The organism is Rathayibacter sp. AY1D9 (assembly GCF_002932395.1).
In the GTDB taxonomy this organism is placed as follows: domain Bacteria; phylum Actinomycetota; class Actinomycetes; order Actinomycetales; family Microbacteriaceae; genus Rathayibacter.
Genome location: NZ_PSVQ01000001.1, coordinates 1 through 106,458, shown reverse-complemented (window position 1 = coordinate 106,458; position 106,458 = coordinate 1). Strand labels below are relative to the sequence as shown.

Genomic DNA, 106,458 nt, shown 5'->3' with positions numbered 1-106,458 from the left:
GTCCCCGCCCGCCACGGCGCGGTCGGCTTCACGACGTGGTGCGTTCCGCGGAGCGAGGTGCGTCGCCCGGCATCGATCCGCTGGCACGCGGATCGCTGTCGGCGGACTCCACCTCGTCGAGCGGCGGCCACCTGCTCCTGCAGTCGAGCCGGGCGGGCGTGCCCGAGTCGTGCCGGTCGAGTCGCCGCGGGACGCGGCGTATCGGGACCCGCCAGGCACGGACAACGGGTCGATGCTGGTCGACATTCCGCGGGACGCTGGGCATCGAGACCCACCGGACCGGGACTGCGAGTGCTCCTGCGGGCCCGCGTCAGGGGGCCAGGACGGCGACCGTCATGCCGGGCGTCGCGGCGGGGGCGTCCATCGCGGCGAGAGCGGCGGGCAGGTCCTCGAAGGCGATGGTGCGGCCGACGGAGTCGGCGGGGCGCAGACGGCCGGCGACGATGTCGTCGAGGAGGGCCGTGTAGCCGCTCCGGGCGATGCCGTGGCTGCCCAGCAGCTCCAGCTCCTGGGCGATGACCCGGCCGAGCGGGATCGCCGGTGCCGCGTCGGGCCCGAGGAGCAGACCCACCTGCACGTGCCGGCCGCGCGGACGCAGGGCGGCGATCGACGCCTCCGCCGTGACGCTGCTTCCGACGGCGTCGACCGCCAGATGGGCACCTCCTCCGGTCGCCGCCCGGATCGCCTCGGCGGCACCCTCGCCTCCGGGGACGGTCACCGCCCCGAGCGCGGCCGCGGCCTCCCGCGCCGGGGCGGAGACGTCCGACGCCACCACGCGGGCCCCGGCCGCGAGCGCGACGATCACCGCGGAGAGGCCGACTCCGCCGCAGCCCAGCACCGCGACCCACTCCCCCGGGGCGACCCGGCCGCGCTCGTGCAGGGCGTGGTACGCGGTCCCGAAGCGGCAGCCGAGACCGGCCGCCTCGACGAAGCCGACGGAGTCGGGCAGGCGCACCAGGTTCAGGTCCGCACCCGTCACGGCCACCGCCTCGGCGAACGACCCGTCGAGGGTGAATCCCGGCTGCTGCTGCCGGAGGCACACCTGCGTCGCCCCCTCCCGGCACTGCTCGCAGTCGCCGCAGGCGAACACGAACGGCGCCGTGACCCGGTCACCGACCGCGAAGAGCGACACCTGGGCTCCCGTCGCGATCACCGTCCCGGCGAACTCGTGCCCGGGGATCTGCGGCAGGACGACCGAGTCGTCGTGCCCCTTCCACGCGTGCCAGTCGCTCCGGCACACCCCGGTCGCCGCGACGCGGACGACGACGCCGTCGACGGGGCAGACGGGCTCCGGGACCTCGACGATCGCGGGGAGGGCGGAGAAGGACGAGTAGCTCACGGCGCGCATGCCGAGAGTCTTCCAGAGGCCCTGGCCGCGCTCTGCTTACAGCGCGTCGACCGGGATGCCGCCGGTGCCCGGCTGGGCGGGCTCGCGGTGGACCGGGTAGACCGTGCCTCGGGCGCGGTCGATCGCGATACTGCCGAAGGCGAGCACGATCCCGGCCGCGGTCAGGCCCACGCCGACCCAGATGGGCGACAGGTAGCCCAGTCCGGCGGCGATCGTCAGGCCGCCGAGCGCGGCACCCACCGAGTTGCCGATGTTGAGGGCGGAGTGGTTGAGCGCGGCCGCGATCGTCTGGCTGTCGCGCGCCACGTCCATCAGCCGGGTCTGGATCGCGGGCGACGCGGCCGCCGAGAAGCCCGCCGAGAGGAACGCGAACACCACCAGCCCGACGACCGACGAGGCCGACAGCGCGAGCCCGATCAGCGAGACGCCGACGCCGGCGAAGAACACCACCAGCGCCCGCCGCACGTCGCGGTCGGCGGCCCAGCCGCCGACGAGGTTGCCGACGGTCATCCCGAGGCCGATGACGACCAGGATCCACGGGACCGCGCCGAGCGGCAGGCCCGTCACCTCGGTCGCGAGCGGCGAGATGTAGCTGTACATCGCGAAGAGTCCGCCGAAGCCGATGGCGCCGACGAGCAGGGTCATCCAGACCTGCAGGCGCCCGAACGCCCGCAGCTCGTTGCGGACGGTCGCCGCCGGATTCCCGGGTTGCGCGGGCACCAGCAGCTGGACGGCCACGACGGTCAGCGCGAAGAGCACCGCGACCACGAGGTAGGCGCTGCGCCAGCCGGCCACCTGCCCGACCCAGGTGATCGCGGGCACGCCGATGACGTTCGCGATCGTGAGCCCGGAGAGGACGAACGCGACTCCCTTGCCGCGCTTGCCGGGACCCATCAGGTCGGCGGCGACCAGGGAGGCGATGCCGAAGTAGGCGCCGTGCGGAAGCGCGGCGACGAAGCGCGCGGCGAGGACGAGCGGGAAGCTCGGGAGCAGCGCCGAGCCGATCGTCCCGACGGTGAAGGCGACGAGGAGGGTCAGGAGGAGCCTCTTGCGCGGCCAGCGCGCCGCTGCGGCGGCGATGGTGGGGGCGCCGACCACGACACCGAGCGCGTAGGCCGAGATCAGCATCCCCGCCTGCGAGACGGCCTGCTCCTGGCTCGCGGCCCAGACCCCGGGGAGGAGGTCGGCGGCGAGCTGCGGGAGGAGCCCCATCGCGACGAACTCGGTCGAGCCGATGCCGAAGCCCCCCATCGCGAGGGCGAGCAGGGCGAGGCGGGTCCGAGCGGGCGAGAGCGTCACCGGTCAAGGCTACTCAGGATCGGACGGATGTCGAATCGATTCGAGCACGCCCGGACACGAGAGGTCGTGGCGGGGACCCGCTACTCCCCCAGCGCGTCGTTCAGCCGGGCGATCTTGCCGTCGATCTCGCCCGAGTAGCCGGGGCGGATGTCCGCCTTCAGGACGAGCGACACGCGCGTCCCGAACGCTCCGACGGCCTCCGTCGCGCGCTTGACGACGTCGAAGACCTCGTCCCACTCCCCCTCGATCTCGGTGAACATCGAGGTCGTCCGCGACGGCAGGCCGCTCTCGCGGACGATGCGGACGGCGGCGGCGACGGCGTCATGGACGGACGCGTCGGGCGCCTCGCCCCCGGACGGTGCGACCGAGAATGCGACGAGCATGGGTGCCTCCTTGACTGCGCGCACCGCGTGCCGGCCCCGCGCCCTCCGAGCCTACGAGCCCTGGGGCGCCAGGCGGGTCTCGCCGGTCAGCGACGACGCGGAAGTCGTGGCGCCGGGTGCGACGACCCGCGCCGTCCCCATCCTCCACAGCTCGCGCAGCAGCCAGCCGAGCAGCACCACGAGGAGGATGTTCCGCACGGTCAGCACGAGCACCATCCACCAGTGCGACCAGAGGAGGAAGAGGTAGAGGTACGGGTAGACCACCTGGGTCAGAGCCGCAGTGACGAGCGTCAGCTTCGCGGGCCGGTCGAACGCGCCGTCGCGGCACGCGATCAGCCCGGCGATCACCGGCGGCGCGAGCCAGACGATGTACTGCGGCGAGAGCACCTTGTTGGTGTCGATGAACACGACCACGAAGGTCAGCGCGAGCAGCGGGAACAACCTGGCGGGGTCGGCCCGGCGGGCGAGAGCACGGGCACCCAGCAGGGCCACGCCGAGCATGGCCAGAGCGAGCAGCGGGGTCATCAGGCTCGCCGCGAACTCGGTGCCGGGCCCGTGCATCTCGAAGGTGTTGATGTCGGCGGCGTAGTAGACGTAGCTCCCCGATCCCGGGAGTACCGACAGCCACATCCAGGGAGTGCTCACGACGGCCTCGATCTGGAGGCCCCGATCGGTCTGGTCGGTGACGAAGCTGAAGACCTGGTCCCCGCCGCCGACGAGGACGACCGCGAGCACGATGATCACGGAGGCGACCGCGGGGACGAGGATCATCCGCAGCCGTCCGCGCAGGACCAGCACGGCAGCGGCGAGGATCGCGGCCGGCCACACCTTGATCCAGGTGGCCACGGTCAGCAGCAGCGCCGCGACGCCCGGACGGGTCGCCGCCCAGAGCATCCCGGCGATGGCCGGCGGCGCGGTGAAGGCGTCGATGCGGCCGATGGCGATCGGCCCGAGGAGGACGAGGAACAGCAGCCACCAGCGCGCCGCCGCGAGGCGCGGTGCCGACCGGCCGCGCAGCAGCAGGGCGAAGGCGGCGGCGTCGGCGAGCGCGACGAGGACGAGCCACATCAGGTCGTAGCCCGCCGAGCCGAAGAGCCAGGAGGCGGCGATCGGGCCCCAGGCGAGGATCGGGTAGACCCAGCCCGTGTCGATCCCGGCGATGCCGCCGCCCTCGACGGCGGTCCTCATCCACTCCTTGTAGACGATGCTGACGTCGCCCATCGGCAGACCCGGAGCGAACAGCGCCAGGAGGGAGAGCACCACGTGCACCAGCGCGAAGGCGCCCCAGAGCACGGCGACGGAGTCGCGGTTCTCGCGCAGCCGGGCGAGGGGGCGGGAGGACGCTCGAGGAGGGGAGGACGGCACCGCGTCATTGTAGAGGGGCCGCTGAACGGGACCCTGGCAGCACCTGAGCCCGCCTGAGAGCGCCGCTCCCGCCGGGCATCGGTCCCCCGGCGGCGTCGGTCGCCGCCGGGCGTCAGCAGACGGCGTCGCGACCCGACGAACTCAGTAGCCGGCGAACGCGTCGGTGCGGATCCGCTTCGCCCCGGCACCGCGCAGGGCGCCGCGGACCGAGTCGACGAACGACGGCGACCCGGAGACGTAGCCCACGCGGCGGCCGGCGTCCGGCACCGCGTCCGCGAGCAGCTCGGCGGTCAGTCGGCCTGTGACGTGCGACCACCGTGCGGGCAGGTCGGTCGGCGTCTCCTTCGAGCAGAGCACGACCCGGGCCCCCGACTCCTGCAGCAGGTCGCGGTACGCGACCTCGGCGAGGCTCGGCGCGGCGACCACGACGACGACGTCCCGCCGCGGACCATCCGCGAGCGAGCGGAGCTGACTGGCGAACGGGGTGATCCCGATGCCGCCCGCCACAAGCAGCAGCGGCACGGTGGGATCGGCCGGCAGGACGAAGTCACCGCCGACGCTCGTCGCCCGGAGCGAGTCGCCGGGCTCCAGCGCGGCGAGGGCGCGCTTGAAGCTGCTCGCCTTCTCCGGCATCCGCAGGGCGATCGCGATCTCGCCGTCGGACGGAGCGGAGGAGACCGAGAAGGTGCGCCGGCTGCCCCGGCTGTCGGCGCGGTGCGGCAGGTCGAGCTCGAGCCACTGGCCCGGCTCGAAGGTCAGCGGCGAGCGGGAGCGGAAGCGGTACTCCGCAATGCCCGGCGCCAGCACGCGGGTAGAGGCGAGCTCGAGCGTGTGCCGCCGACGCTGGCGGAATGCGAAGGCGAACGCGAGGGCGTTGCCGACCACGAGGCCCAGCTCCGGAGTGGCGGAGACGACGCCGATGTGGAAGGGGACGCTCGCCACGAGCGCTGCGACGACCGCGATGATCAGCTGCTGCGAGCGGCGCGGCGCGAGCGTGAGCGGCTCCGTCAGCATGAAGGCGCCGGCGAAGACGAAGGGGTAGGCCGTGAGGACCAGGGCCGCCGCGGCGCCGAGGTCCTGGCCGTTCTGCACCGCCTGCTGCACGGACACCCCGCCGGCGACGACGACGAAGACGGCGAAGACGGCCCAGCGGCGGACCCGCGCGACGATCAGGAGGGAGCCCACGACGACGAACGGCCAGATCGCGCCACTGGCGATCCACCAGGCTCCGGCGTTGAGCCCGGTGAAGCCGATGATCAGCACGGCGACCGCGGCCGGATTGAAGAGGTGGCGGCCCCGCCAGGCGAGGACGTACTTGGACGCGGCGGCGATCGCGCCGACGAGCGCGATCACGGCGAGCCCGCGGGGATCGGCCGTCGGGAAGAGGAGGCAGGCGATCAGCAGACCGGTGACGAGCGAGGACTCGAGGTGCGCGCGGCTGCGGAACAGCCGCGCGAGGACCGCGCTGACCAGGGCCGTCGAGGCGACGGCGACGAGCGTCGTGCCGAGGATCTCGAGCGGCGTCGAGAAGATCAGGCCGGCTGCGGCGTACCCGACGGCGACGAGCAGGAGCGCGGCGAGCGTCATCCAGACCAGCCGGTAGGTGGTGACGCGGCCGAGGGCGCGGTCGAAGGTGCCGATCATCGGAAGACCTCTCCGGGGAAGGAAGGCGAGTAGTGGAGGGTGCCGTCGCTGCGGACGCGGACGAACTCGAAGTCGAAGCGCTCGGCGAGGGTCTCGGGCGGGCAGACGAACAGCGCGGTCGCGAGCCCGTCGGCGACGAGGGCCGTGTCGGCCACCGCCCAGGTAGCGACGACGGTCTCGACCGGAGCTCCGGTCCGCCCGTCGAGGACGTGGTGGAGGCCGCTGCCCCAGGCGCGGCGGTTGCTCGCCGAGCCGCAGAGCGCGCGGTCGCCGGGCACCGCCACTCCCAGTGCCTTGCTCGGGTCCCACGGGTGCTCGAGGCCGACCCGGACGGGTCCGGCTCCGATGCCCCGGAGGTCGCCGCTCGCGTCGACGACGGCGGGCCCGGCTCCGTCGAGCTCCTCGAGGACGAGGTCGACGAGCTGGCCCTTGCCCGCGGCGCCGACGTCGACGACGGTCCCGGGCTCGACCCGCAGTCCCGCCGCCCCGCGACGGGCGCCGGCCCAGGAGGGAGCGGGGACGGCGGGTCCGCGCGGGACGAGGGTGTACGCGGAGTCGTAGCCGAGCTGCTCGAGAGAGCCGCCGACGAAGGGGGTGACCGCCCCGCCGGTCAGCTCGTCGAGCACGTCGTACAGTGCGAAGAGGTCGGCCGCCTCGTCGGGGAAGACGTGCTCGCCTCCGACCCGCAGCTGCGAGACGGCGGAGTCGTCACGGAACCGCGACCAGGTGCGGTCGTACTCCGCGATGCGCGCCTCGACCCGCGAGCGGTGGGAGGGCTCGAGCGGCTCGGCGGTGTCGATCTGCCAGCCGGTGCCGATCGCGTCGAACCGCCACGCGTGGCCGAGGACCGTCGGGGCGTCAGGCCGTGGCATCGGCCTTGATGGTCTCGACGGCGTCGTTGAAGCCGCCGGAGGTGAGGGAGGACCCCGACACCTTGGAGACCTTCAGCTCGTCGAGCTGCTTGCCGACGACCTCGCCCGCGATGCCGCCCGCGAAGCGCGACTGGTACTGCTGGCCGGTGGGGTTCTCCGACTCCGGGGTCACGGTCACGTCGGTGACGACGCCGTCGGCGAGGGTCAGCGAGACGCCCACCTTCTCGTTCCCTCCGGGCGAGGTGTAGGCGCCCTCGGCCTCGTAGGTGCCGTCGGCGTAGCTGCTGCCGCTCGCGGCGGAGGACGCGGCGCCGGTCGCCTCGGGGGCGGAGCTGGTGGCGGTGCTCGGAGCGGTGGTGGTCGCCGCGTCGGCGGCGTCGCTCCCGGTCGTGGTGGTGCTGGAGCAGGCGGCGAGCGCGGCGAGGGTGCCGGCGCCGGCGAGGAGGGTCAGGCCGTAGCGGGCGGGAGTCGTGGTCTTCGCGGTCATGTCTGTTCTCCTGGTCAAGGCGGACGCGGCGGATCCGACGGTAGAGGTGCTCGCTTCGAGCACCCGATGAGGCGGCGGTGCGGAGCCGGTGAGCCGGGCCGCGGGCGTCGCTTCCTCCAGGACAACGGCGGCGGTCCCGGTTCGGTTCAGCGCTCGTCCGACGGGCGTGTCAGCGCAGGAGTGCGGCGACCACTCCGGGCAGGTGCTCCGCGATGTCGAGCGCGGCGATCGGGCCGCCGGCGGAGGCGCTCCGTCCGGCCTCCGCGTGCAGGACGGCGGCCGCGGCGGCCACGGGGGCGAGGTCCTCCGCGGTCAGAGTCGCCCCGGCCGCCTCGGCGTCCGCGGCCCGACCGGCGAGGAGTGCGCCGAGCACGCCGCCGAGGACGTCGCCGCTGCCCGCGGTCGCCAGCCAGGGCGTGGATCCGGAGACCTCGAGCTCGACGCCGCCCGCGACGACGTGGGTGGTGCCGCCCTTGAGGAGCACGCAGACTCCGAGGCCGTCCGCCGCCCGGCGCGCCCACTCCCCCGGGGCCTCGGCGATCGTCGCGGCGTCCGCGTCCAGACCCGCTCGGCCGAGCACTCCGGCGAGCTCGCGGTAGTGCGGCGTGATGACGACCGGGCCTGCGGCCTCGTCGATCAGGTCGAGCGCGCCCGCGTCGAGCACCACCGGGACTCCCGAGTGCAGCTGCTCGATCAGGGTGCGCCGCTCCTCGTCGCTGCGGTCCTCGGCGCTGGTGCCGGAGCCGACGAGCCAGGCCTGCACGCGCCCCACCGCGGTCACGGCCTCCGGCCGCCGGGCGAGCACCAGTCCCGCGGGCCGCTCCGGTCCGAGGTACCGGACCATGCCGACTCCCGTCCGCACCGCCGCCTCGACGCCGAGCACCGCCGCTCCCGGGTACCGCTCCGACCCGGTCGCGATCCCCAGCACCCCGCGCGTGTACTTGTCGTCGTCCTCCCGCGGCACCCTGATGCTCCGCGCCGCCTCCGCCGTCCCGACCCGCTCACCCATCCCGCCACCCTACGTCGCCCTGCGGCGGATCCGCCCGGTTCCGGCGCAGCGCACTGGTGCCGGCGCAGCCGCACCCCTCTCCCCTTGCTCCAGAGGGGCGCGGGTGCTGGAGGGGGCAGTCGCAAGGCGGAGGAGGAAGCGGTACCGGCGGTACCGCGCCCGACGACAACGCCGCGAACGCCCCCTCCAGCACCCGCGGGCGCGGGCCGAGGAGGGGTCGGATGCAAGGCGGAGGAGGAAGCGATACCGGCGGTATCGCGCCCGACGACAACGCCCCCTCCAGCACCCGCGGGCGCGGGCCGCGGAGGGGTCGGATGCAAGGCGGAGGAGGAAGCGATACCGGCGGTATCGCGCCCGACGACAACGCCGCAGACGGCCCCTCCGCTGCCCGCGCCTAGCGGCGGGTGGCGTCGTCGACTTCGCCGACGAGCTCCTCGATGATGTCCTCGAGGAACAGCACTCCGGTGGCGCGGCCCTGCTCGTCGAACGCCCGGGCGAGGTGGGCGCCGGTGCGCCGCATGATCGCGAGGGCGTCCTCGAGGTCGGTGGCCTCGAAGATCGAGGCGAGCTGGCGGATGCGCTTGGCGGGGACGGGGAGGCGGAACTTGGCGCCCTCCGTGTCGCCGTCGAGGTCGAGGACGTCCTTGAGGTGGATGTAGCCCTCGGGGGTGCCGTCCTCGCCGAGGATCACGTAGCGCGAGAAGCCGTGCTTGGCGACGGCGCGCTCGACGTCGGCGGGAGTCGCTCCGCTGGGGAGGCTGACGATCCCGTCGAGGGGCAGGGCGACGTCGTGGACCTTCTTCTCGGTGAACTCGAACGCGGCGAGGAGGGTCCCGGTCGAGTCGCGGAGCGTGCCCTCGCGGGTGGACTGGTCGACGATCGTCTGCACCTCCTCGAGCGTGAAGGTGCTGTTCGCCTCGTCCTTGGGCTCCACCTTGAAGAGGCGGAGCACTCCGTTCGAGACCGCGTTGAGGGCGACGATGATCGGGCGGAGGACCCGGGCGATGGCGACGAGCGGCGGCGCCAGGAGGAGCACGGCGCGGTCGGGCATCGAGAACGAGATGTTCTTGGGGACCATCTCGCCGAGCACCACGTGCAGGAACGACACGATCAGCAGCGTGATGACGAAGGCGACGGTGCCGGAGAGCTCGTCGGGGATGCCGACGGCGTGCAGCGGCACCTCGAGCAGGTGGTGGATCGCCGGCTCGCTCACGTTGAGGATCAGCAGCGAGCAGACGGTGATGCCCAGCTGCGTGGTCGCGAGCATCAGTGTGGCGTGCTCCATCGCGGCGAGCGCGGTGATCGCGCTGCGGCGTCCGCTCTCCGCGAGGGGCTCGATCTGGGAGCGGCGCGCGGAGATGACCGCGAACTCCGCTCCGACGAAGAAGGCGTTCGCGGCGAGGAGCACCACGAGCCAGGCGATTCCGGCCCAGTCACTCATCGTCGGACTCCTTCCGTCCGCGGTGTCCGCGGGCGACGTCGGCGAGCGGGTCGGGGATCCCGTCGGGATCCGCGTCGGGATCGGGCGTGAAGCGGAGGCGGTCGATGCGGCGGCCGTCCAGGCGCTCGACGCGCAGAGATCCGCCCTCGACGTCGACCCGGTCGCCGACGGCGGGGAGGCGGCCGAGCTCGCTCATCACGAATCCGGCGACCGTCTCGTAGGGCCCCTCCTCGGGGATGTGCACGCCGGCGCGGTCGAGGACCTCGTCGGGGCGGAGCATGCCGGGGAAGGTGGTGGAGCCGGGGAGCTTGACCACGTCGGCCCGGGAGCGGTCGTGCTCGTCGGCGACCTCGCCGACCAGCTCCTCGACCAGGTCCTCGAGCGTGGCGACGCCCGCCGTCCCGCCGTACTCGTCGACGACGACCGCGAGCTGGAAGCCGCGTCCGCGCAGCTCCGTGAGCAGCACGTCGAGCTTCATGGTCTCGGGGACGCGGAGCGGCTCGGAGCGCAGCGCCGTGACCGGCACGTCGGACCTCTTGCCGCGGGGCACGGCGACGGCCTGCTTGACGTGCACGACTCCGACGATGTCGTCGATGTCGTCGTCCGTGATCGGGAAGCGCGAGAACCCGGTGGTGCGGGCGAGGTCGAGCACGTCCTGCGCGGTGCTCGCGCGCTCGACCGTCGACAGGCGCAGGCGCGGCGTCATCACGTCGCCCGCGGTGAGGGCGGAGAAGCGGAGGGTGCGCCCGAGCAGGTCGGCCGTGTCCTCCTCGAGCAGTCCGGCGCTGGCGGAGTGGCGCACGAGGCTCGAGAGCTCCTCGGCGCTGCGGGCGCCCGAGAGCTCCTCCTTCGGCTCGATGCCGACCAGGCGCAGCAGGGCGTTCGCGCTGCCGTTCAGCAGGGCGACGGCCGGGCGGAACACCGTCGTGAACGCGGTCTGCAGCGGCACGACGAGCTTCGCGGTCGCCCGCGGCAGGGCGAGGGCGAAGTTCTTGGGGACCAGCTCGCCGAGGATCATCGACAGCAGGGTCGCGATGACGATGGCGACCACCGTCATGACCGGAGCGAGCGCCTCCTCCGGGATGCCGAGTCCGCTGAACGGCTCCTGGAGCAGCGTCGAGAGGGCGGGCTCCATCGTGTAGCCGGTGAGCAGCGTCGTGAGCGTGATGCCCAGCTGCGCGCTCGAGAGGTGCGTGGAGGTGACGCGCAGGGCCGCGATGGTCATCCCCAGGCGCGTCTCGCCGCGGTCGCGACGGGCCTCGAGGTCGGCCCGGTCGAGGTTCACCAGCGCGAACTCGCTGGCGACGAAGACGCCGGTGCCCAGGGTCAGCAGCAGGCCGACGCCGAGGAGGAGCCACTCAGTTCCCACGGTGGTCGCCCCCGGTCACGAGAGGGTGGTGCGAGAAGAGCCGGACAGTGCGGGCCGGCGGAGCGGCGGAACCGGAGCGTCGAGCGGGAGTCCGAGGAGCACGGCGGCGAGCGGAACGGGCCGGATGCGCAGAGGGAGGGTCGTCCATTGTGGCGCCGAGTCTACCCGCCGCGGAGCGCTGCCGGGCGTGCTCCGACGCGGCGGCTCAGAGCCACTTCTTCCGCTTGAACACCGCGTAGAGCGCGAAGCCGAACAGCACCATCAGGCCCAGCGCCCAGGGGTAGCCGAGGCGCCAGTGCAGCTCCGGCATGTCGTCGAAGTTCATCCCGTAGATGCCGGCCACCAGCGTCGGGGCGAAGAGGATCGCCGCCCACGAGGAGATCTTGCGGACCACGTCGTTCTGGGCGAGCCCGGTCTCGGTCTGCCGGCGCGAGACGAGCGTCGAGTGCACCGTGAGCGCCTTGTCGAGGATCGCGCGCAGGGAGTCGACCGCCTCCGTCACGCGGATGGTGTGGTCGAGCACGTCGCGGAGGGAGCGGCGCAGCTCGATCCGCTCCGGCGAGGGCGAGGGCTCCCCCTCCACGGGCGTCGACTCCTGCAGCAGCTCGTGCAGCAGGGCGGTCAGCGGCTGCACCGAGCGCTGGAAGTGGATGACCTCGCGCGAGAGCCGGTAGATGCGCTCCGAGAGCCCGTCGTCCGAGTCGTCGCCGAAGAGCTGGTCCTCGATCTCGTCCACGTCGCCCTGGACGCCGAACACCACCGGCGCGTACTCGTCGACGACCTGGTCGAGGATCGCGTAGAGCACCGCTTCGGGCCCGCGGGCGAGAAGGGCCGGATCCTCCTCCAGGCGGCGGCGCACGCGGGCGAGGTCCGGGGAATCGGCGTGCCGGATGGTGACCACGAAGTCGGGGCCGACGAAGACGTGCAGCTCGCCGAAGACGACCGTCTCGGCGGCGTCCGCGTAGCGCGCCGGCCGCAGCACGACGAAGAGCCCGTCGTCGTAGCGCTCGAGCTTGGCCCGCTGGTGCCCGCTCAGCGCGTCCTCGACGGCGAGCGGGTGCAGCCCGAACTCGTCGGCGACCGCCTCGACCTCCTCGCGCGTCGGGCGGTAGAGGCCGATCCAGGCCATGCCGTGCTCGTCGCGCATCAGCTCGAAGGTGTCCTCGAGCGAGTCGGGGTTCCGGATGCGGCGGCCGTCGACGTACACGGCGTTGTCGACGATGGTCATGGGCTCGGTTCTAGCACGCGGCGCCCGCTCACCAGCTGACCGGCAGCGCCTTGCCCTCCTCGTAGCCCGCGGCCGACTGCAGGCCCACGTGCGCCCGCTCGTGGAAGTCGGCCACGCTCCGGGCGCCGGCGTAGGTGAAGGACGAGCGGACCCCCGAGGTGATCATGTCGAGCAGGTCCTCGACCGAGGGCCGCAACGGGTCGAGGTAGATGGTGGAGGAGGAGATGCCCTCGGCGAAGAGGCGCTTGCGGGCGAGCTCGTAGGCGTCGAGGCGGTCGAAGCGCTCCTGCACCGCCTTGGCCGAGGCCATGCCCCAGCTCTCCTTGTAGACCCGGCCGGCCGCGTCGCTGCGCAGCTCCCCCGGCGCCTCGATCGTGCCGGCGAACCAGGAGCCGATCATCACGGAGGCGGCGCCCGCGGCCAGCGCGAGGGCGACGTCGCGCGGGTAGCGCACCCCGCCGTCCGCCCAGACGTGGGCGCCCAGCTCGTGCGCGCGCTCGGCCGTCTCAGAGGACGGCCGAGAACTGCGGGCGGCCGACCGCGGTCATCATCCGGGTGGTGCACATCGCGCCGGGGCCGACGCCGACCTTGAGGATGTCCGCTCCCGCGTCGACGAGATCGTGCACCGCGTCGGCCGTGACGACGTTTCCCGCCGCGATCGGCACTCCGAGATCGAGCGCGGAGACCGTCCGGAGCGCCCGGAGCATCCCCTCCTGGTGGCCGTGCGCGGTGTCGAGGACGAGGACGTCGACGCCCGCGGAGACGAGCGCGCGCGCCTTCGCCTCGACGTCGCCGTTGATGCCGATCGCCGCCGCGACGCGCAGACGCCCGTCCGCGTCGAGCGCCGGGTCGTAGACGGTGGAGCGGAGGGCGCCGGTGCGCGACAGCGTGCCGACCAGGGCGCCGTGGTGCAGCACGGGGGCGAAGTCGAGGTCGGCGGCCACCATGAGGTCGAAGGCGGCCCGCGCGGTGGGCACGTCGTCGGCGTCGATCGAGGGGGTGGCGGAGTGCACCAGGTCGCCCAGGCGCGCGTCCGGCAGCGCGGTCGCCAGGCGCGAGGCCGGGACGCAGCCGAGGATCGCGCCGCCCTCCTCCTGCACCACGAAGCCGTGGCCGGCGACGGCCGGCAGGATGCGCAGCGCCTCCTCCACGGTCGTCGCCGGCGAGGCGGTGAGGGCGCCGGAGAAGGCGACCGGCTGGCGCTTCACCCAGCGGATCGCGGCGTCCAGCGCCTGCAGGGGCATGTCCTGCGGGAGGACGCCGAGCCCGCCCCGGCGCGCGAGCGTCGCTGCGAGGCGCTGACCGGTGACCGAGTTCATGTTGGAGGAGACGACGGGGATCGTCGCCCCGGTGCCGTCGCCCGGGGCGAGCGAGACGTCGAGGCGGCTCGTCACCGACGAGCGGCCGGGGACGAGGAAGACGTCCGAGTAGGTGAGGTCGCCTGAGGGTGTTCCGCCGGAGAAACGCATGGGGGAAACGCTACTCCGGCGCGGCCCCGGGTCGGCCGTGCAGTGAACGGGGCTAGGCTTGGCGACCGGGACGGGACCAGGCGACGGCACCGGTTCCCGCTGGTGCGAGGAGGACCTCCTCCGCCGCGGTGGCAGGCGCCGAGGGATGCGACGGGCCCGTCCGGATGATCGAGGACGAATCAACGGAGAGAGTGGGCGATCGGCTGTGTCGAGCCAGTTGACCGGAGCAGGAACAGAGCAGGGCGCGGAGGACTTCGGAGCCAACGAGTGGCTCGTGGAGGAGCTGTACGAGCAGTACAGCGCCGACCGCGCCTCGGTGGACGAGTCCTGGTGGCCTATCCTGGAGCGCTACGGCGCCCAGCTCGCGAACTCCGGCAAGGACGCTCCGGCTCCGGCTCCCGCCGCGGCCCCCGCGCCCGCCGCCTCGAAGCCCGCCGCTGCCGCCGAGCGCGTCTCGTCGAGCGGCGGAGGCGCCGTGACCCATCCCGCCGCGGCCTCCTCCTCCGAGTCGACCCCCGCCTCCCGCACCACGTCGAAGCAGCCGAAGGCGCAGCCGATCCCGGCCGACGCTCCGGTGAGCAAGCCCTCCGCCGAGGACTCGACGCCGGACGAGGACGTCGTCACCCCGCTCCGCGGCATGGCGAAGAGCCTCGCGACCAACATGGACGCCAGCCTCAGCATCCCCACCGCGACGAGCGTCCGCACGATCCCGGCGAAGCTGATGATCGACAACCGCATCGTCATCAACAACCACCTGCGCCGCACCCGCGGCGGCAAGGTCTCGTTCACGCACCTGATCGGCTGGGCGCTCATCCGCGCGCTCAAGGACTTCCCGAGCCAGAACGTGTTCTACGACGAGGTCGACGGCAAGCCCGCGGTCGTCGCCCCGGCGCACGTCAACCTCGGCATCGCGATCGACATGCCGAAGCCCGACGGCACGCGCGCCCTGCTCGTGCCGAGCATCAAGCGCGCCGACACGCTCAGCTTCACGGCCTACCTCTCGGCCTACGAGGACCTGGTCAAGCGCGCGCGCGGCAACAAGCTCGTCGCCGGCGACTTCGCGGGCACCACGCTCTCGCTGACGAACCCCGGCGGCATCGGCACGGTCCACTCCGTCCCCCGCCTGATGAAGGGCCAGGGCTGCATCATCGGCGCCGGCGCCCTCGAGTACCCGGCGGAGTTCCAGGGCGCGTCCGAGAAGACGCTGGTCGAGCTGGGCATCGGCAAGACCATCACCCTGACCTCGACCTACGACCACCGCGTCATCCAGGGTGCCGGCTCGGGCGAGTTCCTCAAGATCGTGCACGAGCTCCTGCTCGGCGGCCGCGGGTTCTACGAGGACATCTTCGCCGCGCTGCGCATCCCCTACGACCCGATCCACTGGTCCACGGACATCGCCGTCGACCTCGCCGAGCGCGTCTCCAAGACCGCCCGCGTGCAGGAGCTCATCAACTCGTTCCGCGTCCGCGGGCACCTGATGGCCGACGTCGACCCGCTGGAGTACGTGCAGCGCTCGCACCCCGACCTCGCCATCGAGAGCCACGGCCTCACCTTCTGGGACCTCGACCGCGAGTTCGTCACGGACGGCTTCGGCGGCAAGCGCCAGCTCAAGCTGCGCGACATCCTCGGGATCCTCCGCGACTCGTACTGCCGCACCGTCGGCGTCGAGTACATGCACATCCAGGACCCGGAGCAGCGCGCCTGGATGCAGCAGAAGCTCGAGCGCGGCTACGAGAAGCCGGGCCACGACGAGCAGCTGCGCATCCTGGGCAAGCTCAACGAGGCCGAGGCCTTCGAGACCTTCCTGCAGACCAAGTACGTGGGCCAGAAGCGCTTCTCGCTCGAGGGCGGGGAGTCGCTCATCGCGTTGCTCGACGCCGTCCTGCAGGGCGCGGCCGACGAGCACCTCGACGAGGTGGCGATCGGCATGGCCCACCGCGGCCGCCTGAACGTGCTGACCAACATCGCCGGCAAGACCTACGGTCAGATCTTCCGCGAGTTCGAGGGCACCCAGGACCCGCGCACGGTCCAGGGCTCCGGAGACGTGAAGTACCACCTCGGCACCGAGGGCACCTTCCGCGGTGCTGCGGGCGAGGAGATCCCGGTCTACCTGGCGGCGAACCCCTCGCACCTCGAGGCCGTGAACGGCGTGCTCGAGGGCATCGTCCGCGCCAAGCAGGACCGCAAGCCCATCGGCACCTTCACCACGCTGCCGATCCTCGTCCACGGCGACGCCGCGATGGCGGGCCAGGGCGTGGTGGTCGAGACCCTGCAGATGTCGCAGCTGCGGGCGTACCGCACCGGCGGCACGATCCACATCAACATCAACAACCAGGTCGGGTTCACGACTCCCCCTCACGAGGCCCGCACCTCGATCTACTCGACCGACGGCGCGAAGACGATCCAGGCGCCGATCTTCCACGTGAACGGCGACGACCCCGAGGCGGTCGTCCACGTCGGGCAGCTCGCGTTCGAGTACCGCCAGCGGTTCCACCGCGACGTGGTCATCGACCTGATCTGCTACCGCCGGCGCGGGCACAACGAGGGCGACGACCCCTCGATGACCCAGCCGCTGATGTACAGCCTGATCGAGGCCAAGCGCTCGGTCCGCAAGCTGTACACCGAGGCGCTCGTCGGCCGCGGCGACATCACCGAGGAGGAGTACGACCGCGCCCACCAGGACTTCCAGGACCGCCTGGAGCGCGCGTTCGCCGAGACCCACGCCGCGCAGACCGGCGCGATCCCCGTGATCACCGTCGACGGCGACTCCGTGGCCGACCTCGAGCTGCCCGACGCGCAGCAGGGCGAGGACTACCCGGGCGAGCCCGAGGTGACCGGCGTGAAGACCGAGGTCGTCACCCGCATCGGCGACGCGTTCACGACGCCGCCCGAGGGCTTCACCGTGCACCCCAAGCTCCAGCAGCTGCTGGCGAAGCGCCAGGAGATGAGCCGCTCAGGCTCCATCGACTGGGCCTTCGGCGAGCTGCTCGCGCTCGGCTCGCTGCTGCTCGAGGACACCCCGGTGCGCCTCGTCGGCCAGGACACGCGCCGCGGGACCTTCGTCCAGCGCCACGCTGTCCTCCACGACCGCGAGAACGGCCAGGAGTGGCTGCCGCTGATGAACCTGTCCGAGCAGCAGGCCCGGCTCTGGATCTACGACTCGCTGCTCTCGGAGTACGCGGCGATGGCGTTCGAGTACGGCTACTCGGTGGAGCGGCCCGACTCGCTCGTGCTGTGGGAGGCGCAGTTCGGCGACTTCGCGAACGGCGCCCAGATCGTGATCGACGAGTTCATCTCCTCGGCCGAGCAGAAGTGGGGCCAGCGCTCGTCGCTCGTGCTCCTGCTCCCGCACGGCTACGAGGGCCAGGGCCCCGACCACTCGTCGGCGCGGATCGAGCGCTACCTGCAGATGTGCGCGGAGCGGAACATGACCGTCGCGCGCCCGTCGACGCCGGCGTCCTACTTCCACCTGCTGCGCCGCCAGGCCTACTCCCGGCCCCGCCGCCCGCTGATCGTCTTCACCCCGAAGGCGATGCTGCGCCTGCGCGGAGCCTCGAGCCCGGTCGAGGACTTCACCTCGGGCCGCTTCCAGCCGGTGATCGACGACGCGCGGATCCAGGACGCCTCCGCCGTGAAGCGCGTCCTGCTCCACGCTGGCAAGGTCCACTACGACCTCAAGGCGGAGCTCGAGAAGAAGCCCGACGACGGCATCGCGCTGGTCCGGGTCGAGCAGTACTACCCGGCGCCGATCGAGGAGCTGCGCGGCATCGCCGAGCGCTACCCGGACGCGGAGCTCGTCTGGGTGCAGGACGAGCCCGAGAACCAGGGCGCCTGGCCGTTCATGGCCCTCGAGGTCGCTCCGAAGCTGGGCCGGTCCATGCGCGTGGTCTCGCGCCCGTCCGCGGCCTCCCCCGCGGCCGGCTCGGCCAAGCGGCACGCCTCCGAGCAGGCCGACCTGCTGTCGCGGGCGCTCACCCGCTGACCCGCGGTCCGCACGACGCGGTCGGGCCCGTCGGAACCTCGTGTTCCGGCGGGCCCGTCGCGTTGCGGGCGGACCGTGCCTGACCGCAGGCCCGCAGAGACCGGCAGGAGCGCGCGCGACGTGCGGGTGCCGCGGCGCCCGGAGGCCGCCGGACACGACGGAGCCCCGGCCCTTCGAGGGCCCGCGGTGCGCGGGAGGTCTCGAACGGCCGGGGCTCCCCGGGTCGTGCGGCGCCTAGAGGCGGGCGGGCGCCTGGGAGTGCGCGGCGTGCTCGTCGCGGAGCATGCCGAGCACCTGGGCGCGGAGGTCCTCCGGCGCCGTCTCCTTGCAGGCCCGCTGCACGGCGACCGTCAGCACCACGCCGACCTTCGCCTCATCGGCGCAGTCGACGCATCCCGCCATGTGCTCGCGGATGTCGGCGGCGTCCTCCTTGCACAGCTCGTTGTGGAGGTACTCCTCGAGCTCGGCCTTCGCCTTCGTGCAGCCGCTGTCGGTCATTTCGTGCTCCCGGAAGTGAATGCGGCGCGGAATCCGCGCTCGCGTGCGTAGTCGGTGAGTCGTTCGCGCAGCATGCGCCGGCCGCGGTGCAGCCGGCTCATGACGGTCCCGACGGGGGTCTTCATGATGTCCGCGATCTCCTGGTAGGAGAAGCCTTCGACATCGGCGAAGTAGACGGCGAGCCGGAAGTCCTCCGGGATCGCCTGGAGCGCCTCCTTCACCGCGGTGTCGGGGAGGTGGTCGATCGCCTCCGCCTCGGCCGAGCGGCTGGAGGTGGCCGTGGTCGACTCGGCGCCGCCCAGCTGCCAGTCCTCGAGCTCGTCGATCGCGCTCTGGTAGGGCTCGCGCTGCTTCTTGCGGTACGAGTTGATGAACGTGTTCGTGAGGATGCGGTAGAGCCAGGCCTTCAGGTTGGTGCCCTGCTCGAACTGGCGGAACGCGCCGAACGCCTTCGCGAACGTCTCCTGCACGAGGTCCTGCGCGTCGGAGGGGTTCTTCGTCATCCGCAGACCGGCCGCGTAGAGCTGGTCGATGAAGGGCAGCGCCTGCTGCTCGAAGAGGGAGCGGAGATCGACGGGAGCCTCGACCGGGGCGTCGTCCAGCGACTCCTCGACGGTCTCCACGATCGTCTGCTCCGCGTCGGCGGGCTCGGGAGCCTCGTCGGCGGGGGTGGTGCGGGGTTCGTCGTCGCGAGTCATCACGAGCGATTCTAGAGCGGCGGCGCGGCGGACGACCGGGGTTGCGGCACGAGGGCGCCTCCGGGCGACGGGCCTGCTGCTCCGGAGGACCGGGGGTGCTGCCGTCATGCTCCGCCTCCGTCACGCTCCTGACGACGCCCTGCGCGCCGACTATCCTGACAACCGATGGTCTTCTCGCGTTATTCCGCCCCCGAGTTCGATCCGTACGGCGACGCCCGTGCGCTCCCCGGCGACGACGCCTGGCCCGCACCCCTCGCGGCCGGCGCTCTCGACGCCGAGGTCGGCCTGCCCGGCTCCAAGTCGCTGACCAACCGGGAGCTGGTGCTCGCCGCTCTGGCCGACGGGCCCTCCACGCTGCGGGCGCCGCTGCACTCCCGCGACAGCGCCCTGATGATCGAGGCGCTGCGCTCGCTCGGCACCACGATCCGGGAGTCCGGCTCGACCGGCGGCTTCGGCGCCGACCTGGTCGTGGAGCCCGCGGAGGAGCTGCTCGGCTCGACGACGATCGACTGCGGGCTCGCGGGCACCGTGATGCGCTTCGTCCCGCCGCTGGCCGGCCTCGCGCTCGGCCCCACCACCTTCGACGGCGACGCGTACGCGGCGAAGCGGCCGATGGGGGCGACGATCGCCTCCCTCCGCGCGCTCGGCGTCGACGTCGCCGACGACGGCCGCGGCGCGCTCCCCTTCACCGTCCACGGCTCCGGGGCCGTCCGGGGCGGCGACGTCGTCGTCGACGCCTCGCGGTCGAGCCAGTTCGTCTCGGCGCTCCTGCTGGCCGGCGCCCGCTTCGAGGAGGGACTGCACCTGCGCCATGAGGGCAGCGCCGTCCCCTCCCGGCCCCACATCGACATGACCGTCGCCGCACTGGCGGCACGGGGCGTCGAGGTCGGCACGCCCGCCGACGGCGAGTGGACCGTCGCGCCGCAGCCCATCGCCGGCGCCGACGTGCTGATCGAGCCCGACCTCTCGAACGCCGCGCCGTTCCTCGCTGCGGCCCTCGTCACGGGCGGCCGCGTCCGGCTTCGCCACTGGCCGGCCGTCACCACGCAGGTCGGGGCGCACCTCGAGCGGATCCTGCCGCTGTTCGGCGCCCGCGTCGAGCGCGACGGCGAGGACCTCGTGGTCACGGGCGGCGACGAGATCCTGGGCGTGGACCTCGACCTGTCGGAGGGAGGCGAGCTCGCCCCCGCCCTCGCCGCCCTCGCCGCGCTGGCCTCCACTCCCAGCACCCTGACCGGGATCGGCCACATCCGTCACCACGAGACGGACCGCCTCGCCGCCCTCGCCGCCGAGATCACCGGCCTCGGCGGCCGGGTCACGGAGCTCGAGGACGGTCTGCGCATCGAGCCCGCCGAGCTCCACGGCGGCCGCTGGCGCACCTACTCGGACCATCGCATGGCCCACGCCGGCGCCCTGATCGGCCTCGTGGTCCCCGGCGTGGTGATCGAGGACGTCGCGACGACAGCGAAGACCCTCCCCCAGTTCCCGGAACTGTGGACGACCCTCGCCGGATCGGTCTGACCCGTGTCGTGGTGGACGGACAGCGGCCTCGACGCCGACGGTGCTCTCGACGACTTCGACGGGTACGACGAGTCGGACGCGCGGGTGCGCCCGAACCCGAAGGGCACGAAGCCCCGGACCAAGAACCGGCCCGCCTACGAGGACGCAGAGATCGCGATGGTGCTCGGCGTCGACCGGGGTCGCTACACGGTGATGATCGGCGACGGGACGCCCGAGGAGCACGAGTTCACGGCGGCCCGGGCCCGCGAGCTGCGGCGCCAGGCGATCGTGGCCGGCGACCGCGTCGACGTGGTCGGGGACTCCAGCGGCGACGAGGGGACGCTCGCCCGCATCGTCCGCATCCGCGAGCGGTCGACCCTCCTCCGCCGCAGCGCCGACGACACCGACGCGATCGAGCGCGTGATCGTCGCCAACGCCGACCAGATGCTCTGCGTGGTGGCCGCCGCCGACCCCGAGCCCCGGACCCGGCTGGTCGACCGCTACCTGGTCGCCGCCTTCGACGCCGGGATCACTCCGATGCTCTGCATCACCAAGACCGACCTCGCGGACCCGGCCCCGTTCCTCCGCAACTTCGAGGGGCTCGACCTCCGCGTGTTCCTCTCGAGCCAGGACGAGCCGCCGGTCGACGAGATCGCCGACGCCCTCCTCGGCCACGAGACCGTGGTCGTCGGGCACTCCGGAGTCGGCAAGTCCACCCTCGTGAACAAGCTCGTCCCGGACGCGCACCGGGCCATCGGGCGCGTGAACACCGTGACGGGCCGCGGTCGGCACACCTCGTCCTCCACCGTCTCGCTCCGCGTGGAGCGCGGCGACCGGCACGGCTGGGTCATCGACACCCCCGGCGTCCGCTCGTTCGGACTCGGCCACGTGAACACCGACAACATCCTCGGCGCGTTCACGACCCTCGCCGTGATCGCCCGGGACTGCCCGCGCGGCTGCACGCACCTGCCCGACTCCCCCGACTGCGCCATCATCGAGGCTGTCGAGGGCGGACTGCTGGGCGCCAGCGGACCGGAGCGCCTCGACTCGCTCCAGCGCCTCCTGACCACCTTCGCCACGACCGACGGAAGCAGACGATGACCGACCTCTCCCCCCTCCCCGCCGAGGCGCGCCTCGCCGTCGGCGACTCCGCTCCGGAGTTCACGCTGCCGAACCAGGACGGCGAGCCCGTCTCGCTCACGGAATACCGCGGACGGCGCGTCATCCTGTTCTTCTACCCCGAGGCCGACACCCCCGGCTGCACCACGGAGGCCTGCGACTTCCGCGACAACGCGGCGTCCCTCCGCGACTCCGGCTACGAGGTCCTCGGGATCTCGCGGGACGCCCCGGAGGCGCTGCGCCGCTGGGCCGACGCCCAGGGCATCGCGTATCCGCTGCTGAGCGACCCCGACATGACCGTGCACCGCGCGTACGCGGTGTGGGGCGAGAAGAGCCTCTACGGCAAGACCGTCGTCGGCGTGCTGCGCTCGACGTTCGTCGTCGGAGCCGAGGGAGCGCTCGAGTTCGCGCAGTACGGCGTCCGGGCGACCGGGCACGTGCAGGCGCTCCGCAAGAAGCTGAAGCTCGTCTGACCCCGGGGCGCGCGGTGCAGGTCATCGCGCGCCACCGGCTCTCGGGGTTCTGCTCATCTGCGAGCATCTCTCATGTCGACGTGAGCGGCACCGCCCGGTGCCCCGTCGGGACGAGGGGTGGTCAGGGTGCGCTCGAATGCTCGCAGGACGAAGGCCGGAGCGGCGATCGCGGTCGTGGCCGCTGTACTGGCGGGCTGCACGCCACCGGAGCCGGCGCTCACCACCGCCAGGGTGCTGCAGGCGGTGTCCGTCGCCGTCTCGTCCGACGGGGGTGTCCGTGCGATCGAGGGGACGGCCCTCGCCGTCGGCGACGACCCGTCCGACACCTCGGCGACCACCACCGTCTACGATCCCCCCGAGGTCGCCGCCGACCTGCCGGTCCGTGTCCGGCCCTCGTGGCGCACCGCCGACGCCTCGGGCACCGATCCGGCCGACCTCGCCGGGCGCTCGGGTCGGATCGAGATCTCGCTCGCGGTGGAGAACCTGACGGTCCGGCCCGAGGAGGTCGCGTTCGACGCGGCCGGTCGTGCAGCCCGCCGCAGTGCACTCGTCGGCGCTCCGCTGACGATCGCAGCCTCCGCGGTCCTGCCGGGCGTCTCGCCGAGTCGCGTCGTCACCGAGAGCGAGTCGGGTGCCGTCACCAACGGCGTGCTCAGCCGTGACGAGCACGGAGACGCCGTCGTGCAGTGGGCCGCTCTCCTCGCTCCCCCGGGCGGTGGCGCGACGGCGACGCTGACCCTCGTCGCCGACGTCGCCGACTTCGCCGTCCCCGCCTTCGACCTGGCGGTCCAGCCCGGCCTGAGCACCGACCCGACCACCGAGGGGGCGCTGGGCGCCGCGTTCGACTCCTCCGACGCCTCGCCGCTCGCCCTCGAGCGCCGCACGATCGAGGTCGTCACCGCGGTGGACGACCTGCTGACGCAGGCCGGCACCACCGTCGCCGAGGTGCGGGCCTCGCTCGACGCGACCTCCGAGACTCTCGGTGTCCGCACGGCCGAGGAGCTGCGGGCCGGCGCCGCCTCGACGGCGGCCTCGATGCAGAGCCTCTCCGGGCAGCTCGGCGCGCTCCGGGCGCAGCTGTCGTCGACGGTCTCGGGCACCGAGTCCGGCCTGCTGGCGCAGCTGTCCGAGGCGATCGACGCGGTGGACGCCCTGCTGGGCGATACATCGGCCGCGGTGCCGCCGCCGACGGTCTCGGGCAGCGGATGCGGACTCGCCGTCGACGGCGGCCGCTCCGGCTCGATCCACTCCGAGCTGCTGCGGCTCACGGCCGAGCTCGACGCGTACGGAGCGGCGGCCGAGTCCTGCCGCGACGAGGTCGTCGCGGCTGTCCGTGCTGCCGCGGGGCCGGCACATCCCTCCGCCGAGACCTGCACGGCACCCTCGACCACCTGCTCCCTCGCCGCCTCCGGAGCCGCCGTCGACACCGTGCTGCTCGGGATGCTCGATCGCGGGCAGGACCTCGTCGACTCCCTGCAGCCGGAGCTGATGGACGGCGTGCAGGCCGGGTTCGCCGCCCTCGCGAGCAGGGTGGACGCCGCGTCGGCCTCGGTGGACACCCTGGCCGACCCGGAGGGATCCGTCACCCGGGCACTCGCCGCCCTGTCGGCGACGCTGGACGAGCTCGACGCGGACACCGCGGGCCTGGAGACGACGGTCGCCTCGGTCGGCACCGCCGCCACGACCGCCCTGGACGAGCTCGGCACGCCGACCAGCACGGGGTCGCTGTCGGCGCAGAACCAGGAGCTGGCCGATCGGCTCTGCGAGCTGTCGCCGGCGACACAGTCCCCTGCTGCCGCACCCACGCCGACCAGGCGCCCGACGCGCGCACCCGTGGAGGTGACCCGGGGCTCCGTCGAGGAGCTCCGCGCCTACCTGACCGAGACGCCCTGCTCCGGCACGGGCCGCCTCGACGCTCCCGACGGCTATCCGGCCCCCCTGGCCGACCGGCTGAGCGACCAGGTCCACGCGTGGACCGCCGTCGCCTCCACCGTCGGCAGCACCGGCGCTAGCGCCGACCTCGCCGCCCTGCGCGCCGCGCTCGCCACGGTCCGCGGAGGCGTGGCCGAGGCCGGCGCGACGGCCGGCTCGGACGACACGCGCCTCACCGGCCTGCTCGCCTCCCTCCGCACCGGCGTCGACGCGCTGACCGCTCAGCGCGACGCACTCGGCACCCGCATCGACGCTCTCGGTGCCCAGCAGGACGCTCTCGCACCGGCGATCCAGAATGCGTTCGCCGAGGCGGACACGGCAGCCGCATCCGCGGTCACCGCACTCCTCGACGAGCAGGTGCGGCGGATCTCGACGCGCTCCGGCGCCGACGCCGACGCGGTCGTCGCGATGTTCGACCGGTCGGTCTCGAGCCTGCGCACGGCCTCCTCCGGCATCCACTCCGACGGTGCAGCGACGGTGGACGCCGGGCACCGGGCTCTCCGCACCGCGGAGGCCCGGATCGGCGGGGCCGTCTCTGAGCGGACGCGCGCCTCCCTGGCCGGCATCGCGACGACGATCGACGCCTCGACCCGCGACACCGACGCGGCCGCCGCGCTCCTCGCAGCCGATCTGCACAAGGTGCTCCTGGACCTCGGCGACCGGACGGTCGGCGGCTCCGGCCTGCTCGGATCGATGACCACGAGTGCCGCGAAGGTCGGCACCGCCGACGTGCAGCTCGCCCTCGCCTCGCAGAGCGCGCGGGGCTACGCCGCGGTGCGGTCCGAGGACGTCTCGGGCATCCTGCTGGTGCAGGCCCAGGAGCGGGCCTCCCTCCGGGCCGGGGATGCGCTTCCCGCGTTCCACCTCGACCTGCCCGAGGGCGCGCGGACCCGAACGGTCTACTCCTTCCGGATCGGGGACGAGCGATGACCCGCCTGGGCAGGCGCGCGGCGCAGCACCCCCGCACCGCCCGACGGAGCCCGATGCTGATCGGCGGCGCCGTCGCCCTCCTCGGCGTCAGCGGTGCCCTCGTCTCCCTCCTGCCGCCGCAGTCGGCTCCGATGACGGAGGTCGCCGCTCTGCCTGTCGGCTTCTCGTGCGCCCGGGTGCCCGAGCGGATGACGCTCGGGGTGGTGGTCTCGCTCAGCTCGGCTCCGGGCGAGGGCGCGGAATGGAAGGACGCGGCGAACGGCGCCGTCGTCGCCGCGCACCGGTCAGCGATGGGCGGCTGCGAGATCGGTCTCGTCGCCGTCGACGACCACGGGACGCCCGAGGGTGCCCGCGCCGCCGTCGAGGAGCTGACGGGGCAGGGCGTGTCCGGCCTCGTCCTCGCGGCCCACGGCACCCACACCGCTGCAGCCGTGGACGCCGCTCGGGCCGCGGGGACAGCGGCCGTCCTCCCCTACGGAGGCGGCCCCGACCTGCCCGGCGACGGCGTCTGGTCCCTCGGACCCGACACCGCCTCGGCCGACGCGGCACTCGTGGAGGAGGCCGGCGGAGGCGCCCGGGTACTCCTCGTCGACACCGGTGGAGGCACCCCGACCGGTCTCTCGCCCGCCGCGACGGTGACCGCCGATCCCGGCGCCGCCGCGGACGTGATCATCACCGCCGCCCGCCCGCACCTCGAGGGCGAGCTGGCGGTCGAGCGCGTCGTCGTGTCCGGCCCCGCCGCGGCGCAGGCGACGGCGGTCGCCGCTCTGCAGGCGGCGGGGGCGTCCGTCCCGATCCTGCTCACGCCCGACGCGCTGAGCCCCGCCTTCGCTCCCGCCCTGGCCGCGGCCGGAGGCACCCTCTCGGGAGATCTGACGACGATCGGCACGGATTCCGGCGACGCGGTCGCCCTCCGCGGCGACGAGCGCGGACGCGCGGCCTCCGCGTTCCTGGGGGCCGTGCGGATGACCGCCGACGATGCCGCGCGGGCGACCCTCCTCGGCGACCGTTCGTTCCGCGATCTCGCCGCGGTCGTGGACGCCCCCAGCCACGACGCCGTCGTGGCGCTCGTGCGAGCCGCGGCCGTCGCAGGCAGCAGGGAACCCTCGGCGGTCGCCGCCGCACTACGGGGATCCACGATCGGACCGGCGGACGGGCTCGCCGGTCCGCCGCTCGACTTCGGCGCCGCGCACGCTCTGGACGCCCCGGCACTCCCCCTCCACTCCTCGCCGCAGCGCCTCGGCCTGCGGCCCGCCGACCCGCCGCTGCTCTGGTTCGCCGGACAGCCCCGACCGTGAGCCCCCGGTGCGACTCCTCCTCGACCTCGACGGCACCCGCTCCGACATCGACCTCGGCCGCCACAACGACTCCGCGACACTCGGCGAGCTGATCGCCACCGCAACCGGGCACCGCCTCCCGCCCGGGACGGCCCTCGCCGTCGACACCGTCCTGCACCCTGTGGAGACCCGGCTGGCCGATCTGCTGCTGCTCGAGGGAACGCGGATCGCCCGCTCCCCCCTGCCCCGACCTGCCGCGGCCCGCGGGTGGACGGCCGTGCTGTCGGGCGGTCTCGGCGCGGGAGCCGTGGTCGAGATCCCGCGGGCCCGCGCGCTGATCGTGGGCCGCTCCCCGCACGCCGACGTCGTCCTCGACACGGCGAGCGCCTCCTGGGAGCACTTCTCGGTGACCCGCGAGGGCGACGGCCTGCGGGTGCACGACGCCGACAGCACCAACGGCACCCTGGTCGACGGCGTCTCCGCGACCGGGGACGGGGTCCTCGTCTCCGACGCCGTGGTCGTGATCGCCGGTGGGGCGGCTCTCCGACTGCGCCCCGCGCCTCCCGAGCTCCTCGCGCCCGAGCCGGGGAGCACGGACAACGTCACCGCGACGGCGACCGTTCCCTTCAACCGGCCGCCGCGACCGGGACGTCCGGCGGCCGGCGAGGCGGTCGTCCCGCCGGCCCGCCTCGAGATCGCCTCCGCCACGACCTTCAGCGTGATCACCGTCGCCGCGCCGCTCGTCCTCGCCTTCGCGATGGTCCTCATCATGGGCGATGCGCGCTACGCCCTCTTCGCCGCGCTCAGCCCCGTGGCCGGGGTGGGCATGTGGTTCGAGCAGCGGCACCGGCACGCCCGAGCGACCCGGTCCGAGGAGCAGCGCTACGGCGAGGCGCTGCAGACGCTCCGCGACGACATCGCCCGTTCCGCGCGTGTCGAACGGGCCCGCCTCGAGGAGGACGCGCCCGACCCGGCGACGACGATCCGCCGGGCGGCGCTGCCCGCCACGTCGCTGTGGCAGCGGCGCGCGACCTCCGCCGATGTGCTCCGCCTGCACATCGGCGTCGGCGACGTCCCGTGGTCTCCCCCGCTCGATCAGCGCGGAGTGCCGCGGCTCGAGGAGGAGGTGCGCGCGATCCTCGCGGTGAGCGTCGTCCCGAGCGCGCCGGTGTCCATCGATCTCGCGGACTCGGGCGTCGTCGGGATCGTCGGCGACCGCGAGGGCGGCCTCGCTCTGGCGAGGAGCCTGCTCTGCCAGGCGGCGGTCCACTGCGGTCCGGCCGACCTGGCGATAGGGGTGTTCTGCGACCGGCGACGCGACTCCGACTGGAGCTGGGCCTCCTGGCTCCCCCACACGCGTCTGGCCGGGGGCGGACGCCGCCTCTCCGACCGGCGCGACCGCAGCTCCGAGCTCCTCCGCGCCCTCCGCGACGAGGACTCGCCGCGCGTGCTCCTGGTGCTCGACTCCGACGTGCTGACCGAGGGACGCGCCGCTCCGGCGCGCGAACTCCTCGGACTCGGCCGCGGCGAGCGCGAGGCGGCGACCCGGATCTCCGGCCTCGTCCTCGCGGCGTCGGAGGAGCAGCTCCCCGCCTCCTGCACGGTCGTCGTCCGGGTCGGAGCTGACGCCTCAGCGGTCCTCTCCCGGCCCGACGAGCGGATCACCGTCGAGGACGTGGTGCTCGCCGGTCTCGCCTCCTCCACGGTCGAGCGCTGTGCGCGCGACCTGGCGCGCTTCGAGGACCCGGAGCTCGTCACCGCGGGGGCGGCTCTCCCCGCGCTCGTGCGGCTGCCGCCGCTCCTGGGCGCCGATCGTCCGACCGCCGCGGACGTCCGGGGGTGGTGGTCGAGCGCCCGGGGCGTGCGCGCGCCCGTCGGCTCGTCCGAGCACGGTCCGCTCGTGCTCGATCTCGTCGCCGACGGCCCGCACGGCCTGGTCGGCGGCACCACGGGCTCGGGCAAGAGCGAGTTCCTGCGCTCCTTCGTGGCCGGCCTCGCGGCCTGGAACGATCCGACGCGCCTCACCTTCGTGCTCATCGACTTCAAGGGGGGTGCAGCGTTCGCGTCCTGCGAGCGGCTCCCGCACACGATCGGCACCATCAGCAACCTCGACGCCCAGCTCGCCGACCGCGCGCTGCGCTCGCTCGAGGCCGAGATGCGGCGTCGTCAGCGGCTCTTCGCCGCCGCCGGCGAGGGTGTCGACGACCTCGACGCTTACTGGGCCACCTCGCCGCCGGAGCCGATGCCGCGGCTCCTGCTCGTCGTCGACGAGTTCGCCGTTCTCGCGAAAGAGCATCCCGACGTCCTGACGTCCCTCGTGAGCGTCGCCGCGGTCGGCCGGACGCTCGGCGTGCACATGATCCTCGCCACCCAGCGTCCGGCCGGAGTGGTGAACGACGACATCCTCGCCAACACCAACCTCCGCGTCGCCCTCCGGGTGCAGAGCCGGGACGACTCCGCCGACGTGATCGGAGTCGCGAGCGCGGCCGGGATCTCCCGCTCCCAGACCGGCCGGGCGTATGTGAAGCGTGGCCAGAACGACATCTCGCCCGTCCAGACGGCGCTGGTCACCGGTCGAGCGGAGGCGGCGGCCGTCGAGGCGATCGAGGTCCGCCCGGTCGGACCCACGGGCGTCCCCGTCGAGGGCCCCTCCCCTGTCGCCGCCGACGAGACGGCCCCGACCGATCTCGACCTCCTGATCGACGCGGTGGTCGAGGCGGACGCCGCTTCGGGCTTCGGCCCTCCCCGCCCGATCTGGCCGGAGCCGCTCGAGGACACCGTGGCCCTCAGCGGGTTCGGTGCGGAGGAGTCCGACCTCGGTCGCGTCGTCGGCGACGTCCTGCACGTCGCACTCTCGGACGACCCCGACCGGCAGCGCCGGACGCCGACCGGCTGGGATCTGGGCGAGGGGAACCTGCTCCTCATCGGCATCCCCGGCAGCGGCACCAGCACGGCGCTCGCGTCGATCGCGCTGACGGCCGCCCGCCACTTCCCCCCGGACGAGCTCGACCTCTACGTCCTCGCTGCCGGTTCCCGCGACTCCGCCCCGCTTGCGCGACTCCCGCACACCGTCTCCTACGTCGGCGCAGGTGGCGGATCCCACGAGAAGCAGACCCGGTTCCTCCGTCACCTGCGCGACGAGGTGCGCCGGCGCCGAGCATCGCCCGGGGGCCACCGTCGTGCGCTGGTGCTCGTCGACGGTCTCGCCACTCTGAAGGACGAGTTCCAGGACTGGGAGGGCCTGGCTCTGATGGAGGCGTTCACCCGCGCCTACGCCGACGGACCGGAGCTCGGCCTGCACTTCGCGGTGACGAGCACCCGGGCGAGGGCGATCCCCTCGGTGATGGAGGAGGTCACGACGCAGAAGTGGCTGTTCCGCCTCGCCGACCCGCAGGACTACGCCGCCGCCGGGGTGAAGCCGGTGCAGGCGCCGGCAGCGGTGCCGGGGCGCTGCGTTCTCACCTCGTCGCTCCTGCAGACGCAGGTCGCGACTCCGAGGGCCGGTCTCGACGACGCGATCGCCGAGCTCGCGGCCGCCTGGCCGGATGCGCGCGGCAGGACGAGCACGGTCGGCACGCTTCCTGACAGGGTCGCCGTGAGCGCGCTCGGGATCGAGGCCCGCTTCGATCGCGAGCCGTGGCTGCTCCCGATCGGCCTCGGCGAGTCGGACCTCGCCCCGCTGGCGTTCCAGGTCTTCGAGGGCGAGCACGTCGTCATCGCCGGACCCGCCCGATCGGGCAAGTCGACCGTGCTGCTCGCCCTGGCCGAGGCGGCGCGGGCCGCCGGCTCGGTCGCCGTCTGGGGAGTGTGCGATCGACGCTCCCCGCTGAGGGGCGCCGACCTCGACCGACTCGCTGTGGGCGCGGAGGAGCTCCGCACCCTCCTCGCGTCGCTGTCGACGGAGGAGGGCCCCGTGCTGCTCCTCCTTGACGACGCCGAGCGCTGGGACGACACCGACCAGGCGCTGATGAGGCTGGTCTCGTCGGGTCGCCCGGGACTCTGCGTCGTGCTGGCCGGCCGGTCGAGCGAGCTCCGCAGCCATTTCGGGAACTGGACGAAGAAGGCGGCGGCCTCCCGCTCCGTGCTGCTGCTCCAGCCCGACGTCGACAACGACGGCACTCTCCTCGGCGCGCAGATCCCGCGGCGCTTCCCCGTCCCGCCCACGGTGGGCCGGGGCTTCGTCAGCCTCGACGGCGAGATCCACTTCGTGCAGTCGGTCTCGCCGACGCCGGCGGACGGCGGCTGATCAGCGCCCTCGGGCGGGTGATCGCGCCTCCGCCACCGAGTCGATCGGCGCGTCCTCCTCGAGAGCGCTCCGATCACTCCGAGACGCACCGATGGAGGTGCGCGGAGGAAGGAGCGCGGAGACGACGAGCACGTCCCGCCCCCGCTCGCCGGAGCACGCAGGGGCGGGACGGCCGGTCAGCTCCCTCCGCCGGCGGCGAAGATGTTCTGCGAGATCGTCGCCAGCTGGCTGCGCAGCTCCTCGAGCTCCTGCTTGGCCTTCTCGAGGGCCGACTTCGTCTCCGGCCAGGTCGACGAGCGGAACTGCGAGGCCAGCGGACCGTCCCAGACGTTCGGATCGGACAGTGTCCGCCCCTGTGCGTCGAGCCGGCTGATCTGATCGGCGAGGCCGCCGTTGACGATCGACTGGATCTGCTGGATCGCGGACTTCGCCTCGTCGGTCGAGAGAACACGTGACATGGATCACACCTTTCTACCCCTGCGGACGGGACCGTCCCGCCCGCTCCCCACTCCACCGTCGTTTCATGAGGATGTCTCGTCATGGTAGAAGGCAAGACAGCACAAACGGCTCGCGTGGCGTCGACGGCTCGACACTGGCGCGGGAGGTCGACTCACTCGCGAGTGGTGATCGCGAAGGGACTGCTCGAGAGGTCCGAGAACGCGCCCACTCGGGCGCGCAGCTCGCAGGACGGAGTCACCGTGAGGGCGGTCACCGTCAGCCCGTCGGACGACACGGCGACCGCGCCGCTGCAGCCGTCGCTGAACCGCACGCCCTCCACTCCGCCCGCGATCGCGTCGAGCATGCTGCTCGCCGGCGCGGACGACGGCGTCGCCAGCAGGGGATTCACGGGGTCCGCCCCGCTCGGCCAGACCGGCACCAGCGTCACCGGCAGCGGGGTCCGGCCGACCGTCCGCGCGGGAGTCTCGATCCGCACATCCCGCAGCCGCTGCACGGGATACGCCGTCCCGGTGACCGCAGGGTCGGCCACCGCCTGTGCCGTCGCTGATGCGGCCGCCGCGAGCCACCCGTCCAGGGCGCTCTGCTCGGCCACCGCGATCGGCACGGTCGCCGTGACGTCGACGATCCCCTGCGCCGGGACGTGCAGGTCCGTCAGGCTCCAACCGCAGCCGACCCCGACTCCGGTGACGCTCGGCCGGTTGCGCACCGCCGTCACTCCGGACCAGCTGGCCGCGGGGCACGCCGCCGCGGCGTCCGGGCCCGGCAGCACCTCGAGGAAGGACCCCGAGAGGGGCGCGCTCTGGGCGGAGTAGGAGATCTCGACGACCACGGCCCGTCGCTCCGCGTCCCAGGTGGCCGATCGCGTCACTCCGAGGCCCGTCGGCAGCGGCCGGTCCTGCTGCCGGGCCGACAGGTCGGCATCCGGCGCCGAGGCCCGTGCTCCGCCGCCGCGCGGCTGGACGGCGAGGAGCACCGCCCCGATGAGCAGGACGCCGGCGCCGAGGGCGGCGAGGATCATCCGCAGACGTCCGCCGCGCCCCCGCCGAGCTGGAGCCTCGAACAGCCGTTCCACCAGGCGCAGCTCGCGGCGCGGCACCGGGCGGAGCACGGTCGCCTGCGACGACGGGCCGAGCTCGGGAGCGGGCCCCTCCTCCACCGGCTCCGACGACATCTCCGCCGCCATCCCGCGGAGGACCGTGCCCGGGCGCTCGGCCTCCTCGAACTCCGCCGCGCCCGCCGCGAGCGGCAGCGCCGGCAGCCCGGCCAGCGCCGGGGAGAGGCGTCGCAGGATCCCCGCCGCCTCCGCAGCCGTCGGCCGCGACGCCGGATCCTTCGCGAGCATCCGGTCCAGGAGCGACGCGAGCCGCGGCGGCAGATCCAGCGGCGGCGGGAGCATCGCGACGTGCCGGTAGGCGACCGCGACGTCGGCGCCGGGGCCGGCGAACGGGCTCCGGCCGCACAGCAGCTCGTAGAGCAGGATCCCCGTCGAGTAGACGTCGCTCGGCGGGCCGGCTGCTCCGGTGGCGAGCATCTCGGGCGAGAGGTACTCCGGCGTCCCGATGACACCCGTCGTCGCGCGCGGCCCCTCGGCGACCACGTGAGCGATGCCGAAGTCGGAGACGCGGACGGCGGAGCCCGCATCGTCCGCACCCTCCGCGAGCAGGACGTTGTCGGGCTTCACGTCCCGGTGGACCGTGCCGATCGCATGCGCGGCGGCGAGAGCGTCGAGGATCGAGGCCGCCACGGGCAGCGCATCGACCGCCGGGAGGGTGCCCTCGTCCCGCAGCAGCTCCCGCAGCGATCCGCCGCCGACGAGCTCCATCACGATCCCGAGCGTCTCCCCCTCCACGACGAGGTCGAGCACCTCCACGACGTGCGGGTGCCGCAGACGGGTGAGCACCGACCTCTCACGGACGAACCGCTCGACCAGGCCCGCGTCGTGCACGTGCTCACCGCGGAGGAGCTTCGCCGCGCGGTCCGGCCCCTGCGCGTCGGCGACGCGCCACACCTCGCCCGCGGCACCCGAGCCGATCCGCTCGAGCAGGCGGTAGCGCGCCCCCAGCGCATCCCCGGCACTCCTCGCCATGCCGCCTCCCGCTCCGAGCTTCCGTCATCTTCGAGAGGAAGCGTAGCGGAGACCGCTCGGGCGGATCAGCGGTGGCGCATCGGCCGGATCAGAACCCCTCGTTGGCGCGCGGTGCGTAGTCGGCGCCCAGCGCCTCCAGCTCGTCGGCGGCCAGCTCCACGTCCAGCGACGCGACCGCGTCGTCGAGGTGGTGGAGCTTCGTGGCTCCGACGATCGGAGCGGTGATCGCCTCCTGCTGCCGCACCCAGGCGAGCGCCACCTGCGCACGGGGCACGCCGCGCTGCTCGGCGATGCGTGCGACGGTCGCGACGGTCCGCCGGTCGGCCTCCTCCTGCTGGCGGTAGAGGGTGCCGCCGAAGACGTCGGTCTCGGTGCGCGCCGTGGTCTCGTCCCAGTCGCGGGTGAGCCGGCCCCGGGCGAGCGGCGACCACGGGATCACGCCGACTCCCTGGTCGACGCAGAAGGGGTGCAGCTCGCGCTCGTCCTCGCGCTGGATCAGGTTGTACTGGTCCTGCATCGAGACGAACCGCGTCCAGCCGCCCAGATCCGCGGTGTACTGCGCCTTCGCGAACTGCCACGCCCACATGCTCGAGGCGCCGATGTAGCGCGCCCTGCCCGAGCGGACGACGTCGTGGAGCGTCTCCATCGTCTCCTCGATCGGCGTCTCGGGGTCCCAGCGGTGGATCTGGTAGAGGTCGACGTAGTCCGTGCCGAGACGCCGGAGGCTGTCGTCGATCGCGCTGAGGATGTGCCGCCGCGAGAGGCCGCCGCCGTTGGGGCCGGGGCGCATCCGCCCGTGGACCTTCGTGGCGATCACGACCTCCTCGCGGACCGCGAAGTCCGCGAGCGCCCGGCCGACGAACTCCTCGCTCGTGCCGTCGGAGTAGACGTCCGCCGTGTCGAACGTGGTGACGCCGAGCTCCAGCGCCCGCCGGAGGAAGGTCCGCGACTCCTCCTCGCCCATGCTCCAGCCGTGGGCACCGCGGTCGGGAGCGCCGAAGCTCATGCAGCCGAGGACGATCGAGGAGATCTGCAGGCCGCTGGAGCCGAGTCGGGTGGAGTCCATGCGCGTCGCTTCCGTGTCGAGGAGGGGGTCCCTCCAGCGTCGCACCCGCGAGCGGCGGCGCGCCAGCCGTCCGGCTACACGGCCGGATCGCGACGAGTGGCGGCGACCACGCTCGGGAGGAACAGCGCGACGACGGCCACCGCGGCCGGCGCCAGCAGCGCCCAGCCGATGTCGGGCACGGCGTACTGGCCCTGGAAGGCGCCGAGCGCCACGGCCATCATCACCAGCTGGATCGTCAGCGCCGACGCGCGCATCCAGCCTCGCCGTCGCACGGCGCCGAGCGTCGTCGCGGCGGCCCAGCACACGGCGATCAGCGCGAGGACGACGATGGCGATCCCTCCGCCGACCGTGTCGGCCCGGGTCGTCAGCAGCTCGAGCACGAGCCACGCCGCGACCCCGGCGACGGCGAGCGTCTCGAGGGCCAGGACCGCGATCAGCACCACCAGACCGAGCGGCCGGGAGGCGGTCGGGCGGGGTCCGCGGGACCCGTTCGCGTCAGCGGTCACAGGCACATCCCATCCAGGACTCTTGATTCGGGCTCATCCCCGTGACAGGCTAGTCCAGTTCGTTTCACCGCTCACAGGGTCGTGGGTTTCCGCCGATGTGAACATCCGATCCCGCCGCGCCGTCAGGCAAGGGGGCGAACCGGATGACCAGCACTGGAGCCGGGTGGCCGACGCAGTGCTCACGCATCGCGTCGAGTGCACCGGCAAGAACCGAGCGTTCTCCCGTCCACCACCCCGATCCACCCCGCGCTCCAGCACGGGGCCTCGTGGCGTGCGCCGGTGAGGGCGCGGAGGTCGAGTACTGGTCGGGATCGTCGGCGTGGATCGATCATCCCACCCGAACACTGCGTGGTTCCTCCACGCACGCCTTCACACAAGGAGCACCCGCATGGACTGGCGCGACAAGGCCGCTTGCCTCACCGCAGACCCCGAGCTTTTCTTCCCGGTCGGCAACACCGGCCCGGCCGTGGACCAGATCGAGAAGGCGAAGTCGGTGTGCGCACGCTGCACCGTCACCGAGGTCTGCCTCCAGTACGCCCTCGAGACCGGCCAGGACTCGGGCGTGTGGGGCGGCCTCAGCGAGGACGAGCGTCGCGCCCTGAAGCGCCGCGCCGCCCGCGCACGCCGCGCCTCCTAGGCGCACGAGCCGCTCGGCGGCACGAACGATCCCGACCCCCGTCGCCTCTCGGCAGCGGGGGTCGCGTCGTCTCCGGGCTCAGGAGCGGGCGCGCTCCAGCCACCGCAGCGGCACCTCGATGGTGACCTCGGTGCCGCGCCCGACCAGCGTGTGCCAGTCGATGGTGCCGCCGAGCTCGCCCTGGATGAGCGTGCGCACGATCTGCGTGCCCAGGCCCGATCCGACCTTGCCCTCCGGCAGCCCGACGCCCGTGTCGCGCACCTTCACCGTGAGCTCGTCGTCGCTGCGCGAGGCGACGATCTCCACGTCGCCCTCCCGTCCGGCCAGGCCGTGCTCGACGGCGTTGGTGACCAGCTCGGTCAGGGCGAGCGCGAGCGGAGTCGCGTACTCGCTGGGCAGGTTGCCGAAGCTCCCCGTCAGCTTCGGGTGCACCGTGGTGTTGTGGGTCGAGGCGACCTCGGCGATCAGCAGCAGCACCCGGTCGAAGACCGCGTCGAAGTCGACGTTCTGGTTCAGCCCTTCCGAGAGCGTGTCGTGCACGACCGCGATGGCGGCGACGCGGCGCATCGCCTGCGTGAGCGCCTCCCGGGCGAGGTCGGAGTGGGTGCGCCTGGCCTGGATCCGCAGCAGCGAGGCCACGGTCTGCAGGTTGTTCTTCACGCGGTGGTGGATCTCGCGGATCGTCGCGTCCTTGGTGATGAGCTCCCGCTCCTGGTGGCGCAGCTCCGTCACGTCGCGGCACAGGACGACGGCGCCGACCCGCTCGCCGCGGTCGCGGATCGGGATCGCGCGCAGCGACACCGTCACTCCGCGGGCCTCGATGTCGGTGCGCCACGGCGCCCGGCCGGTCACGACCAGCGGGAGCGACTCGTCGATGACGACCTTCCCCGCGATCAGCTTCGTGGTGACCTCGGCGAGCGACTCCCCCTCGAGCTCGTCGGCGAAGCCGATGCGGTTGAACGCCGAGAGGGCGTTGGGGCTCGCGAACGTGGTGACGCCGTCGACGTCCAGGCGGATCAGTCCGTCGGACGCGCGCGGCGCCCCGCGACGAGGACCGGTCGGCGCGCCCAGGTCCGGGAAGTCGCCCGAGGCGATCATCGAGAAGAGGTCGTTCGCGCAGTCGTTGAACGTCAGCTCCTGCCGGCTCGGCGTGCGCGTCTCGCTGAGGTTGGTGTGGCGCGTGACGACCGCGATGGGGCGGTCCGTCGTGCCGCCGTCGGAGGCCCCCAGGCGGCGCAGGACGGGCACCGCGCGCACGCGGGTGGGCGTCTCCTCGAACCAGTCCGGGGCGGAGGTGTCGACGATCCGCGCGGTCTCGAACGCCTCGACGACCTGGGCGCGCCACTCCGACTTGATCCTCTGCCCGACGAAGTCGCGGTAGAAGAGCGTCGCCGCGCTGCTGGGGCGCGCGTGGGCGACGGCGACGAAGCTGTCGTCGGCCGTGGGCACCCAGAGCACGATGTCGGCGAAGGCCAGGTCGGCGAGCAGCTGCAGGTCGCCGACGAGCAGGTGCAGCCATTCGACGTCCGCTTCGTCGGATCGGCCGTGGGAGAGGACGAGGTCACTGAGGGTCGACACCCGACAAGCCTAGGGCGCGGCCGGGCGGTGCACGCCGGGCTCGCTGTCCACAGCTCGGGACGGCCGACGATTATCCACAGTCTGCGCCTCTGCACTCCATGAGCATCCCTCGACTGCTTCGATGAGGTCGTCCTCGCGTGCCGACCCAGCGCGCCCCGCCCGTCGAGCAGAGAGGTGACCCGGACCCGTGAACAGCTCGTCCTGCCCCAGGAGATCGCCGCATGAGCCTTCCCCTCCACGCCTTCGACTACCGCACCCTCCCCCTCGACCCCGAGGCGGCCGTGGAGCGGCTCACCATCGCGGAGTTCTTCGCCCCGCAGCCTGCGACCCGCGCGGAGCTGCCCGACCCGGAGCCCCTGCTCGCCCGGCTCACGCACCTCGTGATCGAGATCCTGGAGGGCTCGCGCGAGATCGACCAGATCGCGCGGTGGCTGAGCGACGAGGTCTACCACCACCTGCAGAAGCGGGTCGTGCTCGCGGCCCGCGCCCGCAGCCTGCGGAAGCGGACGGCGCAGCGCGTCCCGTTCACGGTCGGACGGGTGATCGTCACGGAGCCGCGGGACGGCGTCGTCGAGGGAGTGGTCCTGGTGCATCACCGCGCACGGAGCCGGGCCGTCGCGATCCGGCTCGAGGGCACGGACGCGCGCTGGCGTGCCACCGCGATCAACGTGCTGTGAGGAGCGGGTCAGCGCTCCCGGACGGCCGCACCGGCCGGGAGCACGATCTCCACTCCCCTGTCGCGCAGGGCCTCCTCGAGCTCCGGGGGCGGCGGTGACGAGATGATCCGCGCGATCGAGCTCCGCGACCTCCTCAGGGACGGCTTCACCGCCGCCGACTACGACCACATCGGCGGACTCCCTCCCCAGCCCGGCTCGCAAGCGGTGTGCGCAGCGGTGGAGTCGGCGCTCGAGGCCTGCTGCGTCCCCGGGCTCGTCCTCGAGACGGACCGGCCGACGACGATCGGCCTCGGCGACACCTTCGCCGGCGGCTTCGTCTCGGCCCTCGCGCGCGGCGAGTCCTGACGGCGGGCGAGGCGGGCTCCGAGCCTCCGCAGGAACGCCGACGGCCCCGGACACCCGCTGCTGCGGGACCGGGGCCGTCGGCGTCGTCCGGGGAGGACTCAGCGGCGCTTGGACTGCGCGCGCCGCTCCTCGCGGTTGGCGGGGGCGTCCGAGCCGCCCGGCTTCTGGCCGAAGGCGCCGGTCGTCGGAGTCTCCTCCGCCTCGCCCTCGGGAAGCGCCTTGCGGGCCTCCTCGGCGCGGGCCTTCGCGGTGGCCGCCTGCTGCACCTGTCCGCGCTGGTCGCGGACCTCGACGCCGCCGGTGTCGCTCGGGGCCGAGTAGCTGAGCTTCTCGGCCGGAGCGACCGGCTGAGTGAGGCCCTTGGCCGCGACTCCGGCGACCTCGCCCTGCTTCTGGGTCACCTCGACCTCGAGGTTGAAGAGGAAGCCGACGGTCTCCTCGCGGATCTGCCCCATCATCTGCTGGAACAGGGCGAAGCCCTCGCGCTGGTACTCGACCAGCGGGTCGCGCTGGGCCATCGCGCGCAGGCCGATGCCGTCCTTGAGGTAGTCCATCTCGTAGAGGTGGTCGCGCCAGCGGCGGTCGATCACCGAGAGCACGACACGGCGCTCGAGCTCGCGCATGGCGGGAGAGCCCAGCTGCTCCTCGCGGCGCTGGTAGGCGAGCTGCGCGTCCGAGAGGATCTCGCGGCGCATGAACTCCTTGTTGATGCGGCCGCGGCTGCCCGCCTCCTGCACCACCTCGTCGATGGTGAGGCTGATCGGGTACAGCGTCTTCAGCTCGGTCCAGAGGGCGTCGAAGTCCCAGTCGTCGCCGTTGCCGTCGCCGGTGTGCACCTCGAGGATCTCGTCGATCACGTCGACGAGGAACTTCTGGGTGCGCTCGTGCAGGTCGTCGCCCTCGAGGATGTGGCGGCGGTCCGAGTAGATCGCCTCGCGCTGGCGGTTGAGGACGTCGTCGTACTTGAGGACGTTCTTGCGGATCTCGGCGTTGCGGGCCTCGACCTGCGACTGGGCGCTGCGGATGGCGCGCGAGACGACCTTCGACTCGATGGCGATGTCGTCCGGGACGTTGCCGCGGCCCATGAGCGCCTCGGCGGCGCCGGAGTTGAACAGGCGCATGAGGTCGTCGGTGAGCGAGAGGTAGAAGCGGCTCTCCCCCGGGTCGCCCTGGCGCCCCGAGCGTCCGCGGAGCTGGTTGTCGATGCGGCGCGACTCGTGGCGCTCGGTGCCGAGCACGTAGAGGCCGCCGGCGGCCTGGACCTTCTCGGCCTCCTCGCCCACCTTCTCCTTGACGGCGGCGAAGACCTCGTCCCACGCGGCCTCGTACTCCTCCGGAGTCTCGGAGGGGTTCAGGCCCTTGGCCGTCATCTCGGAGACCGCGAGGAACTCGGCGTTGCCACCGAGCATGATGTCGGTGCCTCGACCGGCCATGTTGGTCGCGACGGTGACGGCGCCGAGGCGGCCGGCCTGGGCGACGATGGCCGCCTCCCGCGCGTGGTTCTTGGCGTTCAGGACCTCGTGGCGCACGCCCTTCTTGGCGAGCAGGCGCGAGAGGTACTCGCTCTTCTCGACGCTGGTCGTGCCGACGAGGACCGGCTGCCCGGCCGCGTGGCGCTCCGCGATGTCCTCGACGACCTGGGCGAACTTGACCTGCTCGTTCTTGTAGACGAGGTCGGCGTTGTCGATCCGCTGCATCTTGCGGTTCGTCGGGATCGGGACGACGCCGAGCTTGTAGGTCGACATGAACTCGGCGGCCTCGGTCTCGGCCGTTCCGGTCATGCCGGAGAGCTTCGCGTAGAGGCGGAAGTAGTTCTGGAGCGTGACGGTGGCCAGTGTCTGGTTCTCGGCCTTGACCTGCACGCCCTCCTTCGCCTCGATGGCCTGGTGGATGCCCTCGTTGTAGCGGCGTCCGGCCAGGATGCGGCCGGTGTGCTCGTCGACGATCAGGACCTCGCCGTTCAGCACGACGTAGTCCTTGTCCTTCTTGAACAGCGCGCGCGCCTTGATGGCGTTGTTGAGGAACGAGATCAGCGGGGTGTTCGCCGACTCGTAGAGGTTGTCGATGCCGAGGTAGTCCTCGACCTTCTCGATGCCGGGCTCGAGGACGCCGACGGTGCGCTTCTTCTCGTCGACCTCGAAGTCCTCGCCCTCGTCGAGGCGCTTGGCGAGGTTGGCGAACTCCGCGAACCAGCGATTCGCCTCGCCCGAGGCCGGCCCGGAGATGATCAGCGGGGTGCGGGCCTCGTCGATGAGGATCGAGTCGACCTCGTCGACGATGGCGTAGAAGTGGCCGCGCTGGACCATGTCCTGCGCCTGCCACGCCATGTTGTCGCGGAGGTAGTCGAAGCCGAACTCGTTGTTCGTGCCGTAGGTGATGTCGGCCGAGTACTGCTCACGGCGCTGCTCCGGGGTCTGGCCCGAGAGGATCACTCCGGTCGTCATGCCGAGGGCGCGGAACACGCGCCCCATCAGCTCGGACTGGTACGACGCGAGGAAGTCGTTGACCGTGACGATGTGCACGCCGCGGCTGGCGATCGCGTTGAGGTAGGCCGGGAGGGTCGCGACGAGCGTCTTGCCCTCTCCGGTCTTCATCTCGGCGATGTTGCCCAGGTGCAGGGCGGCGCCGCCCATGAGCTGCACGTCGAAGTGGCGGAGGCCGAGCGTCCGGCGCGAGGCCTCGCGGACGGCGGCGAACGCCTCCGGCAGCAGGTCGTCGAGGGACTCGCCGTTCGAGTAGCGCTCGCGCAGCTCGACGGTCTCGTTCTTCAGCTCCTCGTCGCTGAGGTGCGTGAAGTCCTCTTCGAGGGCGTTGACGGCCTTCGCGTAGTTCTCGAGGCGGCGGATGACCCGCCCCTCCCCGACGCGAAGGACCTTTTCGAGGACAGAGGCCACGGGGTACTCCAAAAAAGTAGAAGACAGGAGTCGCGCGCCGAAGCGCGGACCGCGACCAGCCTAGCCGGGGCGGGCGGCGAGCGGTCGGGGCGACGCGTCCGCCCTGGGCGGACTCCCTGCCTGGGCCCGGGGTCGGATCTCAGCCGGCGGCCTGCTCGGCGAGCTCGTCGGCCTCGTCGCCGAGGCCGATCACGCCGTAGTCCCAGCCCTTGCGGCGGTAGACCACGCTCGGGCGGTTCGTGTCGGAGTCGATGAAGAGGTAGAAGTCGTGTCCGACCAGCTCCATGTAGTCGACGGCGTCGTCGACGGTCATCGAGACGGAGGCGAAGACCTTCTTGCGGATGACGACGGGGCAGTACGGCTCCTCGACCTCGTCCTCCACCGGCTCCGGCGCCTCCTGCACGGGGATGACGCCCGTGCTCAGCTGCTCCAGCACCGCCGCGTCGGCAGGCTGGATGGCGACGACGCTGAAGTCGTCGGCGGCCGCGTCGCGGAGCGAGGTCGGCCGATGCTGGCCCCGATGGACCTTCTTCCGGTCCTTGGCGCGTCTCACCCGTTCGAGCAGCCGGCCGATGGCGACGTCGAACGCCGCGTACTTGTCGGCTCCGCTCGCCTCGGCCCGGACCACGGGCCCCTTGCCGATCAGCGTCAGCTCCACGCGGTCGCCGCCGGCCGAGCCCTTGCCCTCGGCGTGCCTGCTCGCCTTGATCTCGAGTGCGAGAGCACGATCGGCGAGGTGCGCCACCTTGTCCGACTTCTCCGTCGCGTACGCGCGGAAGCGATCGGTGATGTCGATGTTGCGTCCTGTGATGTCGATGTCCATGACAACCTCCCAGTCGAGTACGGCGTGCCGCCTTTCTCCGGGGCGGACCGTTCACGCCGTGCCCCCACCGTAGACCCCGGCCACCGGATCGTCACCGGGAGTTCGTCCGGATTCTGCTGCTACGTTCCCTCTTCGTTGCGCGGTGCCGGCCAGGGCCGCCGCGGCCCGGACCGTCCCGCCGGCCGCACGCACGGCGCGCCGGAGCTCGAGCAGGGTCGCGCCGGAGGTGACCACGTCGTCGACGAGGACCACCGGCGGCCACGACGAGAGCGGACGGCGGGCGCGGAACGCCCCGTCGAGGTTGCCGCGCCGCTCGATGCGGCCGAGCCCGACCTGGTCGCGGACCATCCGCGACCGCCGGAGAGGACGCGCCGCCCGCCCTCCCGCCGCGGCGACCAGCTGCGCGACGGGATCGGCGCCCCGCCGCACGCGGCCGAGCCAGGAGCCGGGCGGGACGACCAGGATCGCGGGGCTGCCGGCGAGCGCCGCGCCGAGGGCCGGACGCAACAGCGCGCCGAGCGGGGCGAGGCAGGCCGTGCGGCCCTCCTCCTTCAGCGCGACGACGAGGCGGCGCACCGTGCCCTCGTACGGGGCACCGGTGACGACGAGGAGCGGATCGTCCGGCGGCCCGACGACGCGGGTCAGCAGGCAGGCCGAGGCGGCCGCGTCGGCCGAGCAGTCCGGACAGGGCGCCCGGCTCGTCGGCTCTCCGCAGGCGGGGCACTCCAGCGGGAGGAGGACGGCGAGGGCGTCGAGCAGGTGATCGGAGAGCATGCCTCCACGTTCGCCGTCCGGGCCGCGGCGCGGGGGGTGGATCCGTCGGATCGGGACGATCCGCCTGCCCGACGCGCCTGGGGAGGAGCATCCGGAGCGCGCCGCCGTCGGAAGGGCTCGTCGCCGCCGACAGGACCGGTCAGGACCCCATGCCGGTCTGCGCCGCGAGCAGCCGGATGTCCGTCGCGGTCGTCTGCCAGGCCGAGCCCCGCTGCTGCCGGAGCTCCCCGCCCTCGGCGAGGATGCGGATCTGGGTCGAGGTGTTGCCCGCGGCGATCTGGACCGTGCCCGTCGTCGTGCCGAGCGCCGTGGCGCCTCCGCCGAGCAGGTTCATCGTGACGGCGTCCTCCCCCGTCGAGCCGCGCACGACCGACACCACGTCGAGCTCGTCCGTCCAGGCCGCGGCGACCGCGGTCCCCAGGGTCGAGCGGAGGACGACCGGCTCGCCGACCGCCACCGGGTCGCCGTCCCGTGAGCGGGTGATGCCGGCCACCAGCACCGTGGCCTGCTGCCCGTCCTGGGCGAGCGCCAGCATCCGGGTGCCGTCGCGCGACACGGCGATCGAGGCGAGCGACTCGACCTCGCTCCAGGCCGTCGCGACCTGCATCGAGCGCGAGCCGTCCGCGGAGTACGCCACCAGCTGCCCGGGCGAGGCCGACGGCACCGACCAGACGTACCCGAGCGGATCGATGGACGGCGCGACGAGGCCCGACCGCGCGTCGAGGAGGACGTCGGCACCGTTGGGCTCCACGAGGCTCACGCCCGCGGCGGTGAGCACGGCGGCCGATGCGTCCGAGTCGGCCCCGCGCTGCTCGCCGAGGACCGCGGCCCGCGGCTGCAGCGCCTCGATCCGATCCGAGATCCCGAGGCCGGCCAGCCCGGAGGAGCCGAGGAATCCGAAAGCGTCGTCGGTCAGCACGAGCGGCCGGGTGTCGACGCGGGGCGAGGTCGGCAGCCCGGTGACCTCGGAGGGGACGTCGATCGGGTTCTGCTCGACGGAGAGCGCGACTCCGGTGACGTTCGAGACGTTCGCGAGGCTCCGGTTCAGCTGCAGCGCCATCAGCCGCCACTGCGCCGGATCGGCCTCGAGAGCGGCCGGGTTCAGGTCGACCACGGCGCGCTGCGACTCGACCGGGACGGTCTCGGCCGCCAGCGTCGTCCCGGTCGGGAAGGCCGACACGACGGCGGCGGAGTCCCGCAGCCACGGCGTGGGGCCGCGCAGCAGCTCGGTGACGATCGTGGTGCTGGTGGAGCTGTCGGCGCGCGAGGCGAACCAGCGCAGGTCCGGCACGAGGTACTGGTATCCGGGGTCGAAGAAGTAGAGCGCGTGCGTCGAGAAGACCTGCTCGAAGGTGGTGCGGTCGATCACCACGCCGCTCGGCGGCGCGCTGATGCGCCACTCGCCGTTCTCCTGGACGAAGCCGTAGTCGAGGGTCAGGCCGGCCGTGGTGGCGACGTCGGTGTAGACGCCCGTCGCGTCGACCTCGGCGACGGGCGTGATCGTCAGCGAGAGCGTGGATCCCGACTGCGGCGAGGCGGAGCGCTGGCCCTCGTCGACCGTCACGTGCTCGCCCGGCGTCCAGTCGGCTCCGGTGGAGAGGAACTCGCGGGCGATCTTGTAGTTGTTCTGCGGGCTCGACGCGGCGTCGATGAAGCCGGTCAGGATGTCGCGCTGCGACGCACCGACGGCGGGTCCCGACGGGAGGAAGTCGTACTGGAGGTCCTGCGGCGCGGTGTCGGGCCGTCCGACTCCGACGTCGCCGTCCCGCGGGATGCCGGCGCACCCGGCCAGCCCGAGCGCGAGCAGCGCGGCGGCCGCGACGGCGCGGAGGACGCCGCGCCTCACGGGAGCACCCCCGCGGCCCCGACCGGAGGAGCCTGCAGCGGCGGGAGGACGATCGGGCCGCTGTAGGCCTGCTCGCCCGCGTCGACCGGGGGCAGCGGGAGCGGCGAGGCCTCGATCCGCTCGCCGCGGTGCCGGGGCACGGTCAGGCGGAAGCAGGCGCCGCGATCGGGCACGGACCAGACCTGCAGCCAGCCGTGGTGCAGGGCGGTGTCCTCCTGCGCGATGGAGAGGCCGAGGCCGGTGCCGCCGAGCGTGCGGCGGCGGGACGGGTCGGCGCGCCAGAAGCGGTCGAAGACGCGCACCACCTCCTCGCTGCTCATGCCGTGCCCGTAGTCGCGCACCGCGAGGGCGACCGCGCTGGCGTTGCTGTCGACGGTGACGACGACCTCGCGGCCGTCGCCGTGCTCGATCGCGTTGCCCAGCAGGTTGCGGACGATCCGGCGGATGCGGCGCGGATCGAGGTCGGCGTCGAAGTAGCCGCCCGGGGCGGAGAGAGTGAGCCGGGAGCCGTTCGCCTCCGCGATCCCCCGCATCGCCTCGATCTCGTCGCCGGCCAGCTTCACCAGGTTGACCGGCTCGAGCTCGAGCTCGGCCGACCCCGCGTCGTGGCGGGAGATCTCGAGCAGGTCGGCGAGGAGGCTCTCGAAGCGGTCGATCTGGCTGTGCAGCAGCTCGACCGTGCGCTCGGCGACCGGGGCGAAGTCCTCGCGCTGGTCGTACAGCACGTCCCCGGCCAGCTTCATCGTCGTCAGCGGCGTCCGGAGCTCGTGCGAGACGTCCGAGACGAAGCGCTGCTGGACCTGGCTGAGCGTCGCGAGCTCGCTGATCCGGTCCTGCAGGCTGTCGGCCATGCCGTTGAAGGACCGGGCGAGGGTCGCGATCACGTCCTGGCCCCGCTCGGGGATCCGCACGTCGAAGTCGCCGGCGGCGAGGCGCTGGCTCGTCTCGGCCGCGACCCGGACCGGGGCGACGACGATCCGCACGACGACCCAGCTGACCGCTCCGATCAGCAGGATGAGCAGGATCCCCGCCACGTTGAGCACCTGCTGCACGAACTGGAGCGTGCGCTCCGCGTCCGCGAGGGAGTAGCCGATGTACAGCTCGTAGCGCCCGGCCGAGCTCGGCAGCTCGAGGGTCGAGCCGACGAGGATGCCGGGCTGCTGCTGACCGGAGGCGTCGAGCGTCACCGACTGCCAGTACTGCCCGTCGGAGCCCGCCTGCACCCGCTCGCGCAGCGCGTCGCTGATCACGCCGTTCTGCAGCTCGCGGTTGTAGATGTCCTGAGGCGCCAGCGAGGACGCCTCCTGGTCGGGCGAGCGCACGACGGCGATCAGCGCGGAGGAGGAGGCGTCCCGGACGGCGGTGCGCACCGAGCTCATCACCTCCTCCATGTCCTGGCGGGTGGAGACTGTGGCTGCGTCGAGGTATCCCTGCGCGGCCCGGGTCGCGCGCGACGTGTCGCCCGTGACCTGCGTCAGCCGTGACTGGAACAGGTTGTCGCTGATGCTGTACGAGAGGTAGACGCCGGTCGAGCCGATGGCGATGCCGCTGAGCAGGACCGTGATCGCGACCGCGCGGAACTGCAGCGACGTGCGCCACACCCCGAGCACGCGGCGGGGCCACCGGCGCACGTCGGGAGCGGCGAGGCGGGGCACGGTCAGCCCGGGAGGACGGCGCCGGCGCGGTAGCCGACGCCGCGCACGGTCATCACGATGCGGGGGTCGTCCGGGTCCTTCTCGACCTTGGCGCGCAGGCGCTGGACGTGCACGTTCACGAGGCGGGTGTCGGCCTTGTAGTGGTAGCCCCAGACCTGCTCGAGCAGCATCTCGCGGGTGAAGACCTGCTGGGGCTTGGAGGCGAGGGCGAGGAGGAGGTCGAACTCGAGCGGGGTCAGGCCGATGCGCGTCTCGCCGCGGCGGACCTCGTGGCCGGCGACGTCGAGGCTCAGGTCCCCGACCTGCAGCACCGCGTTCGCGGCGGCGGTGGTGGGACGCAGGCGCGTCCTGATCCGCGCGACGAGCTCCTTGGGGTCGAACGGCTTGACCATGTAGTCGTCGGCGCCGGACTCGAGGCCCTGCACGACGTCGGAGGTGTCGGACTTGGCCGTCAGCATGATGACGGGGACTCCGGACTCGGCGCGGATCGCGCGGCACACCTCGATCCCGTCGATCCCGGGCAGCATCAGGTCGAGCAGGACCAGGTCCGGCCGGGCCCGCCGGAAGGCCTCGAGGGCGCCGGAGCCGTCCGCGCAGAAGGAGACGTCGTACCCGTCGGCGCGCAGGACGATGCCGATCATCTCGGCCAGGGCGGCGTCGTCGTCGACCACCAGAATGCGCGCGCTCATCGGTCTGCTCTTCCTCGTCTCGGGTCGCGCCCGCCCACGGCGCGCACGGTGACCCGACCCAGGCTAACCGACGCACCTCTCCGTGGGCGGGGAGCGGGCTCTGCGGGCGAAGGGGGTCCGCTCGGGGGAGGACCCCGCCCGCACGCCTGTGACAGCATGGAGGGGATGACCGACGCAGCTCAGTGGCCCCCGCCCGCAGGGCGTCCGGACGACGCGGCCGTCCCGGCGCAGGACGGCGACCGGCGCAGGCCGCTGCCCGCTCTCGTCGCCCCGGCCTGGTCGCCCGCGCCGCCGAGCGCAGGCCCCGTACCACCCGGTGCCGCCGGGGGCTCCTGGTCGCCCGCCGGCGCCGGCCCCTGGTCGCCCGGACGCCCAGCGCCCGGCTGGACTCCCCCGCCCAAGCCCGGTCTCGTGCCGCTGCGCCCGCTCGGCTTCGGCACCCTGCTCGGCGCCCCGTTCCAGGTCCTCCGCCGCAGCCCCCGCACGACCCTGGGCGTCGCCCTGCTGGTGCAGGGCCTCGGGTCGGTGCTCGCCCTGGCGGTCTACGGCCTGATCGCGGTGCTCGCCGTCGGGCGCATCTCGCAGGCGGAGTCCGCCGACCGCGACGCCGTCGGCGCGGGCTCCCTCGCGGTCGTGGTCCTGGCCGCCCTCATCCCCCTCGCCGTCTCGCTCGCCAGCGGCGCCCTCGTGCAGGGCGTGGTCGTGCTCGAGGTCACCCGCGGCGTCCTCGGCGAGCGGGCGACCTTCCGACAGCTGCTCGCCCGGCTGCGGGGCCGCTTCTGGGCGCTGATCGGCTGGACGGTCCTGCAGGGCGTCGGCTACCTCCTCCTGGTGCTCCTCGCCGTGGCGCTCGCCGTGCCGCTGTTCGTCATCGGAGCGATGGACGGGACGTCGAGCGCGATCGTCGGCGGGATCCTGGTGCTCGTCGGCTCCGGCCTGGTCGCCCTCGCGCTGGGGGTCTGGCTGTCGACGAAGCTCGCCCTGGTGCCGAGCCTGATCGTCGTCGAGCGGCTGCCGCTGCGCCGTGCGGTGGCGCGCTCCTGGCGGCTGGTGGCGGGCGGCTTCTGGCGCACCTTCGGCGCGCTCGCGCTGATGACCGTGATCATCCAGGTCGCCGGCCAGATCGTGGCCACGCCGTTCAGCCTGCTCATCCCGATCGCCGGCGCCCTGATCGCCCCGACCGACCCGGACGCGCAGCTCGTCACCTCGCTCGTGGTGACGATCGCCTCCGTCGCCGTGGGCTTCGTGATCGGCGCCGTCGGCACCGTGCTCCAGTCGGCCGTGACGGGCCTGGTCTACCTCGACCGACGGATGCGCCGCGAGGGCTTCGACCTGGTGCTGATGCGCCACGTCGAGGAGCGCGCGGCGGGCCGCCCCTCCCCCGATCCCTTCCCCGTGCCGGAGCGCCCGTGATCCTCGCCGCGGCCCCTCTCGAGCCCGACGCGGAGCAGGCGCGCCGACTCCTCCTCGAGGAGCTCGCCGACCCGCGCTACCGGGCGGCCGAGCCGACCCTCTTCGACCGGGTGGTGCAGGCGGTGCGCGACTGGTTCGCCTCCCTCACGCTGCAGGGCGACGGCCCGCCGGTGCCGATCGCCGCCGTGATCGGCGTGCTGGTGCTGGTGGCGCTCGTGGTCGCCGCGCTCGTCATCGCGGGACGGCCCCGCGCCGGTCGCCGCAGCACCGTCACGGGAGCGGTGCTCGCCGACGACGACACCCGCTCGGCCGCGATCCTCCGCTCGCTCGCCGAGGCCTCGGCCGCCCGCGGGGACTGGGACGAGGCGCTCGTCGAGCGCTTCCGCGCCCTGGTGCGCTCCCTCGACGAGCGGACCGTCCTGCGGGTCTCGCCCGGCACCACCGCTCTCGGCCTGGCGTCGCGCGCTTCCGCGGCCTTCCCCTCCTCCGCCGCCGCGCTGCGCCGCACGGCCGACGACTTCGACCGCGTGCGCTACCTCGGGCAGCCCTGCGGCCCGGCCGAGTACGAGCGGGTCGCGGCTCTGGACCGCGAGCTCGCCGCGGCCTCGCCGGTCCTGGACGCCCTGGCGGCGCCCCGGTGAGCGCCGACACGGTCTCCAGCCCGACCCTCGGCGCGCTGCTGCGCCGCGGACGGGTGTGGGTGCTCCTCCTCGTGATCGTCGCGGTCGGCACTCTGCTGCTCACCGTCGCGACCGGGACCCGGGTGGCCGCCCCGGACCTCGACGTCGACAGCGCGACCCCGGACGGCGCCCGCGCGCTCGCCCAGGTGCTGCGCGATCAGGGCGTCGAGGTCGTCCGCGCCGACGACCTGGACTCCGCTCTCGCCGCCTCCTCCCCGGACGCGACACTGCTCGTCGACGACCCGGACGTGGCCCTCGACGAGGCCCAGTACCGCCGGCTCGCCCGCGCCTCGGCCTCGCTCGTCCTGGTGACCCCGGGAGGAGCCGCGCTCGACGCCCTGCTGCCGGACGTCCGCTTCGCCGGCTCCCCGGCCGGCGACGGCCCCTTCCGCGCCGAGTGCCCGCTCCCGGCGGCCGAGCGCGCCGGGACGCTCCCCGCCGGAGGGAGCACGTACCGGATCCTCGACGACGGCGACGCGGTCGGCTGCTTCCCCTCAGGCGACGACGGCTTCCTGCTCGTGAGCACCGGGTTCCCGCAGGGCGCCGACGTCACCGCGATCGGCGACGCCGACCTCCTCCGCAACGGCACCATCGGCCAGGACGGCCGCGCCGCTCTCGCGCTCGGACTGCTCGGCGGTGAGGACCGGCTGGTCTGGTACCGCGCCGGAGCCGCCGACTCGGCGAGCACCACCCCTGCACCCGCCGACCTCGCCCCCGGCTGGGTGACTCCGGCTCTCCTGCTGCTGGTGGCCGTGTTCGTCGCCTCCGCCGTCTGGCGCGGCCGCCGGCTCGGTCCGCTCGCGGTCGAGCCGCTGCCGGTCGTCGTGCATGCGAGCGAGACGGCCCGCGGCCGCGCGCGGCTCTACGCGCGCGGAGCCCTCCGGCCCCGCGCCCTCGACGCACTGCGCATCGGCACCCTCCGGCGGACGGCCGCGCTCCTGGGACTCGCTCCGGCGACCGGGGTCGACGAGATCGTCGCCGTCGCCGCCGAGCGCCTCGGCCGCGATCAGGCCGCGCTGCGCCGTCTGCTCGTCGACGACCTGCCGGGCGACGACGCCGCCCTCGTCGCCGCCTCCGACGAGCTCCTCCGCTTCGAGAGCGCGCTCCGCGCCGCCCTCTCCCCGACGACCGCCCGACGACCGGAAGGCCCCTCCCGATGAGCGACACCACCCCCTCCGCCCGCGACGGAGCGCCGGTCTCCGACGACGACCTGCGCGCCGAGCTCGACCGGGTCCGCTCCGAGGTCGGCCGCGCGGTCGTCGGCCAGGACGGCGCCGTCTCCGGGCTCCTGATCGCCCTCCTCGCGGGCGGCCACGTCCTGCTCGAGGGCGTCCCCGGAGTCGCGAAGACGCTGCTCGTGCGCGCCCTGTCCGTCTCGCTCGGCCTCGACACCCGCCGGGTGCAGTTCACGCCGGACCTGATGCCCGGCGACATCACCGGCTCCCTCGTCTACGACGCCTCCACCTCCGGCTTCGCCTTCCGCGAGGGCCCGGTCTTCACGAACCTCCTGCTGGCGGACGAGATCAACCGCACGCCGCCGAAGACCCAGGCCGCGCTCCTCGAGGCGATGGAGGAGCGCCAGGTCAGCGTCGACGGGCGCACCCTGCCTCTGCCGGACCCGTTCCTCGTCGCCGCCACCCAGAACCCGGTGGAGTACGAGGGGACCTACGTGCTCCCGGAGGCCCAGCTGGACCGGTTCCTGCTCAAGCTCGTGCTCGACATCCCGCCGCGCGACGTCGAGGTGGAGGTGCTCTCGCGCCACGCCGCGGGCTTCGACCCGCGCGATCTCGACGCCGCGGGCGTGCGCCCCGTGCTCGACGCCGCTCGTCTGCGCGCCGCCCAGGCGTCGGCCCGGCGCGTCGGAGCCGGCCCCGACGTCCTCGGCTACATCGTCGACCTCGCCCGAGCCACCCGCGAGAGCCCGAGCGTCAAGCTCGGCACCAGCCCCCGCGGCTCGACCGCCCTGCTCGCGGCGTCCCGCGCCTGGGCCTGGCTCAACGGCTACGGCTCGATCACCCCCGACCACGTGCAGGCGATGGTCCTGCCCGTGCTGCGCCACCGCATCCAGCTGGAGCCGGAGGCGGAGCTCGAGGGCGTCCGCACCGAGGCCGTCCTGGGCGGGATCCTGCAGCAGGTCCGCGTCCCGGTCTGAGCCGTGCACCTCACCGGACGCAGCGTCCTCGTCCTCCTCGTCGGCCTGGTGCCGGTCGTCCTCCTGGGCGGCCGCCCCGAGGTCGCCTTCGCCGTGCTCGGCCTCTGGCTCCTGGCCTGGGCGGTCCTCGTCGGGATCGACGTCGCGGTCGCGGGCTCGCCCCGGGCCGTGGTGCTCGAGCGGCGGGTGCCGGACCGGGTGCGGCTCGGCGAGAGGGCCGAGGCGACCCTCCTGGTCACGAGCACCGGCCGCAGGAGGATCACGGGGGTCCTCCGCGACGCCTGGGAGCCCTCGGCCGGCGCCCTCGAGACCCGGTCGCCCCTGCGTCTGCCGCCGGGCGAGCGCCGCGCGGTGACCACGGTCCTGGAGCCGATCCGCCGCGGCGAGCGCCGGGCACTCCACGTCACCATCCGCTCCCGCGGGCCGCTCGGGATGGCCGGCCGCCAGGCGACGCGGGCCGCGCCGGCCGTCGTCCGGGTGCTGCCCGCCTTCCGCTCCCGCCGCCACCTGCCCTCGCGCCTGGCGCGGCTGCGTGAGCTGGAGGGGCGGACCAGCGTGATGATCCGCGGCCAGGGGACCGAGTTCGACAGCCTGCGCGAGTACGTCCGCGGCGACGACGTCCGCTCGCTCGACTGGCGGGCGACCGCGCGGCGCCGGGAGCCGGTCGTCCGCACCTGGCGCCCGGAGCGCGACCGGCGCGTGATCGTCGTGCTCGACACGGGCCGCACGTCCGCCGCACGGATCGAGGACGAGCCGCGCCTGGACACGGCGATCGAGGCGTCGCTCCTCCTGGCGGCCCTCGCGGCCTCGGCCGGCGACCGGGTCGACGTGCTCGCGTTCGACCGCACCCGGCGAGCCCGCGTGCACGGCGCCACCGGCACGGAGGTACTGACCCGCGTCGTGGACGCCCTCGCCCCCGTGCAGCCCCAGCTCATCGAGACCGACTGGGCGGCGGTGCCCGCGCAGGTGCGCACCCTGGCCTCCCAGCGCTCGCTGGTGGTGCTACTCACCGCGCTCGACTCGGTCGGCTCGGCGGAGGGGCTCCTCGCGGTGCTCCCGCAGCTCACCCGCGTGCACACGGTCGTGGTCGCCTGCGCGCTCGACCCCGAGCTGCAGCGGATGGCGGAGGACCGGAGCGACCGGGCCGCGGTCTACTCCGCCGCCGCCGCGGAGCGCTCGCTCGCGGACGTCGACCGGCTCTCGGCCGCCGTCCGCCGTCTCGGCGGGGACGTCGTGCTCGGCAGCCCCTCCGCGCTCCCGCCGGCGCTCGCGGACCGCTACCTCGCGCTCAAGGCGGCCGGACGGCTCTGACCTGCGAGAGGGGCCGTCGTCGGTCCCGGGAGCGCTGATCGACGGCCCCGCTCCGACGGCCGCGCTCGTCCGGCTCGGCTCAGCCGGCCGCGATGCTCCGCGACCCGGCCTCGAACCGGTCGAGGTCGCCCGTCTCCCCCGCCCGCACCGCGCGCCCGCCGACGACGATCATGTAGAAGAGGAACGCGCCGAGGGCGAGCGCCCCGATCCCGATCTTGAGCCACCAGGGCCAGGGTGCCGGAGTGACGAACCCCTCGATCACGCCCGAGACGAGCAGCACGAAGACCAGGCCGATCGCCACCGTGAACAGGCTCCGCGCGTCCTCGGCGAGCGCCTGGCCGCGGGTGCGCGCGCCGGGAGCGATCCAGGCCCAGAAGATCCGCAGGCCCGCGGCCGCGGCGACGAACACGGCCGTCAGCTCGAGCTGTCCGTGCGGCGCGATGTAGAGGAAGAACGTGTCGCCCTCCCCCACATGGAACATCACCGCGATCGACGTGCCGAGGTTCTGCGCGTTCTGCAGCAGGATGTACGGCACGTAGACGCCGACGATCCCGAAGGCCACGCACTGCGCCGCGATCCAGGCGTTGTTCGTCCAGACCTGCCCGGCGAACGAGGCGGCGGGGTTCTCGGAGTAGTAGTCGATGAAGTCGCCCCGGGCGAAGCGCCGCAGCTCCTCGTCGTCGCCCAGCGCGGCGAGCAGGCGCGGGTCGCCGAGGATCCAGAGCGCGTAGAGCGTCGCCACCACCGCGGTCGCGAGGGCGACGGCGAGCGTCAGCCAGCGCAGCCGGTGCAGAGCGGCCGGGAGCGAGAGGACGACGAAGCGGGAGACCGCGGCGAGCGGCTCGTCTCGCGTGCCGGTCAGGCGTCCCCGAGCCCGCGAGAGCGAGACGGCGAGCCGAGTGCCGACGGCCGTCGATCCGGCGGTGGAGGAGATCGTGGCGAGGTCCGCGGATGCCGCCTGGTAGCGCTCGATCAGCTCGTCCGCCTCGGCTCCGGTCAGGCGGCGCCTGCGCGAGAGCTCGTCGAGGCGGGTCCACTGCGCAGTGCGGGCGGCCGAGAGAGCGTCGATGTCCATCTCCTGACAGGATAGCCAGGCACGCCGCCGAGGCCGAGCATCCGGGAGGAGCACCGTGGAGGAGCAGCGCACCGAGTTCGACGACGCCGACCTGGTCACCGGCGAGGCGATCGCGCTCGAGGTGCCCGTCACCTCGTTCGTGCTCCGCGCGGTCGGCGCGATCATCGACCTGATCGCGGAGCTCCTGCTCGCGCTGGGCCTGTTCCTGCTGGTCTCCTCCCTCTCCGGGGACGGCGGCCTGGACCCCGCCGCCTCGGCCGCCGTGGCGATCGCGGCCCTCGTCATCGCCGTGGTGATCGTGCCGGTCACCGTCGAGACGGCCAGTCGCGGCCGCTCGCTCGGGAAGCTCACCGTCGGCGCTCGCGTCGTCCGCGACGACGGCGGTTCCATCGGCTTCCGGCACGCCCTCGTGCGCGGCCTCTCGGGCGTCCTCGAGATCCTGATGACCTTCGGCGGGCTCGCCGCGGTCGTCGGCCTCCTCTCGCGCCGATCGCGCCGTCTCGGCGACGTCCTCGCGGGCACGCACAGCCAGCTCGAGCGCGTTCCCCGCGCGGAGCCGCTGGTCGTCGAGATCCCGGAGCCGCTGCGGGGCTGGGCCGTCACGGCGGACACCGCGCGCCTCCCCGACGCCCTGGCGCGCCGACTGGCGCAGTTCCTCCGTCAGCGCCACGGCATGACGGAGCCGTCGCGCTCGCAGCTCGCCGCCGCGCTGGCCGACGAGACCGCGGTCCACGTCTCCCCGCTGCCCGCCGCGCCCGCGGAGGACTTCCTCCTCGCCGTGGCCGCACTCCGCCGGGCGCGGGAGGAGCGCGCCCTGCTCCTGTCCGACCAGCGCCTCGAGCGGCTGGCCCCCGTGCTCTCGAGCACGCCGCGCGGCTTCCCCGAGCGGCCCTGACGCGCGCGGCAGCGGCTTAGGCGGGCCCCGCGCCGTAGCGGACGGTCTCCCAGCCGCGCGGGACGAGGAGCCGCCGGTCGTGCTCGGCGCAGAGGTCGTAGCCGTGCGGATCCGGCGCAGGACTCAGCGGCCCGACCGCCACCAGCGAGTCGCGGTAGTCGTAGGTCAGCGTGACGACGGCCTGCGCGCGGCAGCCCGTCCGCGAGCAGTGCCGTCCGGTCATCGCCGCCCACAGTAGCAATAGGCTGGAGCCATGCCCCGTGCTCGTCGTTCCGCCGCTCGCCCGACGAGCGGGTCGCGCGGAGGCTCCCGCGACCGGCACGGCCGCGGCGCACGAGGGCCGATCACCGGTCCGCACCTCCCCCTGCTGCAGACCCGCTCCGACTTCTTCGAGGCGACGATCGGCTCGGCCTTCGACTACCTCCGCGGCACCTGGCCGGAGGAGCTCGCCGGCATCCGCGTCGACGTCGCGGCGACTCCCGACGTCGACCCCGACCGGCTGCGGGGCACGGGCATCGCGCGGTGGCGCGTCGACCACGCCGCGCGCCGCATCACGCTCTACCGTGTGCCGATCGAGCGCCTGGCGAAGCTGCACCGCCGCGACGAGTGGCACCAGCGCATGCTGATCGAGAGCTACGTGTTCCGCGCCGTCGCGGAGCTGCTCGGCCGCGACCCGTGGGACATCTCCCCGGACCGCTACCGGCACCCCTGAGGCGCCGGCAGCTCTGAGGCGCCGGCACCGCCGAGGCGCCGCCGCCCCGCGTCTCAGTGCGAGTAGACCGTGATCGGCGAGGAGAGCGGTCCCGGCGGGACGATCGTGTACGAGGCGATCCGCCCGTCGCGCGCGATCGAGACCGAGGCCTGCACGGGCTGGGTGCTGCTGACGACCGCGCCGTCGCCGTCCAGCGGGGTCGCGAGAGCCGCGAACGGGCCGAGCTCGAGCGTGCGGGTGCCGCCCGGGGCCTCGATCTCGACCGAGGCGGTCGAGTCGCTGCCGTTGACCAGGTGCAGCCGCGCGTCGCCCTCGCCCGTGCCGGCGACGCCGAAGGGCGTCGTGGTCGCGGTGCCGGAGGCGAACCAGGCGAAGTCCGTGCCGGCCGAGCCGGTCGAGGTCGTCCGCCCCGCCGCGACGATCGGCTGATCGGCCCGCAGGACGATGCGGTAGGAGCCGTCCGCCAGGCCCGTGAGCGGGACCTCGCCGACGAGGCCGGCGGGGACGACGACCTGGGTGGAGGCGCCCGACCCGCTCGGGTCCTCGTTGGTGACCTCGACCGAGACCGTGCTGTCGGCGTCGCCGGGGGTGAGGATGCGCAGCACGGGGCTGCCCGCGCCACCGCTGCCGTCGTCGCTCGCGGTCTCGGCCGGAGGCGACGTGACGGTGAAGCCGGCGATCACGGCGAGCGTGTCCGGGCCGGCGGAGGGGCCGGTGGTCTCGACGCCCTCCGGGGTGAGGCCGGAGATGGCGCTGCTCTGCATGCTCGCGGCGACCTCGCCGCCGCGAGCGGTCACATGCACGACGGGCTGGACGACCCCGGGGGCGAGCCCCGCGAGCGGGAGCGCGCGGACCGCTCCGGCCGGAACGACGATGCCCGTGGCGCCGGTGGCCTGGACGGTGCCGGTCTCGGAGAAGAGCGTGAGGTCGACGGTGGAGGCGACCTCGCTCGGGTTCGCCAGGATCAGCACGGAGGTGCGCCCGACGTCGGTCGAGCCGGCCACGAGCCAGCTGTCGGCCGAGGGCTCGGCGCAGGCGCGGGCGGACAGTCCGGAGAGGGTGTCCGTGCCGATGGCCTGGACGGTGGCTCCACCGGGAGCGGGGTCGGAGCCCGCGGGCACGCTCAGACCGGTGATGCCGGTGCCCGGTGCGGCGACATCGTCCTCGTCGAGGACCGTGGGGTCCGAGGTGGAGCCCTCGGGCCGGACCGCGGTCGCCGCGCCGTCGAGGGCGCGCAGCTGCTCCGGCTCTCCGGCGTCGATCAGATCGCCGCCGCAGACCAGCGAGCTGTCGGCCGCGACGGGCGTCACGACGACGCCCTCCGCGGCGCTCGAGACCAGGGGGGACGGGAGGAGCTGGGGCACGACCACGGCGGCCGCGGCGATCACGACTCCGGCCGCGCCCACCGCACCGCGCAGGGCCGTCCGGCGCCGACGGGCGGCCGAGGGTGCGCGATCGGGCGTCGAGGCCGCGGCGCGATCGGCGCGGCGCTCCGCGCGGGAGCGGCGGGCGGAGGACTCGGGCATCTGCTTCTCCTGGTCGGCGGGGTCAGACATCGTCGTTCCCGTCGTCGAACTGGCCGGTGGCCTCGCCCGGCTCGTCGTCGATCCCGGCGACCGCGCCGCTGGAGCGGCCCCGCTCGAGGGAGAGCCCGGTGGGCACCGCCAGCAGGAGGGCGACGACGAAGACGAGGAGGAGGGCGATCGTGTAGGCGATCCCGAAGGGCCCGACCACGCCGGACGGAGCGGCCTCGGTGCGGGTCCCCTCGGTGTCGACGGCCGTCCAGAGGAGCCCGTAGCGGGTGTCGCCGACGGCCGAGAACGCCGCGTTGCCGTCGAGGGAGACGGCCGCCCGCGCGCGCACGGCGGCGGCCGCGTCGCCGACCTGGGTGCCGGCCGGCTCGGTCAGCACGACGAAGCGCACGCCGAGGCTCTCGAGCGCGGAGGGGACGTCGTAGCCCGTCCGCGAGACGAGGTTGCCCGCCAGCTCGTCGATCGCGTCCGTGCTCTCGGCGCCGGTGTTCGCGAGGGTCGACTGCTGGTCGAGGGTCGCGCCCGCTCCGCGCTCCAGCCGGGCGAGGACGCCGCCGTCCGCCTGCGGGACGAGCACGATCGTGCCCACCCGCGGGTCGTTCCGGGCCTCGGCCGCCACGTAGGCGGGGAGCGAGCGGTCCGACGTGGTCGACACCGACGTGCCGGCGCCGGTCGGGAAGGCCACCGCGAGCGGACCGACCAGTGCTGCCGCCGCGGCCGTGACGACGAGCGCCGGCACCACGCGCACGGAGCGCACGGCGGCGAGCGAGAGCGACGCGCCGATCACCAGGCCGAGCCAGTAGAGGCTGAGACCGGTGCCGCTCCAGACGGAGACCGCCTCGGAGCCGGTGGTCGCGACCTGCACGCCCTGGGCGAGCGAGGCGGTCACGAGACCCGCCGCCGCCACGCCGACTCCGCCGAGGGCCGCGAGGTTGTTCGGGAGGAGGAGGGCGGCCAGCGCCGCGACGATCAGCGGCACGACGAGCACGGCCGTGACCAGCGGGGCGGCGGAGGCGCCGATCCCCAGACCGCCGAGGAACGCGAGCCATCCGTCGGGCAGACCGGCCGGGAAGCCGGCGAGCAGCGCGACGAGGTCCGACTGCGCGGAGGGCAGCGGGACGCCCGGATCCGCGAGGACGCCGAGCCAGTCGCCCCGCGGTGCGCGGGCGACCACCAGCGGGAAGAGCAGGACGGCCGCGGGGATCGGCAGGCCGAGGAAGCGGCCGATCCGCCGCCCCGAGGTGGCGACGACGACGAGCCAGATCACCAGGAGCGGCACGGCCAGCACCGGCGCGCACGCCACGACGGCCGCGGCCAGGATCGAGGCGCTCGCGGAGGCGGACCAGGAGCGGTACGCGCCGAACCCGGCGAAGAAGAGCCAGGGCAGCAGCACGTGCATCAGCAGCGGGGCGGGGCGCCCGTCGGCCTGCGCGGCGAAGAAGGCGGGAGCGAGGATGTAGACGAGGGCTCCGGCGGCGCGGGCGGTCGCGCGCGGGGTGAGCCGGGCGATCATCAGCCAGGCGCCGAGGGCGGCAGCGGGGAGCGCGACGAGGTAGAGCAGCACCATCGAGTAGCTGGGCGACCAGAAGGTCAGCGAGCCGAGCACGGCGAGGACGGCGGCGAACGGGTCCGCCGCGCCGATGAACCCCGAGCCGAGGTCGCGCCAGCCGTAGGCCGCGTTGCGCCACAGCTCGCCGACGGTCGGCGAGAGCGTCAGCAGACCGCCGCCGCTGAGCGCGGGAGCAGCGAGGAGCGGCGTGTAGACCACCAGGCCGGCGAGCGCGGCCATGAGGACGACCCACACTCCCCCGCCCTGGAAGAAGTGCAGCGGATGGCGGTCCCGCCCGGCCTGCACGCGCACGGCGTCGTGGCGCACCGAGCGCAGCTGCCGCACCACGTCCAGCGGGATGCGCAGCGGCGCGACGGCCTTCCAGCCCACGTTCTTCGATGAGCGGAGAACGGTGCGGGCCCGCAGCACCTTCGTCCCCCCGAAGGCGACGACGAGGGCCGCCAGCAGCTCCCCTCCGACCAGCCCGGGCTGCTTGCGCAGCAGGCGCACGACTGCGCGGCCGATCGCCAGGGGGACGAGCGAGAGCCAGTGCAGGAGGAGGAGCGCGACGGGCGCGTAGGCGAGCCGGCGGTGCAGCTGCGCGGTGCGGTGCTGGCGCGCGCGGCGCCGCTCCCCGCTGTCGATGCGGCGGCCGTCGGGGCGCTGCAGCCCGATGCGGGCGGTGGTGACGCGGGCGTCCGGCACGCGGCTGACCCGGTGCCCGGCGAGCCGGGTGCGGATCGAGAAGTCGAGCGCGTCGTCGACGACCGGCAGGCCGGGGTCGAATCCGCCGAGCTCCTCCCAGAGGGAGTGGCGCACGAGCATGCCGCCGGCGGCGACGGCCAGGACGTCGGGCGTGGAGTCGTGCTGGCCCTGGTCGAGCTCGTCCTCGACGAGGTGGACGGTCGTGCCGTGCTTGGTGATCGACTCGCCGTAGCTGCGGATGTAGCCGGAGCGCGTCCAGTCCATGATCTTGGGGCCGGCGACCGCGACGGAGGGGGCGACCTCGACGGCTCCCAGCAGCGCCGCGAGGGCGCCGGGCTCGGGGGCGGAGTCCTGCGCGAGCAGCCACAGCCACTCGTCCTCTCCGGCCGGCGGCTGCATCACGCGGACAGCGCGGGCCACGGCCTGGCCGAAGGGGAGGTGCTCGGCGACCTGCACGAGCTGCGTCGGACCCCAGGACGCGAGGAGCTCGTCGGTCGTGTCCTTCGAGCCTCCGTCGACGAACACCGTCGCGTCGGGCTGACGGGTCTGCGCCCGCAGGGCCGCGAGGGTTCGTTCCAGATAGGCCGCGCCGTTGCGCGCGACGAGGACGGCGGTGACTCGTGGATACATCGCGGACCACCCTAAGCGATGCCGCCGCGCCGCCCGCCTGCGGCTCGCCGCCCCGTCGGTCGGGTCGCGGTGACGAGGGGCTAGGCCCGGCGGCGCAGCTTCCGGCGCTCGCGCTCGGAGAGGCCGCCCCAGATGCCGAAGCGCTCGTCGTTCTCGAGCGCGTACTCGAGGCACTGCGCCCGGACCTCGCACGAGGTGCAGATCTTCTTGGCGTCGCGGGTCGAGCCGCCCTTCTCGGGGAAGAAGGCCTCGGGGTCGGTCTGCGCGCACAGCGAGTCGACCTGCCAGGAGAGCGCGCCCCCCGGCGCCTCGGTCGCGGTGTCGATACCGGGTCGGACCCCGGGCACGCCCAGACGGACCGGATCGACGAACCAGTCCTCGGGGACTCCGGAGTGCTGTTCCGGAAGCGTCATGCCGTCTCCTACCCCGCCTGCGAACCGATGATCGGCGGCCGCTCCTCCCGGAGCCGCTGCCTAGGTAATTACAGCGGTGTCATTCGCTCAGGTCAAGTCGCGGACCATAAACCCTCAACCCGCCGTGGAGGGTTCACGACACACCGGCGTGTCGCGAACGTGAGATCCGATCAGGCCGTCGCGGCACTCCGTGCGCGCCAGGCGCTCTCCACCATCTCGGCGACGGTGTGCCGCATCTCCCAGCCCAGGTCGCGGGCCGCCGTCTCACCGGAGGCGACGATGCGGGGCGGATCGCCCGGCCGCCGCGGGGCGACCTCGGGCGTGAAGGCGATGCCGGTGCTGTCGGCGATCGCGCGCATGATCTCCCCGACGGAGGCCCCGGATCCGCTGCCCAGGTTGTAGACCGGGTCGATCGGCTCGCCGGCGGCCAGGCGGCGCGCCGCGGCGACGTGCGCGAGCGCCAGGTCCGCGACGTGGATGTAGTCGCGGACGCAGGTGCCGTCCGGTGTCGGGTAGTCGTCGCCGTTGATCCGGGGCGTGCGGCCGTCCAGCAGCGCCTCGAAGACGAGGGGGAAGAGATTGTGGGGGCTGGTGTCGTAGACGTCCGGGTAGCCGGACCCGACGACGTTGAAGTAGCGCAGGGAGGCGTGCCTGACGCCGTGCGCCCGCCCCGCGTCCGCGAGCAGCCACTCGCCGATCAGCTTCGACTCGCCGTAGGGCGACTCCGGGCTCTTGGGGGTGTCCTCGGTGACGATCTCGACGTCGACCGCGCCGTAGACGGCAGCGCTCGAGGAGAAGACGATCGAGGAGACCCCGGCGCGCTCCATCGCCGCCAGCACGCGCATGGTGCCGGTGACGTTCTGCTCGTAGGTGTGCAGGGGGCGCTGCACCGAGACTCCGGCGTACTTGAACCCGGCGACGTGGACGACGCCCTCGATGTCGTGCTCGGCGAGCACGCGGTCGAGCAGGGCCTCGTCGAGGATCGAGCCCTGGTGGAACGGGACGCCCTCGGGCACGAACGACGCGTGCCCCGAGGAGAGGTCGTCGAGGACGACGGGGTCGATGCCCTGCTCCGAGAACGCGCGCACCACGTGCGCCCCGATGTACCCGGCTCCCCCGGTGACCAGCCATGCCATGTGGATCCTCCTCGGTGCGGGCCCGCGACTCCGCGCGCCGGAAGACACCCTAGCGGCGGGGATCGACGGCGTGGACAGGCCGGATGACGACGGGACGCGATGTCCTGCCGCCGTGCTCCGCTCCGTCGCCCTCCTCGCCCTGCCCGGCCTCGCGCCGTTCGAGTTCGGGGTCGTCTGCGAGGTGTTCGGGATCGACCGCGGCGCTGACGGAGGGCCCGCCCTCGACTTCCGGATCGCCACTCCCGATCCGGGCCGCGTCCGGACGAGCCTCGGATTCGACCTGCTGATCGCCGATGGTCTCGACGCGGCCCGGGACGCGGACCTGATCGCCGTCCCCGCCCACGGCCGCGGGCCCGCCGACGAGCGGGTCCTCGACCTCCTCCGCGAAACTCACGAGCGCGGCGCGTGGATCCTCAGCGTCTGCAGCGGGGCCTTCACCCTGGCGCAGGCGGGCCTGCTCGACGGCCGGCGCGCGACCACCCACTGGATGCACGCCGCGGAGCTCGCCCGGCGCTTCCCCTCCGTCACGGTGGACCCGGAGGTCCTCTACGTGCAGGAGGGGCGCATCGTGACGAGCGCGGGCACCGCGGCCGGCATCGACGCGGCGCTGCACGTGGTGCGCGAGGAGCTGGGCGCGACGGCGGCGAGCGTCGTCGCCCGGCGGATGGTCGTGCCCCCGCAGCGCCACGGCGGGCAGGCGCAGTACCTGCGGACCCCCGTTCCCGAGGCGCGCGCGGACTCGCTGGCCGAGGTCACCGAGTGGATGCTGGAGCACCTCGACGAGGACCTCTCGATCGAGGCGCTGGCCCGTCGGGCCCTGATGGCCCCCCGCACCTTCGCGCGCCGCTTCCGGGCCGACCTCGGCACGACTCCGCTCGCCTGGCTCACCCGCCAGCGCCTCCTCCGGGCGCAGGTGCTGCTGGAGGAGACGGAGCTGACCCTCGAGGCGGTCGCCGCGCGGGTCGGCTTCGGCACGGCTGCGGTGATGCGCCACCACTTCACGCGCGTCCTGCGGACCACGCCGGCGGCCTACCGCCGCACGTTCGCCGCCTGAGCGGCCGGCACCGGGATCGCTGGAGGGATCAGACCGTCGCGACGAAGAGCGTGCCCCGTCCGGTGACGGCGAGAGTGCCCTCCGACGGGGTCACGAACACGCTGCCGCCGCGCTCGACGCGGACCGAGCCCTCGGCGCCCTCGAGCGAGAACGAGCCCTCGGTCGCGATCGCGATGGCGGGTCCGTGCAGGGCGACGCGGGCCGGCGTCTCCGACTCCGGCTCCACGACGGCGAGCACGAAGTCGGGGACGTCCGGACGGTAGACGCGCACGCCCGGTCCGGCCTGCTCGGCCGGGAGGTAGGGCACGGGCAGCGGCGAGAACTCGAGCACGCTCACCAGCTCGGGCACGTCGATGTGCTTGGGTGTGAGGCCCCCGCGCAGCACGTTGTCGGAGGCGGCCATCAGCTCCACGCCCGTGCCCGCGAGGTAGGCGTGGATGTTGCCTGCGGGCAGGTAGAGCACCTCGCCGCGGGCGAGGCGGACGCGGTTGAGCAGGAGCGAGAGCACGATTCCGGGGTCGCCCGGGTAGCTCTCGGCCAGGTCCCGGACCGTGGTCGTCTCGAGGCGGTCGTCGCCCGCGGACGCCGCGACGACCGCGGACACCAGCGCGGCGACCTCCGCACGGTCGCCGTCGGCGAGCAGCCACGACACGGCGCCGCGGAGGACCTCCGAGGGCTCGCCCTCGAGCGTCCGGGCGAACCGCGCGATCGCGGCCGCCTCCTCCGCCGGGGCGCGCCCGGCCAGCTCGGCGAGCAGCGCCCGGGCGTCCGCCGGCTCACGGAAGCCGCAGAGCGCGTCGAAGGTCTCGCTGAGCGCGTAGATCAGCTCGGGCTTGTGGAACGGGTCCTTGTAGTTGCGATCGGCGGCGTCGCGGGGGATGCCGGCCTCCTCCTGCTCGACGAACCGGCGCCGGGCCCGCTCGGACGAGGGGTGGGCCTGGAGCGACAGCGGCCCGCCCGCCGCGAGGATCTTGAGCAGGAACGGCAGACGGGGAGCGCCCGAGACCGGATCGACCGACCCCTCCACTCCGGCGAGCGCCGCCTCGGGGTGCTCGGCGATCCACTCGGCGAGCGTGCCGGCGCCGACCGGGGCGGGGTCGAGGACGCGCGCGGGCGAGCCCGGGTGCGCGCCGAGCCAGAGCTCGGCCTCGGGGGCGCCGGAGGGCGCGGTGCCGAGGGCCTCCGAGATGCCGGTGAGCGAGCCCCAGGCGTAGTCGCGGGGGGTGTTGCCGATCGGGATGAACACGGGAGCGCTGGCCTTCCGTCCGAGGGGTGGGTCCGAGCCGCTCAGCCGGACGCGCCGGGGCCGCTCCGCTGCGACGCTAGCAGGATCCACAACGCGGGCCCGGGAGGAGGGCCTGCCTGTTGGTGCTCTCCGCCAGAGGACGCGGCACTCGCAGGCGCGCTTCGTACGCTGGGAGTCGCAGCGCTGTCGCCGTCGGAGCGGTCGCCGTGCCGCATCCGACGAGCGAGGGAGCACAGAGCATGGACAGCACGACCTTCGAGACCCTGGGGGCCGACTTCTACGGGTTCGAGGCGGCGCTCACGCCCGCCGAGAAGGAGCTGCTGGTCGGCGTCCGCGCGTTCCTCGAGGAGCAGGTGCGGCCGATCGCCGACGAGTACTGGGAGCGCGCGGAGTTCCCGCGGCAGCTGATCCCCGCGATCCACGCCACCGGCGTCATCGGCCTCTCCTGGCCCGAGACCCGCGCGATCGAGAACTCCGCCGTGTTCCGCGGCTGGGTGGCGCTCGAGCTGGGCCGGGTGGACGCGGGCATCGCGACCTACGTCGGCGTGCAGAACGGCCTGGTGATGGGCACGGTCGGCGTCGCCGGCTCCGAGGAGCAGCGCGCCGAGTGGCTGCCGAAGCTCGCCTCGGGCGAGGTCGTCGGCGCCTTCGGCCTCACCGAGCCGCACTCCGGCTCCGACTCCGCCCAGGGCCTGCGCACCACCGCCCGCCGGGACGGCGACGACTGGATCCTCGACGGCGAGAAGCGCTGGATCGGCAACGCGACCTTCAGCGACGTGACCGTGATCTGGGCGAAGGACGCGGAGGACGGCCAGGTGAAGGGCTTCCTCGTCCCCACCTCGACGCCGGGCTACCGCGCCACCGCCATCGCGCGCAAGCAGAGCCTGCGCACGGTGCAGAACGCCGACATCGTGCTCGAGGGCGTCCGCGTCCCGGAGTCGCTGCGCCTGCAGGGCGCGAACTCGTTCCGCGACACCGCGAAGGTGCTCCGGCTCACCCGCGCCGAGGTCGCCTGGCAGGCCATCGGCGTCTCGATCGGCGCTTACGACGCGGCGCTGCGCTACGCGAAGGAGCGCGTGCAGTTCGGCAAGCCGCTCGTCGGGCACCAGCTGGTGCAGGACCTCCTGGTCAAGAGCATCGGCAACATCACGGCCAGCATCGCCCTGGCGACCCGCGTGTCCGAGATGCTCGACGCCGGCGAGCAGCGCGACGAGCACTCCGCCCTCGCGAAGGCCTACGCGACGGCCCGGATGCGCGAGACCGTCGCCTGGTGCCGCGAGGTGATGGGCGGCAACGGCATCGTCCTCGACTACGGCGTCGCCCGCTTCTTCGCCGACGCGGAGGCCCTCTACTCCTACGAGGGCACCCGCGAGATGAACACGCTGATCGTCGGCCGCTCGATCACCGGCACCGCCGCGTTCGTCTGAGCCTCCCCGGCCGGGGAGCGAGCGGCGGCGCGCCCGGCACGCCGCCGCGCCGCCCCCGCTCCCTAGACTGGTCGCCATGATCCGACGCGCCGCCCCCGCCGCTCCCCGAGCGCTCGCGGTGGCGGTGCTGGCCGTGCTGCTGGCCGGCCAGTCGCTGCGGAACCTCGCCGGATGGTGGGGCTGGGGCGTCGTCGTCGCGCTGCTCCTGGGCGCCTCGATCGCCGTGCTCGTCCGCGCCCGCCCCCGCCCGCGCTGGGCCCGCACGCCGAAGTCGCTGGTCCTCTTCCTCGGGCTCGCGGTGCTCTCGCTGCTGTGGTCCGCCTATCCGGGAGCGAGCGCGATCGGAGTCACGGCGCAGCTCGCGACGACGCTCGGCGGCGTCGTCCTCGCCGTCACGCTGAGCAGCCGGGAACTGCTCACGGCTCTCGGACGGGCCCTGCGCCTCTCCGTCGGCCTCTCGCTCCTCTTCGAGCTCGTGATCGCGGTCGTCGTGCAGCAGCCCGTCCTGCCGTTCGGCGTCGAGCCTCCCGCCGACGGACCGACGCCCGATGCCTTCTACTGGTCGCAGGCCGCCCTCTTCACCGGCGAGCCCGTCCAGGGGATCGTCGGCAACCGCAACCTCCTCGGCTTCCTCGCCCTGCTCGGCCTGATCGTGATCGCGATCGAGCTGGCGGCCCACTCGATCCGGCGCCGCTGGGGGGCGGTCTGGGTCGCCCTGTACGTCGCGACCCTCCTGCTCACCCGCTCGGCGACCGTCCTGCTCTGCCTCGTCGCCGTCGTCCTCGCGGCCGCGTTCGCGCTCTGGGCTCGCCGGAGGGGCGAGTCCCGCCGCCGTCCCGTCTACCTGACCGCCGCGGGGCTGGCGGTGGCCGCCGTCGCCGGAGGCGCCGCGGGCTGGGGCGCCCTCCTCGGCCTGCTCGGCAAGAGCGAGGACGCCACGGGCCGCCTCGACATCTGGGACTCGGTGATCGCGCTCACGCTGCAGCGCCCGGTCCTCGGCTGGGGCTGGGTCAGCTACTGGGCTCCCTGGGCCGCCCCGTTCGACACCCTCGCCGAGCGCAAGGGCGTGCTCTACCTGCAGGCCCACGACGCCTGGCTCGACGTCGCCCTCCAGCTCGGAGCGGTCGGCCTCGTCCTCTTCGCGGCGCTCGCCGTCTCGACGCTGTGGCGCTCCTGGTTCCGCGCGGTCGACCGCCCGCGGCGCGACGCGACCTCGACCCTCCCCTACACGGCCGTCAGCCTCGCTCCGCTGCTGATCGTGGTCGCCCTCCTGGCGCAGTCGCTGTTCGAGAGCCGGATCCTGATCGAGGGAGGCTGGCTGCTCCTCGTCCTCTTCGCGGTGCAGACCAAGCGACCGGCGACCGAGACGCCCGAGGTCCTCGCCGCGACCCCGCTCCCCCTCGCCGACGCCTCCCCGAGGCGATGAGGCCCCGCCGCCCCTCGCTCCCCGCCTCCGTCGCCGACGCGACGGCGTCCCCGCAGTTCGCGGCGGCCCTCGCGCAGACCACTCTCGTCACCGTCCTCTGCGCCCCGGCGGTCCGCGGGCTCATCGGCTGGCCCGGCTACATCGCCGCCGTCGCCACGCTCACCGCCCTCGCCGCGGTCATGCTCGTCCTGCGGCGCGGGCGGCTCGACTGGGAGGGCCTGCTGCCCACGAGCATCCTGGTGTTCCTCGGCTGGATCGCGCTCAGCGTGCTGTGGAGCGACTACACCTGGGCCACGGTCTCGAGCGTCGTCTACCAGTTCGCCCTGGCGTTCCTGGCGATCGCGATCGGCCTCACGCGCGACATCATCCAGATCATCCGCTCGGTCGGCGACGTGCTGCGGGTCGTGCTGATCGCCTCGCTGGCCGGGGAGGTGCTCTCGGGGGTGCTGATCGACCAGCCGCTGCGCTTCCTCGGCGTGGAGGGCCTGCTCGCGGTCGGCGGGCCGATCCAGGGACTCGTCGGCACGCGCAACCAGCTCGGGCTGGTCTGCCTGCTGGCGATCGTGACGTTCTCGGTGGAGCTGATGACCCGCTCCGTCGCCCGCGGGCCGGCCGTCGCCTCGCTCGCCCTCGCCGCGGTCACCCTCCTCTTCACGCGCTCCGCCGTGAGCGCGGGCGTGCTCGCCGTGGCCGTCGTCGTCGCCCTCGCTCTGCGCTGGGTGCGCCACGGCGACGGCACCCACCGCCGTCGGCGGCAGTTCGCGGTGCTCGGCGTCGCCGCCGCGGCCTCCCTCACCGTGTGGCTCCTGCGCTACCGGGTGATCGAGCTGCTGAACGCGGGCAGCGAGTTCGAGTTCCGGCTGCGGCTCTGGCAGCAGGTCTGGCGCTTCACGGACCTCGCTCCGATCGTCGGCTGGGGCTGGGTGGGCTACTGGCGGCCCGACCTCTACCCCTTCATCGCCATCGACTACCTCTCGGGCCGCCCGCACTCGTCGAGCCTCAACGCGCTCTTCGACGTGGCCCTGCAGGTCGGCGCGGTCGGGGTGGTCCTCTTCGTCGTGCTGATCGGCCTCGCGCTCTGGCGCTCCTGGCTGATCGCCTCCGAGCGCAAGGCGGTCGTGCACGTCTGGCCGGTGCTGGTGCTGACCGTGCTGATGGTCACCGCGCTGGCCGAGAGCTCGATCCTGCTCGACGCCGGCTGGCTGCTCGTGGTGCTCTGCGCGATGCGCGCGGCCCAGGGACTGAGCTGGCGCCGGCTCCTGCACCCGCGGGACTGACCGGACTCCTCAGCGCCCGCGCCGCCGCGCCACCTGGCGGAGCACGGTGAGGTGCTCCTCCCGGCAGCGCTCCCAGCTGAAGGACCGGGCGCGCTCGACGCCGAGCGGGCCGAGCTCGCCGGTCCGCTCGATCGCCTCGAGGATCCCGTCCGCGATCGAGCGCGGCTCGAGCGGATCGACGTAGACCGCGGCGTCCCCGCAGATCTCCGGGAGCGAGCCCGCGTCGGAGGCGGCGACCGGGCATCCCGACGCCATCGCCTCGATGGGCGGGAGGCCGAAGCCCTCGTAGAGGCTCGGGAACGCCAGCACCGCGGCTCGGCGGTAGAGGTCGGCGAGCTCCTCCGGAGTGACGTGGCCGCGCCACTCGACGAAGTCCGGCAGCGGGCCGAGGCGGTCCAGGTCCCCTCCTGTCAGCACGAGGCGGAGGGCGTGCCCCTCCTCCCGAAGCAGGCGCACCGCCTCGAACAGGCGGGCGTGGTTCTTGTGCGGCCAGGCGCGCGCCGGGTAGAAGACGAAGTCCTCGCGTGTGCCCAGATTCGCGACGAAGCGCCGGGTGTCCACGCCGAGATGCGACACGTGGATCCGCTCCTCCGGGATGCCCAGCAGCTCGACGATCCGCCCCTTGGTGAAGGCGCTGATGGTGATGACCGCGTCGGCGCGGCGAGCGGTCGCCTCGTAGGCGAGCCGGCGGAAGACGCGCTCGACGCGGGGGAAGAGGTGCGGGAGGTCGCGGTGCTGCAGGTCGAACAGCATCTGCACGTGCCCCTGCCGCCGCGACGGCCACGGGAGCGGGACCGTGAACGGGAAGTAGAGCACTGCGTCCCGGCCGAGGCGCCGGCGCAGGCGCGGCGTGCGCAGGAGCGCCTGGAGCATCCCCACGGCCCGGCGGCGGTGGCCCGCCCCGCTGACGACCCCCTCGGCCACGACCTCGGGCACGCCCTCGCTGAAGCCGCGCGCGTTCTCGGGGACGAGCACCTGCACGTCGGGCCCCTCCTCCCCCGGCCGCGGCGCCAGGAGGCGCGTGAGCGCGCGCGCGTAGGTCTCGCCGCCGCCCATCCCGCCCGGGTCGACGGTGAGCACGGCGAGCGTGACGGGGCGGAGTTCCGGCATGGCGTCCAATCGGTCCGAAGCCCGGCCAGGATACCGGCGGGCCGCACCGCTCCCGGCGCCCGGCCGTGCCCGTGGGTAGTATGTGTCCCGCTGTCATCGACCCCGACGAATTGGACCACCACGTGCCCCGCGCTTTGATCACCGGAATCACCGGCCAGGACGGCCTCTACCTCGCCGAGCTCCTCCTCTCGAAGGGCTACGAGGTCTTCGGGCTCGTCCGCGGGCAGAACAACCCCAAGTACGAGCTGGTCCGCCGCACCGTGCCCGAGGTGACCCTGCTCACCGGCGACCTGACCGACGTGTCGAGCCTGGTGCGCGTGCTCGCCGCCGCCCAGCCCGACGAGGTCTACAACCTCGGTGCGATCTCGTTCGTCGCCTACTCGTGGGAGAACGCGTCGCTCACCACCGATGTGACCGGCAAGGGCGTGCTCAACATCCTCGAGGCGACCCGCCTCTACGCCGGCTCCGACATGTCGCGCGTGAAGTTCTACCAGGCCTCCTCCTCCGAGATGTTCGGCAAGGTCCAGCAGGTCCCGCAGAGCGAGGAGACGCTGCTCTGGCCGCGCTCGCCCTACGGAGTGGCCAAGGTCTTCGGCCACTACATGACCATCAACTACCGCGAGTCGTACGGCATGCACGCCTCCTCCGGCATCCTCTTCAACCACGAGTCGCCCCGCCGCGGCCCGGAGTTCGTCACCCGCAAGATCAGCCTCGCGGTCGCCCGCATCAAGCTCGGCCTCCAGGAGACGCTGGAGCTCGGCAACCTCGACGCGAAGCGCGACTGGGGCTTCGCCGGCGACTACGTCGACGCGATGTGGCGCATGCTGCAGCAGCCCGAGGGCGACGACTACGTGGTCGCGACCGGCGAGACCCACGAGATCCGCGAGTACCTCGACATCGCCTTCAACCACGTCGGCATCGAGGACTGGACCCCGTACGTGACCCAGAACCCCGCGTTCATGCGTCCCGCCGAGGTGGACCTGCTGATCGGCGACCCGGCGAAGGCGCGCGACGTCCTCGGCTGGGAGCCGAAGGTCTCGTTCCCCGAGCTCGTGGCGATGATGGTCGAGAACGACCTCGCCGAGCAGTCCGCGCTGATCAAGTAGTCATGCCTGCCGCTCTCGTCACCGGAGCGAGCGGTCAGGACGGGGGCTACCTCGTCGAGCGCCTGCTCGCCGACGGCTGGGAGGTCTCCGCGCTCGTGCGCGGGACCGACGACGCCGCTCTTCCCGCCGCCGTCCGCGCCTTCGAGGGCGATCTCCGCGACGCCTCCGGCCTCGGCCGTATCGTCGCGGAGGCGCAGCCGGACACGGTCTTCCACCTCGCCGGCCTCTCCTCCGTCGCGCTCTCGTGGAAGGAGCCCGTGCTCACGGCCGAGGTGACCGGCACCGCGGTCGCCGCGCTCCTGGAGGCCTCGCTGGCGCTCCAGGAGTCGGCGGGCCGGGAGGTCCGCTTCGTCCAGGCCTCCTCCTCCGAGATCTTCGGGGCCGCGACCGAGAACCCGCAGACCGAGCGGACCCCGATCCGCCCCGTCTCCCCTTACGGAGCCGCGAAGGCGTTCGCGCACCACCTCGTCGCGGTCTACCGCGGCCGAGGGCTCCACGCCTCGTCCGGCATCCTCTACAACCACGAGTCGCCGCGTCGGCCGCTCGGCTTCGTCACCCGCAAGATCACCTCCGGAGTCGCGGCGATCGCGACGGGCGCCGAGTCGGAGCTCTCGCTCGGCAATCTCGACGCGCGCCGCGACTGGGGCTGGGCTCCCGACTACGTGGACGCCCTCGTGCGCGCCTCGCGCGCCGAGGAGGCGGGCGACTACGTCGTGGCGACCGGAGTCGCGCACTCGGTCCGCGACTTCGTCCGTGCCGCCTTCACCGCGGCCGGCATCGACGACTGGGAGCAGCGGGTCACGATCGACCCGCGGTTCGCGCGCCCCGTGGACGCCCCCGAGATGCGCGGGGACGCCTCCCGGGCCCGCGAAGTGCTCGGCTGGGCGCCGACCGTCGGCTTCGAGGAGATCGTCGCCCGCATGGTCGAGAACGACCTCGAGCTGGCGCGCCGCTCCAACTGAGCCGCGCGCACCGCGTGCAGAAGGCCCCCGCTCCTGGAGCGGGGGCCTTCTGCACGCGGTGGGTCGAGGACGCCTAGGCGGTCGCGTCCGACTGCTCGGCCCGGCCCCGCTCGTCGACGCCCTCGCCCTCGACGAGGTACGACCAGACGCGGGCGGCGTACTCGTCCCAGGTGCCGCCGTCGATCGCGAGCGCTTCCGCCGAGAGCCGCGCGTGCAGCTCGTCGTCGGTCAGCAGCCGCTCGAGGGCCGCGGCGATGTCGTGGTCGTCGTGCGGATCGACGAACAGCGCGCCGCCCGAGGCGGAGACCTCGTGCATGCTGCCGAAGCCGGAGGTCACGACCGGGGTGCCGACCGAGATCGACTCCACGATCGGGAGACCGTAGCCCTCGTTGATCGAGGGGAACACCGTGCACCGGGCCAGGCGGTAGGCGCTCCAGAGCAGCGCGTCGGTGATCTTGGAGAGCGAGCGGACCGGACGGCCCTGGCCCTCGAGGACCTCGAGTCGGTACTCGAACTCGGCGCTGCTCCAGGCGTTGCCGCCGATGAAGACCAGGCTGAAGCGCACGCCCCGGCGCCAGAGCAGCTCGGCCGCCTGGAGCACAGCCAGGTGGTTCTTCCGTGGCTCGTGGCTGCCGACGCAGACGACGAGCGGGAGGTCGCCGGTCACCAGCGAGCGCGCGGCGGTGGCCAGCTCCTCGTCCGAGACGCTCTCCGGCTGCGAGGGCAGCAGGATCGGCCGGATGTCCGGCCCCTGCATCCCGACGCTGCCGAGCATGTGGCGCCAGCCGGAGTACTCGGTCGCGGCCGCCTCGGAGATGGTCGCGATGCGGTCCATGTGCGACACGGCGACGAGCGTGCGCGAGAAGGCGGCGCTGATGCCGGTGCTCGCCGTCTCGGCGGTGGTGACCGGCACGCAGTCGAAGCCGATGGTGCCCGTGCGGTTGCCGCTGAACTCGGCCAGAGCGGAGACGCGCGACGTCCGCTCGTCCTCCACGGCGAGCTCGGGCAGGAGGTAGGTGCCCTGCCACGGGACGATCACGCGGGAGCGGTCCTCGGCGGCGTCGGGCACGTCGCCCGAGACGGCGTTCCGGCTCTGCTCCGGGGTGAGCATGACGAGCGACTCGTGGGTCGAGTCCCAGCCGGCGAGCAGGATCTCGTGGTCGCGCGTCCATCGGACGAGGCTCTGGCGCACCACGCGCTGGATGCCCGTGGCCAGCCCCGTGCGCGCGGTGTGGTGCACGTCGACGACGACCGCGCCGACGACCACCTCGACCTCGGGGTGGTGGAAGCGGGCGAAGACCCGGTTCGAGGCGATGGTGGACGCGGCGTGGGTGAGCAGACCGGCGGTGCCGTCCAGCCGGGCCCGGCGGCGGCCGTCGACGACGTCCTCCCGGCGCGGGAGCGTGCCGCGGAGGACGGCGAGCACCAGCCAGACCTCGCGGTCGGTGGGGGCGGGCAGCAGAACGCTCAGCTGTCCGGTGAGGGCGTCGACGCTGCCCAGCGGCTCCACGGAGGGGGCCAGGGTGCGCACCAGGGTGGCGAGACGGTCGACCAGGTACTGCTTAGAGCGCACGGGGCGCCTCCTCGTGCTCGATGAGGGCCGAGGGGCCGATCAGGGCGGCCCACAGCTCCCGGGCGTAGTCGTCCCAGGTGCGCTCGGGCCGCTCGGCCGCCTCGAGGCGGAGCTCGTCGACGAGCTCCGGCGACGTCAGCAGGCGGCGCATGCCGTCGGTGATCTCCTCGTCGGACTCCGGGTCGATCAGGACGCATCCGCCGTGCTCGGCGATCTGCGCCGTGCTGCCGTAGCGCGAGGTCAGCACGGGGAGCCCGATCGACAGCGCCTCGGCGACCGGCAGGCCGTACCCCTCGTGCAGCGACGGGAACGCCAGGAACAGCGCCTCCCGGTAGCTCGCGATCAGGACGTCGTCGTCGGCTCCGCGGAGCACCTCGACCGGGCGTCCGGCGGCGACCAGCTCGCGCACGCGGGGATCGAAGACCTGGTGCGCCCACGGGTTGGCCCCGCCGATGAAGCGGACGCGGAAGCGCAGGCCCTCGCGCCAGAGGACCTCGGCGGCGTGCAGCACCGCGAGGTGGTTCTTGCGGGGCTCCTGGCTGCCGACGCAGAGCACGAGCGGCAGGCCGGACGCGCTCCGGCCCTCGGAGCGCAGGCCGTCCGGGAGCTCCACGGGCAGCGGGACCGGGACGACGGTCGGGCCGGTGAGGCCCTGAGCGGGGAGCGCGCGCACGAAGCCCTCGAACTCCAGCGCGGCCGCGGCGCTCACCGTGGCGACGCGCTCGGCGTGCTTGACCACGGAGAGGAAGTTGACGAAGCGCACCGTCTCCTCCGGCGGCACCGTGTCGGCGCTGACGACGGGGATCGCGTCGTGGCCGAGGACGACGACCTCGTTGCCGGAGTACTCGGCGAGGGCCGCGAGCGGCCCGCACTGGTTGTAGTCGGGCACCGAGGGGATGACGACGACGCTGCGGTAGGGCACGACGAACTCGATGCGCTCCGGATCGCCGTGCTCCCAGTCGCGCCGCCCGGCGGAGGACCAGTCGACGACGCGCTCGTGCTCGATCGCGCTCAGCCGCCGGAAGGACATCGATCCGTGGACCCAGGCGACCGGGACGATCTCGTGCTCGGCGTCCCAGCGGGACACGGTCTGGCGCACGACCCGCTGGACGCCGGTGTTGTGCCCGTGGCGGGCGGGGAAGTCGACGTCGATCAGGACGGCCCCGGTGACGACCTCGACGCGGGCGTCCAGATCGGCGAACCCGGTCGCGGTGCGGGAGCCGGCCTCGAGGAAGATGCGCAGCGCCGCCTCCTCGGAGGCGAGCTCGAGGGCGCGGCGGAACCAGTCGAACAGCTCGCTCGTCGGGTACGCGGCCGTGAACGACACCAGCGCGACCCAGGTCAGCTCGTCGTCCTGGCGCGAGCGGATCTCTCGGGCCACCTCGTCGAGGTACGGGCCGGGCCCGCGGGTGCGCAGCGAGGCGCGGCGCTCCGCGTCGAAGAGGAGCGCGCCGATCTGCTCCAGGCGCTGCAGCATTGCCTCCGTGCGGTGGGCGCGCGCGGCGGCCGAGCCGGCGGCCGAGACCTGCGACCGGTCGCTCATCGCGCCCGACCGGACAGGCGGCGCTTCACGAAGCGCGCGCTGTGGCCGACGGCGCCCGACAGCCCGAGCTGCTCGACGCGGATCTGGAAGGTGCGCACCAGGCGGAGCGGCTTCGTCACCCGCCAGGAGAGGGTGCGCTCGAAGCCGGAGGCGGTCACTCCGCCCACCTGGATCCGCTCGACCCACTCGTCGAAGGGGTCGTTGAGGAGGGAGTCGACCTGCGCGCGCAGGCGGGCGAGCTCCTCGTCCGGGGACTCGGGCTCGGCGAGACGGGGCTCCACCGGAACCCCGGACGTGCGCGCGGGCTCCGCCGGGACGGCTGCGGGAGCGGCGTCGCCGACGGCCGACTCGAGGCTCGGGTCGGGAGCGGGAGGAGCGTCCTCGCCCGTGCCGCCGAGGACGGGGGCGGGGTCCCCAGCGCTCTGCGGCGCCGGGTCCAGGGGGACGTCGGAAGGCTGCGTGGGCATGGCGAACACCTCGTTCGTGTCGTTCAGTCGGCGAGCGGGAGCAAGACTACCCGCCATGCGCCGCGCACCGGCACGCCAGCCAGGGGGCTCCAGGGTGGGCCGCACGTATAATGATGCGGTCCGTCGCCCGGCGGAGGCCGAGAGCTTGGAGTTCCATGCCCAGCAAAGCTGTGGATCGCGCGCGCGCGATCGCCGACGAGCCGTTCCAGATCGCCGGCACCACGTCGGCCGTCGGCGGCGGCTCGGGCGGCTTCGTCGCCTCCCTCGCCGAGATCCTGCGGCACCGCGAGCTGCTCCGCCTGCTCGTGGGGCGCGAGCTGAAGTCGCGCTACAAGGACAGCAGCCTGGGCTTCGTCTGGAGCCTCGTCCGGCCGCTGATCATGCTCCTCATCTACTACGTGGCGATCGGCCAGATCCTCGGGGCCTCTCGCGGCGTCCCGAACTTCGCGATCTTCGTCTTCTCGGGGCTCACCCTCTGGGGCCTGTTCAGCGAGATCGTGACCGCGGGCACCACGTCGATCCTCGGCAACGGCGGACTGATCAAGAAGGTGTACCTGCCGCGGGAGATCTTCCCGGTGGCGGCCATCGGCTCGGCCCTCTTCAACTTCGGTGTGCAGTTCGTCGTCCTGATCGCGGGAGCCGTCCTCACGGGCTCGCTGATCTTCGGCGTCCAGCTCCTCTACATCGTGCCCGCGCTGGCGATCGTGCTCGTGTACGGCCTCGCGCTGGCCCTGGCCCTCTCGGCCCTCAACGTCTACCTCCGCGACGTCCAGTTCCTCGTCGAGGTCGGGCTGCAGATCTTCTTCTGGCTCTCCCCCATCGTCTACGCGTGGAACTTCGTCGTCGCCGCCTCCACCGGAGCGGGCCACGGCTGGGCCGAGCAGCTCTACCTGATCAACCCGATCTCGAACGCGATCCTCGCCTTCCAGCGCGCGATCTGGGGAGACGGCTCGCGCGTCAGCATCATCGACGGCAACGAGATCGCCCCCCAGGTGTGGCCGCCGGACATGGAGCTGCGCCTTCTCATCGTCCTCGTCGTCGGGCTGGTGTTCGTGTGGATCGGCCACCGGATCTTCCGCCGCCTCGAGGGCAACTTCGCCCAGGAGATCTGATCGTGACCCTCACCAGCAAGCAGGAGTCCGTGCCCGCCTCCTCCGGCACCCCGACCGTCGTCCGGGTGCGCAACGCCTCCAAGCGCTTCGTCATCCGCAAGGACAAGTCGTTCAAGGAGCGGATCGTCAACTTCGGCCGCGGGCGCAAGCACCGCGACGAGTTCTGGGCACTCCGCGACGTCGACCTCGAGATCCCACTGGGCTCGACCGTCGGCCTCATCGGCGCGAACGGATCGGGCAAGAGCACGCTCCTCAAGCTCATCGGCGGCATCGTGCAGCCGACGACCGGCACCGTGGAGCGCCGCGGACGCCTCGCCGCGCTCCTCGAGCTCGGAGCGGGCTTCCACCCCGACCTCACCGGGCGCGAGAACGTCTACCTCAACGGCGCGATCCTCGGACTCTCGCGCAGCGAGCTGGACAGCAAGTTCGACTCGATCGTCGACTTCTCCGAGATCGCCGAGTTCATCGACACCCAGGTCAAGTTCTACTCGTCGGGCATGTACGTGCGGCTCGCCTTCGCTATCGCGATCCACACCGATCCCGACCTGCTGCTGGTCGACGAGGTGCTCGCCGTCGGCGACGAGCCGTTCCAGCGCAAGTGCATGGACCGCATCCGCGCCTTCCAGCGCGCGGGGAAGACCATCGTGCTGGTCACCCACTCGCTCGAGCAGGTCGGCGAGCTCTGCGACCGCACCATCGTCCTCGAGAAGGGCACCGTCGTCTTCGACGGCGAGACCTCCGAGGGACTCCAGGTCCTCCGCGAGAGCTTCGAGGACCGTCGGGCCGCCCGCCAGGAGCGCGAGGCCGAGGCCGCCGAGGCCGCGGACGAGCCCGCCCCCCAGCTCATCGAGATCCTGGGCTGCCGACTGCGCGGCGGATCGATCGAGCACGGCGGCACGGTCGTCCGCAGCGGCGAGACCCTCGAGTTCGACGTCACGGTGCGCACCAGCCGCCCGGTCGACGACTGGAACATCGGCATGGGCATCGACACCCCCCTCGGCCAGCGCGTCTTCGGGACGAACACCGAGCGCATCGGCACGCCGCTGAGCGCGGTCGACGGAGAGATGACGGTCACGTTCACCCTCCCCGACCTGCACCTCGGCGCCGGCAACTACGCCGTGCACGCCTCCTCGGCCACCTTCTCGCAGGGCGAGACCATGCGGATCCCGGTCGCCGCGACCTTCACGGTCGAGCGGGCCTCCGTGCACGACGGCGTCGTCGACATCGACTCCACCGTCCGCCTCAGCAGGCCGTGACCGCGCGGCGCCGCCGCCTCCTGGTCGACGCGACCGCCCTCGCGGCGCCGCGCCTGACCGGGGTCGGCCGCGTCCTGCTCGGCCTGCTGCACGCGCTGGACACCGACGCGACCGCCGCAGAGGTCGAGGTGCTCCTCGTCGTCCCGGCGAGCGAGGCGGGCTCGCTCGGGCGCTTCGGCTTCCGTACGCTGCGCGTCCGACCGGTGCCGCTGCCCCGGCCGGTGTGGAGCGCACTGACCCGAGTGCCCGCGCCGGGGATCGACCTCCTGCTCGGCCGCGGCGCCTACTTCTTCCCGAACTTCCGGAGCTGGCCGCTCGCCCGCTCCCGCTCGATCACCTTCGTGCACGACGTCTGCTTCGCTGTGATGCCCGAGCTCGTTCCGCGCGAGCGCCGAGAGCTGCTGTCGCGGTCCGTGCCCGGGTGGATCCGGCGCAGCGACCTGGTCCTGACCGGCACCCCGTCCTCCGCGGCCGAGGTCGAGAGCGCTCTGGGCGTCGATCCGGCGCGCGTCCGCGTGCTGCCGACCACGATCGACGCCGACCTCTTCCATGCCCGCGGCGAGGAGGAGGTGGCGCGGGTCCGCGCGGAGCACGGGCTCGGGTCCTACCTGCTCTTCGTCGGATCGATCGAGCGCCGCAAGAACCTCGTCACCCTGGTGAACGCGTACCGGCAGGCCGAGCGGCCGGAGAACCACACCCTGCTCCTGGTCGGCGGGGACGGCTGGGACAACGAGGACGTCCACTCCGCCGTCGCCCGCGCGGTCGCCGCAGGAGCCGACGTGCGCTTCGCCTCCTCCTACGTCGCCGACGAGGATCTGCCGGCCCTGCTCACGGGCGCCGACGCCGTCGCCATGCCCTCCTGGCACGAGGGCTTCGGCCTGCCCGCCCTCGAGGCCGTCGCCTGCGGCACTCCGGTGCTCGCGGCAGACATCCCCGGCCTCCGCGACGCGCTCGCCGGGCGGGAGTCCGCCGCCGTCTTCATCGACCCGGCGGACCGCACCGGGTGGTCGGCCGCGATCGGAGAGGCGCTGCGCCGTCCCCGGCGACTCGCACCGGAGCCCATCCCGGGGTGGGACCGCACCGCCCGGCGCCTGCTCGAGCTGGCCTTCGACGACCGCTGATCAGCGCCGGGTCGTGAACAGCAGCCAGCGCCCGGAGGCGGAGGCGACCTCGGGCTCGACGTCCCCCGTCGCCGCCTCGACGTAGGCCCGCCAGCCGTCGGGGTCGTCGGTGTAGCCGGCTGTGTCCACGTAGACGGCGCAGGCGCCGCTGCCCGCCACCGCGTCGGCGAACTCCGCGGGGTCGTCGACGTCGCCCCAGACGTCCCAGCCGTAGGTGCCCTCCACAGCCCCGTAGCTCCAGCGGAGGCGTCCCTCCTCGGTCGCGAGGTAGGGCAGTGCCTCGTCGTAGTCGGAGAGCGCTCCGATCCGCCCGCTGTCGGGGAAGCTCTTCAGGGGGAGCTCCACCACTCCGCAGCCGTCGTCCAGCTGCGCGTCGGCCTCCGACACGAACGAGCGCATCTCGGAGTCGTCGGTCGGAGCGATCGGCACCGCGGCCGATACTCCGGCCAGCTGATCGACCACGGCGACGGCGGCGAGCAGCGCCGCCACGAGGATCCGGACACCGCCACGGGCCGTGATCCGATCGAGCAGGAGCGCGAGCACGCCGAGGACGAGGACCGCGATGACGATCGACATCCGCGCCCACGCACGGATCGTCGGCCCCGCCACCAGCGAGACCACAACGCCCAGGCCCGTCACCGTGTAGAAGAGGAGCGCGGCCAGTGTCGCCACGGCGAGGACGCGCACGCGGGCGTCCGAGAAGAACCGGCCGACCGCGGTCGCACGGAGCGCCCGTCCGCCGCCGAGCGCGGAGATCGGGAGCGCCACGAGCGTGATCAGGAGCGCGACGCTGGCGAGGATCGAGAACCCGGGCGGCTCCGTCGTCGGCGCCACGCCGGACTGGCCCGCGTAGGTGTTGAGCAGGCCGTACCCCTGCGGCAGCCCGGTCCCCGACCAGGGCAGGCCCAGCAGCACGAGCTTGCCGGCGTAGGCCTCCGACTCCCCCACGGTCCGCGACGTGAAGTACGGGCTGTAGCGCTCCCCGAAGTCGAGCGAGAGCAGCAGCAGCGAGAGCCCGACGAACACGCCGAGCGCGAGGATCGGCACCGACGAGACCGCGAGCACGCGCAGCCGCTCGCGGGAGAGGAGCCCGGCGGCCGTGCTCACCGCCCAGGTCGCTCCGAGGACCAGGACCGCGAAGACGTAGTAGTAGCCGCCCGTGCTCGCCACCAGGAGCCCGAGCACGACTCCCGGGACGACGGAGCGCAGTACGCGGCTCCTCCGCGTCGCGCCCCGCTCGGCCCAGGCTCGGAGAGGATCGGTGCGCGGTCCGGCGACCATCAGCACCATCACGCCCAGGAGCGGGATCGCCCAGTAGTTGGCGAGGAACGCGTGGCCGAATCCGATCCGGAGGAAGTGGTACGGCAGCAGCGACAGCAGGACCGCGGAGAACGCCGCGACCCAGGGCCGCGTGCGGAGGGCGCGGAAGAACACGTAGCCGGTGACGGCGACCGTCGCGAACGTGCCCAGGTAGAAGACGTTCAGGAGCGTCGTCCCGTCGCGCACCACGAGGGCCAGGACCGACACGGCGAGGGCGGAGGCGACGTCGAACTGCGCGCTGAAGAAGGCGTTGAACCCGTCGGGGAAGCCGAGCGCCGCGTTGCCGTCGAACGGGAACGCCTGCGTGGCGCTGGTGAAGAGCGTGTAGTGCAGGATCTGGTCGTCGCCGCCCACGGTCCAGCGGGCCGTCAGGTCCTGCGGCCCGATCCCGAGCGCGAGCACGGCGGCGACGACCGAGACGAGGGCGGCGACGAGGGCCCACCCGAGCTCTACGAGCGTCCGGCGCCGCCGACTCGCCGTCCGCGGGCCGCGCACGTCAGTAGCCGCGCTCACGGCGCTGCTCCTCCACGCTGGTCTGGACGATCCGGTTCAGCTCGGTCTCGCCGTCGGTGCCCGCGTAGTCGTAGATGTCGAACCCCCCGCAGGCGACGATATCGGAGGGAGCGCCGAGCGTCCCGCGCGCGAGCCCCGCCCAGTCGGGCGAGCGGTCGGCCAGGACGAAGCTGTACTGCCGGTCGCGGTAGTCGCTCAGGTTGTTCATCCACAGCTGCACCGTGAAGTCGAAGTTGACCTGCTGGACGTGCAGCGAGGCCGGCCCGTAGAGGTCCAGCGGCCGCGTGGACCAGAACGAGCCGACGCCCGCGAGCTCGCGGCCGTCGATCCAGCGCTCCAGGCAGTCGGCGTCCGGGTCCGATCGCGCCTCGGCCGCCGCGGAGGCGACCGCCGTTGTGGCCGGCACGGCGGCGACGACGAGGCCTGCGGCGGCCAGCGGAGCGACGACGCGGACGACCGGCGCCAGCCGCGTGCCCGCAGCACGCCGGTGCGCCGCCGCGGCGCCGATCAGGGCGATCACGACCACGGTCGCGGTCACCGGGATCGGCATCAGGTAGCGGCTGACCGAGCTGCCGGTGAAGACCTGCACCACCAGGAGCACCGCCGTCTGCGCCGGCAGGAACGCGCACACCGCGAAGCGCGCACGGGCCGCCTCGTCGAGGGCGGCTCCCCGCGCCAGTCGGGCGGCACCGGCCACGACGACGGCGAGGGCCGCCAGCAGCAGCAGACCCAGCAGCGCCACCTCGAGCTTGCCGATCAGCGGCGCCTTCAGCACCAGGAACTGCACGATCAGGTCGTCCAGTGCCGTCCCGGCGAGCGGCAGCCGGAGGTACCCGCCGGCGTCGGTCCCGATCAGGAAGCCGAGCGGGACCCGCAGCGCGGCTCCGAGCGCGGCGGCCCCGAGGACCGTGCCCGCGACGATCATCACCGCTCGGGGAGCAGCGAGAGCGAGCACCAGCAGCACGACGAGGACCACCAGCAGGGGGCCGACGAACTGCACCAGGAGGAGCGGATCGGAGAGGGTCGTCGCGGCGACGGCCGCCCCGACCAGGAGCAGCGGACGCGCGGCCGGACGGCGCTCGCGCAGTGCGCCCAGAGCGACGGCGAGCCCGGCGAGGCCTGTGAGCACCGCGCCGTAGTAGTAGGTCGTGAGGAGGAAGGTGGTCGCCAGGGCCCCCTCGTTGTTGAGCGCGCGGCCCTCCGTCAAGCAGAGCACCAGCAGCACGGCGATGCCGGCGAGCGCGGCCGCGGGCCGCAGCCGGCGGTGCCGGTCCGCGACGAGCCGTCGCGCGAGCATCCGGAGCACGCCGTAGAGGAGGACGACGTTGAGCACGGCGTTGACCGCGAGCGCCGCCGCGGGATCGCCACCGGTCAGCAGCCACGCGACGCCGAAGACGGGGAGCTCGGGGAAGAGGAAGAGCTGGCTCGTCATTACCCACGCCGCCGGGCGGCCCTCGGTGAAGGACTGCAGGATCAGCGGCAGCGCCAGCGAGTCGCCGTCGCGGAAGAGCAGCGGCCGCCACGGCGTGCCGACCATGAATCCGAGCACGAGCAGGGTCCCGCTGACGACGACGGCGAGGGCGGCGAGCTCGAGGAGGGCCCTCCGGGTCCGAGGGGATCCCGTCGGACCCGCCGTCACCGGTGCTTCCCGCCGAACCGGATGGCCAGGACGAGCAGGAGGTTCTTCAGGAGGGTGTCGCTCGGGATCTTGGAGTTGCCGACCGTGCGGTCGAGGAAGACGATCGGGATCTCCTTCACTCCGCGGGCCCGGCGCAGCGCCCGGTACTTGAGCACGATCTGGAAGCCGTAGCCGGCTGCGCGGATCGTCTCGAGGTGGAGGGTGCGCAGGAGGTCCGCGCTGAAGAGGTTGAAGCCGCCGGTCCAGTCGGTGATCTTCGAGCCAAGGAAGAGGCGCGTGTAGAGGTTGCCGCCACCGCTCAGCAGCTTGCGGTCGAGCGTCCAGTCGGGAGTGCCCCCGCCCGCGATGTAGCGGGAGGCGACCACGAAGTCGGCGCCCGCGCGCACCTCGCGGAGGAAGGCGTCGATGTAGTCCGGGTCGTGCGAGAGGTCGGCGTCCATCTGCAGCAGGTAGTCGTAGCGGCGCTCGGCCGCGAGGAGGTGCTGGAAGGCCCAGATGTACGCCGCGCCGAGCCCCTCCTTCTTCTCGCGCGACAGCACGAGGACCTCGAAGGTGTCGGATCCGAGCTCGGCCGCGAGCTCGCGCGCGCGGTCCGCGGTGCCGTCGGGGGAGCTGTCGTCGATGACGGCGACGGTCACGTGGAAGTCGGGGTTGCGGGACGCCGCGAGCGCGACCCGCGGCAGCGCCGTCGCGATGTTCGCGACTTCGTTGTAGGTGGGGACGACGACGGCGAGGGAGCGCATGAGGCGGGGAGGATCCGTTCTTCCGGTGCACCGGCTGACCGGTGAGAGCCCTGCGAGTATAACGAGGCGGTGCTCGCGAGCCTCCGAGCGCGCCCCGCGGCCCGCCGCCCCGCCCGCGCAGTCTCTCAGGAACATGGCACCGGCCGTTCGACCGCCCGGCAGGGCTCCGCGGTTACGATGGACGACAGTGCACGGCGGTTCACCCCTTGTTCGCCTGCCCCGATGGACGCCCGTCGGAGCCCGACGGTCGGGCATCGACGCCAGAGGGGGACGGGAAAGAGCACCGCAGATGAAGAGACTCCTCGAATCGCAGAAGGTCCGCTTCCTCATCGCGGGCTGCACCAACACGGCGATCGACTTCCTCATCCTCAACACGCTCGTGCTCCTGCTCGGTCTGCCGACCCTCGTCGCCAACGTCTTCTCCGTCCTGGTCGGCATCACGATCTCGTACGCGCTGAACCACTTCTTCGTCTTCCGCCACCCGGGCAGGGTCTCGGTCGCCACGTTCGCGAAGTTCTTCCTCGTCACCGGGTTCAGCTCGCTGGTCCTGCAGTCGGCGATCATCTACGGCTTCGAGGTCTTCTTCGACACCCGCTTCGGCAACTCGCTGCTCTTCCTCCCCAGCTCCGGCGAGAACGCCTTCCTCGCGATCAACATCGCCAAGGCCGTCGCCGTCCTCGTGGGACTGGTGTGGAACTTCTGCATGTACAAGTTCGTCGTCTTCCGCCGTCCGGCGCACGATGCGCTGCCCGCGATCGAGACGGTCTCCCCCGCCGCCGTGGCCGTCAGCACCGAGCCCGTCGACATCGTCCGCTGAGGGCCGCAGGCTCCCGGGCCCCGCTCGAGCCGCGTGCTAGCCTCGTCGAGTTCTTCCGACGGGGCACTCCTCCCGTCGACGCCGCACCACCCGGAGGCTCCCATCGCCCGCTCGACGTTGCCCATCGCGGTCGTCGTCGTCACCCACTTCTCGGGTGAGGTCCTCCGCGCGTGCCTCGAGTCCGTGCCGGAGGCGACGGAGCACGACGTGCGCATCGTGGTGGTCGACAACCTGACAACGGACGACTCCGTCCGCAGCGTCGTCGAGCGCCTGCCCCACGTCGAGTTTCACGAGACCGGGCAGAACCTCGGCTACGGCCGGGCCGTCAACTACGCGGTCGACCGCCTCGGGCCCGAAGTGGAGTGGATCCTGGTGACCAACCCGGACACGGTCTTCCTCCCCGGCTCGATCGACGCCCTCTACGCCGCCGCGACGGCGGACGACCGGATCGGCTCGATCGGGCCGCGGATCCTCGACTCCGACGGCACGATCTACCCCTCCGCCCGCGCTCTGCCCTCGCTCGGCACGGGCGTCGGGCACGCCGTCTTCGCCCACGTCTGGCCCGGCAACCCGTGGTCGGCGACCTACCGGCGCTCGCGCGCGGTCGAGACCCTCCGCCACGGCCGGATGGAGGCGGGCTGGCTCTCCGGCGCCTGCGTGATGGTGCGCCGCACGGCCTTCGAGGAGATCGGCGGGTTCGACGACCGCTACTTCATGTACTTCGAGGACGTCCAGCTGGGCGACTCGCTCGGACAGCGCGGCTGGACCAACGTCTACCTCGCCGACGCGGTCGTCTCCCACCTCGGCGGGCACTCCACCCGCCTGGCCTCGGCGCGGATGCTCGCGGTTCACCACCGCAGCGCCTACCTCTACCTCGCGCAGAAGTACGGCGCCTGGTATCAGGCGCCGATCCGCGCGGCGGTCCGCGCCGGGCTGGGCGCCCGGGTCGCGCTGATGCGCCTGCGCTCGAAGAGCTGATCCGCTCCGATCGGGCGGGCCGCCCGGCCGGCGCCGGGCGGCCCGCCCACCGGATCGGCGGTCAGGACGCGGAGTCGAGCTCCGTGTAGAAGGCCCGCGCCTCGTCCCAGGTCGGCAGCAGGCCCTGCGCCTCGGCCTCGGCCAGCGTCGGTGCGTCGGTGTCCTTCGGCGAGAGGAGCAGCTCGCCGGCCTCCTCCGGGAAGCGCAGGCCGATCTGCTCGTCGAGCGGGTCGATCCCCTTCTCCCGCACCGGGTCGAAGGTGGCGTTCACGAGGTACGAGACCACGGCGCCCTCGGTCAGCGCCACGAAGGCGTGCGCGACGCCCTCGGCGATGTAGACGGAGCGGCGGTCGACGTCGTCGAGCAGGATCGACTCCCAGCGCCCGAAGGTCGGCGACCCGACGCGCACGTCGATCACGTAGTCGAGGACCGCGCCGGAGAAGCACGAGACGTACTTGGCCTGCGACGGCGGGATCTGCGCGAAGTGGATGCCGCGGACGGTGCCGCGCCGCGAGACGGAGGTGTTGCCCTGCCGCAGCGAGAGCGGGTGCCCGACCTTCTCGGCCAGGCGGTCGAAGCGGTAGAACTCGTAGAAGACCCCGCGATCGTCGGGGAACTGGCGCGGAGTCACTTCGTAGACGTCGGGGATGTCGAGCTCTCGGATCTGCACGGTCGCCAGTGTAACGACGGCGTGTCACGGGCCCGCGACGCCCCTCTGCGCCACCCGGCGGCGTGCCGGAGCGCCGACCGTCGGCCGACGGACCGCTCGGGCATGATGAGGAGGTGACCTTCCTCCTCACGGGCGCCTCCGGCATGCTCGGCACCGACCTGCGCGCGGCCCTCGGCTCCCGCCCCAGCACCGCCCTCGGCCGCTCCGACCTCGACGTGACCGACCTCGACGCCGTGCGCGCCGCCGTCGCGGGACACGACGCCGTGGTGAACTGCGCCGCGTACACCCGCGTCGACGACGCCGAGACCGACGAGGAGGAGGCGCACCGCGTCAACGCCGTCGGAGCGCGCAACCTCGCCCTCGCCACCGCCGAGAAGGGAGCCGCACTCGTGCAGGTCTCCACCGACTACGTCTTCGACGGCTCCGCGACGACCCCCTACTCCGAGGACCACCCCCGGAACCCGATCTCGGCCTACGGCCGCACGAAGGCCGAGGGCGAGCGCCTGGTGCTCGAGGCCAACCCGGAGCGCGGGTACGTCGTCCGCACGGCCTGGCTCTACGGCGAGCACGGCGGCAACTTCGCTAAGACGATGGTGCGACTGGCGGGCGCGCACGAGACGCTGACCGTGGTCGACGACCAGCACGGCCAGCCCACCTGGACCGCCGACCTCGCCGCGCGCCTGATCGAGCTGGTCGACGCGGAGGCCCCGGCCGGCGTCTACCACGGCACCAGCTCCGGCGAGACGACCTGGCTCGGCTTCGCCCGTGCCGTCTTCGCCAAGGCGGGCCTGGATCCCGAGCGCCTGCGCCCGACCGACAGCGGCTCGTTCGTCCGCCCCGCTCCGCGTCCGGCCTACTCGGTCCTCGGACACGACGGCTGGAGGCGGGCGGGCCTGCCGCCGCTGCGCTCCTGGCAGGACGCGCTCGCCGCCGCACCCCTCGAGGCGGTGACCCCGTGACCACCACTCTCCGCGTCGTCGTCGACCAGATGCTCGCCCGCGTGCCCGGCGGCATCGGCCGCTACACCGAGGAGCTCACCCGCGAGCTGATCGCGACGGCTCCCCGCGACTGCGAGGTGGAGGCCGTCGTCTCCGCCCACCCGCCCGAGAAGGAGGAGGAGCTGCGCCTGCGCCTGCCCGGCCTCGCGCGCATCCACCGGCTGCCGCTCGGGCGCCGCGAGCTCTCGCGCGCCTGGCAGTACGGGATCGCCATCCCGGCCGGCGGCGGCATGATCCACGCCCCGAGCCTCTTCGCCCCGTTGCGCAGCCACGACGGGAGCGAGGGCGAGCAGATCGCCGTCACGGTCCACGACACGGTGCCGTGGACGCATCCCGAGACCCTCACCCCGCACGGCGCGAAGTGGCACCGGGCGATGGCGAAGCGCGCCCGCAAGCACGCGGACGCCGTCGTCGTCCCCACCCACGCCGTCGCCCACCAGCTCTCCCAGCTGATGGACTTCGGCGATCGACTGCGCGTGATCGGCGGAGCCGTCGGCTCCGGCCTGGTCGTCCCGGAGGACGCCGACGAGCGCGCCACGGCGCTGGGCCTCCCCCCGGAGTACGTGCTGAGCGTCGGCACGCTGGAGCCGCGCAAGGGCCTGGTCTCGCTGATCGCGGCCTTCGGAGGAGCGTCCGCCCCGGCGATCCCGCTGCTCCTGGTCGGCCCGACCGGCTGGGGCGACCTGGACGTGGCCTCCGTCGCCGACGAGCAGGGCCTCGACGAGACGCGCGTGCGCGCCCTGGGAGTCCTCAGCGACGCCGACCTCGCCGTCGTCCTCTCGCGGGCCACCCTCTTCGTCTACCCGAGCATCGCCGAGGGCTTCGGCCTGCCCGTGCTCGAGGCGATGCACTTCGGAGTGCCGGTGGTGCACTCCGACGACCCCGCGCTGATGGAGGTCGCCGCGGACGCCGGCGTCGCCGTCGAGCGCGGCGACGCGAAGGACTACCCGGACCGCCTCGCCCTCGCCATGAGCAGCGTGCTCGCCGACACCGGTCTGCGCGAGCGGATGTCGGTGGCCGGCCGCGACCGCTCCCGAGCCTTCAGCTGGCGCGACTCCGCCGAGCGCGTCTGGGCCCTGCACGCCGACCTCTGAGGCGTGCGGCACCCGGCCGTCTACGGCGCGGAGTCGCCCGACAGTCCGGCACTCACCAGCGAGTGCACGACGTCGTAGTCCGGGTCCTCCGGGTCGACGGCCGGCGGGACCAGCTCGATCGGATCCACCGGCTGCGACTTCGTCTTGAGCCCCAGCTGCACGAAGTAGCCGAGCATCCCCTGCGGGACGTCCGTCTTGATGACCTGGGACCCGGCGGACGCGACGTCCTGGAACTTGGCGAGGACGTTGCCCGGCTCGAACTGGGCGAGCAGCGCCTCCTGCACCTGCCGCTGGCGCGCCATCCGGTCGTAGTCGCTCGTGGTGTAGCGCGAGCGGGCGTAGGCGAGGGCCTGCTCGCCGTTGAAGTGCCAGTGCCCGGGATCGATCCACTGGTTGACGCCCTGCATCACGCCGTCGGAGTCGGGCAGCCCGCCCAGGGGCAGCGGCTCGTCGGCCACGTAGTCGATGTCGATGCCGCCGAGCGCGTCGATCAGCTGGGCGAAGCCCTCCATGTCGATCAGCGCGTAGTACTGGATCCTCAGGTCGAGGATGCCCTCGACCGCGTCGCGCATCGCCTCGATGCCGGGCTCGCTGCCGTGGTCGACGGCGTCGGGGTAGAGCTCCGGGTGCTTCAGCTCGACCTCGGTGTAGACCGAGTTGAGCTTGCAGACGTCGACGGCGCAGTTGTCGGTGTCGTAGCCGTCGGGGTAGAGCTCGTGCATCGGGCTGGTCTCGGGGAACGGGAAGTCGACGAACTCGCGCGAGACGCCGATGATCGAGGCCTTGCCGCTCGACGCGTCGATGCTGACCACCGAGATGCTGTCGGGGCGCAGACCGTCGCGGTCCTCCCCCGCGTCGCCGCCGAGGAGCATCACGTTGTAGCGGCCGTCGATCGGCTGCTCGATCGCTCCGCCGCCGAAGATCGACGACAGCGTCCCCCGGGTCACGCCGAGCAGGTAGGTGCCGTAGGCGGTGGTGCCGACCGAGACCGCCATCAGCGCGATCGTCGCGAACGCGAGCACGCCGCGCATCCGCGGGCGCACCCGGACGACGCGGATCAGGCGGAGGGTGTCGAGCGTCAGCACGGCCCAGACCACCCCGTAGACGACGAGCGCGGCCTGGAGCGCGAGCATCGAGAGGTCGAAGGTCGCGAGCGTGTAGAGGCCGGTCGGGAAGACGAAGTAGAGGAGCACCGCGACCAGGAGGGCGACCCAGAGCCCGAGGGTGAAGCCGAGCCCCAGGCGCCCGAGCCGGCGGTTGCCCGCCAGGACCTGAGCGGACCCGGGCACCAGCAGGTTGACGATCAGCAGCCACCACGCCCGCCGCGTCATGAAGGCGCGGGAGGCGACGTCCGGGTGCCGCAGCGGCAGGGCGACGGCCGTCACAGGCCCGCCACCAGGGCGTCGTTCTTCGCGGCGACCTGCACCTCGAGGTCGGCGGCGAAGGCGTCGAGCGCTGCGGAGAGGGCGTCGTCCGCGGTCGCGAGGATCTTCACCGCGAGCAGTCCGGCGTTCCGCGCTCCGCCGATGGAGACGGTGGCGACGGGGACGCCCGCGGGCATCTGCACGATCGAGAGGAGGGAGTCGAGCCCGTCGAGGCGGGCGAGCGGGACCGGTACTCCGACGACGGGGAGCGAGGTCACGGCGGCGAGCATGCCGGGGAGGTGGGCGGCTCCGCCCGCCCCGGCGATGACGACCTTCAGGCCGCGGCCGCGGGCCTCGCGTCCGTACGCGATCATCGCCTCCGGGGTGCGGTGCGCGGAGACGACCCGGACCTCGTGCGCCACGCCGAACTCGGCGAGGACGGTGGACGCCGCCTGCATGACGGACCAGTCCGAGTCCGAGCCCATCACGACGCCGACGAGCGGCGCGGGCCCGTTCACGAGCGCGTCCGCGCTCACGAGAGGGCTCCGGCAGGGGTCGGGGAGGTCGGCAGGCTCGTCACGGCGACCATCGTACGGGTCAGTCCGTGAGAACGGCCGCCGCCGCGCGAGCCTCGTAGACCACGAGGTCGAGGTCGTCGCCGCCGGCGTTCACGTGCCCGACCTTGCGGCCCGGTCGCGGCTCCTTGCCGTAGTTGTGCACCTTCACACCCGGGTGATCGGCGAGCACCCGCGGGTAGCGGTCGGTCAGCGACTCCCCCACCGGGCCGCCGAGCACGTTGACCATCACGGTCCACGGGTCGCGGCAGCCCGTCGCGCCGAGCGGCAGGTCGAGGACCGCGCGCAGGTGCTGCTCGAACTGCGACGTGGTCGATCCGTCCATCGTCCAGTGGCCGCTGTTGTGCGGGCGCATGGCCAGCTCGTTGACCAGGATCCGGTCGTCCGTCGTCTCGAACAGCTCGACGGCCAGGACGCCGGTGACCCCGAGGCTGTCGGCGATCGTCTGCGCGATCTCGGCCGCGGCTGATGCGAGCCGGCCGGCGGACGCGGGGGCCGGAGCGATCACCTCGGCGCAGACGCCGTCGCGCTGCACCGACTCCACCACCGGCCAGAGGATGCTCTCGCCGGAGGGACGCCGGGCGACGAGCTGCGCGAGCTCGCGGCGGAAGCCCACCAGCTCCTCGACCAGGAGCGAGCCGCCCCGGCCGTCCTCGGCGAGGGCGGTGAACCAGTCGTCCGCCTCGTGGGCGCCGCGCACCACGCGCACGCCCTTGCCGTCGTAGCCGCCGCGCGCGGTCTTCACCACGGCGCTGCCGCCGTGCTCGGCCAGGAACTCCCCCAGCTCCTCGGCGGAGGAGACCTGGGCCCACTCGGGCACGGGCACGCCGAGCTCGGTCAGGCGGCGCCGCATCATCAGCTTGTCCTGGGCGAACATCAGGGCGTCGGGGCCGGGGTGCACGGCGACGCCGCGGGCGATGAGCTCGCGGAGGATCGGCTGGGGAACGTGCTCGTGGTCGAACGTCACCACGTCCACGGTCTCGGCGAAGGCGAGCACGGTCGCCTCGTCGCGGTAGTCGCCGACCCGTGTCGCGGCGAGCCCCGCCGGGGCGCCCTCGCTCTCGGCGAGCACGGCGATCTCGATGCCGAGCTCCACCGCCGCGGGGATCATCATCCGGGCGAGCTGGCCGCCCCCGATCACGCCGACGCGCATGGCGCTCCTCCGTCTCCGCCCGCTGGCGCGGGGCGGCTCCATGCTACCGAGGCCCCGACGCGCTCACGCGGGCGGCGGCCACTCCGGCTCGAGAGCGGGAGCCGCGCCGATCGCCTCCCGCAGCAGGTCGGCCGTGAGCTCCGGATCCGGCAGGTCCCGCAGCACGAACACCTCGGCTCCCGCCTGCAGGATCCGGACGTCCCCGCACCGGGCGAGGCGCTGGCCGAGGGAGCGCTCGACCGCGACCTCCATCCTCCGATCGAAGACCACCTCGGCCCGCCGGATCGACGCCACGCCCCGGCGCGCGCTGAGGCCGGAGGCGGTGACGCGGTAGCGCACGCTCGCCCAGCCCGCGATCCCGGGAGCGCAGAGGAGCAGCACCAGAAGTGCGGTGCCGAGCCCGATGATCCAGCGCTGCAGGGCGAGCTCGAACTGCGCGGCGAAGTAGAAGCCCGTCCAGGTGAGCAGGAGGAGGCCGACGACCGGTGCGACCGCCCGGCGGGCGCGCGGGGTCAGCCGCGCCAGCTCGCGGTCGGCGGGGTCGGTCCTGGCCATCAGGAGCGCAGATGCGTGACGTCGCCGGCCGGGAACGAGCGCAGCGCGCCGCCCTGCTCGAGCAGGAGCGAGCCGTCCGGGGCGAGTGCGGCGGCGGTCCCCTCCTCCTGCGTGCCGTCGGGCAGCTCGAGCCGGACGCGCGTGCCGAGGGTGCCGCAGGAGGCGCGGACGGCGGCGGCCGCTCCGGAGGCCTCGGCGTCGCCCTGGGCGAGCAGCGGAGCCAGCAGCCCCTGGAATCCGGTCAGGAACGCGGCGAGCACCTCGTCGGCGCTCGTCGTCCGTGCTCCGGCGAGGGCGAGCGAGGTGGCGGTCGGGACCGGCAGCTCCGCCTCCGTCAGCAGCAGGTTCACGCCGGTGCCGACGACGACCCGCCCGTCCGGCAGGCGCTCGGCGAGGATCCCCGCGACCTTCCGGCCGTCGATCAGGACGTCGTTGGGCCACTTGACGGCGACGTCCCCGTCGACGAGGGGTGCGAGGGCCCGGGCGAGAGCGGCGCCGGCCACGAGCGGCAGCCAGCCGGAGGCCTCGGCGCCGAGGGCGGAGGCGTCGACCAGAGTCGAGGCCGCGAGCGTGCGGCCCGCGGGCGCCTGCCAGACGCGCCCCAGCCGGCCGCGCCCGGCGCGCTGGTCGCCGGTGGCGACCACGGAGAGGTGCGGCCACGCGGCGGGGTCGGCGGCCGCCCGCTCGCGGAGCTCGTCGTTCGTCGACCCCGCCGACTCGAGCGCGAGGACGCGGGGGGAGACGGCGGAGGAGAGCGGGAGGAGCATGCCGCCACGGTAGCGGCGGCTCCCGCGAGGCCGCTCCGAGCGCCGCGCGCGACGGCCCGCCCTTGTCCGGATCCTCCCGTCGGGAGCGGCCCTCCCTGTGCGAGTGCGACAAGAGGAGGCGTCCGCCCCGCCGGTAGGGTGAGCGGGTGACCGCGAACACCGAACGTCCCGCGCCCGATCTGTACACGACCGCGGGGAAGATCGCGGACCTCAGGAACCGCTACCACGAGGCCGTCACGGCCAGTGGCGAGGCGGCGATCGAGAAGCAGCACGCCAAGGGCAAGATGACCGCACGGGAGCGGATCGACACCCTCCTCGACCCGGGCTCGTTCGTCGAGCTGGACGAGTTCGTGCGCCACCGCACCCACGCCTTCGGCATGGAGAAGAAGCGCCCCTACGGCGACGCCGTCGTCACCGGGACCGGCACCATCCACGGCCGCCAGGTCGCCGTGTACTCGCAGGACTTCACGATCTTCGGCGGCTCGCTCGGCGAGGTGGCCGGCGAGAAGATCATCAAGGTGATGGACCTCGCCCTGAAGACCGGCGTCCCGATCATCGGCATCCTCGACTCCGGCGGAGCACGGATCCAGGAGGGCGTGGTCGCCCTCGGCAAGTACGGCGAGATCTTCCGCCGCAACACCGCGGCGAGCGGCGTGATCCCCCAGATCTCGATCATCTGCGGCCCTGCCGCGGGAGGCGCGGTCTACTCCCCCGCCCTGACCGACTTCGTGATCATGGTCGACAAGACCAGCCAGATGTTCGTCACCGGGCCCGACGTGATCAAGACCGTCACCGGCGAGGACGTCGGCATGGAGGAGCTCGGCGGCGCGCTGACCCACAACAAGATCTCGGGCGTCTCGCACTACCTCGCGAGCGACGAGAACGACGCGCTCGACTACGCGCGGACGCTCCTCTCCTTCCTCCCGGACAACAACCTGTCGCCGGTACCCGTCTTCGAGACCGAGGTCGATCTCGAGACGACCGACGCGGACCGCTTCCTCGACACGGTCATTCCGGACAGCCCGAACCAGCCGTACGACATGCGCGCCGTCATCGAGCACATCGTCGACGAGGGCGACTTCCTCGAGGTGCAGCCGCTGTTCGCGCCGAACATCGTGATCGGCTTCGGCCGCGTCGAGGGCCGCTCCGTCGGCATCATCGCGAACCAGCCGAGCGCCATGGCGGGCACGCTGAACATCGAGGCAGGCGAGAAGGCGTCCCGCTTCGTCCGCTTCTGCGACGCGTTCTCGCTGCCGATCCTGACCCTGGTCGACGTCCCGGGCTACCTGCCCGGCACCGACCAGGAGTGGACCGGCGTCATCCGCCGCGGCGCGAAGCTGCTCTACGCCTACGCCGAGGCGACCGTGCCGCTGGTCACGGTCATCCTGCGCAAGGCCTACGGCGGCGCGTACATCGTGATGGGGTCCAAGCAGCTGGGAGCCGACATCAACCTCGCGTGGCCGACCGCCGAGATCGCCGTCATGGGCGGCCAGGGCGCGGTGAACATCCTCTACCGCAACGAGATCCGCAAGGCGGAGGAGGCCGGCGAGGACGTCGCAGCCGTCCGGACGCGCCTGGCGAACGAGTACACCTACAACGTCGCGAGCCCGTTCCTCGCGGCCGAGCGCGGCGAGCTCGACGGCGTGATCGAGCCCTCGGCGACGCGTGTCTCCGTCATCAAGGCGCTGCGTGCGCTGCGCACCAAGCGCGCCAACCTGCCCGCGAAGAAGCACGGCAACATCCCGCTCTGACCCGGCTCGCTCGGACGCCGCGGCAGGAGACGGGAGACCGTCCGTGCCGCGGCGTTCCGCTGCGCCCACCTCCTCACGGGGCGGAGGGGCGGAACGATCAGTCGGAGGAGCCGGGGCCGGTCCGTCGGGCAGCGGACTCCGCGGGAGCATCGGGCCGCACGACGGGAGCGGCCGGCTCCGCGGCCGGAGCACCCGGCTCCCCTGTCGCGGAATCGGGCTCCGCTTCCCGGGCATCCGCCCTCGCAGCCGGAGCACCCGCCTTCACCGCAGGACCACCCGCCTTCACCACAGGACCGTCCGGCTCGGCAGTCGGAGCACCCGCCTTCACCGCAGGACCACCCGCCTTCACCACAGGACCGTCCGGCTCGGCAGTCGGAGCACCCGCCTTCGCCGCAGGAGCGCCTGCCCTGGCGGCCGGAGCATCCGGCTTCGCCGCGGGCGCCTCGGACGGCTTCTCCTCCGGCTTCGCCCCGACCACCCGCGCGAACGCCAGCGCCTGCGCGGCGGAGAGGTCCGGCAGGTAGGCGCGACCCAGCGCGGCTCCGATCCGGGGCAGCTGCAGCGCGTCGGGGTAGGTCATCCAGAGGCCCGCGTAGCGCGGGTGGAACTTGGCCTTGAAGCGGAACAGCGACGTGAAGCCGTAGGCCGGCTCGAGCGTCCGCGAGAGGAACTCGAGCAGGCGCGAGAGGACCGTCGGCTCCGGAGGCACCTCCCCCTCCTCGACCGGTGCGGTGGCGAGCGGTGCGCCCGAGAGCGAGAGGAACTCGGCACCCTCCTCCTTGACGCGCAGCGCCGCGGAGGCGATGAGGAACTCCATGATGCCGGGCATCGAGTCGTCGGAGCGGCGCATGAAGTCGAGGGTCCAGCCGACCACGCGCCCCTCCCGATGCACGGGCAGCCAGCTCGTCACCCCCTGCAGCACGCCGTCCGGTCCGACCGCGAGCAGGAGGGCGACAGCGGGATCGCGGACCTCGTCGATGCCGCCGAGGGTGAAGCCCATCTCGGGCAGCGCCTTCTCGGCGACCCAGCGCTCCGACAGGTCGACGATCTGGTTGGCCATGCCGAGGGAGAGCTCGGACCAGCTGGTCCACTGCGCCTCGATGCCCAGCTTGATGCCGCGCGTGAGCGGGTAGCGCACCTTCTGCCACCGCTTGCCGGTGAGCTCGAAGGAGGAGAGCTCGATGATCGTCTCCTCGCCGACCGAGAGGCGCGACCAGCCGAGCCGGTCGAAGACGGGGAGCAGCTCGTCGTGGATGCTGTAGAAGACGGGCGTCCAGCTGCGCTCGTCGCAGAACCGCACGAACTCGGCCACGACGTCCTCCCGCCGCTCGGGAGCGCAGGCGGGGTCGGAGAGGGTGATCGCCACGCCGCCGATCACCCGGTAGGCGACTCCGCCGGTCCCGTCGGCCGAGATCCAGTGCGCGTTGCCCTCCCAGGTCCCCTGGTGGCCGAGGCTGCCGGCGCCGTGCAGGGACAGGAGCGCGCGGTACCGCGCCTCGTCGCCGCGGTTCCGCTGCACGTCGGTGGCCCGGAGCAGAGCGACCACCGCCACGACGACCACGAGCCAGAACACCGGGCCGACCCACTCGAAGACGATCCGCGCAACGGGCTCCCGCGGCACGGCGAGCAGTCCGGCGCCGCCGAGGAAGCTCACCGGGACGAAGCGCAGCAGCCCGTCCAGGAGGAGCCTCCCGAGGCTCAGGAGCGGCTCGAAGCTCGTGCGCACGCCGGCCGAGAGCGCCAGGTAGCCGCCGAGGGACACGACGAAGGCGATGGCGACGACCCGCGTCCAGAGCCTCGCAGCGGCACGGGGCGCGCGGATGCGGAAGTGCCTCCTCCCGATCACGAGCATCGCCACGACGGCCAGCGGCACCAGCACCGTCGTCGCCACCCAGAGCAGGTACTCGGCGTAGTACAGGAACTCGGGGTGACGGGCGGCGCGCTGGAGGGAGAAGACCTCCAGGATCGCGATCGCGATGTTCACCCCGACCGCCAGCAGCAGGCCCAGGCGGCGCCCGGAGCGCAGGCCGTAGGCGGCGACGAGCAGGAGGAGGAGCGGGACGAATGTCAGCAGGATCGGCCCGGGGGCGACCAGGCTCAGCTTCACGTGGTGCGCGCAGTGCCGGAGGGCGCGGCTGCACGGGTCCTCGAGGTCCGTCGTCCCCGTGAAGGCGCTCTGCAGCAGTCGGCCGAGGAACGAGAACGGACCGTAGCCCGAGTCCGAGAGGACGGCGACGAGCGGACCGATGGCGGTGACGACGACGACCGCCGCCAGCAGCCCCCGGGACTCGCGGTGCGAGCTCGGGGCCGGACGCTGCGGACGCAGTCCCGACGCTCCCCGCGCGAGAACCGCGCCGAGCACGAGCCCCGCGCCGCCCGCGAGGAGCCGGTACGCGTCGGCGGAGTCGCCCGCGTAGAGCACGAACATCAGCACGACGGCGAAGACGGTCACCCGGAGCCGGCGACGCCACAGAGCGCCCATGAAGGCGGTCGAGGCGATGAGGGCGCCGACCGCGCCGATCAGCGGGTCGAAGGTGTGGTCGCCGACGGTGTCGCCCGCCCACCACTCGCCGGCGAGAGCGCCGATCGACTGCACGGAGGACCCGACGACGATCCCGACGGCGCCGGTCACGAGGAAGGCGAGGAGGGTGCGGGCCGAGCCGAGGCGGCGCTCCGCGGCGAGGAGCATCGGGAGCACCAGCACGACGTCCAGGAGCAGCTGCAGCGGGTCCGCCGCGATCAGGAGGGCGGTCACGGCCGTCCACGGACGGCCGTCGAGGGTCGTCATCGGGCCCGCCGCCCACCAGGCCGTCGTCTCGGCTCCCGCGGGGGCGACGAGCGTCCCCGTGATCGCGCTCGCGGCCAGGAGGACCAGGACGACCGAGACGGCCGCCGGCGACCTCCGGACCAGCAGACGCAGGGGGCGCAGCGCCGCGGCACCGCTCCTCGGGAACCACGTCGGCATGCGGGGACGCTCCTGTTCGCAACGGACGGACGACGCTCCGGCGGCATCCGGCGTCAGCATAGCCATGCCCCGCCGACCGGCGCCGTGAACGGCATGCGATAGCGTCGCGGGATGACCGCCTCCGACTCCGCACCCGCCGTCGTCATCTCCACCCCCGGCCTCGACGCCGCCGAGATCGCCGCCGTCACGGCCGTCGTCACCGCACTGACCTCTCGCACCGAGGCCGAGCCGGAGACCCCGCAGGAGCTCAGCGGGGGCTGGAACGACCGCGCCGCGGCGGTCCGCGGGCCGCTGCGGCCGGCACCGGGAGCGTGGCGCTCCTTCTCCGGCTGAGCGGACTCGCAGACGCAGCCCGTCGGGGAACGAGCGATCCGCGACGCGGAACGTGAAATTTGTCCCCCGATTAGTCCCCTAAAGTGCTGACTATGCGCCTCCTGGCGGAGCGAGCACACTAGTGGACGTACGGTGCTCCTCCTTCGGAAGGGGCACCGCCAATCACTCGCCGACCAGGGTAAGCAGGCGGGTGTGTTGGGGGCGAGTGAGGGTAATATTCGGGTTGTTACCCTCACTCGGGGTTTGACGGCGGGCCGGGCCCCCTCTTCGGAGGAGTGGACGGCCCGCCGCACTCCGTTAACGGGCTCTTCTCATCACGTGCTGTGCGCTCGACGGGCACTGCTCACGACCGCTCTGCTCACGCTCGTGCCGCGCCGCGCCGACGATCGGTCCGCTCCGAGAGTTCGGGCGCGCCGAGACCTGAGCCGTGCTGAGAGCCGGAGCGTCCCGCCCGCGGCACCGATCCGACATCCGCACGCCCTCCGGGGCGGGTCGCCGCCGGTCGCTGAGCGTGCGGACGGCCGCGCCGTCCCGCGCGCGCTCCGCCGCTCAGACGTCGCGTCCGCCGACGCCGTCGCGCCGGATCTCGACCCAGGCGTCGACCTCGTCACCCGCGTCGTCGGAGCCGAGGGCGCCCGCGCTGCCGTCGCCGGCCGTCCGCAGGCCCACGACTGTGACCGCCGAGGCCGAGTCGGCCGAAGCAGTGCGCACCACCACGCGGTCGACCTCCTCGCGGATCCCGCTCAGAGCTTGGGCGAGCTCCCCCAGCACCCGGCGGCTCTCGCCCTCGGAGGTGCGGTCGAGGCCGCCGTCGTCGAGCACCGACACGGTCACGCCCCGCCGCCGCGCGTCGAGCACGAGACGACGTACCTCGTCGTCCAGCAGCCGCCGGCCGCGGATCTCGTCGCGCACGGCCGCCTCGAGCAGCCGGCACTCGCGCCGCTCCTCGTCGGTGAGGCCCGGTCCCGGCTCGGCGATGCGCAGCAGCATGTCGGCGGCGAGGGCGCGGGTCTGCTCCAGCCGGACCTCGCGCTCCGTGAGGTGCGCCTCCTCCGCGGCCCGCCACGACGCGGCCGCGCGCTCGGCCGCCTCGAGCACGCGCGCCTCGGAGCCCGCGCGCCCGAGCTCGACGATGAGCAGCTGCGCGATCGCGACCCAGGCGATCCCCCCGACGACGCCGAGAGTGGCCAGCGCGGCCGGGCCGGCCCAGAACACGGTGTGCACGATCAGGAAGCCGACGCCGACCCAGGCGCAGGCCGCGCGCCGGCGGGCGCACACGATCGTCATGAGGGTGCCGACCGCGGCGATGTACCAGGTGGAGTAGCCGTTGGAGGCACCCGGATCGAGCGAGGGCGCGACCAGCAGCGGCAGAGCGACGGCGACCGCGGTCATCCCGACCGCGACGGGCAGGGCGAGCCGGGTCGTCGCTCCCGGCCAGAGGGCGACGACGGTCGCCGCGACGTACAGCGCGACCGCGACGAGGTCGGCCGGCGTGGCCGGGGAGATGCGGAAGGAGAAGAAGGCGAGCACCACGTGGTACAGCGAGAAGCCGGCGCCGAGCGCCTGGAGCAGGGGGCGCGGGTAGGCGATCACGGCCCTCCTCCCGCGTCCGCCCGCCAGGAGAGGACGACACGGGTGCCCTCGCCCGGAGTCGAGTCGACCCGCGCCGATCCCCGCGCGTTGTGCACCCGCTCGAGGATGGAGAGCCGGATGCCCAGCCGCTCGCGCGGGACGTCGGCGAGCCGGAAGCCGCGGCCGTCGTCCTCCACCACGACCTCCACCGCGCCGTCGCCCAGCAGCCCGTGCACGGCGCGGTGGACGCTGCCGCTCGGACCCGCGTGCTGAACGCTGTTGGCGAGCGCCTGCCAGACCGCGCCGAGCAGCGCCTCGGCCACCGGGCGCGGCAGCGTCGTCGCGCGCGGATCCACTCCGTCGGCCGTCGCGACTGCGATCTCGGTCCCGAAGGTGGACGCCGCGTGGGCGAGCTGGCGCTGCAGGAGCTCGAGCGGGACCAGCCCCTCGGGTGGCTCCGGCTCGTGGTCGGGCAGCAGCACGGCGAGGGTGCGCTGCGCCATCGAGGAGACCAGCGCACGCTCGGCCGGCGACTCGGCGGAGGCGGCGGAGAGCAGCGTCGCGAGCACGTTGTCGTGCACCAGGGCGTCGACCTCGACCCGCTCCACCTCGCCGGCGTGCTGGCGCATCGCCGCCTCGTACTGCTCCATGGCCGTCGTCTGCGCGCGATCGATCTGGTCGGCCGACTGCCGGAGCACGGTGATCAGCACCAGCATCACGAAGCCGACGATGCCCACGTAGGCGGCGTCGAGGATCGCGCGGGTCGGCTCCGCCCCGCCGCCGGAGGGGAGGACGCGCAGCAGCCCGAACAGCACGGTCGTCACCGACACGTACGCGATCGCGATCCGGAGGGGAGCCGCGATCGTGCAGAAGGCGGTGCCGATGGTCAGCAGGTACCAGATCCACGGGGTCTCGCGGTCCGCGCCCCCGGTGGCGACGGCGGCCGGCCAGGTCAGGAGGGCCACGAGGACACCGACCGCGACCAGGACCGCCGTGATCCGCGTGCCCCGCCGCAGCACGGCGGTGACCACGGCGGCGGTGAGCGATCCGAAGACCAGCACCAGCACCGGCCAGGCCACCTCGGGGCGCAGCAGGGGCAGCTGGGCGAGGATCGGCGGGACGGTCTGCACGCCGAAGCCGAAGCCGAAGAACGACACGACCGTGCTGATGATCCGGTCGATCCGCTCGCGCCCGGCGTTGCGGCGGGCGATCGGCGCCTCAGCGCCCGCCATCGCCGTCGTCCGGGTCGATGCCCGGCAGGATGCCGTCCTCCACCGCGCGCCGCAGCAGATCGACCTTCGTCGGGGCGGGACGGCCGATCTCGACGTACTTGTCGCGGATCCGGTCGAGGTACTCCTTCGCCGTCGACACCGAGATCTGCAGCCGCTCGGCCACCAGCTTCAACGGCAGCCCCGAGGCGTAGAGGTGCAGGACGTCGCGCTCGCGACGACCGAGCACGGCCCGCGCGAAGTCGTCGTCGGCGTCGATGGCCGAGGCCCACTCCAGATTGTTGAGGACCTCGCCGCGGGCGACGGTGCGGATGGCGGCGACGACCGTCGACATGGGCGAGGACTTCGGGATGACGCCGGCCGCTCCCGCGGCGAGCGCCTCCCGCACGGCCACGACGCGGTCGGCGATGCTGTGGACGAGGACGGCGGAGCCGCGCACCTGCCCCCACTTGACGTTGCTGGTGATGCTCGAGCCGTCGTTCAGGGACAGGTCGAGGACGAGCACCTCGATCTCGGCGCCGCCGATCGTGCTCTCGAGGGCCTGGACGGTCTCGGCGGCGGCGACCACCTGCATCCCCGCGCTCTCGACGGCGGCGGCCACGCCCAGGCGCACCGACTCGTGGTCGTCCACGATCGCCACGCGCACGCGCGGGGCCTCGGCTGCGTCGACGTGGGGCTCCATCCCGCCCATGGTACGCAGGCGCGGGCCCGCGGTCAGTCCTCTCGGCGGACCAGTCGCGCAACGGCCTCCACGTGGGAGGTGTGCGGGAAGAGGTCGAAGCCCTCGAGGCGCTCCAGCTCGTAGCCGGCCCCGGTCAGGGCGCCCACGTCGCGGGCGAGCGCGACCGGGTCGCAGGCGACGTAGACGAGCTGCGCCGGCCGCAGCTCCGCCAGAGCGTCGGTGACCGCTCGGCCGGCGCCCGAGCGCGGCGGGTCGAGGACCACGGTCGCCGCGCGCCACCGCGCCCGCTCGCGCGCATCGGCCTGGGCGACGACGTCGCGGAGGTAGCGGTCGACGCGGGCGGTCACCGCGCGGGCGCCGACCTGGTCGGCCAGGTTCTCGAGCGCGTGCTCGGTGGCGCGGGAGTCACTCTCGACGCTGGTCACGCGCACTCCGGCGCCGAGGCGGTCGGCCAGCGCCGCGGCGAGCAGGCCCACCCCGCCGTAGAGGTCGTGGTTGGCGGCCGACGGGTCCGCCGCATCCGCGTCGACGGCGGCCTGCACGGCCTCGAAGAGCGCGGCGGCGGCTCCGCGGTGCACCTGCCAGAAGCCGGTGCGGTCGACCCGGAAGGTGCGGTCGGCGACGAACTCGCTCACCACCGTGCGGTCGCGGCGGGCGCGCTTGTCGGAGGGGTCGTGCACGAGCACCGCGGCCCCCTCGGACCCGGCCGCGTCGACGAGGTCGACCACCGAGCCGGGAGCGAGGCGCTCGCCGAGCGGTGCGGCCAAGGAGGAGTCGGCGGTCGCGAGGGGCAGCGACTCCACGGTGACGACGTGGTGGCTGCGTGCCGCGTAGGGGCCGACCCGTCCGTCGTCGTCGACGTGGAGGCGGTTCCGCGTGCGCCAGCCGAGGCCGCCGGACGCGTCGTCCCCGCCGATCGGCGAGACCTCCACCTCGACCTCGCGACGGGCGAAGCGGGAGAAGGAGTCGACGAGCACGAGGCGCTTCAGCTCGCGCTGGTAGGCCAGGTCGGCGTGGCCGAGCTCGGCGCCGCCGACGCGCTCCCCCGGGCGGCGGTCGAGGGCGGCCTCGGGCCAGACGTGCTCCACCCGGTGCTCGGACGCCTCGAGCACCTCGAGCGCCTCGGCACGCCAGAAGCTGTCGTGCCGGACCTCGCTGATCCGCGCCCGCACGCGCTCGCCGGGGAGGACGTCCGGGACGAAGACGACGCGGCCCTCGTGCCGGGCGACGAACACGCCGCCGTGGGCGACGTTGCTAATGTCGAGCTCGATCTCGGTCCCGAGTGCGTCGTCGGCCCCGTCGGGGCGGGCGGATGCTCGGGACGGGGTCTGTGCCATCCGTCGAGCATCCCACAGCGTGGGCCCGGCCGCAGGGAGCCCTCGTGCGCCTCTACCTCGCCTCCACCTCCCCCGCGCGCCTCGCGCTGCTGCGGGCCTCCGGGATCGAGCCCGTCGTCGTCCCCTCCGAGGTGGACGAGCCCGCGGCCGTCGCCCGGGCCGAGCAGGAGCGGGGCGCGGCGCTGGACGCGGACGCCACCGTCTCGCTGCTCGCCCGCGCCAAGGCGCACGCCGTCCTGCGCCCGGACATCGACGGTCTGGTGCTCGGCGGCGACTCCGCGTTCGTCCTCGACGGCGTCGTCCACGGCAAGCCGCACGAGCCCGAGCGGGCCCGGGAGCGCTGGCGCGCCCAGCGCGGACGCACCGGCCGCCTCCACTCCGGCCACTGGCTCGTCGACCACCGCGGCGGGAGGATCGTCGCCGAGGCCGGAGCGGTCACCTCCGCCGCCGTCACGTTCGCCGACGACATCGACGACGCCGAGATCGACGCCTACGTCGCCACCGGCGAGCCCCTCGAGGTGGCCGGCGCCTTCACCATCGACGGCCGCGGCGCCGGCTTCATCACCGCGATCGAGGGCGACCCCTCGACGGTGATCGGGATGTCGGTGCCGACCCTCCGCACTCTGGTGCGGAGCCTCGGGGTCGACTGGACCGCGCTCTGGAACCGCTGAGGCCCGTCCCGCCCTTGTGAGGAACCGACGAAGGCCCTCCGCTTCTTTGTGGTGAGCCGCGCCGGGCCGGGCGGAGCCGCCCCCTAGGGTTGAGGACCATGCCGAAGATTACGAAGGTGCTCGTCGCCAACCGGGGCGAGATCGCCGTCCGAGTCATCCGCGCCGCCCGCGACAGCGGGATCGCCTCCGTGGCCGTCTACGCCGACCAGGACCGCGACGCCGTGCACAGCCGCCTCGCCGACGAGGCCTACGCCCTCGGCGGGACGACCAGCGCCGAGACCTACCTCGTCATCGACAAGCTGCTCTCGGTGGCGCGCCGCTCCGGTGCCGACGCCGTGCACCCCGGCTACGGCTTCCTCGCCGAGAACGCCGACTTCGCCCGCGCCGTCATCGACGCCGGCCTGATCTGGATCGGCCCCGGCCCCGAGGCCATCGAGCGCCTCGGCGACAAGGTCTCGGCCCGCCACGTCGCCGAGAAGGTCGGCGCGCCGCTGGCCCCGGGAACCCTCAACCCCGTCTCCGGTGCCGCCGAGGTGCTCGAGTTCGTGGACCAGTACGGCCTCCCCGTCGCGATCAAGGCGGCCTTCGGCGGCGGCGGTCGCGGCCTCAAGGTCGCCCGCGAGCGCGACGAGGTCGAGGAGCTGTTCGCCTCCGCCACGCGCGAGGCCGTCGCCGCCTTCGGCCGCGGCGAGTGCTTCGTCGAGAAGTACCTCGACCAGCCGCGCCACGTCGAGACCCAGTGCCTGGCCGACGCGCACGGCAACGTCGTCGTGGTCTCCACCCGCGACTGCTCCCTCCAGCGCCGCCACCAGAAGCTCGTCGAGGAGGCGCCCGCGCCGTTCCTGACGGACGCGCAGAACACCGAGCTCTACCGCGCCTCGAAGGCGATCCTGCAGGAGGTCGGCTACCTCGGCGCCGGAACCTGCGAGTTCCTGATCGGCAAGGACGGCACGGTGTCCTTCCTCGAGGTGAACACCCGCCTCCAGGTCGAGCACCCCGTGTCGGAGGAGATCACCGGCATCGACCTCGTGCGCGAGCAGTTCCGCCTCGCCGAGGGCGGCGTGCTCGACTACGACGACCCGGCGCCCCGCGGCCACTCCTTCGAGTTCCGCATCAACGGCGAGGACGCGGGCCGCGGCTTCCTCCCCGCTCCGGGCCCGGTGCACGTCTTCAAGGCCCCCGGCGGACCCGGCGTCCGCGTCGACTCCGGTGTCGTCGCCGGCGACGTGATCTCCGGCTCCTTCGACTCGCTCCTCGCGAAGCTGATCGTCACCGGCGACAGCCGCGAGCAGGCGCTGGAGCGCTCGCGCCGCGCCCTCGCCGAGTTCGAGGTCACCGGACTGCCGACCGTCCTCCCCTTCCACCGCGCGATCGTCGAGGACCCGGCCTTCGCCCCCGAGGGCGGCGCGCCCTTCACGATCTACACCCGCTGGATCGAGACCGAGTTCGAGAACACGATCCCGGCCTGGAGCGGCGAGCCCGGAGCGACCGACGAGCCGGCGGCCCGCCGGAACGTGGTCGTCGAGGTCGACGGGCGCCGCGTCGAGGTCACTCTCCCCGGCGACCTGGTCGGCTCGGGACCCGCCCGCGGGGCCGCTGCCGCCTCCCCGAAGCGCCGCGGCTCCTCCTCCGTCAGCACCGTCACGGGCGACTCCGTCGCCTCGCCCATGCAGGCCACCATCGTCAAGGTCGCCGTCGCCGAGGGCGACACGGTCGTCACCGGCGACCTGGTCGTCGTCCTCGAGGCGATGAAGATGGAGCAGCCGCTCACCGCCCACAAGGACGGCGTCGTGAAGGGCCTCGACGCGACGGCCGGAGCGACCGTCCCCGCGGGACACGTGCTCCTCCAGATCGTCTGAGCCCGTTCCGGGCCGCCCCCCGCGCGGCCCGGCGCGGTCGGCTCCTCGACGTGAGTGGTACCGCCGAGCGGGTCGCGTCGCGCTGCGGTCAATCGCTTCGCACGCGATTCCCGGTCGTGCGCTCTGCCGATGAAGGGCCGCACCCCGCGCGGCCCGGCGGAGTGGCGCGTCAGGTGACGATGTGCATGGCGCGCGCGGCGTCCGAGATCGAGCCGGTGAGGCTCGGGTAGACGGTGAAGGCCCGCGCGACCTGGTCGACGGTCAGGCGGTGCTCCACGGCGAGGGCGAGCGGGAAGATCAGCTCGCTCGCCTTCGGAGCGACGATGACGCCTCCGATGACGGTGCCGGAGCCGGTGCGCGCGAACAGCTTGACGAAGCCGTCGCGGATGCCCATCATCTTCGCCCGCGGGTTCGCGGCGAGCGGGAGCTTGTAGATCTCGCCCTGCGCGATGCCCTCCTCGATCTCGCGCTGGCTCCACCCGACGGTCGCGATCTCGGGCTGCGTGAAGATGTTCGCCGCGACGTTGCGCACCTCGGTCGGGTTCACGGCGTCGCCCATCGCGTGGAACACGCCGGTGCGGCCCTGCATGGCGGCGACGGAGGCGAGCGGGAGGAACGTGGTGCAGTCCCCGGCCGCGTAGATCGAGGGGACGCTGGTGCGGGCGACGCGGTTGACGCGGATGTGCCCCGACTCCGTCAGCTGCACCCCCGCGTCCTCGAGGCCGATGCCCGCCGTGTTCGGCACGGAGCCGACGGCCATCAGGCAGTGCGAGCCCTCGACGACACGTCCGTCCGAGAGCACGGCCTGCACGCCCTTCTCGGTCCGCTCGACGCGGTCGGCGCGCGACTTCGAGAGCACGACCATGCCGTTGCGCTTGAAGACGTTCTCGATCACGGCGGCCGCGTCGGCGTCCTCGCCGGGCAGCACCTGGTCGCGGGAGGAGATGAGGGTCACGCGGGCGCCGAGCGCACGGTAGGCGGAGGCGAACTCCGCGCCGGTCACGCCGGAGCCCACCACGATCAGGTGCTCGGGGACGGACTTGAGGTTGTAGAGCTGGGTCCAGCTGAGGATGCGCTCGCCGTCGGGAGCCGCGGTCGGGAGCACACGGGGGCTGGCGCCCACCGAGACCACGATCGTGTCCGCCTCGATGCGGTCGAAGTCCATGCCCTCGCCGCCGGCCGCCGTGGAGACGATCAAGGCGTTCGAGCCGTCCAGGCGCCCGTCCCCCTGGACGATGCGCACGCCGTGGTGCACCAGGTTCGCGCGCATGTCCTCGGACTGCTGGCGCGCGAGCCCGAGCAGGCGCTTGTTCACCGTCGCCAGGTTGACCGCCACGTCCGGGCGCACCGGCTTGTTCTGCTCCGAGCGGGTGAAGAACTGCACGCCCAGGTCGGCGGCCTCGCCGATGGCGTTGGTGGCCTCCGCCGTCGCGATGAGCGACTTCGACGGGACGACGTCGGTGATGACGGCCGAGCCGCCCACTCCGACCCGCTCGACCAGGGTGACCTCAGCGCCGAGCTGCGCTCCCGCGATGGCGGCTTCGTAGCCGCCCGGCCCCCCTCCGAGTACAGCGATCCTCTGCGCGCGCTCGAACTCGTAAGCCATGGTTCCCATTGTCCTCTCTCACTGAGTGTTCGCCCAATCGCGGGGTGTCGGATCGGCCGCGGGAGTCGCCCTCCGCCGCCGCGCAGCCCGTCGGTAGGGTGGGAGGATGTCCGACCAGACCCTGCACCCCCTCGACGCCCCCGACGCCGATCCCTTCGAGATCGCGGCCCGCGCGGCCGCTCAGATCGCCGAGGCGACAGGGGTCGAGAAGCACGACATCGCCCTCACCCTCGGCAGCGGCTGGGGCAAGGCCGCCGACGCGATCGGCGAGACGACCGCGACGGTGGAGGCCACCGAGATCCTCGGCTTCTCCAAGCCGGCCGTGCACGGGCACGGCGGCACCCTGCGCTCCGTCCTGCTCCCCACCGGCAGGCGCGCGCTGATCATCGGCGCCCGCACCCACTACTACGAGGGCTACGGCGTGCGCCGCGTCGCGCACAGCGTCCGCACCGCCGCCGCGACGGGCGCGACGGTGATGATCCTCACCAACGGCGCGGGCGGCATCAAGGAGCACTGGACGCCCGGGACCCCCGTGCTGATCAGCGACCACATCAACCTCACCGCCGACTCGCCGCTCGAGGGCGCGACCTTCGTCGACCTCACCGACCTCTACTCCTCGCGCCTGCGCGACCTCGCCCGGGGGACGCGTCCGGAGCTGGACGAGGGCGTGTACGTGCAGTTCCGCGGGCCGCACTACGAGAGCCCGGCCGAGGTGCAGATGGCGAAGATCATCGGCGGCCACATCGTCGGCATGTCGACCGCCCTCGAGGCCATCGCCGCGCGCGAGGCGGGCATGGAGGTGCTGGGCATGTCGCTCATCACGAACCTCGCCGCCGGCATCCAGAAGACCCCCCTCAGCCACGAGGAGGTGCTCGAGGCCGGCCGCGACGCCGAGGACGACCTCGCCCGCCTGCTCGCCGGGATCACGGGCGCCCTGTGAGCGCCGACGTCCGGGAGCTCGCCGAGGCCTGGCTCGCCCAGGACCCCGACCCGGAGACGCGGGAGGAGCTGGTCGGCCTGCTGACCGCCTCCGACTCGGGGGACGCCTCCGCCCGCGCCGAGCTCGAGGACCGCTTCGGCGCCCGCCTGGCGTTCGGCACCGCGGGCCTGCGCGGCGCCATCGCGGCGGGATCCAACCGGATGAACCGCGTGCTGGTCTCGCAGGCCGCCGTGGGCCTGGCCGACTTCCTGCTGGCGCAGGGCGTCCAGCGGCCCGTGGTCGTGATCGGCTACGACGGCCGGAAGAACTCGCGCGTCTTCGCCGAGGACTCCGCCGCGCTGATGGCGGGCGCCGGCGTGGACGCGGTGCTGCTGCCCCGGCTCCTGCCCACCCCCGTGCTGGCCTTCGCCGTGCGCCACCTCGGCGCCGACGCCGGAGTGATGGTCACGGCGAGCCACAACCCGCCGCAGGACAACGGCTACAAGGTGTACCTCGGCGGCGCCGACGAGGGCTCGCAGATCGTGCCGCCGGTCGACTCCGAGATCGCCGAGCGGATCCTCGCGGTCGCGCGGGACCGGCGCGTTCCGGAGCTTCCGCGCGGCGAGTACCGGCTCGCGGACGAGTCCGTGGTCGCCGCCTACATCGAGGCGACGGCAGCCGTCGGCCGCCAGTCCGCTCCGCTGCGCATCGTCTACACGGCGATGCACGGGGTCGGCTGGGAGACGGCGCACCGGGTGCTCTCCGCGGCGGGATTCGACGAGCCGGCCGTCGTGGTCGAGCAGATCGAGCCCGACGCGGCGTTCCCCACGGTCGCGTTCCCCAACCCGGAGGAGGCGGGCG

At 73.5% G+C, this 106,458-nt stretch carries 85 protein-coding genes and 2 pseudogenes; 36 read left to right on the top strand and 51 right to left on the bottom strand.

From position 1 onward, the window contains the following. Nucleotides 1-310: 310 nt before the first annotated feature. The 12 genes and pseudogenes from C5C50_RS00435 to C5C50_RS00380 form a co-directional block, all read right to left on the bottom strand. A complete protein-coding gene (locus tag C5C50_RS00435; protein WP_104272598.1) occupies nucleotides 311-1,348 on the bottom strand; it encodes an alcohol dehydrogenase catalytic domain-containing protein in 1,038 nt (345 codons plus the stop codon). A 36-nt stretch (nucleotides 1,349-1,384) separates the two neighbouring features. Next, the gene (locus C5C50_RS00430; RefSeq protein WP_104260233.1) at nucleotides 1,385-2,599 is read right to left on the bottom strand and encodes an MFS transporter; all 1,215 of its coding nucleotides are present in this window, start codon (nucleotides 2,597-2,599) and stop codon (nucleotides 1,385-1,387) included. A 128-nt stretch (nucleotides 2,600-2,727) separates the two neighbouring features. Continuing rightward, entirely contained in the window at nucleotides 2,728-3,030 is a 303-nt protein-coding gene (locus C5C50_RS00425; RefSeq protein WP_104224449.1) for a thiamine-binding protein, read from the bottom strand. 51 nt (nucleotides 3,031-3,081) lie between these two features. Next, entirely contained in the window at nucleotides 3,082-4,395 is a 1,314-nt protein-coding gene (locus C5C50_RS00420; protein WP_104225503.1) for a glycosyltransferase 87 family protein, read from the bottom strand. A 141-nt stretch (nucleotides 4,396-4,536) separates the two neighbouring features. Next, nucleotides 4,537-6,039, bottom strand: coding sequence for an oxidoreductase (locus C5C50_RS00415; RefSeq protein WP_104225502.1), 1,503 nt, complete (start codon nucleotides 6,037-6,039; stop codon nucleotides 4,537-4,539). Continuing rightward, nucleotides 6,036-6,911: an FAD:protein FMN transferase gene (locus C5C50_RS00410; protein ID WP_104272597.1), complete on the bottom strand. Its 876-nt coding sequence runs from the start codon at nucleotides 6,909-6,911 to the stop codon at nucleotides 6,036-6,038. The genes C5C50_RS00415 and C5C50_RS00410 overlap by 4 nt, the downstream gene beginning before the upstream one ends. Continuing rightward, nucleotides 6,898-7,398, bottom strand: coding sequence for an FMN-binding protein (locus C5C50_RS00405; protein WP_104272596.1), 501 nt, complete (start codon nucleotides 7,396-7,398; stop codon nucleotides 6,898-6,900). Before C5C50_RS00405 ends, C5C50_RS00410 begins: the two co-directional genes overlap by 14 nt. A gap of 169 nt (nucleotides 7,399-7,567) precedes the next feature. Then, nucleotides 7,568-8,407 carry an ADP/ATP-dependent (S)-NAD(P)H-hydrate dehydratase gene (locus C5C50_RS00400; protein ID WP_104272595.1) on the bottom strand — a complete coding sequence of 280 codons (840 nt, stop codon included), beginning with the start codon at nucleotides 8,405-8,407 and terminating at the stop codon, nucleotides 7,568-7,570. 394 nt (nucleotides 8,408-8,801) lie between these two features. After that, a complete protein-coding gene (locus C5C50_RS00395) occupies nucleotides 8,802-9,848 on the bottom strand; it encodes a hemolysin family protein (protein WP_104224111.1) in 1,047 nt (348 codons plus the stop codon). Then, nucleotides 9,841-11,217 carry a hemolysin family protein gene (locus tag C5C50_RS00390; RefSeq protein WP_104225499.1) on the bottom strand — a complete coding sequence of 459 codons (1,377 nt, stop codon included), beginning with the start codon at nucleotides 11,215-11,217 and terminating at the stop codon, nucleotides 9,841-9,843. The genes C5C50_RS00395 and C5C50_RS00390 overlap by 8 nt, the downstream gene beginning before the upstream one ends. Before the next feature lie 205 nt (nucleotides 11,218-11,422). After that, nucleotides 11,423-12,445: a magnesium/cobalt transporter CorA gene (corA, locus tag C5C50_RS00385; protein ID WP_104272594.1), complete on the bottom strand. Its 1,023-nt coding sequence runs from the start codon at nucleotides 12,443-12,445 to the stop codon at nucleotides 11,423-11,425. A gap of 28 nt (nucleotides 12,446-12,473) precedes the next feature. Beyond that, a pseudogene (locus C5C50_RS00380) lies at nucleotides 12,474-13,914 on the bottom strand (GuaB1 family IMP dehydrogenase-related protein). A gap of 205 nt (nucleotides 13,915-14,119) precedes the next feature. Between C5C50_RS00380 and C5C50_RS00375 the strand changes: the two are divergent. Then, entirely contained in the window at nucleotides 14,120-17,896 is a 3,777-nt protein-coding gene (locus C5C50_RS00375; RefSeq protein ID WP_181133863.1) for a multifunctional oxoglutarate decarboxylase/oxoglutarate dehydrogenase thiamine pyrophosphate-binding subunit/dihydrolipoyllysine-residue succinyltransferase subunit, read from the top strand. A gap of 234 nt (nucleotides 17,897-18,130) precedes the next feature. Here the strand turns inward: C5C50_RS00375 and C5C50_RS00370 are convergent, their stop codons facing one another. Further along, entirely contained in the window at nucleotides 18,131-18,394 is a 264-nt protein-coding gene (locus tag C5C50_RS00370) for a zf-HC2 domain-containing protein (protein WP_104224116.1), read from the bottom strand. Next, nucleotides 18,391-19,092, bottom strand: a complete 702-nt coding sequence (locus tag C5C50_RS00365) for a sigma-70 family RNA polymerase sigma factor (RefSeq protein ID WP_104224117.1) — start codon at nucleotides 19,090-19,092, stop codon at nucleotides 18,391-18,393. Before C5C50_RS00365 ends, C5C50_RS00370 begins: the two co-directional genes overlap by 4 nt. Before the next feature lie 165 nt (nucleotides 19,093-19,257). Between C5C50_RS00365 and aroA the strand changes: the two genes are divergently transcribed. The 6 genes from aroA (at nucleotide 19,258) to C5C50_RS00335 (ending at nucleotide 30,569) form a co-directional block, all read left to right on the top strand. After that, nucleotides 19,258-20,613: a 3-phosphoshikimate 1-carboxyvinyltransferase gene (aroA, locus tag C5C50_RS00360; RefSeq protein ID WP_104225496.1), complete on the top strand. Its 1,356-nt coding sequence runs from the start codon at nucleotides 19,258-19,260 to the stop codon at nucleotides 20,611-20,613. A gap of 3 nt (nucleotides 20,614-20,616) precedes the next feature. Further along, a complete protein-coding gene (gene rsgA, locus C5C50_RS00355; protein WP_104224119.1) occupies nucleotides 20,617-21,693 on the top strand; it encodes a ribosome small subunit-dependent GTPase A in 1,077 nt (358 codons plus the stop codon). Next, nucleotides 21,690-22,184, top strand: coding sequence for a thioredoxin-dependent thiol peroxidase (gene bcp / locus C5C50_RS00350; RefSeq protein WP_104225495.1), 495 nt, complete (start codon nucleotides 21,690-21,692; stop codon nucleotides 22,182-22,184). The genes rsgA and bcp overlap by 4 nt, the downstream gene beginning before the upstream one ends. A gap of 126 nt (nucleotides 22,185-22,310) precedes the next feature. After that, a complete protein-coding gene (locus tag C5C50_RS00345) occupies nucleotides 22,311-25,046 on the top strand; it encodes a hypothetical protein (protein ID WP_146085832.1) in 2,736 nt (911 codons plus the stop codon). Beyond that, nucleotides 25,043-26,344 (top strand): ABC transporter substrate-binding protein, encoded by a 1,302-nt coding sequence (locus C5C50_RS00340; RefSeq protein WP_146085831.1) that lies wholly within the window; start codon nucleotides 25,043-25,045, stop codon nucleotides 26,342-26,344. The genes C5C50_RS00345 and C5C50_RS00340 overlap by 4 nt, the downstream gene beginning before the upstream one ends. Before the next feature lie 7 nt (nucleotides 26,345-26,351). After that, the gene (locus C5C50_RS00335) at nucleotides 26,352-30,569 is read left to right on the top strand and encodes an FtsK/SpoIIIE domain-containing protein (RefSeq protein ID WP_104272590.1); all 4,218 of its coding nucleotides are present in this window, start codon (nucleotides 26,352-26,354) and stop codon (nucleotides 30,567-30,569) included. Nucleotides 30,570-30,745: 176 nt separating this feature from the next. On the opposite strand, the gene C5C50_RS00330 is transcribed toward C5C50_RS00335, so the two are convergent. The 4 genes from C5C50_RS00330 to C5C50_RS00315 all read right to left on the bottom strand — a co-directional run bounded on the left by C5C50_RS00330 (nucleotide 30,746) and on the right by C5C50_RS00315 (nucleotide 34,686). Beyond that, entirely contained in the window at nucleotides 30,746-31,027 is a 282-nt protein-coding gene (locus C5C50_RS00330) for a pyrophosphorylase (RefSeq protein WP_104224124.1), read from the bottom strand. Nucleotides 31,028-31,179: 152 nt separating this feature from the next. After that, nucleotides 31,180-33,114 carry a serine/threonine-protein kinase gene (locus C5C50_RS00325; RefSeq protein WP_104272589.1) on the bottom strand — a complete coding sequence of 645 codons (1,935 nt, stop codon included), beginning with the start codon at nucleotides 33,112-33,114 and terminating at the stop codon, nucleotides 31,180-31,182. Nucleotides 33,115-33,202: 88 nt separating this feature from the next. Further along, nucleotides 33,203-34,180, bottom strand: a complete 978-nt coding sequence (locus C5C50_RS00320; RefSeq protein ID WP_104246658.1) for an aldo/keto reductase — start codon at nucleotides 34,178-34,180, stop codon at nucleotides 33,203-33,205. A 74-nt stretch (nucleotides 34,181-34,254) separates the two neighbouring features. Next, a complete protein-coding gene (locus C5C50_RS00315) occupies nucleotides 34,255-34,686 on the bottom strand; it encodes a hypothetical protein (RefSeq protein ID WP_104246659.1) in 432 nt (143 codons plus the stop codon). A gap of 388 nt (nucleotides 34,687-35,074) precedes the next feature. Between C5C50_RS00315 and C5C50_RS00310 the strand changes: the two genes are divergently transcribed. Next, entirely contained in the window at nucleotides 35,075-35,323 is a 249-nt protein-coding gene (locus C5C50_RS00310) for a WhiB family transcriptional regulator (protein WP_055788231.1), read from the top strand. Nucleotides 35,324-35,401: 78 nt separating this feature from the next. Here the strand turns inward: C5C50_RS00310 and C5C50_RS00305 are convergent, their stop codons facing one another. Beyond that, on the bottom strand, nucleotides 35,402-36,901 hold the full coding sequence (locus tag C5C50_RS00305) for a sensor histidine kinase (protein ID WP_104224128.1): 1,500 nt from the start codon (nucleotides 36,899-36,901) through the stop codon (nucleotides 35,402-35,404). Nucleotides 36,902-37,122: 221 nt separating this feature from the next. On the opposite strand from C5C50_RS00305, the gene C5C50_RS00300 reads away from it, so the two are divergent. Continuing rightward, entirely contained in the window at nucleotides 37,123-37,578 is a 456-nt protein-coding gene (locus tag C5C50_RS00300) for an Rv3235 family protein (RefSeq protein WP_219812134.1), read from the top strand. 102 nt (nucleotides 37,579-37,680) lie between these two features. Next, nucleotides 37,681-37,923, top strand: coding sequence for a hypothetical protein (locus tag C5C50_RS00295; RefSeq protein WP_104246660.1), 243 nt, complete (start codon nucleotides 37,681-37,683; stop codon nucleotides 37,921-37,923). 98 nt (nucleotides 37,924-38,021) lie between these two features. On the opposite strand, the gene secA is transcribed toward C5C50_RS00295, so the two are convergent. The 6 genes from secA to mtrA all read right to left on the bottom strand — a co-directional run bounded on the left by secA (nucleotide 38,022) and on the right by mtrA (nucleotide 46,604). Beyond that, entirely contained in the window at nucleotides 38,022-40,817 is a 2,796-nt protein-coding gene (secA, locus tag C5C50_RS00290) for a preprotein translocase subunit SecA (protein ID WP_104260486.1), read from the bottom strand. Between the two features lie 139 nt (nucleotides 40,818-40,956). After that, a complete protein-coding gene (hpf, locus tag C5C50_RS00285) occupies nucleotides 40,957-41,640 on the bottom strand; it encodes a ribosome hibernation-promoting factor, HPF/YfiA family (protein WP_104224131.1) in 684 nt (227 codons plus the stop codon). 51 nt (nucleotides 41,641-41,691) lie between these two features. Continuing rightward, nucleotides 41,692-42,414, bottom strand: a complete 723-nt coding sequence (locus C5C50_RS00280) for a ComF family protein (protein WP_104260487.1) — start codon at nucleotides 42,412-42,414, stop codon at nucleotides 41,692-41,694. Between the two features lie 139 nt (nucleotides 42,415-42,553). After that, complete coding sequence (locus C5C50_RS16785) at nucleotides 42,554-44,260, bottom strand: LpqB family beta-propeller domain-containing protein (RefSeq protein ID WP_181127388.1); 1,707 nt, start codon at nucleotides 44,258-44,260, stop codon at nucleotides 42,554-42,556. Then, nucleotides 44,257-45,915: an MtrAB system histidine kinase MtrB gene (mtrB, locus tag C5C50_RS00270; RefSeq protein ID WP_244229464.1), complete on the bottom strand. Its 1,659-nt coding sequence runs from the start codon at nucleotides 45,913-45,915 to the stop codon at nucleotides 44,257-44,259. Before mtrB ends, C5C50_RS16785 begins: the two co-directional genes overlap by 4 nt. 2 nt (nucleotides 45,916-45,917) lie before the next feature. Continuing rightward, nucleotides 45,918-46,604 (bottom strand): MtrAB system response regulator MtrA, encoded by a 687-nt coding sequence (gene mtrA, locus C5C50_RS00265; RefSeq protein ID WP_104272588.1) that lies wholly within the window; start codon nucleotides 46,602-46,604, stop codon nucleotides 45,918-45,920. Between the two features lie 165 nt (nucleotides 46,605-46,769). On the opposite strand from mtrA, the gene C5C50_RS00260 reads away from it, so the two are divergent. The 5 genes from C5C50_RS00260 to C5C50_RS00240 are packed head-to-tail and all read left to right on the top strand — an operon-like array spanning nucleotide 46,770 to nucleotide 52,160. Beyond that, nucleotides 46,770-48,017, top strand: a complete 1,248-nt coding sequence (locus C5C50_RS00260) for a hypothetical protein (RefSeq protein WP_146085830.1) — start codon at nucleotides 46,770-46,772, stop codon at nucleotides 48,015-48,017. Then, the gene (locus tag C5C50_RS00255; protein ID WP_104272587.1) at nucleotides 48,014-48,658 is read left to right on the top strand and encodes a DUF4129 domain-containing protein; all 645 of its coding nucleotides are present in this window, start codon (nucleotides 48,014-48,016) and stop codon (nucleotides 48,656-48,658) included. The genes C5C50_RS00260 and C5C50_RS00255 overlap by 4 nt, the downstream gene beginning before the upstream one ends. Then, nucleotides 48,655-49,857, top strand: coding sequence for a DUF4350 domain-containing protein (locus C5C50_RS00250; RefSeq protein WP_104225485.1), 1,203 nt, complete (start codon nucleotides 48,655-48,657; stop codon nucleotides 49,855-49,857). The genes C5C50_RS00255 and C5C50_RS00250 overlap by 4 nt, the downstream gene beginning before the upstream one ends. Then, nucleotides 49,854-50,849, top strand: a complete 996-nt coding sequence (locus C5C50_RS00245) for a MoxR family ATPase (protein WP_104224137.1) — start codon at nucleotides 49,854-49,856, stop codon at nucleotides 50,847-50,849. The genes C5C50_RS00250 and C5C50_RS00245 overlap by 4 nt, the downstream gene beginning before the upstream one ends. Before the next feature lie 3 nt (nucleotides 50,850-50,852). Next, on the top strand, nucleotides 50,853-52,160 hold the full coding sequence (locus tag C5C50_RS00240; protein ID WP_104246665.1) for a DUF58 domain-containing protein: 1,308 nt from the start codon (nucleotides 50,853-50,855) through the stop codon (nucleotides 52,158-52,160). 79 nt (nucleotides 52,161-52,239) lie between these two features. Here C5C50_RS00240 and C5C50_RS00235 read toward each other — a convergent pair whose 3' ends face one another. Beyond that, the gene (locus C5C50_RS00235; protein WP_104224139.1) at nucleotides 52,240-53,235 is read right to left on the bottom strand and encodes a stage II sporulation protein M; all 996 of its coding nucleotides are present in this window, start codon (nucleotides 53,233-53,235) and stop codon (nucleotides 52,240-52,242) included. A 55-nt stretch (nucleotides 53,236-53,290) separates the two neighbouring features. On the opposite strand from C5C50_RS00235, the gene C5C50_RS00230 reads away from it, so the two are divergent. Continuing rightward, the gene (locus C5C50_RS00230) at nucleotides 53,291-54,130 is read left to right on the top strand and encodes an RDD family protein (protein WP_104272586.1); all 840 of its coding nucleotides are present in this window, start codon (nucleotides 53,291-53,293) and stop codon (nucleotides 54,128-54,130) included. A gap of 16 nt (nucleotides 54,131-54,146) precedes the next feature. Here the strand turns inward: C5C50_RS00230 and C5C50_RS00225 are convergent, their stop codons facing one another. After that, nucleotides 54,147-54,353: a DUF3499 family protein gene (locus tag C5C50_RS00225; RefSeq protein ID WP_104224141.1), complete on the bottom strand. Its 207-nt coding sequence runs from the start codon at nucleotides 54,351-54,353 to the stop codon at nucleotides 54,147-54,149. A gap of 30 nt (nucleotides 54,354-54,383) precedes the next feature. On the opposite strand from C5C50_RS00225, the gene C5C50_RS00220 reads away from it, so the two are divergent. Next, nucleotides 54,384-54,842 carry a metallopeptidase family protein gene (locus C5C50_RS00220; protein WP_104272585.1) on the top strand — a complete coding sequence of 153 codons (459 nt, stop codon included), beginning with the start codon at nucleotides 54,384-54,386 and terminating at the stop codon, nucleotides 54,840-54,842. A gap of 53 nt (nucleotides 54,843-54,895) precedes the next feature. On the opposite strand, the gene C5C50_RS00215 is transcribed toward C5C50_RS00220, so the two are convergent. The 4 genes from C5C50_RS00215 to galE all read right to left on the bottom strand — a co-directional run bounded on the left by C5C50_RS00215 (nucleotide 54,896) and on the right by galE (nucleotide 60,807). Then, the gene (locus C5C50_RS00215) at nucleotides 54,896-56,398 is read right to left on the bottom strand and encodes a DUF5719 family protein (protein ID WP_146076848.1); all 1,503 of its coding nucleotides are present in this window, start codon (nucleotides 56,396-56,398) and stop codon (nucleotides 54,896-54,898) included. Further along, nucleotides 56,391-59,258, bottom strand: a complete 2,868-nt coding sequence (locus C5C50_RS00210; protein WP_104272584.1) for a glycosyltransferase family 2 protein — start codon at nucleotides 59,256-59,258, stop codon at nucleotides 56,391-56,393. The genes C5C50_RS00215 and C5C50_RS00210 overlap by 8 nt, the downstream gene beginning before the upstream one ends. Before the next feature lie 80 nt (nucleotides 59,259-59,338). Beyond that, nucleotides 59,339-59,671, bottom strand: a complete 333-nt coding sequence (locus C5C50_RS00205; RefSeq protein ID WP_104224145.1) for a WhiB family transcriptional regulator — start codon at nucleotides 59,669-59,671, stop codon at nucleotides 59,339-59,341. A gap of 170 nt (nucleotides 59,672-59,841) precedes the next feature. Beyond that, complete coding sequence (gene galE, locus C5C50_RS00200; RefSeq protein ID WP_104255247.1) at nucleotides 59,842-60,807, bottom strand: UDP-glucose 4-epimerase GalE; 966 nt, start codon at nucleotides 60,805-60,807, stop codon at nucleotides 59,842-59,844. A gap of 112 nt (nucleotides 60,808-60,919) precedes the next feature. Here galE and C5C50_RS00195 point away from each other — a divergent pair, with 112 nt between their 5' ends. After that, nucleotides 60,920-61,861, top strand: a complete 942-nt coding sequence (locus C5C50_RS00195) for a GlxA family transcriptional regulator (protein WP_104272583.1) — start codon at nucleotides 60,920-60,922, stop codon at nucleotides 61,859-61,861. Between the two features lie 28 nt (nucleotides 61,862-61,889). On the opposite strand, the gene manA is transcribed toward C5C50_RS00195, so the two are convergent. Beyond that, nucleotides 61,890-63,107, bottom strand: coding sequence for a mannose-6-phosphate isomerase, class I (manA, locus tag C5C50_RS00190; protein WP_104272582.1), 1,218 nt, complete (start codon nucleotides 63,105-63,107; stop codon nucleotides 61,890-61,892). 239 nt (nucleotides 63,108-63,346) lie between these two features. Between manA and C5C50_RS00185 the strand changes: the two genes are divergently transcribed. The 3 genes from C5C50_RS00185 (at nucleotide 63,347) to C5C50_RS00175 (ending at nucleotide 67,237) form a co-directional block, all read left to right on the top strand. Further along, on the top strand, nucleotides 63,347-64,534 hold the full coding sequence (locus C5C50_RS00185) for an acyl-CoA dehydrogenase family protein (protein ID WP_104272581.1): 1,188 nt from the start codon (nucleotides 63,347-63,349) through the stop codon (nucleotides 64,532-64,534). Nucleotides 64,535-64,610: 76 nt separating this feature from the next. After that, nucleotides 64,611-65,960 (top strand): O-antigen ligase, encoded by a 1,350-nt coding sequence (locus C5C50_RS00180; protein ID WP_104272580.1) that lies wholly within the window; start codon nucleotides 64,611-64,613, stop codon nucleotides 65,958-65,960. Beyond that, the gene (locus C5C50_RS00175; RefSeq protein WP_104272579.1) at nucleotides 65,957-67,237 is read left to right on the top strand and encodes an O-antigen ligase; all 1,281 of its coding nucleotides are present in this window, start codon (nucleotides 65,957-65,959) and stop codon (nucleotides 67,235-67,237) included. The genes C5C50_RS00180 and C5C50_RS00175 overlap by 4 nt, the downstream gene beginning before the upstream one ends. 9 nt (nucleotides 67,238-67,246) lie before the next feature. On the opposite strand, the gene C5C50_RS00170 is transcribed toward C5C50_RS00175, so the two are convergent. Further along, a complete protein-coding gene (locus C5C50_RS00170) occupies nucleotides 67,247-68,347 on the bottom strand; it encodes a glycosyltransferase family 1 protein (protein WP_104272578.1) in 1,101 nt (366 codons plus the stop codon). Nucleotides 68,348-68,469: 122 nt separating this feature from the next. Here C5C50_RS00170 and C5C50_RS00165 point away from each other — a divergent pair, with 122 nt between their 5' ends. After that, a complete protein-coding gene (locus tag C5C50_RS00165) occupies nucleotides 68,470-69,453 on the top strand; it encodes a GDP-mannose 4,6-dehydratase (protein ID WP_104275317.1) in 984 nt (327 codons plus the stop codon). 2 nt (nucleotides 69,454-69,455) lie between these two features. Next, nucleotides 69,456-70,415 (top strand): GDP-mannose 4,6-dehydratase, encoded by a 960-nt coding sequence (locus tag C5C50_RS00160; protein ID WP_104225475.1) that lies wholly within the window; start codon nucleotides 69,456-69,458, stop codon nucleotides 70,413-70,415. Between the two features lie 73 nt (nucleotides 70,416-70,488). Here the strand turns inward: C5C50_RS00160 and C5C50_RS00155 are convergent, their stop codons facing one another. The 3 genes from C5C50_RS00155 to C5C50_RS00145 are packed head-to-tail and all read right to left on the bottom strand — an operon-like array spanning nucleotide 70,489 to nucleotide 73,998. Then, nucleotides 70,489-71,988, bottom strand: coding sequence for a glycosyltransferase family 1 protein (locus C5C50_RS00155; RefSeq protein ID WP_104225474.1), 1,500 nt, complete (start codon nucleotides 71,986-71,988; stop codon nucleotides 70,489-70,491). Further along, complete coding sequence (locus C5C50_RS00150; RefSeq protein WP_104272577.1) at nucleotides 71,978-73,531, bottom strand: glycosyltransferase; 1,554 nt, start codon at nucleotides 73,529-73,531, stop codon at nucleotides 71,978-71,980. Before C5C50_RS00150 ends, C5C50_RS00155 begins: the two co-directional genes overlap by 11 nt. Then, nucleotides 73,528-73,998 (bottom strand): hypothetical protein, encoded by a 471-nt coding sequence (locus C5C50_RS00145; protein WP_104283350.1) that lies wholly within the window; start codon nucleotides 73,996-73,998, stop codon nucleotides 73,528-73,530. The genes C5C50_RS00150 and C5C50_RS00145 overlap by 4 nt, the downstream gene beginning before the upstream one ends. Nucleotides 73,999-74,153: 155 nt before the next feature. Here C5C50_RS00145 and C5C50_RS00140 point away from each other — a divergent pair, with 155 nt between their 5' ends. From C5C50_RS00140 to C5C50_RS00130, 3 genes are read left to right on the top strand one after another with little or no spacing between them, the layout of a single operon-like run. Next, nucleotides 74,154-75,110 (top strand): ABC transporter permease, encoded by a 957-nt coding sequence (locus C5C50_RS00140; protein WP_104223153.1) that lies wholly within the window; start codon nucleotides 74,154-74,156, stop codon nucleotides 75,108-75,110. A 2-nt stretch (nucleotides 75,111-75,112) separates the two neighbouring features. Then, nucleotides 75,113-76,366: an ABC transporter ATP-binding protein gene (locus C5C50_RS00135; RefSeq protein ID WP_244229465.1), complete on the top strand. Its 1,254-nt coding sequence runs from the start codon at nucleotides 75,113-75,115 to the stop codon at nucleotides 76,364-76,366. After that, on the top strand, nucleotides 76,363-77,487 hold the full coding sequence (locus C5C50_RS00130) for a glycosyltransferase family 1 protein (RefSeq protein WP_104272576.1): 1,125 nt from the start codon (nucleotides 76,363-76,365) through the stop codon (nucleotides 77,485-77,487). Before C5C50_RS00135 ends, C5C50_RS00130 begins: the two co-directional genes overlap by 4 nt. Here the strand turns inward: C5C50_RS00130 and C5C50_RS00125 are convergent, their stop codons facing one another. Genes C5C50_RS00125 through C5C50_RS00115 form a run of 3 tightly spaced genes read right to left on the bottom strand, consistent with a single transcriptional unit; the run spans nucleotide 77,488 to nucleotide 81,702 of the window. Beyond that, the gene (locus tag C5C50_RS00125; protein WP_146084946.1) at nucleotides 77,488-79,320 is read right to left on the bottom strand and encodes a hypothetical protein; all 1,833 of its coding nucleotides are present in this window, start codon (nucleotides 79,318-79,320) and stop codon (nucleotides 77,488-77,490) included. Then, the gene (locus tag C5C50_RS00120) at nucleotides 79,304-80,959 is read right to left on the bottom strand and encodes a hypothetical protein (protein WP_104272574.1); all 1,656 of its coding nucleotides are present in this window, start codon (nucleotides 80,957-80,959) and stop codon (nucleotides 79,304-79,306) included. Before C5C50_RS00120 ends, C5C50_RS00125 begins: the two co-directional genes overlap by 17 nt. Then, entirely contained in the window at nucleotides 80,956-81,702 is a 747-nt protein-coding gene (locus tag C5C50_RS00115; protein ID WP_104223157.1) for a polyprenol monophosphomannose synthase, read from the bottom strand. The genes C5C50_RS00120 and C5C50_RS00115 overlap by 4 nt, the downstream gene beginning before the upstream one ends. Nucleotides 81,703-81,991: 289 nt before the next feature. Here C5C50_RS00115 and C5C50_RS00110 point away from each other — a divergent pair, with 289 nt between their 5' ends. Both C5C50_RS00110 and C5C50_RS00105 read left to right on the top strand, forming a co-directional pair. After that, nucleotides 81,992-82,519, top strand: coding sequence for a GtrA family protein (locus C5C50_RS00110; protein ID WP_104223158.1), 528 nt, complete (start codon nucleotides 81,992-81,994; stop codon nucleotides 82,517-82,519). Nucleotides 82,520-82,636: 117 nt separating this feature from the next. After that, nucleotides 82,637-83,497, top strand: a complete 861-nt coding sequence (locus tag C5C50_RS00105) for a glycosyltransferase family 2 protein (RefSeq protein WP_258061235.1) — start codon at nucleotides 82,637-82,639, stop codon at nucleotides 83,495-83,497. A gap of 61 nt (nucleotides 83,498-83,558) precedes the next feature. On the opposite strand, the gene C5C50_RS00100 is transcribed toward C5C50_RS00105, so the two are convergent. Beyond that, nucleotides 83,559-84,167 carry a dTDP-4-dehydrorhamnose 3,5-epimerase family protein gene (locus C5C50_RS00100; RefSeq protein ID WP_104232821.1) on the bottom strand — a complete coding sequence of 203 codons (609 nt, stop codon included), beginning with the start codon at nucleotides 84,165-84,167 and terminating at the stop codon, nucleotides 83,559-83,561. Nucleotides 84,168-84,280: 113 nt separating this feature from the next. Here C5C50_RS00100 and rfbD point away from each other — a divergent pair, with 113 nt between their 5' ends. Beyond that, the gene (rfbD, locus tag C5C50_RS00095) at nucleotides 84,281-85,126 is read left to right on the top strand and encodes a dTDP-4-dehydrorhamnose reductase (RefSeq protein ID WP_104272573.1); all 846 of its coding nucleotides are present in this window, start codon (nucleotides 84,281-84,283) and stop codon (nucleotides 85,124-85,126) included. Further along, on the top strand, nucleotides 85,123-86,259 hold the full coding sequence (locus C5C50_RS00090; protein WP_258067578.1) for a glycosyltransferase family 1 protein: 1,137 nt from the start codon (nucleotides 85,123-85,125) through the stop codon (nucleotides 86,257-86,259). Before rfbD ends, C5C50_RS00090 begins: the two co-directional genes overlap by 4 nt. 20 nt (nucleotides 86,260-86,279) lie before the next feature. Here C5C50_RS00090 and C5C50_RS00085 read toward each other — a convergent pair whose 3' ends face one another. From C5C50_RS00085 to C5C50_RS00065, 5 genes are all read right to left on the bottom strand, one after another. Continuing rightward, entirely contained in the window at nucleotides 86,280-87,644 is a 1,365-nt protein-coding gene (locus C5C50_RS00085) for an LCP family protein (RefSeq protein WP_258062765.1), read from the bottom strand. After that, nucleotides 87,641-88,108: a 5-(carboxyamino)imidazole ribonucleotide mutase gene (gene purE / locus C5C50_RS00080; protein WP_104225651.1), complete on the bottom strand. Its 468-nt coding sequence runs from the start codon at nucleotides 88,106-88,108 to the stop codon at nucleotides 87,641-87,643. Before purE ends, C5C50_RS00085 begins: the two co-directional genes overlap by 4 nt. A 112-nt stretch (nucleotides 88,109-88,220) precedes the next feature. Next, a complete protein-coding gene (locus tag C5C50_RS00075; RefSeq protein WP_104272572.1) occupies nucleotides 88,221-89,351 on the bottom strand; it encodes a 5-(carboxyamino)imidazole ribonucleotide synthase in 1,131 nt (376 codons plus the stop codon). Between the two features lie 63 nt (nucleotides 89,352-89,414). After that, nucleotides 89,415-89,906, bottom strand: coding sequence for a PH domain-containing protein (locus C5C50_RS00070; protein ID WP_104272571.1), 492 nt, complete (start codon nucleotides 89,904-89,906; stop codon nucleotides 89,415-89,417). After that, nucleotides 89,906-90,673: a biotin--[acetyl-CoA-carboxylase] ligase gene (locus C5C50_RS00065; protein ID WP_104272570.1), complete on the bottom strand. Its 768-nt coding sequence runs from the start codon at nucleotides 90,671-90,673 to the stop codon at nucleotides 89,906-89,908. Before C5C50_RS00065 ends, C5C50_RS00070 begins: the two co-directional genes overlap by 1 nt. 146 nt (nucleotides 90,674-90,819) lie before the next feature. On the opposite strand from C5C50_RS00065, the gene C5C50_RS00060 reads away from it, so the two are divergent. Further along, the gene (locus C5C50_RS00060; RefSeq protein WP_104223164.1) at nucleotides 90,820-92,424 is read left to right on the top strand and encodes an acyl-CoA carboxylase subunit beta; all 1,605 of its coding nucleotides are present in this window, start codon (nucleotides 90,820-90,822) and stop codon (nucleotides 92,422-92,424) included. A gap of 97 nt (nucleotides 92,425-92,521) precedes the next feature. On the opposite strand, the gene C5C50_RS00055 is transcribed toward C5C50_RS00060, so the two are convergent. Next, nucleotides 92,522-95,389 carry a bifunctional lysylphosphatidylglycerol flippase/synthetase MprF gene (locus C5C50_RS00055; protein WP_181133862.1) on the bottom strand — a complete coding sequence of 956 codons (2,868 nt, stop codon included), beginning with the start codon at nucleotides 95,387-95,389 and terminating at the stop codon, nucleotides 92,522-92,524. 111 nt (nucleotides 95,390-95,500) lie between these two features. Between C5C50_RS00055 and C5C50_RS00050 the strand changes: the two genes are divergently transcribed. Further along, the gene (locus C5C50_RS00050) at nucleotides 95,501-95,722 is read left to right on the top strand and encodes an acyl-CoA carboxylase subunit epsilon (protein WP_104223166.1); all 222 of its coding nucleotides are present in this window, start codon (nucleotides 95,501-95,503) and stop codon (nucleotides 95,720-95,722) included. A 549-nt stretch (nucleotides 95,723-96,271) separates the two neighbouring features. Here the strand turns inward: C5C50_RS00050 and C5C50_RS00045 are convergent. The 4 genes from C5C50_RS00045 to C5C50_RS00030 are packed head-to-tail and all read right to left on the bottom strand — an operon-like array spanning nucleotide 96,272 to nucleotide 100,542. After that, complete coding sequence (locus C5C50_RS00045) at nucleotides 96,272-97,315, bottom strand: hypothetical protein (RefSeq protein ID WP_104225461.1); 1,044 nt, start codon at nucleotides 97,313-97,315, stop codon at nucleotides 96,272-96,274. Beyond that, nucleotides 97,312-98,526, bottom strand: coding sequence for a sensor histidine kinase (locus C5C50_RS00040; protein ID WP_104256321.1), 1,215 nt, complete (start codon nucleotides 98,524-98,526; stop codon nucleotides 97,312-97,314). The genes C5C50_RS00045 and C5C50_RS00040 overlap by 4 nt, the downstream gene beginning before the upstream one ends. Further along, nucleotides 98,513-99,214: a response regulator transcription factor gene (locus C5C50_RS00035; RefSeq protein ID WP_104223169.1), complete on the bottom strand. Its 702-nt coding sequence runs from the start codon at nucleotides 99,212-99,214 to the stop codon at nucleotides 98,513-98,515. Before C5C50_RS00035 ends, C5C50_RS00040 begins: the two co-directional genes overlap by 14 nt. A 23-nt stretch (nucleotides 99,215-99,237) precedes the next feature. Further along, nucleotides 99,238-100,542 carry a class I SAM-dependent RNA methyltransferase gene (locus C5C50_RS00030; protein WP_146080877.1) on the bottom strand — a complete coding sequence of 435 codons (1,305 nt, stop codon included), beginning with the start codon at nucleotides 100,540-100,542 and terminating at the stop codon, nucleotides 99,238-99,240. 44 nt (nucleotides 100,543-100,586) lie between these two features. Here C5C50_RS00030 and C5C50_RS00025 point away from each other — a divergent pair, with 44 nt between their 5' ends. Both C5C50_RS00025 and C5C50_RS00020 read left to right on the top strand, forming a co-directional pair. Further along, on the top strand, nucleotides 100,587-101,213 hold the full coding sequence (locus tag C5C50_RS00025; RefSeq protein ID WP_181027094.1) for a nucleoside triphosphate pyrophosphatase: 627 nt from the start codon (nucleotides 100,587-100,589) through the stop codon (nucleotides 101,211-101,213). A gap of 98 nt (nucleotides 101,214-101,311) precedes the next feature. Continuing rightward, a complete protein-coding gene (locus C5C50_RS00020) occupies nucleotides 101,312-103,072 on the top strand; it encodes a biotin carboxylase N-terminal domain-containing protein (protein WP_104223170.1) in 1,761 nt (586 codons plus the stop codon). Nucleotides 103,073-103,241: 169 nt separating this feature from the next. Here C5C50_RS00020 and C5C50_RS00015 read toward each other — a convergent pair whose 3' ends face one another. Next, nucleotides 103,242-104,678 (bottom strand): NAD(P)H-quinone dehydrogenase, encoded by a 1,437-nt coding sequence (locus tag C5C50_RS00015; protein WP_104223171.1) that lies wholly within the window; start codon nucleotides 104,676-104,678, stop codon nucleotides 103,242-103,244. A gap of 106 nt (nucleotides 104,679-104,784) precedes the next feature. Here C5C50_RS00015 and C5C50_RS00010 point away from each other — a divergent pair, with 106 nt between their 5' ends. Further along, complete coding sequence (locus C5C50_RS00010; RefSeq protein ID WP_104238027.1) at nucleotides 104,785-105,618, top strand: purine-nucleoside phosphorylase; 834 nt, start codon at nucleotides 104,785-104,787, stop codon at nucleotides 105,616-105,618. Further along, a pseudogene (locus tag C5C50_RS00005) lies at nucleotides 105,615-106,458 on the top strand (phospho-sugar mutase); the annotation flags it as partial. The gene C5C50_RS00010 and the pseudogene C5C50_RS00005, both read left to right, overlap by 4 nt.

What these genes read in the sequence shown, in the direction of transcription:
- C5C50_RS00215 (WP_146076848.1), bottom strand. Translation starts at nt 56,398, where the DNA reads ATGTCTGACCCCGCCGACCAGGAGAAGCAGATGCCCGAGTCCTCCGCC.
- C5C50_RS00300 (WP_219812134.1), top strand. Translation starts at nt 37,123, where the DNA reads ATGAGCCTTCCCCTCCACGCCTTCGACTACCGCACCCTCCCCCTCGAC.
- C5C50_RS00070 (WP_104272571.1), bottom strand. Translation starts at nt 89,906, where the DNA reads ATGGCCAGGACCGACCCCGCCGACCGCGAGCTGGCGCGGCTGACCCCG.
- aroA (WP_104225496.1), top strand. Translation starts at nt 19,258, where the DNA reads ATGGTCTTCTCGCGTTATTCCGCCCCCGAGTTCGATCCGTACGGCGAC.
- C5C50_RS00150 (WP_104272577.1), bottom strand. Translation starts at nt 73,531, where the DNA reads ATGAGCGACCGGTCGCAGGTCTCGGCCGCCGGCTCGGCCGCCGCGCGC.
- C5C50_RS00425 (WP_104224449.1), bottom strand. Translation starts at nt 3,030, where the DNA reads ATGCTCGTCGCATTCTCGGTCGCACCGTCCGGGGGCGAGGCGCCCGAC.
- C5C50_RS00365 (WP_104224117.1), bottom strand. Translation starts at nt 19,092, where the DNA reads ATGACTCGCGACGACGAACCCCGCACCACCCCCGCCGACGAGGCTCCC.
- C5C50_RS00280 (WP_104260487.1), bottom strand. Translation starts at nt 42,414, where the DNA reads ATGCTCTCCGATCACCTGCTCGACGCCCTCGCCGTCCTCCTCCCGCTG.
- C5C50_RS00050 (WP_104223166.1), top strand. Translation starts at nt 95,501, where the DNA reads ATGACCGCCTCCGACTCCGCACCCGCCGTCGTCATCTCCACCCCCGGC.
- C5C50_RS00075 (WP_104272572.1), bottom strand. Translation starts at nt 89,351, where the DNA reads ATGCGCGTCGGCGTGATCGGGGGCGGCCAGCTCGCCCGGATGATGATC.
- C5C50_RS00055 (WP_181133862.1), bottom strand. Translation starts at nt 95,389, where the DNA reads ATGCCGACGTGGTTCCCGAGGAGCGGTGCCGCGGCGCTGCGCCCCCTG.
- C5C50_RS00180 (WP_104272580.1), top strand. Translation starts at nt 64,611, where the DNA reads ATGATCCGACGCGCCGCCCCCGCCGCTCCCCGAGCGCTCGCGGTGGCG.
- C5C50_RS00330 (WP_104224124.1), bottom strand. Translation starts at nt 31,027, where the DNA reads ATGTCACGTGTTCTCTCGACCGACGAGGCGAAGTCCGCGATCCAGCAG.
- C5C50_RS00395 (WP_104224111.1), bottom strand. Translation starts at nt 9,848, where the DNA reads ATGAGTGACTGGGCCGGAATCGCCTGGCTCGTGGTGCTCCTCGCCGCG.
- C5C50_RS00245 (WP_104224137.1), top strand. Translation starts at nt 49,854, where the DNA reads ATGAGCGACACCACCCCCTCCGCCCGCGACGGAGCGCCGGTCTCCGAC.
- C5C50_RS00065 (WP_104272570.1), bottom strand. Translation starts at nt 90,673, where the DNA reads ATGCTCCTCCCGCTCTCCTCCGCCGTCTCCCCCCGCGTCCTCGCGCTC.
- C5C50_RS00170 (WP_104272578.1), bottom strand. Translation starts at nt 68,347, where the DNA reads ATGCCGGAACTCCGCCCCGTCACGCTCGCCGTGCTCACCGTCGACCCG.
- C5C50_RS00185 (WP_104272581.1), top strand. Translation starts at nt 63,347, where the DNA reads ATGGACAGCACGACCTTCGAGACCCTGGGGGCCGACTTCTACGGGTTC.
- C5C50_RS00040 (WP_104256321.1), bottom strand. Translation starts at nt 98,526, where the DNA reads ATGGCGGGCGCTGAGGCGCCGATCGCCCGCCGCAACGCCGGGCGCGAG.
- C5C50_RS00400 (WP_104272595.1), bottom strand. Translation starts at nt 8,407, where the DNA reads ATGGGTGAGCGGGTCGGGACGGCGGAGGCGGCGCGGAGCATCAGGGTG.
- C5C50_RS00435 (WP_104272598.1), bottom strand. Translation starts at nt 1,348, where the DNA reads ATGCGCGCCGTGAGCTACTCGTCCTTCTCCGCCCTCCCCGCGATCGTC.
- C5C50_RS00405 (WP_104272596.1), bottom strand. Translation starts at nt 7,398, where the DNA reads ATGACCGCGAAGACCACGACTCCCGCCCGCTACGGCCTGACCCTCCTC.
- C5C50_RS00015 (WP_104223171.1), bottom strand. Translation starts at nt 104,678, where the DNA reads ATGGCTTACGAGTTCGAGCGCGCGCAGAGGATCGCTGTACTCGGAGGG.
- C5C50_RS00160 (WP_104225475.1), top strand. Translation starts at nt 69,456, where the DNA reads ATGCCTGCCGCTCTCGTCACCGGAGCGAGCGGTCAGGACGGGGGCTAC.
- C5C50_RS00140 (WP_104223153.1), top strand. Translation starts at nt 74,154, where the DNA reads ATGCCCAGCAAAGCTGTGGATCGCGCGCGCGCGATCGCCGACGAGCCG.
- C5C50_RS00235 (WP_104224139.1), bottom strand. Translation starts at nt 53,235, where the DNA reads ATGGACATCGACGCTCTCTCGGCCGCCCGCACTGCGCAGTGGACCCGC.
- C5C50_RS00010 (WP_104238027.1), top strand. Translation starts at nt 104,785, where the DNA reads ATGTCCGACCAGACCCTGCACCCCCTCGACGCCCCCGACGCCGATCCC.
- C5C50_RS00410 (WP_104272597.1), bottom strand. Translation starts at nt 6,911, where the DNA reads ATGCCACGGCCTGACGCCCCGACGGTCCTCGGCCACGCGTGGCGGTTC.
- C5C50_RS00370 (WP_104224116.1), bottom strand. Translation starts at nt 18,394, where the DNA reads ATGACCGACAGCGGCTGCACGAAGGCGAAGGCCGAGCTCGAGGAGTAC.
- C5C50_RS00110 (WP_104223158.1), top strand. Translation starts at nt 81,992, where the DNA reads ATGAAGAGACTCCTCGAATCGCAGAAGGTCCGCTTCCTCATCGCGGGC.
- C5C50_RS00225 (WP_104224141.1), bottom strand. Translation starts at nt 54,353, where the DNA reads ATGACCGGACGGCACTGCTCGCGGACGGGCTGCCGCGCGCAGGCCGTC.
- C5C50_RS00260 (WP_146085830.1), top strand. Translation starts at nt 46,770, where the DNA reads ATGACCGACGCAGCTCAGTGGCCCCCGCCCGCAGGGCGTCCGGACGAC.
- hpf (WP_104224131.1), bottom strand. Translation starts at nt 41,640, where the DNA reads ATGGACATCGACATCACAGGACGCAACATCGACATCACCGATCGCTTC.
- purE (WP_104225651.1), bottom strand. Translation starts at nt 88,108, where the DNA reads ATGGGCTCGGACTCGGACTGGTCCGTCATGCAGGCGGCGTCCACCGTC.
- C5C50_RS00430 (WP_104260233.1), bottom strand. Translation starts at nt 2,599, where the DNA reads ATGGGGGGCTTCGGCATCGGCTCGACCGAGTTCGTCGCGATGGGGCTC.
- C5C50_RS00210 (WP_104272584.1), bottom strand. Translation starts at nt 59,258, where the DNA reads ATGTATCCACGAGTCACCGCCGTCCTCGTCGCGCGCAACGGCGCGGCC.
- C5C50_RS00175 (WP_104272579.1), top strand. Translation starts at nt 65,957, where the DNA reads ATGAGGCCCCGCCGCCCCTCGCTCCCCGCCTCCGTCGCCGACGCGACG.
- C5C50_RS00325 (WP_104272589.1), bottom strand. Translation starts at nt 33,114, where the DNA reads ATGGCGAGGAGTGCCGGGGATGCGCTGGGGGCGCGCTACCGCCTGCTC.
- C5C50_RS00340 (WP_146085831.1), top strand. Translation starts at nt 25,043, where the DNA reads ATGACCCGCCTGGGCAGGCGCGCGGCGCAGCACCCCCGCACCGCCCGA.
- C5C50_RS00295 (WP_104246660.1), top strand. Translation starts at nt 37,681, where the DNA reads ATGATCCGCGCGATCGAGCTCCGCGACCTCCTCAGGGACGGCTTCACC.
- corA (WP_104272594.1), bottom strand. Translation starts at nt 12,445, where the DNA reads ATGACCATCGTCGACAACGCCGTGTACGTCGACGGCCGCCGCATCCGG.
- C5C50_RS00220 (WP_104272585.1), top strand. Translation starts at nt 54,384, where the DNA reads ATGCCCCGTGCTCGTCGTTCCGCCGCTCGCCCGACGAGCGGGTCGCGC.
- C5C50_RS00030 (WP_146080877.1), bottom strand. Translation starts at nt 100,542, where the DNA reads ATGGCACAGACCCCGTCCCGAGCATCCGCCCGCCCCGACGGGGCCGAC.
- C5C50_RS00020 (WP_104223170.1), top strand. Translation starts at nt 101,312, where the DNA reads ATGCCGAAGATTACGAAGGTGCTCGTCGCCAACCGGGGCGAGATCGCC.
- C5C50_RS00320 (WP_104246658.1), bottom strand. Translation starts at nt 34,180, where the DNA reads ATGGACTCCACCCGACTCGGCTCCAGCGGCCTGCAGATCTCCTCGATC.
- bcp (WP_104225495.1), top strand. Translation starts at nt 21,690, where the DNA reads ATGACCGACCTCTCCCCCCTCCCCGCCGAGGCGCGCCTCGCCGTCGGC.
- C5C50_RS00310 (WP_055788231.1), top strand. Translation starts at nt 35,075, where the DNA reads ATGGACTGGCGCGACAAGGCCGCTTGCCTCACCGCAGACCCCGAGCTT.
- C5C50_RS00115 (WP_104223157.1), bottom strand. Translation starts at nt 81,702, where the DNA reads ATGCGCTCCCTCGCCGTCGTCGTCCCCACCTACAACGAAGTCGCGAAC.
- mtrA (WP_104272588.1), bottom strand. Translation starts at nt 46,604, where the DNA reads ATGAGCGCGCGCATTCTGGTGGTCGACGACGACGCCGCCCTGGCCGAG.
- C5C50_RS00035 (WP_104223169.1), bottom strand. Translation starts at nt 99,214, where the DNA reads ATGGGCGGGATGGAGCCCCACGTCGACGCAGCCGAGGCCCCGCGCGTG.
- C5C50_RS00415 (WP_104225502.1), bottom strand. Translation starts at nt 6,039, where the DNA reads ATGATCGGCACCTTCGACCGCGCCCTCGGCCGCGTCACCACCTACCGG.
- galE (WP_104255247.1), bottom strand. Translation starts at nt 60,807, where the DNA reads ATGGCATGGCTGGTCACCGGGGGAGCCGGGTACATCGGGGCGCACGTG.
- C5C50_RS00205 (WP_104224145.1), bottom strand. Translation starts at nt 59,671, where the DNA reads ATGACGCTTCCGGAACAGCACTCCGGAGTCCCCGAGGACTGGTTCGTC.
- C5C50_RS00145 (WP_104283350.1), bottom strand. Translation starts at nt 73,998, where the DNA reads ATGCCCACGCAGCCTTCCGACGTCCCCCTGGACCCGGCGCCGCAGAGC.